Below are 115,343 nucleotides of genomic sequence, written 5' to 3'. Positions count from 1 at the left end.
GCCGCAGGCGACGCAGGTGCTGTCGCCCATCGGGTCCTCGAGATCGAACACGATGCGCGTATTGCTGCCGCGCCCCGCCAGCCCGATCACGTCATTGACCTGCACCTCGCGACAGGCGCGCACGCACAGGCCACAGCTGATGCAGGCGTCATGATTGACCGCCATCGCGGTGTGGGAGTGATCAAGCGCGCTGGCCTGCGTCGGCAACCACTCCTCCACGGTCTCCCCCAGCCACTCGCGGACCGTCTCGCGTGCGCCGCCCAGGGTCTCGCGCGCGTGCCCGACATCCACCGCCAGCAGCTCGGCCATCGCCATGAAGTGGCTGCTGACATCGGGGTTGTGCGCCTCGGCGGGCATGTCGGCGGCGAGCAGCTCCACCACCATCGCGCGCGCCTCGCCGGCACGCCGTGAACTGGCACTGCGCACCACCATGCCCGCCCGCGCCTCGCGGATACAGCTGGCAGCAAGGGTGCGCTCGCCATCGATCTCGACCATGCAGGCGCGACAGTTGCCATCGCCGCGATAATCCGGCGCTTCGCTGTAGCAGAGATGGGGAATCGTCTCGCCGGCACGCTTGGCGATCTTCCACAGCGTCTCGCCGGGATAGGCCGTCACCTCGGCGCCATCCAGCGTGATGGTGAAACCATCCTCGCGCAGCGGCTGATCATCCGAGGATGAGTTGCCCAACCCTGTCAGCGCATTCATGCCTCACCTCCCGTGGCGTCAGCCGCATGGCTCGTGGCGTCGGTCGTATCGCTCGTGGCGATCAGGCGCACCCCACCATCCGCGAGGGTCTGGCGGAAATCCTTGAGCAGGCCGAGCACCGGATTGGGCGCGGCCTGACCGAGCCCGCAGATCGAGGCGTCCATCATCACCTGCGACAAGCGCTTCAGCAGCGTCTCATCCCACTCATCGCCGCTAAGCGCCGCCAGCATCTGGCGCGTGCCGACACGACACGGCGTGCACTGGCCGCAGGACTCGTCCATGAAGAAGCTCATCAGATTGCGCGCCACCACCGCCAGATCGTCCTTATCCGACAGCACCACCACCGCGGCCGACCCGATGAAGCAGCCGTGGGCCTGCAGGGTGTCGAAATCCAGCGGCAGGTCAGCCTTGCTGGCCGGCAGGATGCCGCCGGAGGCACCGCCGGGCAGATAGGCACGCAGACGATGGCCGTCGGCCATGCCGCCGCCGTATTCCTCGACCAGCTCATTGAGCGTGATGCCGGCCGGTGCCAGATACATGCCCGGGCGTCTGACGCGCCCGGAGAGCGAGAAGCTGCGCAGCCCCTGCCGTCCCTGACGCCCGGCCGCGACGTAGTGGTCATGGCCTTCGCGATGGAGCCGCGCGATCCAGTAGACCGTCTCGACGTTGTTGACTAGGGTCGGGCGACCGAACAGACCGCACTGGGCCACGAAGGGCGGACGCTGACGCGGCTTGCCGGGCTTGCCTTCCAGCGACTCGATCAGCGCCGATTCCTCGCCACAGATATAGGCGCCGGCGCCACGCCGCAGCTGGATATAACCCGGCGCGACGAGGCCTGCGGCTTCCAGCTCCGCGATGCACTCACGCAGCACCTCATTCAGGGTCGGGTATTCGTCGCGCAGATAAATGTAGAGCGCCTCGGCCTCGATGGCATGCGCACTGGCCAGCGCGCCCTCGAGGAAGGTGTGCGGCTCACGCTCCAGATAGCAGCGGTCCTTGAAGGTGCCAGGCTCGCCTTCATCGGCATTGATCACGCAGTAGCGCGGCCCGGCCTCGGCGCGCACGAAGCCCCACTTGCGAAACGTCGGGAAGCCCGCCCCGCCCAGGCCACGCAGACCGGCCTGCTCGATCATCTGCGCCAGGTCCTCGATGCTGACCTCACCGCCCTCCAGCGCGGCAAGCAGCCCATAGCCGCCACTGGCGCGATATTGTGCCAGCCGCGGATAGGCAAGACTCGCAGCCGGCGCGGCATGCACATGGCCTTCGGCAATCGCCGCCGTGACGCCTTCCACGCTGGCGTGGACCAGATGGCAATGCCCGACCTCCGCCACCGGCGCACTGTCACAGCGCCCCATGCAGGGCGCACGCAGCACGCGCACCTGTTCGGGGTCCAGCCCCGCGGCGAGGCCGGCGCGCAAGGCCTCGGAGCCGGCCAGCTGACAGGACAGCGAATCACAGACGCGCACGGTCAGCGCCGCGGGCGGCGTCTCGCCATCGCGGACCAAGGTGAAGTGGGCATAGAAGGTGGCCGTCTCGTAGACCTCGGCCATCGGCAGGCGCATCCACTCGGCCAGCGCACGCAGGTGGGCCAGCATCAGGTAGCCGACCTCATCATTGAGCACATGCAGATATTCGAGCAGAAGGTCACGCTGCGCCGGGGCATCGCCCAGCAGGCGCTGTACCTCGGCCCAGGCCTCGGCATCCAGCGGACGACCGCGCAACTGGCTGCGCGAACGGCGGCGAGCGACAGGTGTCGGCTCGGTCAGGGTCTCAGGCGTCATGGCGGCACCACATTGTTATCGTTATGAACTGGCGGATCGTTCTGTCGAGACAACGGTCTGGCTGGGCCGTGGACGCGACCATCTAAAGGTGTCCGAAGTCAGGCAAGCCCGACAAGCCAAGCAGGTTCCTTCACTGTAGATCGCAATCTACAAAGCGGGCAGAGCCGCGACAACCGCCTCCCCCATCGAATCGACTCGCGTGTCAGCCACGCACATGTCGGCGTCGTATCCAGCTAACTCGCCCTCGTCCCGCCCTCACACAATCACCAGGGTCCGGCGGCGACCTGCCCCGCAGTCAGCTCGTCATTACGTTCTGGATTGCCACCGCGCTCTGGATTGCCATTCCCCCCACTTCCCACATCGCAGACCCGGGAGACACCCACGACAACACCTCGCTTCGCGCCAGCCGCCCTGTCCGGCTGGCGACACCAATAACAACATGAGGTCATCACATGTCATCGAATCCGTATGACACGGACTACGAGATCGGCCAGGACAATGTCCAGGTCATGGGTCTCGATGTTCACAACCCCGTCTTCGCGATCAGCGCCGTGCTGATCGTCAGCTTCATCCTGTTTGCCATCGTCTTCCCTGCGGGCGCGGAAAGTGCCCTGGGCGGTGCCAAGGCCTGGTCCATCGCACATGGCGATTGGCTGTTCATGCTGGCCGGCAACCTCTTCGTGCTGTTCTGCCTGCTGCTGATCGTGCATCCGGTGGGCAAGCTGCGCCTGGGCGGCCAGAAGGCGAAGCCGGAGTTCTCGACACGCTCCTGGTTCGCGATGCTGTTCGCCGCCGGCATGGGCATCGGCCTGATGTTCTGGAGCGTCGCCGAGCCGGTGGCCTATTACACCGACTGGTACGGCACGCCACTGAACGCGCCTGCCGGTACGCCGGAAGGGGCACGCGCCGCGCTGGGTGCCACCATGTACCACTGGGGCCTGCATCCCTGGGCCATCTACGCCGTGGTCGGGCTGTCGCTGGCCTTCTTCACCTACAACAAGGGCCTGCCGCTGACCATCCGCTCAGCGTTCTACCCGATACTCGGTGAGCGCACCTGGGGCTGGATGGGGCATATCGTCGATATCCTCGCCGTGCTGGCGACCATCTTCGGTCTGGCGACGTCGCTGGGGCTGGGTTCCGCTCAGGCAGCATCGGGTCTGGACTACCTGTTCGGCGTCGGCGATGGCCTGCCGACCCAGATCGCGATCATCATTCTGGTGACGCTGGTGGCCATCTACTCGGTCAGTCGTGGTCTGGATGGCGGCGTGAAGCTGCTTTCCAACATCAACATGATCATCGCCGCCGTGCTGATCATCTTCATCCTCATCTTCGGGCCGACTCTCACCATTCTCATGGGCCTGGGCACCACTACCCTCAGCTATGGGGAATATCTGCTGCCGCTGTCCAACTGGATCGGCCGCCCCGATGAAAGCTGGTTCCACGGCTGGACCGTCTTCTACTGGGCGTGGTGGATTTCCTGGTCACCGTTCGTCGGCATGTTCATCGCGCGTGTCTCGCGCGGCCGCACCGTACGCGAATTCGTCACCGCCGTGCTGCTGGTGCCGACCCTGGTCACCATCGTGTGGATGTCCGTCTTCGGTGGCACCGCTCTGGAACAGGCCATCAATGGCGTGGGCGCGCTGGCCAATGGCATCGACTCCGTGTCGCTGGCCATGTTCCAGATGCTCGACAACCTGCCGCTGTCCGGCGTGGCGTCCTTCATCGCCATCGTGCTGGTGCTGGTGTTCTTCGTGACCTCCTCCGACTCGGGCTCGCTGGTGATCGACTCGATCACTGCCGGTGGCAAGATCGACGCCCCGGTCAGCCAGCGCATGTTCTGGGCAGCGATGGAAGGTTTGATCGCCGGCGCCCTGCTCTATGGCGGGGGGAGCGCTGCGCTGGGCTCGCTGCAGGCGGGCGCCATCGCCACGGGGCTGCCGTTCACGCTGGTGCTGCTGGTGATGTGCTATTCCCTGTTCCGTGGCCTGATGCAGGAAAAGAAGGCACAGGACATGCTCATTCGTCCGGCTGCCGGTGCCTGACATGCGGTGCTGACCAGAGCTTTAATGACCAAAGCTTTACTGACCAAAGCGGTACTGACCAAGGCGGTACTGACTGACAGGCCGCAGGACATGGGCACAAAAAAACGCCGCCCCCGGCAACCGGGGGCGGCGTTGTCATTGGATGACCCGAACGTCATCCAGGCGAGATCAGGAGTTTTCCTGAGCCAGCTTCTGTACCTTCTTCATCAGGTCCGGGTCGTTCTGGACCGCTTGACCGATGGAGTTGAAGGTGGCGACTTCCAGACCGGAGTCCTCGACAGCGCTGACCATCTCGTCGTTGGCTTCCTGACGCACGCTCTGCTTGGCAGTCTCGTCGTCAGCCTTCTGCAGCTTGCCGGCGAATTCCTGTGAGATGCGTGCGATGTCCTGAGAGGCCGCAGCGAACTGTTGCAGCTGAGCGTCGGTGAAATCGCCAGCCTGAGCCTGTGCCGCCTGGGCAGTAGACTGACCTTGGGCCGGTGCATCAGCAGCGAACGCCGGTGCCGACATCATGCCCGCGGAAATCAGGGCAGCCGTCATGTATGCAGTCATCCGTTTCATTGCAGCCTCCAGCAGTGATCAATAAGTGTTTGCCCTAACTCAGACGAGCCTGAAGACAGGACGTTCATTTTTTCATGCAACTCTTTGAAAATATTGTGTATCGACACAGTTACATGAGTCGCAGATCAGCAACGTAGAAGCCTCGGGGCTGCGCATGGCGGGCGCCATGACGGCTGGACGCGCATACAGCTTGTGCCACGATTGTGGAAATATCTGCAGCATGCTGCGTGAAGTCTGCACACCACGTACGCGGCATGCGCTTTACACAAGGAGGCCACGTCGCCTGTTGCCACCGCTAGCGGCATGTCGCCATGGGTCTCTCCACAGGCTGAATGAGGGCGGCATGTCATGAAGTACCACATAAATCGCGCGCCAACGGGCAGCAAACTCTCGGTGACTGTCTTAATCTTGAAGGAGAGGCTGTCATACAGGGTGTGCCATTCTTCCCTGCAACCTGTTTCTACAGCCCAGGCTGGCTGGCCCAGCTCATATCATTGCCGCCGGAGGACTGCCATGTCCACGTACATACCATCCGCGCAGAGACTGTCCGCGCTGCCTCGACTGTTCTCGCATCACAGACTGACGTCGAGCCTGATGAGCCTCTTGTTGCTGGCCCTGCTGCCGGCTCTGCTGTTGAGCTCGCCGGTGCATGCCATCAGCCTGCTGGATTCGGATGCCGACCTGAACGCACCCTCCGAGACATCCTCGGGCGCACCGCCACCCCCGACCTCACCGGACACCGCGGAGACCACCATGACCGCCGCCAATGTCGACCCCGCCGCCAACCCGCTGCTGGGCGAGACCTGGAACCGACGCTCGCTGGTGCTGATCGCGCCGGATGAGCAGGACCGGGATCTCGAGCGTCAGCGCGAGGAACTACGCGCCACGCGTGGCGAGATGCAGCAACGCGACATGACGCTCTATACGCTGATGGGCACGCGCGGCATCCACGATGGCGTGCCGATGAGCTTCGAGGAGGTGCGTGCCCTGCGCGATGCCATGCAATTGCGCGAGGGCGCGCCCTTCACCGTCATCCTGATGGGCAAGGACGGCGGCAAGAAGATGCAGCAGGAAGGCTTCGTCGCCCCCGACCAGATCTATCAGGTGATCGACAACATGCCGATGCGCCAGCGCGAAGCCAGTCAGGCAGCGCGCAAGGCCCCCCAGGGCACCGACGAGCACACCTCGCCCGAACCCTTGAGCGATGAGGACTGGCAGTGGGAGGAGTGATCTTCTGTAAGGGTGACCTATTGTGAAGAGCGACTTTCGGTGAAGAGCGATCTTCCGTGATGCATGAAAAAGCCCCTGTCAGCTCGGCTGACAGGGGCTTTTTACCCTCTGCGCGGCTTCAGCGCAGCACGCCTTCCTCACGCAGCAGCTTGAGGATTTCCGCCGCGCCCTCCTCGGCGCTCACGCCTTCCAGCCGCTTGCCACCGCCCCCTTCGGCCTTGGCGGCCGCGGCCTTGAAGCGGTCCCGCGCGCTGGTCGCCTTGATGTGCTTCAAGCGCTTGGGACGCTTGCGAGCCGGGGCCACGCCGAAGGCCTCGGCCTGCGCATCATGGACAAGCTCGCCGCTGGGCTGTGACGCAAGCTCACCACGCCGCGCCTGCGCGAAGGCCGACTGACGCGCCGCCGGCGCCGCGGAGTCGACGCTGACAAGCGCCGGCAGCTTCACGCGCAACCGTCGCCGCTGGCCACGCGGCAGCGCCTGCAAGGCGATTAGATGTGCGCCATCGCAGCTCTCGATCGCGACGATACCCTCCACCAACGGCCAGCCAAGACTCTCCGCCAGCAGATGCGGCAGCAGGCCACTGCCCTCACCGGTCTCGCCCTGGCCACCACACACCACCAGCTGCGGTGCCGCCTGCTTGAGGAGCGTGACCAGCAGCGGCCAGACATCGATGACCGGTTGATCAGCAGCCGTGAGCGACGAATCGTCAGCCATGAGCGGATCAGCAGCCTTGAGCGGGCCAGCGCCAGGAGAATCCGGCGTCACCAGCGTCAACGACTCCAGCCCCATGCCCAGATAGCCGCGCAGCGCCTGATCCTGCTCGCTGCCGGGCGCGATCTCGCTGCCACTGGCGTGCCAGGCACTGAGGCTTACGGCACCGGGTGCCGACTGACGCTCCAGCGCCAGACACAGCTCCAGCGCGCGGGCGTCCTGCTCGGCACGCCGCAGACGCCCCGAAACCGGGTGCTGACCCAGCGATACCAGACTCACGACCTCAAGCGGTGCCGAGGCCTGCTGCGCAACGGATGAACGATCTGCCTTCATGTCCTTCTCCTTTCCCCTGTCGCAGGCGCGAGTTCAGGCCGCGTCGGCGGCAAGCGTGGCGGATGACGTGCTGGATGATGTCGAGGGCACGGCAGGCGACTGTCCCACCGCCGAGGCATCACCGCCGACACTGCGTTCGGCCTCGAGCTGCTGACAGAGACTGGCAAGAATCGCCCCGGCGTCACCGATCACCGCAAGATCAGCACGCTTGACCATGTCACAGCCGCCATCGGTGTTGATGGCCACCACCTTGTCGCAGCGCTGGATGCCCTGCAGATGCTGAATGGCCCCCGAGATGCCCACCGCGACATAGACCCGCGCCGTCACCCAGGTCCCGGTAGCACCGACCTGGCGGGCACGCGGCATGAAGCCGTCATCCACCGCCACCCGCGAGGCGCCTTCGGTGGCGCCCAGCAGGCTGGCGGCGCGGTGGAAGCCATCCCAATCGCGGATGCCGTTGCCCGCCGAGAGAATGAATTCGGCCTCGCCCAGCGCGATCGCGGAGGGATCGACGGCCACCGGGCCAAGGTCTTCGATCACGTCTGGCACGGCGTGCGCGGCGCTGGCCGCCTCCCACTCGAGCGGCAGCGCGGCGTGGCGCACATCTTCCACCGGCTCGGCGCATTCCGCCTCGCACAGCACGATACGGGTCAGCGGGCGGGTCAGGTCCTGCTGACCATTGCCGCTGCGCCCGGTGACGTTGACCTCGGCAAGCTCGCCACGCCCGATGGCGGCAAGCTCGCCGTCGAGCTGATAGGCATTGCCGCTGGGCCGCGCCAGCGCATCGCCCTGACACAGCAGGCGCGCACCGAGACGTCGGCCGCGTTCACCACCGCCAGTGCGGGATTCCGGCAGCAACCACAGCCGTGGTGCCAGCTTGCCATCGATGACCTCAAGCTCCGCCAGCTGGGCCAGCGGCGCATAGCCATCGTGGAGAGTATCGGCAAAGTGCAGCCAACGGTCGGCCCCCGCCGCGCCGAGCCCGACACTGTCGGCGGCGTCACCATCCTCACGCAAGGTGCCGAAGGTGACGGCCAGCACCGCGCCCTGATGGGCGGGGTCGGCATCGGCGATCTGACGGGCCAGCCCCAGCACATCACGGTCATGACTCGACAGTCGCCCACCAGTCATGTCCGGCACCACCGCGACCAGGAAGGCGGGTGATGCGATCTCGACCAGCGGCAGCACGCGCGCCTTGGCCGCGACAGCGGGCTGGCCAGTACCCACCGCGGCAGGCCCGGAGCGGCCACTGCGATCGATGCGTTTGCGGCCATTGGCGGCGATGAAGTGCCCGACATGCGGATTGCGGCGCATCACACCCTTCGGGCCCATCCAGCGTTCCTGAGGTGCTGCCGCGCCACGGCCCAGCGCCTGCAGCGCGATTAGATGCTCAGGGTGCAGCCGATTGCGTGCCTGCTGCTCCAGGCGCGGGTCACGGCGTGGCAGTAGCTCGCGCTCGGATGGGTATGGATGCCCTGATGGGTGTGGATGCTCGGTTGCTTTTGGGTCGCCGGAAATCGTCATGCCGCCACCTCCGCGTCAGTGGGCTGCGTGGTCGACGTCGCCATGCCCTGTGTGGACGAGCCCTGCGTGGACGCATCCGTTACCAGCGCCCGCGCCATCAGTTCCGCCAGATCCAGCACCTGGGGTTCGGCTTCACCGGCCGGTGCCACCACGCCTTCCAGCATCGCGGTGCACTGCGGGCAGCCGACCGCCACGACTTCGGCGCCGGTCTCGCGCACATCGCCCATGCGCATGTCGGGGATACGCTGCTTGCCGGGGATGTCCGTCACCGGCGCGCCACCACCGCCGCCACAGCAGCGTGAGCGGAAACCGGAGCGCTGCATCTCGCGCACTTCCAGCCCCAGCGCCGCCAGCAAGCTACGCGGCGCCTCGAATTCACCGTTGTAGCGCCCCAGATAGCAGGGGTCGTGCCAGGTGACCGCGCCGAGCGTCGCCAGTCGGGTGGCATCGAGGCTCAGGCGACCGGCCGCCAGCAGCTCGTTCATGTAGCTGGTGTGGTGGTTGACGAGGTAGTCGCCACCGAAGGCGGCATATTCACGTCCCAGCACATGGAAGCTGTGCGGATCGCAGGTGATGATGCGCGCGAAGCGATACTTCGACAGGGTGGCGATATTGCGGGTGGCCAGCGACTGGAAGGTCGCCTCATCCCCCAGACGGCGCGCCACATCACCACTGTCACGTTCTTCCGCACCGAGGATGGCGAAATCCACCCGGGCGGCGCGCAGTACCTGCACGAAGGCGCGCAGCGTGCGCTGGTTGCGCATGTCGAAGGCGCCATCGCCCAGCCACAGCAGCGCTTCCACCGGACGCGGATCACGCGCCGCCTCGCGGGCAGCCTGCAGCTCGGCGATGCGCGGCAGGTCGAGGTCCGCCGCCCAATGCAGGCGCGCCTCGAGCGCGAAGCCGCCCGGGTTGTCGGTGGCGATCAGGTTGTCGAGCACCTCGACGCCCTTGCCCGGCGTCGCGCCCTGCTCCAGCGTCATGTGACGGCGCATGTCGACGATGGCATCGACGTGCTCGATCATCATCGGGCACTCCTCGACGCAGGCGCGACAGGTGGTGCAGGCCCACAGGGTTTCCGGCTCGACCAGTACCTTGAACTCGTGGATCAGCTTGTCGCCATCTGTCGCCTCACCCGCAGCGCCCGGTGCCGCCTTGATCTGGATCGGCCCGGATGACGCTGCCTGAGCTGCCGGGCGAGCATGCGGAGAGGCCCCGACGATGGTCTGCTGCGGGCCGCCGCCATGCTGGCCGGGCGCGCGCCTGGGCTCATCGCCCGGATAGGGCGAACCGGCGTAGGCGGCATCGCTGCCACCGGCCATGCCGACCACCATGTCCTGGATCAGTTTCTTGGGATTGAGCGGCTGACCGGCCGCGAACGCCGGACACACCGCTTCACAGCGCCCGCACTGCACGCAGGCATCGAAGCCCAGCAGCTGACGCCAGTTGAAATCGGACGGCTTGCCGACGCCCAGCGGTGCCTCGGGGTTGGTCAGGTCCAGCGGCAGCAATGCGCTGTCGCGGATGCCCGCGCTATCGCGGGTGCTGAAACGTGCCGGACGCCGATGGAAGGCCAGATGCAGCGCACCGGCGAAGGCATGCTTCATCGGCCCGGTGATGCGCGAGCCGCCGCCGGTCATGCCGACGATCATCTCGAGCAGCCCCCAGCCGATGCCCACTACCAGCACCAGCCCGAGGATACCGCCGGAGATCATGCCGCCGACGCCTTCCGGCAGCACCAGTGACAGACTCATCACGAACAGGCTGGCGGAGAACACCAGCAGGCTCTTGGGCAGACGCATCCACGGGCCACGCGACAGACGTGCCGGCGGGGCGAGGCGACGACGACGCACGAACAGCGCGCCACCGAACATCGCGCCACTGGCCAGCAGCAGCAAGACGCCCAGCCAGGCGGAGTCGATGCCGAAGCCGTAGACCACCACCATCAGCAGCGCCGCGGCCACGAAGCCGCCCCCGGTGGCGACGTGGGTGTTGGCCATGTAGCGGTCCCGCGCGACCACGTGGTGCAGGTCCACCCCGTAGCGGCGCGGTACCTTGGCAAGGCTCGCGATCAGCTCTCCCACACTCATGGACGTGGCATCCGCCCGCCCCTGGCGCCACAGGCCGATGCGCTTGACCGCGCCGATGGCAGCCAGCGCCAGCGCGGTGAAGATCAATACCGACAAGATCGTGTCATTCATGCTGCTCACCCTCTTTCTTCAAGCCCGCTGTCGACCGGACGACTGCCGAGCCGGCGGCATAGGTGCGGCCGGCTCGGCAGATCACGTCATCAGAAGTCCTTGCACAGACGCAGGGCGTCATAGATGGCGGCGTGGGTGTTGCGCGGTGCGTTGCAGTCACCGAGGCGGAACAGCAGGTAATCATTGCCTTCGGTGGCCTGGCTCAGGCACGGCTGCGGCTTGATGGCGTAGAGCGACTCGACGTCGATCTGGCCCTTGTTGAGCGAGCCGTCCTTGAAGGCGTAGTAGAGCGCCTCATCCGGGCGTACGCCGTTCTCGACCACGATCTGGTCGACGACGCGCTCTTCGAGGGTGCCGGTGTATTCGTTCTCGAGCACCGCCACCAGGCCTTCGCCTTCGCGGTAGACCTCATGCAGCACCATGTCGGAGGTCATCACGACTTCCTTGGCATACAGGCTGCGGTAATAGGTCGGGAAGGTGGTTCCACCGACCGCCGCGCCGGGCTTGATGTCATCGGTGACGATCTCGACCCGCGCGCCCTTGTCGGCCAGATAGTCGGCCACCGAGACCCCGGAGAACTCGCAGATGCTGTCGTAGATCAGCACGTTGCTGCCCGGTGCGACGCGCCCGTCCAGCACGTCCCATGAAGAGGCGATCAGGCTCTTGGCCGGGTCTTCGTCGTAGCCCCAGGATTCGAACTGCTCCATGAACGGACGGCCACCCACCGCGAGGATCACCACGTCGGCGCGCAGGTCACGAATGGTGGCCTCATCGGCCCGCGTGCCCAGGCGCAGGTCGACCTTCAGGCGTGCCAGTTCCAGCTGATACCAGCGCGTGATGCCGGCGATCTGGTCACGCTGCGGTGCCTTGGCGGCGATGGTGATCTGGCCGCCAAGCTCGTCACGGGCCTCGAACAGCGTCACGTCGTGGCCGCGTTCGGCGCACACGCGGGCTGCCTCCATGCCGGCCGGACCACCGCCGACGATGACGACCTTGCGCAGCGGGCCGCTGGTCTTCTCGATCTGATGCGGCAGGCCCATGTATTCGCGTGACGTCGCGGCATTCTGGATGCACAGCACGTCGAGGCCCTGATACTGGCGGTCGATGCAGTAGTTGGCACCGACGCACTGCTTGATCTGGTCGAGCTGGCCCATCTTGATCTTGGCGATGATGTGCGGGTCGGCGATGTGGGCGCGGGTCATGCCGACCATGTCGACATAGCCGCCTTCCAGGATGCGCTCGGCCTGGTTGGGGTCCTTGATGTTCTGGGCGTGGATCACCGGAATCGAGACGACTTCCTTGATGCCGGAGGCCAGGTGCAGGAAGGGTTCCGGCGGGTAGGACATGTTGGGAATGACGTTGGCGAGGCTGTTGTGGGTATCACAACCGGAGCCGATCACACCGAAGAAGTCGAGCAGGCCGGTGGCGTCGTAATAGGCCGCGATCTGCTTCATGTCGTCGTGGGACAGGCCATCAGGATGGAATTCATCGCCACAGATGCGCATGCCGACCACGAAGTCGTCGCCGACCTCGGCGCGAACCGCCTTGAGCACCTCGAGACCGAACTTCATGCGGCCCTCGAAGCTGCCGCCCCATTCATCAGTGCGCTTGTTGACGCGCGGGCTCCAGAACTGGTCGATCAGGTGCTGGTGCACGGCGGACAGCTCGACGCCGTCCAGGCCGCCTTCCTTGGCACGCCGCGCCGCCTGGGCGAAATCGGCGATGATGCGCTGGATCTCCTCCACCTCGATGGTCTTGCAGGTGGAGCGGTGCACCGGCTCACGGATGCCGGACGGCGACATCAGCGAGGTCCAGTCGAAGCCGTCCCAGCGCGAGCGACGGCCCATGTGGGTAATCTGGATCATGATCTTGCCGCCATGCTTGTGCACGGCATCGGCCAGATTCTGGAAATGCGGAATGATGCGGTCGGTCGACAGATTGACGGAGCTCCACCAGCCCTGCGGGCTGTCGATGGAGACCACCGAGGAGCCACCACAGATGCACAGGCCACACCCGCCCTTGGCCTTCTCTTCGTAGTAGCGCACGTAGCGCTCGGTGGTCATGCCGCCATCGGTGGCATACACCTCGGCGTGGGCGGTACTGACGACGCGGTTGCGGATGGTCAGCTTGCCGATCTCGATCGGCTGGAAGAGTGCGTCGAATGCCATGGTGAGAGCTCCTCGCCGGGGAGAGCGCCGCCTCGTCACGCTGGCCTGGCCTGCCCGCCGCCACGAGTCGTGGCGACGGGGTTGGCGTCAGGTGTCTTGCATGTCAGGAGAGTCGGCGCTCAGGCGTTGCGTTGTCGTTGTTGTGGGTGATGAGTGTCGTGTGGTGAGTGTCGTGACAGAGAGATGATCGGGCGGCCAGCGTGTGCTGTTGCCTGTTGCCTGGGCCGGGTCTGGGCCCGAACCATGGAATAGAGAGTGGCGGATCCGAAAACGTCACACTGTTCCGGGAGCGACCTCGAAATACCCCACGTCACAGCCTTCCTCACCCCCGCTCTGGGTCTGGACGGCGACGGTGCGCAGCTCGCTGCCACGCGCGGCCAGAATCTGGTCCATCGCGCCGGCGAACCAGCCGGTGAACATGTATTCAAGTTTGGTGCCGGTCTTGCCCTGCTGATAGACGAAGCAAGAGTGTTCCAGGCGCACCTTGCAGGTACCGCGCTCCAGATCGATCTCCTCGGTGATGAACAGACCCCAGCCACGCTGCGACAGGCGCTTCATGTAGTGCTCGAAGACTTCCACGCCGACTAGGCCATGCAGCTCGGCTTCCTTCTCGCACCAGTGCCAGGCGCTCTTGTAGCCGGCGTGATAGAGAATCTCGGCGTATTTCTCCACGCCCAGCGCCTCTTCCACCGCGACATGATTGTTGATGAAGAAATGACGCGGCACGTACAGCATCGGCAGCGCATCGGACGTCCAGACGCCGGTCTCGCTATCCACTTCGATCGGCAGTTCAGGGGCCATCTTGCTCATGTCGGTGTCCTCCAAAGGGGGCTTAAGGGAATTGCAAAAAAGAGATCAGGAAAGAGAGATCAAGTAAGAGCGATCAATAAAGGGCACAGGCAGCCAGACTCAGCCGCCCCAGACATTTTCCAGCGTGCGCAGCCAGTTCTCGCCCATGATCTTGCGCACCTGATGCTCACTCATGCCGCGACGCAGCAGCGCCTCGGTCAGATTGGGGAACTCGCCGATGGTGCGGATGCCTTCCGGATTGACGATCTTGCCGAAGTTGGTGAGACGACGGGCGTAGCCCTTGTCGTGGGTCAGCCACTCGAAGAAGTCCTGGCCGTGGCCCTGGGTGAAATCGGTGCCGATGCCGATGGCATCCTCGCCGACCAGGTTCATCACGTATTCGATGGCCTCGACGTAGTCGTCGACGGTGGCGTTGACGCCGGCCTTGAGGAAGGGGGTAAACATGGTGACGCCGACGAAGCCGCCGTGTTCGGCGATGAAGCGCAGCTCGGCATCGGACTTGTTGCGCGGGTGGTCCTTGAGACCGGCCGGCGCGCAGTGGGAATAGCAGACAGGCACCTTCGATTCGAGGATGACTTCCTCGGAGGTCTTCGAGCCGACGTGGGAGAGATCACACATCACGCCGACGCGGTTCATCTCGGCGACCATCTCGCGGCCGAAGCCGGACAGGCCGCCATCGCGCTCGTAGCAGCCGGTGCCGACCAGATTCTGGGTGTTGTAGCACATCTGCACGATGCCCACGCCGAGCTGCTTGAAGACATCGACATAGCCGATCTGGTCTTCATAGGCGTTGGCATTCTGGAAGCCGTAGATGATGCCGGTCTTGCCGGCGGCCTTGGCGGCGCGGATGTCGGCGGCGGTGCGCGCCACGCAGACCAGGTCACTGCTCTCGGCGATCAGCTGATTGCTCTTGACGATGTTGTTGACGGTCGCCTGGAAGCCTTCCCAGACCGAGACAGTGCAGTTGGCAGCGGTCAGACCGCCCTTGCGCATGTCCTCGAACAGCTCGCGCTGCCACTTGGCGATCACCAGACCATCGATGACGATGCTGTCATCGTGCAGGGCGCGGGCCGCATCGGCCCCACCGAAGGAGGAGGTAAATTCGGACATCATGTCGCTCCGGCGCTGGGCAGGCGGCTCGAGGGAGTCAGGTCACTGCCCGTACCCGGCGGACAGGGCCTGTCGGAGCACGATCTCCAGCAGGCTGTGCCAGCATAGTCCTGCCCTCTTGCCCCTCTGACGCCAGATGCGACCCGTGGCTATCGAATCGCGTCAGAGCTGTCGTTTCTGAAACGCCGACGCCCCGACTCGAGAGAGCCGGGGCGTCGCGAGACAGCCGAGGGTGTAGCGTCACGCCGCTCAATGCGCGGGGGACAGCTCCTTGAGCGAAGGCAGCAGGTCCCAGCTCAGCCAGCCACGCGGCTGTTCCAGACGCTTCAGGTAGCCCATGCCGAGGTTGTTCATCTGGCGACGTGTCCAGCTGGCGCGGCGCTGGATATAGGCCGAGGGCTTGCCGGCATTGAAGCGGATCGGATTGGGCAGTACCGCCGCCAGCAGACTGGCCTGATAGGCGGAAAGGCTGGCGGCATCGGTATTGAAGTGATGCTCGGCCGCAGCCTCGACACCGAAGATGCCCGGCCCCCATTCGGCGACGTTCAGGTAGACCTCGAGAATACGCTCCTTGGGCCAGATGATCTCGATCAGGATGGTGAACCAGACCTCCAGCCCCTTGCGCACCCAGCTGCGCCCGTTCCACAGGAAGACATTCTTGGCGGTCTGCTGGCTGATGGTACTGGCGCCACGCAGGCGCTCACCGGCCAGCCGCGCATCGATGGCCTTGACGATCTGATCGACATCGAAGCCGTAGTGATCGGGAAATTTCTGGTCTTCCGAGGCGATCACCGCCAGGCGGGCATTGCTGGAAATCTGCTCCATCGGCACCCAGTCATGCTTAAGCGCCATCGGCTCGCCGGTGACCAGGCCATGGCCCCACTTCTCCAGCATCACCATCGACACCGGCAGCGGCACGAAGCGCAGCAACACCACCAGGCCGATACAGGCCACCATCCAGCAGGCAACGACCTTGAATGCCCACACCGCCAGCCAGCGCAGACGCTCCATCGGGCGCATGCCGGTACGCGGCGCCGGGCGGCGTGTCGCCCCGCGCCGCACACCCGCCACACGCTCCGTGCCTTCCTGCCTGCGTTGCTGTCCTCGTGCCATCCCTTGCCGTCCCCTGTCGTGCTTGTCGTGGCGCGTCATTCCGCCGCCGAGCCATTGTCGTGTCAGCTACTGCTGCATAGCGCCTTCGAGTGTACCAGAGCGTGCCGGTGGCTCCCGTGAAAACGACAACGCCCCTGCCACAGAGGCAGAGGCGTTGGACGTTGCGGGAAGCTACTGTCAGTCGGCAGGTGTCAGCCCTGCAGACGCACGCTGGCGTAGGTCGGCTCACCGCGCGCATTGGCCAGTGCCAGAATCGCCGAGGAGACGGGGGACTCGCTCACCGGTTGCAGGGGCGCATTGCCGACCATGCTCTGGCCGATCGACTGATGCAGAAGCCCTTCCAGACTGGCGACACCGGTCAGCTGATGATCACCATCGGCGCGACACGGCACCTCGAGCACGCTGACACTGCGCTCACCTCCGATGCGCTCATCACGCGGTGGCATCCCGAAGTACTCGCGGTAGCACTTGGAGAAGTGCGGCGTGGACACGAAGCCACAGGCCGAGGCCACCTCGATGATCGACAGCGCCGTCTGCTTGAGCAGCTGACGTGCGCGGGTCAGGCGCAGCTTGAGGTAGTAGCGCGACGGAGAGCAATGCAGATAGCGCTGGAACAGCCGCTCCAGCTGACGGCGCGAGACATCGACATAGTGCGCCAGCTCGTCCAGGCCGATGGGCTCTTCCAGATTGGCCTCCATCAGCGCGACGATTTCCAGCAGCTTCGGCTGGGTGGTGCCCAGCACATGCTTGAGCGGCACGCGCTGCTGGTCCTGCTCGCCACGCACGCGATCGCAGATGAACATCTCGGAGATGCCCGCCGCCAGCTCGCGGCCATGCTCGCGACCGATCATAGTCAGCATCATGTCCATCGGCGCGGTACCGCCGGAGGCCGTGGCGCGGTCCTGATCGATGGAGAACAGTCGTGTGGTCAGCGGCACGCGCGGGAAGGCTTCCTGCATCGCGGCCAGACACTCCCAGTGGATGCTGGTCTCATGGCCTTCGAGCAGCCCCGCCTGAGCCAGCGCCCAGCTGCCGGTACAGACGGCACCCAGCTTGCGGCCGGCACGCGCCTGCGCCTGCAGCCAGCTGACATGCGGACGATGCACGGAGCGCTGGATGCCGACGCCACCACACACGATGACGATATCCAGCGGCGGGCAGGCCTCGGTGGAGGTGTCGGGCGTGACCTGCAGGCCATCGCTGGCGCGCACGGGGGTGCCTTCCAGCGTCACGGTATACCAGCGGTATAGCTCGCGTCCGGCCAGCTGATTGGCCATGCGCAGCGGTTCCACCGCCGAGGCCAGCGAGATGAGCGTGAAGCTGTCGAGCAGCAGGAAGCCGATGGTCTGCGGCTGGCGCGTCTCGCCGGCCATTCCTGCAGCGGATGAGTGAGCTTCGTACGGGCGGGCGAAACGGCCACTGGTCAATGCCATGAGAGGGGTCCTTCTTCATATCTGCCTGAGTGACAGACCGGGGCCTCGTGGCGCCCTCTCCCGTGGCCTGATGAGGCCGGCGGGGGTCTGCAGTATTATCGTTATTGGGTCTCAGCAGGGAGCGAACCCGGAGGGTCAGCTCCAGCAGCGACGACATCGGCAATCGGCCCCATCAGGGGGAGGTCAACAAGCGACCTCTGCAATTCCGATAACGTCAGGGATGTCGTGATTCACTGCCTGGACGTCGTGCGTTGTCCACGTCTCGACAGTAAACCATCGCGCCTGCCTGGCGCAGTGACTTTATCGCCGCTGTGCAGCAAATCATCGTTGCCGTACGGCACAGGATAACGTCTGGATTGACTGCCACTGACGCAGCATAAGCAAATGCCACCAAAACGGGCTTTCATGCCTTGAGATTCTGAAAGAACCCGCTTCTCATGACGAAAAAACGACAGCCCCGCTATCCATCAATCGATAGCGGGGCTGTCGTTTCTGTCTTTCACGCAGTGTCTCTGCTCGGCGAGCGATCATCTGCGATTGGGACTTTCACACCTCAACACCGAGGCTTGAGACTCAACTCAGAGGTGTTTCGCGTGCCTTTTCATTTCTACCGGCTACCACACCCACACCTCTCAGAGGAGGTGTTTCGCATGGTAGGCAAGATGCTCATCGATGAAGCTGGCCATGAAGAAGTAGCTGTGGTCGTAGCCGGGCTGGCGACGCAGGACGAGCGGATGATCGAGTCCGGCGCAGACTTCCTCCAGACGCTCCGGCTTGAGCTGCTCCTCGAGGAACTGGTCGCTTTCGCCCTGCTCGACGAACAGCTCCTGGCGTTCGGCGCCGCTGGCGTGAACCTGCTTAACCAGTTCGCAGGCATCCCATTGCGCCCACTGGGTGCGGTCATCGCCGAGATAGCCGCTGAAGGCTTTTTCGCCCCACGGGCAGGCCATCGGATTGACGATCGGCGCGAAGGCGGAGATCGAGCGATAGCGTCCCGGGTTCTTCAGCGCACAGATCAGCGCGCCATGGCCGCCCATGGAGTGACCGGAGATGGATTCACGCTCGCCGTCTACCGGGAAGTGACGCTTGACGAGCGCCGGCAGCTCCTCGGTGACGTAGTCATACATGCGGTAATGACGCGCCCAAGGCTCGCGGGTGGCATTGACGTAGAAGCCTGCGCCACTGCCGAAGTCGTAGCTGTCGTCTTCGCCGTCCAGATTGACACCGCGCGGGCTGGTGTCCGGGCAGATCAGGGCGATGCCCAGCTCCGCCGCCTTCTTCTGCGCGCCGGCCTTCTGCATGAAGTTCTCGTCGGTACAGGTCAGCCCCGACAGCCACCACAGCATCGGCACCGAGCCCTGTTCGGCCTGGGGCGGCAGATAGATGGCGAACACCATGTCGCAATCCAGGCTGCCGCTGCGGTGACGGTAACGCTTGAGCCAGCCGCCATGCACCTTGTTGGCGCTGACCAGCTCGAGTTGTTCGGTCGCGGTCATCATGTTCTCCCTTGTGATATCGCCCATGAAAACGGCGTCGGCAAGCCGACGCCGTTTCGCGTTCCAGACCTCACCGGGCAACAGGTGTTTCCCTGTTGCCCGGCGGCAGTTCAGCCTCGGATCAGAAGCTCAGCACGGTACGGATCGACTTGCCTTCGTGCAGCAGATCGAATGATTCGTTGATCTTCTCGAACGGCATCTGGTGAGTGATGAAGTCGTCCAGATTGATCGCGCCATCCATGTAACGCTCGACGTAGCCCGGCAGTTCGGTACGGCCCTTGACGCCACCGAAGGCGGAGCCTTTCCAGACGCGCCCGGTCACCAGCTGGAACGGACGGGTGGAGATCTCTTCACCGGCACCGGCGACGCCGATGACGATGGATTCGCCCCAGCCCTTATGCGCGCACTCGAGCGCTGCACGCATGACATTAACGTTGCCGATGCACTCGAAGGAGTAGTCGACGCCGCCGTCGGTCATGTCGACGATGGCTTCCTGGACCGGCACGGACAGCTTGCTCGGGTTGACGAAGTCGGTGGCGCCGAACTTGCGGGCCAGGTCGAACTTGTCTTCATTGATGTCGATGGCGATGATGCGCGACGCCTTGGCCATCACCGCACCCTGGATGGCGGCCAGACCGATGGCACCGAGGCCGAAGATGGCGACGGTAGAGCCCGGCTCGACCTTGGCGGTGTTCATCACCGCGCCGATACCGGTGGTGACGCCACAGCCCAGCAGGCAGATCTTGTCCAGCGGCGCTTCCTTGGACACCTTGGCCAGCGAGACTTCCGGCACCACGGTGTATTCGGAGAAGGTAGAGGTGCCCATGTAGTGGTGCAGCATCTTGCCATCGAGAGAGAAGCGCGAGGTGCCGTCCGGCATCAGGCCGCGACCCTGGGTGGCACGCACGGCGCTGCACAGGTTGGTCTTGCCGGAGAGGCAGAACTTGCACTTGCCGCATTCGGCTGTATAGAGCGGAATGACGTGGTCGCCCGGTACCAGGCCCGTCACGCCCTCGCCCACTTCCTCGACGATACCGGCGCCTTCGTGGCCCAGCACGGACGGGAACAGACCTTCCGGGTCTGCGCCGGACAGGGTGAACGCATCGGTGTGACAGACGGCGGTATTGACGATGCGTACCAGCACCTCACCGGCCTTCGGCCCTTCGACATCGATCTCGACCAGTTCCAGCGGCTTGCCGGCTTCCAGCGCAATCGCAGCACGTGATTTCATGAATCTCTCCTAGTGAGCATCAATAGCGGTAAACTGGCTGCCAATCTCATGCCCCCTGGTGTGGTGACGATCACCACGGAGGCCATCCTGAAAGGTAGCAGCACCTGACAGGTTGCATGGATGAGTCGCCCGAGGGACTCCCAACGCGACAGGCACTGGGCTCGTCCTTGCGGTTCATCCTTGCGGGCTCGGCATGGAGCACAGTCTACGCAGTCATGCGGGTGGGATTAAGCCGTCGGCACTCAGATGATTATTGCCACTCAACAACAATGAAAGAGGAGCCAGCATGCAGCGCTGGGACCGTATCGAAGCCTTCGTGGAAGTCGTCAGAATCGGCTCATTTTCCGGTGCCGCCCGTCATCTCGGGGTGTCCAGCTCACATGTCAGCCGTCTGATCAGCCAGCTGGAAGCCCAACTCGATACCCAATTGCTCTACCGCACCACCCGGCAGACGCGCCTCACCGATGCCGGTCAGGTGTATTTCGAGCACTGCCATCATCTCTTCGATGGCTTCCGCGCCGCCGAACAGGCCATCGGTGACTTCCACGCCCGCCCCAGCGGCGTGCTCAAGCTGACCAGCGCCACCACCTTCGGCGAGCGCTACGTCGCGCCGCTGGTCAACGACTTCCAGCTGCTGCACCCGCAACTGGAAGTGCAGATGCACTTCACCAACCGTCCGGTGGAATTGATCGACGAGGGCTTCGACGTCGCCATCCGCATGGGCGTACTCAAGGACTCCTCGCTGATCGCAAGGCGACTGGTGGACCGCCGCGAATTCGTCGTCGCCTCGCATGACTACTTCCAGCAGGCGCCGCGCCCGCACACCCTGGCCGAGCTCTCCAGCCACCGCTGTCTGGCCGGCTCCAAGCGCGAGTGGCTGTTCGAGGTCGAGGGCCAGCGCCGCGAGGTGCGCATCACCGGCAGCTGGCAGGCCAACTCCGGCCCGGCGCTGCTGGACGCCACGCTCAAGGGCCTCGGCCTTGCCCAGATTCCCGACTATTACGTCGCGCCCCATCTGGCCAGCGGCAAGCTGATCTCGGTGCTGGATGAGTACCAGGTGCGCGATACCGGGGTGTGGATCGTCTATCCTCGCCACCGCCATCTCTCACCCAAGGTGCGCCAGTTCGTCGACTTCATGGTCGAGCGCTTCGAAGATGGTATCCCCAGCCTTGGCGAATGACGCGCCGCTGCGGATGAGTTGCCAAATTGATGAGCGGATGAGTCGATGGGCGGATGAATGAAGAAGCTGACGAACGACAGACGGGCTGCCAATCGGCAGCTCGTCTGTCATTGCACTGACAATTTTCATCAGCGCCCTGATGGCGGTCACCGAATTCATCAAGATGCTGCATCAGAGCGGCGAACTGAACGCCCTGGCAGTGCCCAGACACTCGGAAGTGACCGGCGCGGACATCCGTGCACCCACCCCCTTCTGGCTGGCAAACGCCCCACTCACCGACAGGGCCTACAACGTGGTACGCGCCTTCGAGGCCGGCTGGGGCGGCGTGGTCAGGAAGACGCTGGGGAAATATGCGGCGGCGGTGAACAGCCAGCAATAGATGAGAATCAAAAAAGGGACCGCCAGCAATGGCAGCCCCTTTTTCATTGGCTTGATGACCCACCAATGATGACCATGATTAGCCTAAAGATAATGAAATCATGAAATCACCTGCTGGCTCAGGCGGACAGCCCGACGCCCTTCAGCAGCACTCGCGTCACATTCTGCACCGCCTGCTCGAATTCGCGATCACTCAGCGCCTTGCCCTGATTGAGCACCGCGATCTGATGATCGAAGTCGGCGTAGTGCTGAGTGCTGGCCCAGATCATGTACAGGTAGGCGGAGGCATCGACGTTGTCGATGCGGCCCTCGCCGATCCACTGACGCAGACGTGACTTCTTCATCTCGGCCCACTCGTCGAGCCACACCGTCAGCTCCTCGCCCAGCACCGGCGCGCCCTGCATGATCTCGCTGGCCCACACCTTGGAGCCATAGGGGCGCTGGCGCGAGTGCATCATCTTGGCGCGAATGTAGGTGGAGAGCACCAGCTGCGGGTCATCGTAGGCCTCGAAGCACAGCGCATCTTCCTTCCACAGCGCCAGCAGGCCATCGAGCACCGCGCGATACAGCGCTTCCTTGGTGCTGAAGTAATAATGCAGATTGGACTTGGGCAGCTCTACCTCGGCGGCAATATCGACCATGCTGGCGCCGACATAGCCCTTGAGAGCGAAGATCTTTTCGGCGGCGAGCAGGATGCGGCCGACATTATCCTTGCGAATCTGAGACTTGCGAGTGGTCATGCGATCCCCTGACGCGGTGCTGGCAGTGCGATGAGAATATCACAACCGCACTGCCAACATGTCTGAGCCGTCAGGTTCCCCCCTGCCATCCGGCAAGGGAGATGGCGACTCTGCAAGTGCTGTGCAATCCCGCGCCAGCGCGGATCGGCAAGCACCGCGCCTGCGACATCACTCGAAGACCGCACCATCGATGAAGCCATCCGCCGGCATCGGCACCTGGCCCGCCTCACCGCTCAGCCACCAGGGCGACGGATGCGTGCCTTCGCTGCGCTCATCCACCACCGGCACCACCATGCCCAGCTTGCGGGCCGCCGTGCGGTAGAGGTCCGGCCGGACGCACCGCGCCAGCGTCGCCTCGAGATCCTCGTCACTGAAGCCCTGCAGATGGCCCCAGCGCTGCATCTGGGCGATGTACCAGCGTGTCTGGGAACGCCACGGGAAGTTGGCCGCGTAGCGATGGAAGATGGTCCAGCCGGGATTTTGCTGCTGAAACTCCTCCACCGACTGCTCGACATCCACGTCTTCCAGTCCGCGCGTCACCACGCTCATCGGCACCTCCGGCATGCCCTCATCATGCAGCCACTCGGCCGCCCTGGCCCGATTGCCGGGGCGGTCCAGCCAGGCGCAGGCCTTGAGCAGCGCGCGAATCAGCGCCTGATGCGCCAGCGGATGCTGCTCCGCCCAGTCCTCGCGCACGCCCAGCACCTTTTCCTGCCCGAAGCGCCAGATATCATGACTGCCCGCCACCACCTGCCCCATGCCCTGTGCCGCCGCCAGGCTGTTCCAGGGCTCACCGACACAGAAGCCATCCAGCGCACCGCTAGCCAGTTGCGCCGCCATCAGCGGCGGTGCCACGGCACGCATCTCGACGTCGCGGTCCGGATTGATGCCGCCGGCCGCCAGCCAGTAGCGCAACAGATAACGATGCGAGGAGAACGGATGCACGCTGGCCAGCTTGAGCAGGGGCTCGCCGCGCTGCTTGCGCTCGCGCACATGCGCCGCCAGCGCCTCGGAGACCTGCAGCGGGCTGGAAAGCGCGTGACCATTCTCGCCAAGCGTCGCCATCAGTGCGCGCGACAGGGTGATGGAGTTGCCGCCCAGATTGAGCGTCATGGCGCTGATCACCGGTGTGGCGCGGCCATCCAGGCCCAGGGTCGAGGTCAGCGGCATCAGCGCCAGCATCTGCGCGCCCTGCAACACGCCGGTCTGCAGGTCATCACGCAACGCTGCCCACGAGGGTTGCCACTTGAGTGTCACCGCCAGCCCCTCCTCGCGGAAAAGCCCCAACTGCTCAGCGACCACGAAGGGCGCGGCATCATTGAGTGGCATCAGGCCCAGCGTCAGCTGATGGCCATTCAGGGGTACATCTGTGGGCATCACGCATACCTCTTGAACGATCGAGAGAGAAGGACAGTACGGCGACCGGCTCAGCGCCGACGCGCGGCCTTGAGCAGCTCATCGGCCAGCTCATGCAGAGCCAGGCGCCGGTTCATGGCGGTCTTGCGCAGGTATTGATAGGCGGCATCTTCACTGAGCCCGCGCGTCTCCATCACCACGGCCTTGGCGCGATCGACGCTGCGCCGCTGCACCAATGTGGTCTGGGTACGGTTGAGCTCCCCCTTGAGTGCACGGTGCGCCTCGAAGCTGGTGATGGCGACCTCGACCATGCTGCGCACCATCGCTGGCATGACGTGGTCCACCACATAGGCCGAGACACCGGCGCCGGCCGCCTCACGCACGAGGTCCGGCGCATCTTCACTGGCCAGCATGATCATCGGCTTGGGATAGCGTCGCCCCAGCTGGCCGAGATGCTCCAGGGTGTCGCGGCTGGGCAGGTCGGCGTCGATGATCACCGCATCGGGCTGATGCTGCTCGACCAGCGCGTGCAGGTCCTCGTGCTCGTCAACGCGCAGCGCCACCTCGAAGCCGGCGCTCAATAGCGCCTGCTCCAGCGCGGCGGAGCGCTCACTGCGGACATCGACGATCAGCACGGTCACGGGCATGTCAGGTTTCCTTGGGTCGGGCATGAGACTTGCCGTACACCCAAGCAGGATCCGTGCCGCAATCTGGTGCAACCTTGCGGCCAAAGGCCTTCAGAGCGGTCGAGCCGAAAGCGTCGCTGCACTGCAATGAGGCATGCGCCTTGCCGACCCTCCCAGCACCATTCGCGTGCGCCAGACTGGTACCCCGCGCCTTGCTGACGCACCGCCAGCGCGCATCCAGCCCGAGACACCGCCTGCACGTGCCACCCTACTGTCCTTGCCAAGCCATTGATCTTCTGGGACTTGTCCCTCTCACACCCCCGCAACTGGCGCGCTACTTGCTTTGTTCCTGTCACTTGCCGTACGGACACTCTGCTGCCGGCAACCATGGCATCACCGACTGCTGCCATCGCTATCCATGACGTGGACCAGGCTCTTCGGAGTACGAGTGCGTCGAACCAGGCCCCTCAATGACGAGGCGCCCTTGCTGTCGTTCATTCACAGCCGTTCGACCACTCGCCGAGCACACCTGACCTCGTGCCCGGCACCGACGCTGAATCAGGAGCCCACTCATGGATATCCGCAACAAGGCCAGCCGCATCCGGCTGTTCAGCTTCAACACTCCGCAGATGCGCGCCTTCCACATGTCATGGTTCGCCTTCCACGTCTGCTTCTTCGGCTGGTTCGGCATCGCGCCGCTGATGGCCGTGGTACGTGACGACCTCGGCCTGACCAAGACCCAGATCGGCAACACCATCATCGCCTCCGTCGCCATCACGGTGATCGTGCGTCTCGCCATCGGCGTGCTGTGTGATCGCATCGGGCCACGCAAGGCCTATACCTGGCTCTTGTGCCTCGGCTCGCTGCCGGTGATGTGCATCGGTTTCGCCGACAGCTTCGAATCCTTCTTCCTGGCCCGCCTGGCCATCGGTGCCATCGGCGCTTCCTTCGTCATCACCCAGTACCATACTTCCGTGATGTTCGGCCCCAATGTGGTCGGTACCGCCAACGCCACCACCGCAGGCTGGGGCAACCTGGGCGGCGGCACTACCCAGATGCTGATGCCGCTGGTGATGGCCGGCCTGCTGATGCTGGGCGTCGAGCAGACCTTGGGCTGGCGTCTGGCGATGGTCGTGCCGGGCATCGTGCTGTTCCTCACCGGTATCGCCTACTACTTCTTCACCCAGGATGCGCCGGACGGCAACTTCAGCGAGCTGCGTGAGCGTGGTGAGCTGCCCAAGGCCGAGAAGGAATACAGCATGCGCGCCACCTTCGGCGCGGCGGCACGCGACATCCGTGTCTGGGCCCTGTTCCTCGTCTATGGCGCCTGCTTCGGGGTCGAGCTGACCATCCACAACGTCGCCGCCATCTACTTCTTCGACCACTTCGATCTCGATCTCGCCACCGCCGGTCTCATCGCTGGCCTGTTCGGCCTGATGAACCTGTTCGCCCGCACCCTGGGCGGCGTCTTCTCCGATCTCTTCGCCCGCCAGGCCGGCCTCAAGGGCCGCGTGCGCTGGCTGTTCATCGCGCTGCTGTGTGAAGGCGTCGCGCTGGTCGGCTTCGCGCAGATGGAAACCCTCGCGGTGGCCATCGGCATCATGCTGGTCTTCAGCCTCTTCGTGCAGATGGCGGAGGGCGCGACCTTCGGTATCGTGCCCTTCGTCAATCGCAAGGCGCTCGGCGCGGTCGCCGGTATCGTCGGTGCCGGCGGCAACGCAGGCGCGGTCGCCGCGGGCTTCCTGTTCCGCAGCGAGGAGCTGACCTACCAGGAAGGCCTGATGTACCTGGGCATGGGCGTGATCGTGATCTCGCTGTTCGCGCTGCTGGTGCGCTTCAGCGCCGCCACCGAAGCCGAGGAAAGCCGCGCCTACGACGCCGCCATCGCGGACCGCAAGCAGCAGAGCGAGCAGCAGCCCGCCTCGGCATAAGCGGATTTCCTTCTCCCCGAGCCAGACACAAGAAGGCCCCGCCTCTGGGAGGCGGGGCCTTCTTGTGTCTGATGACAGCTCAGGTCAGCGGCGACTCATCGCGGCGCTGACAGCCGAGCCTCAGCTATCGGTGGCGTTCTCGACGCTATCACCGGCTTCCTCGACGGCGTTGTCCATCTTCTCACCGGCCTTCTCCATCGGGCCTTCGTCCTCGCAACCGGCGAGCGACAGGCCACCGAGACCGAGCATGGCAATCATCAGCGAACTACCCAGAGTCTTGAGCTTCATGATGTCTCTCCTTGAATCATCGGTCGGAATGACGCGACAGCTGCCATCACCCGCAGGCTGCCACGTGGTGCTACCCATGACATGGAGCAGGAGCCTTGCCGTTTCAAGGGTCACGCAACGCCGAGTTGCCTGTGGCTGATCAAAACCAATCGCTCAGGGCTGCTCAGCTCAACCGCGCAGGGCTGATCAGATACCCAGCTCAGAGAAGGTATCGGGAAACTGCACTTCACCGCCCAGCCCCTCCAGATAGTCCGGCAGCAGCTCGAAGGCGACGAAGGAACCCGGCACGTCGTCATGATGGCAGTAGAGCCCGTAATGACACGCCGGATGAAAGCCCAGGTGGGTATAGAAATCCGCATGACCGGCCGCCACCACGGCCCCCGCCCCCAGCAGTCGACAGCGCTTGACCGCCGAGATCACCAGTCGCTTGCCGATGCCGTGACGCTGATGCTGGGGCAGCACCGCCAGCGGCGCCAACGCCATCAGCACGCGGTCCGGGTAGCCGGAAAGCTCCACGCGCGACACCATCACATGCCCCAGCAGACCGCCCTCGCCTTCACTGAGGTGGCGGCCGGTCTCCGGGTCGGTGACACGCTCGGCCACCAGCGAGATCTGCGCCAGATTGCCTCGACGCAACCTGTCACCCAGGCGCGCTTCACGATGGCCGGCAAAGACGGATTCATGAATGCGGTAGATGCGCTCATGATCAATGAGACGCTCTTCACGAATGCGAAGGTTATCGACGGCGTTGGCAGTCATCACGAGGTACCGGATCAGCGCCCTGATGATCAGGGACGTTACCTCAAGCGTAGCCACCGCCCGCAGCGGCTGCGAGCGTCAATCTGCTGCTCAAAAAGCACGATGCCCGCCGTGGTGGCGGGCATCGCCTGGGGTGATATCAAGGTCGCATGACAGATGAAGTGCCTGGTTCAGCCCCTCTCAGGCATCTCGCCGCCAGCAGTCAGACACGTCGCCAACGCTGCCCGCCTCAGCTCTTGAGACGACGCGCGCGGAAGGAGCGGCCCTTGAGCTTGCCATTCATCAGCTGGGTGAGTGCCGACTTGGCGACATCACGCTCCACGGCGAGGAAGGTGGTCCGCGCCAGTACCTTGATCTTGCCGATCTTGCTGCCTTCCAGGCCGCCGTCACCGGTCAGCGCGCCGAGGATATCGCCGGGACGCAGCTTGTCCTTCTTGCCGCCATCGATCTGCAGCGTCGCCATGCGCGCATGGAAGGGCTCGCGGGTCAGCATGCTCTTCGAGGGCAGCGGCTCGGCTTCCAGGGTCTGCTCGAGGAATTCACCCAGCCTGGTCAGGCGATAGTCTTCCTTCTCGGTGTAAAGCGTACAGGCGATGCCGGAGCTGCCCGCGCGGCCGGTACGCCCGACACGGTGCACGTGGGCGTCGAGATCACGCGCGATCTCGTAGTTGAACACCGCATCCAGCGCATCGATATCCAGCCCGCGCGCCGCGACATCGGTGGCCACCAGAATCGAGGTGCTCTTGTTGGCGAACATCACCAGCGTCTGGTCACGCTCGCGCTGTTCGAGGTCACCGTGCAGCGCCATGGCACTGAAGCCGTGCTCATTGAGGGCATCGCTGACTTCCTGCGCCTGACGCTTGGTGTTGCAGAACACCACGCTGGATTCCGGACGGTACTTGAGCAGCAGGATACGCAGCGCCTCGAAGCGCGCCTCGTCATCGGCGACACGGTGGAACAGCTGACGGATGCTGCTGTCATCGTGGGTGGAGGCCACCTCGATGCTGACCGGGTCACGCAGCATGCGCTCGGCGATCGGACGCACGCCATCGGCGAAGGTCGCGCTGAACAGCAGCGTCTGACGCTCCTCCGGGGTCTCGGCGACGATGGCATCCAGCACCTCGGCGAAGCCCATGTCGAGCATGCGGTCGGCTTCATCCAGCACCAGGGTATTGAGCTCCTCAAGGCTGAGGCTGCCCTTGCGCAGGTGCTCATCCACGCGCCCCGGCGTGCCGACGATGATGTGCGCGCCGTGTTCCAGCGAACCCAGCTGGGGGCCGAAGGGTGCACCACCACACAATGTCAGCACCTTGACGTTGTGCAGACCGCGCGCCAGACGACGGATCTCGCCGGCGACCTGATCAGCCAGCTCACGCGTCGGGCACAGCACCAGTGATTGCACCCGGAAGCGCGAGACCTTGAGGCGCGACAGCAGGCCCAGGCCAAAGGCAGCAGTCTTGCCGGAGCCGGTCTGCCCCTGGGCGATGACATCGCGGCCTTGCAGCATCGGCGGCAGGCTCTGCGCCTGAATCGGCGTCATGGTGTGGTAGTCGAGCGTGGCGAGGTTGTCGAGCAGCTCGGGCGCCAGCGCCAGAGAGGCAAAGGCAGGGGTGGCGGTGGCGTCAGTCACGAGGACATTCCTTCAATCGATGAACAGGCACGAGCCGAACGGGCTTACGCGCGGGCGCAGAGCATAGCAGAGCGTGGCCACCGACGCCTGCTGCGGATAGCGCCTGCCACGAATGCCAGCCCCTGATACCGGCTCCCCAGGCGAGATAGCCTTTTGGAGCAACGCCCTCCCTTGCCCGCCAGAATCATCTCTCAGCACACCGTATGAGCCAGCTAGAACGTGACTCAACTCAAGCATGATTTTCGTCACGACAGGATTCGATTCCCGCCAAATATCATTTATCAATTATCGTTAATTAAACAGAATGGCCAATTGTCAGCTGGCATGCCATGACACGGAAACGCCTATCAGATTGCCTGATATTTCCCGATCCTTGATTCATGCAGCGTATTCACACAAATGACGTCGCTACTCATGACGGAATAGTCATCGCGACGTTCTTGTTATCTGCCTCCGACTATCAATGCCAATGACATACCAGGATTGGTGCATACCGAGATGCCCCCATGCTGGATATGAGGAATGCCAGCTCTCATCAGTGATGCCGCTGCGCGCCCAGAGACTAAATCTGAATCGATGTCATGAATATCAATGACTTGCAGATAGAAAAATACTGTCTGTGCCGCACAGGCGTTTTCGATCTCGGGAGCTCCCGAATCGGATCATTGCAGGCGTACTGACAGCCAGTACGAAACCGGTCATCAAGCCCGGCGCAAGACACAGGTCGCCGAGACACAGAGCTGGCAACACCTTGGAAACACCATTGACGTGAATCCTGCAGCTTCATTGCCGCAATGCACGGCATGACGTGACCTGAGCAAACACAGTGCTGCCTGTGGGCCTTGTCATCAGATGATTACGTAATGCCGGCTATGGAGAACAGAAGACACAATTATGGGTTTTACTACCTTCACACAAGCTAACTGATTACCTTTTTGATAAACATGACAAGAAACAACACATAATGACGCTGGAGCCCCACTCTCCCCGGCGCAAGCGAGAAAGGTCACACGAAGACGCACGATGGCGATACCTCCCCACACAAAAGCGCCGCCCGAGCATGGCCCGAGCGGCGCTTTTGTGTGTCATCTCATCAAGGAAAAGGGCCGAGCTTGCAGCCAGCTCGGCCACGGCCACTTAGCGTGCCGCTTCTTCCTCAAGACGCGCCTGCTTGCCACCAAGGGTGAAGCAGGTGTCGATCTCGCGCAGCATGAACAGCGCGACACAGGCGGCCAGCATCGGCCAGGCAGCGAAGAACAGCAGGTGATCGAACGGGTCCAGATACTGCTTGAAGGCAGAGAAGGTAGACCCGGCGTGCAGCAACAGCACCAGGCCATAGGTCAGCGTCTTCTTCACGCCCGCGACGAACATCAGCAACAGCACCATCTCGACGACGGCGATCGCGATGACGATGCCCTCGCCCAGGCCGCCGATGGCGTAGAACTTCTCGAAGATGGCCGCGGCATGGCCGGGATGGAAGAACTTGTCGAGTGTCCACATCAAGATCACGAGGAAGACCCCGAGGCGCAGCAGCAACAGGGAAATGCGGATTCGATCGGCGTACTTCGTCATGTCAATTCTCTCCAGGGGGAAGGGTCCGGCGCTGCAAGGCAGCGCGCACGTGCTGCTGTGTACGCACCAAGTGGCCGCCTGGTTGCATCGATTGATGATTTTTCTCACAAGATTAACCACTTGGCAGCGCAATCCCGCCTCGCGTCCCCTTGGCGCAAACGCCTGCCGCACTGGAGGGTCTAGCGACCTCAAGCTGCCATTGTTGGGCGCAATATCAGCAGTCACTGCTTCTGTAAAAACGCCGACTTACCCGCCCTGATCCTGGCCCCTTGCCCCTTTTCCCTTGCCCCTGGTCCGGCCTGCCGCCACGCATTGCAAAGGCGCGCTTTCCGGCCTTGAGCGCCCAACTGCTGGCGCATGCCGCGCGCATTGCAGCACAACGCGAGCGTGGCGAGATTCTCGACGACGCCTGTGCCATGAGTGCGGTACCGACGGTGATTCAGGAGATCTGGCTGGCCAGTGGCGAGCTTGAGACATTCGCCTTACGCGAAGGCATCCAGGTCGAGAGCCTGGCGGAGCTGCTGGGTGAGCACACTCCGCCTGACAGCCCCGCCACCGCTGCACAAAGTGGCGCGCCAGCGCGGGTCGTGAGGCCACTTGATACTTTCGACTGGCTGCATCTGGCGCTGGAGCAGCTGTTGCAGATACATCAGGATAAGCAACGTTTGCACTCAGGCTGATGTATCTCGGCGCCAAAACTCGTATGGTGAGAGAGAGGCTCGGCCTGTCGTCGATCAAGATGACGCGCGAGCCTCGAGCACGACTGTCATATGCACGACTGGAACGCATTTCTGGTACGCGCAACAAGGCACGACATCAAGCACAGCACGCGGAGCAGAACATCACGATCGATCATTGAAAACGACCAGCCGAGGAGGTTCACATGAAGGTCTACAAACCTGAATGGCGTTGCACGCTCGACGTGACGGAAGGCCCCGACCCCACCGCCCGCTGGAAAACACGGCTTGCCTGGCGCCTGCGCGCCCTCGCCGACCGCTTTGATGGCGGTAGTCGTACGATGAAGATTGACTGCAATGTCACCCCGGCGCTCACCCGCGAAGAGGTCGACACCTGCCTGGGCAAGGGCTTCGCCCTCAGCCAGAACCTGATGCTGCAACTGGCCAACCACAGCGCCTGCGAAGATGTCCTACGCGACGCCAAGGCCGAGCTCTACGAAGAAGAGCAACACCCGATGTAATGGTTTGATCTCAGTAGAACCCCGCAGATCGACCCGTCGGTGAACGTAGTCCGCAAGACGCATGAAAAAGCCCTCCCGGCGATGCCGGGAGGGCTTTTTTGATGTTTTATATCAGCGCCTTGAACAGACCTCTGGCCCCAGCCCCCCTACCTGAAACAGCGGCAAAAATACTGACAACGTCGCTCCCCACCATTCCCTGTACAATGGCTCCCTCAAGCCGCTCCTCTCAACCTCAGGCCTTCCATGTCCATTTCCGCGCGCCCTTCCAAGCTGAGCCTGCCTCAGGTCAATCCCGGTGTGACGACGGTGCTGGAGTATCTGCTGCTCAAGTTTCCGGCGATTGCCGAGTCGCGCTGGCGCGAGCGCATGGCCGAGGGCAAGGTGCATCGCGATGATGGCTCGCGGATTACGCCTGAGTCGCTCTACCAGCCACATCTGCGCGTGTTCTATTACCGCGAGGTGGAAAGCGAGCCGAGCATTCCCTTCGCGGAGCAGGTTCTCCATCAGGATGAGCACATCCTGGTGGCCTACAAGCCGCACTTTCTGCCGGTGACGCCCGGTGGCCTGTATGTGAACGAGTGCCTGCAGCAGCGACTGCGCAAGCGTACCGGGATAGAGGCGCTGCAGGCGGTGCATCGCCTGGACAGGGTGACGGCGGGGCTGGTGCTGTGCTCTCTCAATCCCGAGACGCGTCCTCTCTATCATCAGTTGTTCAAATCACGAGATATCCACAAGACCTATCAGGCCATCGCCGAGACACACAGCGAGGCACCGCTGACAGGCCAGCAGTGGGAGGTGAAGAATCGTCTGGAACAGGGCGAGCAGCGCTTTCGCACCGTGGTAAGGCAGGGCGAGCCCAACAGCCACTCCGTGATCCGCTGCATCGACCAGCGTGGCAGCCGGGCATTGTTCGAGCTGCACCCCATCACCGGACGACGCCATCAGCTGCGGGTACACATGCAGACACTGGGCTGGCCGATCCTGAATGACCGCTACTACCCCGAGCTGCAACCGCTCTCGCCGGATGACTACGCGCGCCCCTTGCAGCTGCTCTCCAAGGGATTCGAGTTCATTGACCCCGTCACCGGCGAGGAAAGACGCTTCGAATACGACGGTGACCTGACACTGGCGTGAGCCGTGGCATGGCCCGTGGCTGTCATCGCCTACCGACGCACAGGCCACGGCACGTGCACAAAGAAATCATCTGACGAAAGCTTCCTGCTCGACGTCAGGCGGGCTAAGGTTTTCCTTCATCCCCGGAAAATAGGCCCATCGATGTCCCGACGTCTCGCAGTGACCGGAGGAGCCGCGCTGGCCGCGCTCCTGTCCCTCCCCGTCCTCGCACAACAAGGGCACGACGGGCCGCCGCCCGGCCACGACGGGCCACCGCCGATGCCCGCGGAAGACCAGGCGCTGAGCGAGGCCTTGCGCGCGCGCATGGGTGACACCAGCACCCAGATGCAGAGCGTGCCCATCCCCGAGAGCGCAGCCGAATGCGGTGATACGCCCGGTTACGAACGCATGCTGTGCCTGATCGATCTGCTCAAGGCTGATGTCTCCGATGACCTTCTCGAGAACCTGCAGCATGACTACTCCCTCGCAGAGGCCGAGAACTGGAGCAACCTGCCAGCCGGTGCCTTCCCGAAACGCCCCGGCGTGCTGCTGGGCGAGCTGAACATCAAGCAGCGCGGCCTTGTAAAGGCCATCATGCTGGAAGCCACCGGCCACGCGCCCGATGAAGGCTTCGACGAGATGCTCCAGACGCTCAACGCCGATGACTACATCAATACCGTCAGCACCGACTACAAGGCCGGTTACTCCTCCTACAACACCAAGTTCGCCTTCCTCGGCACACCGGGTGAGAGCGGCACATGGGAGCTGTACTACGGCGGTCACCACATGGCCTTCGCCAACACCTATACCGACGGCAAGCTGGCCGGTGCCACGCCCTCCTTCCGTGGCGTGGAACCCTTCCCCTGTTTCGAGATGAACGGTCGCGTGAACGAGCCGCTGACCCAGGAACGCGATGCCTTCGCCACCCTGCTCAGCTCGCTCTCCGAGGATCAACAGGCCGAGGCCACGCTGGAAGGCACCTACCGTGACATCCTCGCTGGCCCGCAGGCTGACGACGCCATCCCCGACAGCTACGAGGGCATCCCTGTCTCCGAGCTGGATGACGACCAGCAGGCTCTGTTGCTGACGGCCATCGAGACCTACGTGGACGACATCTCCGCCCCTGAAGCCGCCGCCTACATGGAGAAGTACACCTCCGAGCTTCCCGAGACCTATCTCGGCTTCTCTGGCACGCCGCAGGTGAGCGCCGAGAACGACTACGTGCGCATCCACGGCCCCTCACTGTGGATCGAATTCTCGTTGCAGTCGAACAAGTCCACCGACAAGGTCGGCAATCACCCGCACTCGGTATGGCGGGATCGCACCGACGACTACGGCGGCCAGGCCGAATGAGCCGGCGCGTTTCCTGGCGCACCGCCCTGCTCGCCCTTGTCATGATCTCTTTCGGCCACGGGGTCAGCGGGGCGGGAGGCGGCCTCATCGAGACGGCTCACGCCCACGCCCTGCCCGGCAGCGTGCTGACATTCGAGCAGCAACCGCAGCACACGCTGCACCTCACGCTCCAGTTCCCGCGCGAGGATCTGCTGATCGCCGCGCCGGAACTGGCAGCCCTTGGTGAGCAGGCACCAGGCCAGCCCCTGCCGCAGCCGCTGGTGGATCAACTCGGCAACTACCTCAGTCACCATCTCGCCTTGTCAGCGAGTCACACACCACTGACGCTGCAACTGGTGGGAGCGCGCCTCGCATCCACCTATCAGCCACAACTCGGCGACTACGTGCTGGTCATCACAGAGTGGAACGTGAAGACCGACAAGGCAGAACCGGACTCCCTGCTGCTGAAATACGACGCCGTGATGCACGAAGTCCGCAACCACCGCGCCGATGTCTACTGGCAAACTTCCGACGGCCACACCCGCCCACTGGCCGACTTCGACTTCTTCCACTCTGCCCACGGCGTAAGGCTCGACCTACACAAGGCGAGGCAGACGCCAGCCGAGCAGGAATGAGACGACCTGGAGTAAGCAAGGCAATAAGCGTTTCCTGAATCGCGCCCACAAAAAAGCCCTTCCGGCCAATGGCCGGAAGGGCTTTCTGCTTGCTGCGTTGTCGTCTCGATCAGCTCAAGAGACCGTCTCGACAGAACGCTGCGTCAGCTCAGCGAGGGGGATCGTCAGGCGATCATTCCCACTCGATGGTGGCCGGCGGCTTGCTGCTGACGTCATAGGTGACGCGCGAGACGTGCTCCAGCTCGTTGATGATGCGGTTGGAGACCTTCTCCAGCAGCTCATACGGCAGGTGCGCCCAGCGGGCCGTCATGAAGTCGACGGTCTCGACGGCACGGATACCGATGACCCACTCGTAACGACGGCCATCGCCGACGACGCCGACGGACTTGACCGGCAGGAAGACGGCGAACGCCTGGCTGGTCTTGTGGTACCAGTCGAAGTTGTGCAGTTCTTCGATGAAGATGGCGTCGGCTTCACGCAGGATGTCCGCGTATTCCTTCTTCACTTCCCCGAGGATGCGCACGCCCAGACCCGGCCCCGGGAAGGGGTGACGGTAGACCATGTCATACGGCAGGCCGAGTTCGAGGCCGACCTTGCGGACTTCGTCCTTGAACAGCTCGCGCAGCGGCTCGACCAGTTCCATCTTCATGTCGTCCGGCAGGCCGCCGACATTGTGGTGAGACTTGATGACGTGGGACTTGCCGGTCTTGCTGGCGGCGGATTCGATCACGTCCGGGTAGATGGTGCCCTGGGCGAGGAAGTCGACTTCGGTCAGCTTGGCGGCTTCGGCATCGAACACTTCGATGAAGGTGTTGCCGATGGCCTTGCGCTTGGCTTCCGGGTCACTGACGCCAGCCAGCTTGCTGAGGAAGAGGTCTTCAGCGTCAACACGGATGACCTTGACGCCCATGTGGCGAGAGAAGGTTTCCATGACCTGGTCGCCTTCGTTCTTGCGCAGCAGGCCGTTGTCGACGAAGACGCAGGTCAGCTGGTCGCCGATGGCCTTGTGCAGCAGCGCCGCGACCACGGAGGAGTCGACACCGCCGGACAGGCCGAGCAGCACCTTGCGGTCACCGACCTGAGCACGAACGCGATCGGTGAGGTCTTCGATGATCTTGGCCGGAGTCCACAGACGCTCGGACTGGCAGATCTCGATCACGAAGTGCTCGAGGATGCGCTGGCCCTGCAGGGTGTGGGTGACTTCCGGGTGGAACTGCACGCCGTAGAACTGCTTCTCTTCCCACGCCATGGCGGCGATCGGGCAGCTCGGGGTGGAGGCAGTGACGGTGAAGGTCTCCGGGATCTTCGCGACCTTGTCACCGTGGCTCATCCAGACGTCGAGCAGCGGGCGGCCTTCGTCGTCCAGGTGGTCCTTGATGTCCTTGAACAGCGCGGACTCACCGTCGACACGAATCTGGGCATAGCCGAATTCGCGCACGTTGGAGCCTTCGACCTTGCCGCCGAGCTGCTCGGCCATGGTCTGCATGCCGTAACAGATGCCGAACACCGGCAGACCCATCTCGAACACGCACTCAGGCGCACGCGGCGAGTCCAGCTCGGTGACGGATTCCGGGCCACCGGCCAGGATGATGCCGTTGGGGTTGTACTCGCGGATCTCTTCTTCGGTGATGTCGAAGGCACGCACCTCGGAGAACACGCCCAGCTCACGCACGCGACGCGCGATCAGCTGTGTGTACTGGGAACCGAAATCGAGGATCAGGATCTTGTGGGAATGGATGTCTTGCATCTTCAGTCTCTCATTGGGGAGTCATGTGACCCGCTTCGGAGCTGCGAGGGAGCGCGGCGTCGTCTCCTTCCGGCCCCCGAAACCGCCGGGGGAGAAGTTTTCTCGACCTAAGCAAAGCGGGAACCCGTGTAGGGCTCCCGCTTTGCGTCGCGCTTCGCTATGTCTCAGTCGCGCCGATAGTTGGGCGCTTCCTTGGTGATCTGCACGTCGTGGACGTGGGATTCGGCGAAGCCGGCACCGGTGATCTGCACGAATTGCGGCACGGTGCGCATCTCTTCGATGGTCTGGCTACCGGTGTAGCCCATGGAGGCACGCAGGCCACCCATCAACTGGTGCACGATGGCGCTCATCATGCCCTTGTAGGGCACGCGGCCTTCGATGCCTTCCGGCACCAGCTTCTCGACGCCGGCATTCTTGTCCTGGAAGTAACGGTCGCTGGAGCCCTGGGTCTGGGACATGGCGCCCATGGAACCCATGCCGCGATACGCCTTGTAGGTACGGCCCTGGAACAGCTCGACTTCGCCCGGCGCTTCCTCGGTACCGGCGAGCAGGCCGCCGATCATGACGATGCTGGCGCCTGCGGCGATGGCCTTGGCGATGTCACCGGAGAAGCGGATACCGCCATCGGCGATGACCGGCACGTCGTACTTGGCCATGGCGGCCGCGACATTGGCGACAGCACTGATCTGCGGCACACCGACACCGGCGACGATACGCGTGGTGCAGATGGAACCCGGGCCGATGCCGACCTTGACGCCGTCTGCGCCGGCTTCCGCCAAGGCGATGGCGGCTTCGGCGGTCGCGATGTTGCCACCGATGACCTGAATCTTCGGGTGGTGCTCCTTGACCCAGGCGACGCGGTCGATCACGCCCTTGGAGTGACCGTGCGCGGTGTCGACGACGATGACGTCAACGCCGGCTTCGGCCAGTGCCGCGATGCGGTCCGGCGTTTCCGGGCCGGTGCCGACAGCAGCACCCACCAGCAGGCTGCCATTGCTGTCCTTCGCCGCGTTCGGGTAGGTCTTGACCTTCTCGATGTCGCGAACGGTGACGAGGCCGCGCAGGCGGAATTCGTCATCGACGATCGGCATCTTCTCGATGCGGCTTTCCTGCAGCTTGGCCTTGATCTGATCCAGCGGCGTGCCTTCCAGTACGGTGACCAGCTTGTCGCGACCGGTCATGATGCCGGCGACGGTATCGCTGAAGTCAGGCTGGAAACGCATGTCGCGACCGGTCACGATGCCGACCAGGTATTCACCCTCGACCACCGGGAAGCCGGAGTAGCCATGCTCCTCGGACATTGCCAGCAGATCCTGGATCTTGGCCTTCGGGCTGACAGTGACCGGGTCACGCACGATGACGCTCTCGTGCTTCTTGACCTTGCGGACTTCCGCGGCCTGCTGGGCGATGCTCATGCTCTTGTGGATGATGCCGACACCACCTTCCTGCGCCATGGCGATGGCCAGGCGAGCTTCGGTGACGGTGTCCATCGCAGAGGAGATGAGCGGGATATTGACGCTGATGTCGCGTGTGAGACGTGATCTCAGGCTGACGTCCTTGGGGAGGACCTCGGAGTAGCCGGGGACGAGAAGAACGTCATCAAACGTCAGAGCTTCTTGCGCTATACGTAGCATGTCGAACGCCCAGTAGCAGTTTATGAGGGATGCGCGAAAGCCGCAGTGCAGGGCCCGTGGGACAGGCGCCATGACTACGGTTCTTGCGATTGCTGCGAGGTAATCACCCATGATAACCCATTCGCCCCACTCGAGACAAACGTCGCAGGCTATCAATCTCGCGACATCTTGTCCCAGCGGCATTGACCATCTGGTCAACTAAAGCCACGGATGACGCGGCCTGCGGGCTGGCGGGCGGCAAGTCACCTTGCCAGAGCCGCGCCTCGCTGGGCACTGGTCAGCGCATCCCGATGGGTCGCCTTGGATCGTCTCTCGCTTCTCGCCTGTGGCATCATTGTCTTGTGCTCTTCACAAGCTTCAGTGCTTCCAAGCTTCAGTTCTTCACAAGCTTCAATAGTCGCCCTCACTCAAGCTCCCCGTCAGCTCCAGCACAAGGAATGTCGCGTGTTCGAAATCTCGTCTGCCGCCAATGCTATCAGCGTGACCCAGCTCAACCGCGAGGCCAAGGGCCTGCTGGAGCGAGGCCTGGGGGAGCTCTGGATCGAGGGGGAAATCTCGGGTTTCTCGCAGCCGCGCTCCGGCCACTGCTACTTCACGCTCAAGGACGACAACGCCCAGGTGCGCTGTGCGCTGTTCAAGAGCCGTGCCCAGTTTCTGCGCGAGAAGCCCAAGGACGGAGATCGGGTGCGGGTGCGCGCCAAGGTGTCACTGTTCGAGGCGCGCGGCGACTATCAGTTGATCGTCGAGGCATTGCAGCAGGCGGGGCTGGGGGAGTGGCTGGCGCGACTGGCGCGCCTCAAGGAGCAACTGGCGGCCGAGGGCGTGTTCGCCAATCAGCGCACCCTGCCCCATCCGCCGCGCCATCTGGGCGTGATCACCTCCGCTACCGGTGCGGCGCTGCAGGATGTGATCGCGGTGACGCGCAAGCGCTGGCCGCAGGCGCATCTGAGCGTGTTGCCGGTCGCCGTGCAAGGGCCGCAGGCGGTGCCGCAGCTGATTCGCGCGGTGGCGATGGCCAATCGCGACAGCGACTGTGATGCACTGCTGATCACACGTGGCGGCGGCAGCCTGGAAGACCTGTGGGCCTTCAATGACCAGCATCTGGCGCGCGCCATCTTCCACTCGCGCCTGCCGGTGGTGGCGGCCATCGGCCACGAGACCGACACCACCCTGGCGGAGCTGGCCGCCGACCTGCGCGCGCCGACGCCCTCCGCCGCTGCCGAGGCGCTGTATCCTGATCAGCTCGCCCAGGTGCAGCAGCTGACCGCCCTCAAGCAGCGCCTGTGGCGCGCGCAGCGTGCCCGCCTCGATCAGGCCGCGCAGCGGCTGGATCATGCCCGCTCGCGCCTGCGTCATCCGGCCCGTGAGCTGGAAACCCAGCGCCAGCGTGCCCGCGAGCTGGAACGCCGCCTGCACACTGCAGTGCGCATGCGCATGACCAGTGAGCAGCAGAAGGCCGACCAGCTGACCCGCCGCCTGCAGCAGGCCAGCCCCGCGCGCGATATCCAGCGTCACCGTCAGCAACTGGCGATGTTGACCCCGCGCCTCAACAACGCCCTGCCCCGCCGTCTGGCCGCTGATCGTGAGAGACTGGAAGGCGCGATGCGTGCGCTGAATGCGGTCAGTCCGCTCAATGTACTCAACCGCGGCTACGCCATCGTCGAACGCGTCGGCAGTCACTCGACACCAGCACATGGCGACAGCAAGGTCATCCGCGCCGCCCACCAGACCCAGCCCGGTGAGATGCTCTCGATCCGCCTCGGCGAAGGCCGCCTGGCCGTCGAGGTCAAACGTCGCTACAGACCAAAGCCCTGATCGACGCTGTCACGCTGCCAGACCGAAAAAAGCCCCGCTACCGGAACCGGTAACGGGGCTTTTTCACGGGCGCTTCACGTCCGACGCACCGGGCCGCTTTTGACCTTGCGCCTTTCGCGTGGCCTCGGACGCGATAAACCTAGAAGTCAGGCGGACCCTGCTCGGCGCCCGGCTTGAACACACCCGGCTCCAGATCATGACGTCCCAGCAGCTTGTAGAAATCGGTGCGGTTACGCCCGGCGATACGCGCCGCCTGGGTCACGTTGCCTTCGGTGATCTTCAACACCTTGATCAGGTAGCTGCGCTCGAAGCCGGCACGCGCCTCAGAGAAGGACGGCAAGGCGTTTTCCTCCGCGGCCAGCGCCTGGGAGACCAGCGCTTCCGGAATCATCGAGGAGCTGGTGAGCGCGACACACTGCTCGACCACGTTGACCAGCTGACGCACGTTGCCCGGCCAGGCACTGGAAGCCAGCAGGTTGAGCGCTTCCGGCGAGAAGCCCTTCACGAACGGCTTGTGGCGCGCGGCGGCCTGACTGATCAGATACTTGGCCAGCAGCGGCACATCCTCGGCACGCTCGCGCAGGGCGGGCAGCTTCAGATTGACCACGTTGAGTCGGTAGTAGAGGTCTTCGCGGAAGTCGCCGTCATGCATCGCCTTGTCGAGATTGCGGTGCGTGGCGGAGATGATGCGCACGTCGATGGGCACCGAGGTGGTGGAGCCCAGCGGGCGAATCTGACGCTCCTGCAGTGCACGCAGCAGCTTGACCTGCAGCGCCAGCGGCATGTCGCCGATCTCATCGAGGAACAGGGTGCCGCCGTCTGCCGCCTGGAACAGGCCCTGGTGGGCACTGACCGCGCCGGTGAACGAGCCCTTGGCGTGACCGAACAGTTCGCTTTCCAGCAGCTGCTCCGGCAGCGCGCCACAATTGATGGCGACGAAGGGACGCGAGGCACGCGGGCTGGCGTTGTGGATGGCCTTGGCCATCAGCTCCTTGCCCGAACCGGACGGACCGGTGACCAGCACGCTGACATCGGAGGCCGCTACCATGCGCGCCTGCTCGAGAATCTGCTCCATCTGCGGGGAGCGAGTGATGATGCCAGCACGCCAGGCATCGTCACCCTCCTTTACGGGCGGCGCCTGGGCCAGCGCCTCATCGATGGCGGCGAACAGCTCGTCCTTGTCGACCGGCTTGGTCAGGAAGCTGAACACGCCCTGACGGGTGGCACTGACGGCATCAGGGATGGAGCCGTGTGCGGTCAGCAGGATGACGGGCATGCCCGGCTGACGCTTCTGCAGCTCACCGAACAGGGCCATGCCATCCATTTCATCCATGCGCAGGTCGGACAGGACCAGGTCTGGACGTGCGGCTTCGAGACGGCTGAGCGCCTCGCGGCCACTGCTGGCCGTCGTGACCTTGAAGCCACGGCTTTCGAGACGCATGCCGAGCAGCTTGAGCAGGCTCGCATCATCATCGACGAGCAGAATATGCGCTTGTGCGTATTTCACACTAACTCTCCTTGCGACACCCGAGGGCCTGGGACATCGACGTCGGGGCCGCACAGTCTTGCGTCATGCAATCGCGGGGATTGAGTGACAGGGTCGTGGCCAGAGTCTGCCGCTGAGGGTTCAGGGCGTGCTCTGGCGGCGCGAATTGATCGATTCTTCGATGGCCGTCAAGGCTTCCAGCTTCTTGGTCAGCTGGGCATTCTCGGCGCTGAGCTTGCGACGGGCACCGTCATTCTTGTCACGCTCGGCGATCAGACCGCGACGCTCCTCGAGGCCATTGAGCCACTGGCGAAGCAGCGGCTGCAGGCGGCTCGGGGCGGTAGGCAGGTCCGCCTTGTAGAGGTCAGAGGCCAGCTCCCAGTCCGATTCATCGCCCCAGCTGAGCACGATGGCACGCGCGAGGCGACGGTCATGGCGGTTGCCTTCCAGCTGCAAAAGGGTGCTTTCACGCCAGCCGCTGTTGCCACGCTGGGCCTGCAGCGCGAAGGCGACCCATTCATCCAGCAGGCAGTCCTCGCCGGTGAAGTCCGGCAGGTCGCCGATGCCGTAGCAGCTCTCCCGCACACTCTGGCTGACCACTTCCGGCTCGCTGCCCGGCATGGTGATATTGGTCAGGGCGCCACAGGCGCTAAGCGTACTGAGCAATACGCCTGCGGCCAAGCGCATCAGTAGTCGTTGCCCCTTCATCACTTCAGTTCCTTGCGTGCTTGATGGCGTTCAGTGACGCCATTTCATGTGGTGTGGACTGCTGATCCGCTCCGGCGGCATCCCTGTCTGCCTGCAGCTCATGCTCACTGCCTTCCCCTGACGTCAGCGAGCGACTCGGTGTCGGCAATGTCAGCCGGAAGCAGACATCCGCCCTGGGGTCATCCACCAGCGCCAATTGACCAAATTGGGCGCGGGCGCTGTCAGCGGCGACCGAGAGGCCGATGCCCGAGCCCTTGAGCGGCCCCTTGCGCTTGACCTCGCCCTGATAGAAGGGCTTGAACAGGTGGTCACGGTCCTGGGTTGCGATGGGCTCGCCGCTGTTGGCGACCTCGATGATCAGCTTGCGACGCTCCTTGCGGGCTCTCAACCACAGGTCACCACTGTCTTCACCATAGGCGATGGCATTGGAGATCAGGTTGTCGAGAATACGCCCGGTACGCGGCCTGTCCGCCTCCCAACTGAGGCTGGCAGGCGGAAGATGCACGCGCATGCCCTTCTTTTCCAGTGCCAGACGATGTTTTGCCAGCACTTCCTTGAACACTTCATGCACATCGAAGCGGCTCTGTTCGAGGCCTTGATTGTGCTGCAGCAGATTGTAGTCGAGGAGTTGCTCGATCAGCTTCTGCAATTCCTTGCTGGAATCATCCAGCAGGCCAAGAATCTCGGTCTGGTGCGGACTCAGCGGCCCGGCGACCTCGTCGATCAGCAGGCCGGTGCCTTCACGAATGCTGGCCAGCGGGGTCTTGAGCTCATGCGACATGTGACGCAGGAACTGCTGCTTCTGCTCCTCGAGCTCATCCAGGCGCGTCGACAGCCAGTTGAGGCGCTCGCCCAGCTGCACCAGCTCCGCCGGCCCCTTGATGACGATGGGTCGCTCGCTATCGATGCCACTGCCCAGGCCATTGATGCGGCGCTCCAGCTGCCGGATGGGCCGGATGATCAGCCAGGTGAAGAACAGCATCAACAGCAGACTGATGGAGACCAGCGCCGCGGTCTGCCACCACAGCTGATTCTTGACCTGGGAGGCACGGGCGCGGATGCCTTCGATACGCGCATCGACGAGCTCACGCGTGGAGTTGAGCAGGCCACTGGCCTGGATGGAGAAGGGACCGAAGTCTTCCAGGTGGCGGCTGACCTGCTCGACGCTCATCTCGGGCATGCGCTCGAGCTGAGACAGCGTCGCCTTCAACTCGCTGACGCGAGGGTCCCCCTCACCCAACAGCCGCGCCTGCTCATCCAGCAAGGCACGGAAGCTGTTGGCCTTGTCGGCGTAGATCTTCATCAGATCAGGATTTTCCAGCACGGCGTACTGGCGGGCGCTACGCTCCATCTCGACGGTGAGATTGGTCAGCGTGCGGGCGCGGCGAGTCTGGTCGACCGCCTGGCGGGCACTGACATCCGCCAGTTCCGACAATTCCGATAGCGCCTGCCCTGCTTGAAACATGAGCACGGCAATCGGCAGCATCACCACCAGAAATGCCATCAGAACCAGCTGAGGCAACGAGCGGGGACGCCAGCGTCGTGACACTGTGGAGGCCATGGAAAGAACTCTATGCAGGAAAGGGATGGTCATCATCGAATCACGTCTTCCTAGAGTACCAGAGTTCACCGGCGTCCATCGCGGTTGCCAGTTCGTAAATAAATATGACGCTTATTCAAATCATAAGGTCGCCACGAGACAAACCGTCCCATTGGCAACGTTTCGCATGAAATTAGTAGCCACTCAGCGCTGGACGCACAAAAAAGAGGGCCGGCATAGCCGGCCCCAAGTACGCAGGGAACTGAAGGGTCAGTCATCACGTGGTGACTCTGGCACCTGGAGACCATAGGCACCACGTGATTGGCGGGTCTGACAGGTGGTCTGCCTGTCAGTCCCGGGAGAAAAGAACGTCACCTGGTGGTCGTTCCAGATCAGTTGACGTTCACGCCGGACAGCGTCCGCGCTCCCTATCGGATGTGAAGCAGGGGGCAACACATCGCAATGTGGGTGATCGAGTCGGATGGCTTGCCGACTTGCCCGCCTCGATCATCAATTCGGGGATGACGGCAGCCAATCTCTCCGGCTACCGCATCGGTTTCGGGCATCCTTGCCCGGGCGTCCTTGCCCTCAAGATACTGTCCATGCCCACCAGGGCCGTACCTGTCTCATCGCAACCTGAAGTCACACATCGCGTGGAGCAGACGCTTGGCCTGTCAGCGATCACGGAGCGCACAGGGCAGTGAGTACCGTCATCGCTGGAAGGCCAGAGAAAGGGCCGGTGATGCACCTCATATCTCTTGCTCACGATACCTATTGCCAAAGGCGTGCCAAAAACCCGAAAACACATTACAAAACAATGACTTGAAATTGTCATCGCGGCGACAGGCATGCCCATGTTGCCCAGGACGGCACACAGAGTCGTGTTTTACTGGCCGATTCGTCGCGATTTGCCAACATATATATAGGACACTACATTTTTCCTTTTATAATCAATATGTTGAAGCGTCTCTTTTGCAAGACAATCCCGCAAGGGGTGGGGGGAAACTGCGACACCTACGCAAGAACACCCGCTGATCTGCCCTCATCGAGGGGGTCATCAGCGGGTGTTCTCTGGGCGATTCACACTGGCAGGCAAGTGAGGTGTGACTAGAGCGACTTGAGCAATACCTTGGAGTTGCGCGCCGAGTTGTAGGCCTCGCGACGCATGGGCGGCAGGTCTTGCAGGCCGGCCGACACGAAACCGTGCTCGATGAACCAGTGGACGGTATGGGTCGTCAGCGCATACAGACGCTCGACGCCGGCGCGACGCGCGCGCTGCTCGATCTCGGCCAGCAGCTGCTCGCCGCGCTGTCCGCGACGATAGTCATCATGCACGGCTACGCAGGCCAGCTCGCCCATGGCGGCGTCGAGGCTGAGATGCAGTGCCGCACACCCGATGACCATGCCATCGCGCTCCAGCACCACATAGTCGTCGATCTCATGTTCGAGACGCTCCCGCGAGCGGGCCACCAGAATGCCGCGCTGCTCCAGCGGCCCCAGCAGCGCCAGCAGGCCACCGACATCCTCAAGGCGCGCCTTGCGCAGCTGCTCGTAGCCCTGGCGCGTGATCATGGTGCCGATACCGTCACGGGTGAACAACTCGCCCAGCAGGGCGTCACGGTCGCGCCAGCTCAACAGGTGGGTGCGCCCGACGCCACGACGTGCGGCGCCGCAGGCCGCGGCCAGGTGGCGCGACAGTTCGCTGTCGTCATCGCGAGGCGGCGCCATCAGCGCGGCTTCTTCAGGATTGAGCTGACGCAGCAGCTCACCGTCTTCGCCGAACAGGCCCTCCCCTTCGCCAAGCAGGATCAGCTTGTCAGCGGCCAGCGCCACGGCGGCGTGTTCGGCGACCTCGGCAGCGTCCAGATCGAACACCTCACCTGTGCTGGAGTAACCCAGCGGCGGCAGCACGACGATGGCCTGCTGCGAGAGCAGCCCCTGGATCGCCTCGCTGCGCACGCGGCGCACCTCGCCACCATGCTGGAAGTCGATGCCATGACGCACGCCCAGCGGCTTGGCCATCACCAGATTGCCGGAGACGGCGGAGAGCTCCACGCCATGCAGCGGCGTATTGGGCAGCCCCTGGGACAGACTGGCCTCTAGGCGCAGACGCAGCGTGGCGACCTGCTGCTCCAGATGGCCGAGAATCTCACGCGTCACCACCCAGCGGCCCTGATGGCGGTCCGCCTCGATACCGGCAGCCTGCAACGCCTCTGCCACCTGCGGGCGCACCCCAAACACCACCACCAGCTTCACGCCGAGGGTATGCAGCAACGCCAGATCCTGTATCAACTGCGTTCGTCGTGACGAGGACAGGGCATCGCCCTCGATCAGAATGACGAAGGTGCGGCCACGATGGGCATTGATATAGGGAGAGGAGTTGCGAAACCAGTCCGCGAAGGGGAAACGCGTGTTCAAGAGCCAGCTCCGGGCAGGAGAGAGGGAAAATGGCATGTCAGGCATGCCCATGAATCATCATATCAGCGCCGCAGCCTGCACGGCGAGCGCTGCCCCCTGACATCCATGTGTCAGATACGAGAAAGGCGACCCGAAGGTCGCCTTTCTCGTTTTACCAATACGTTTTACCAGTTCATCTCATGCAAGGCGTCAGCTCGAGCCAAGGCTCAGGCTCAGAACCATGCGCCGGCTTAGCCGAACATGCCCTTGAACATGAAGAAGAACAGGATCGACAGGATCGCGCCGGCCGGCAGAGTGATCAGCCAGGACATCACGATGGTGCCGATCACGCGCAGGTTGAGCGCTGCCATGCCGCGTGCCAGACCTACCCCCAGCACCGCACCGACCAGGGTGTGGGTGGTGGAGATCGGCAGACCGGTGCCGGAGGCCAGCACGACGGTCGAGGCGGCGGCCAGCGTGGCCGCGAAGCCGCGAGATGGCGTCAACTCGGTAATGCCGGTGCCGACGGTGGCGATGACGCGACGACCATAGGTAACCAGGCCGACGACGATACCGCCGCCACCCAGCACGAGGACCCACCACGGCATGCTCGCCTTGGCACCGATCTGACCGGCGGAGTCGACGACACTGATGATGGCCGCCAGCGGGCCGACCGCATTGGCCACGTCGTTGGAGCCGTGGGCGAAGGCCATCGCACAGGCGGTGAACATCATCAGCAGGCCGAAGACCTTCTCGACACCGCTGAAGTCGAAGTCGTCACCGGTGGCGCGATTCTTCTCCTTGAGGCGTGAACGCGCGACCTTGCGCTCCATCAGCACGCCGATACCCATCACGATGGCACCGACGACGACGGACAGCAGCAGGCTGGATTCGAAGCTCAGATGCAGGCCGACATGCTTAAGGCCCTTGACCATGGTCACCATCGAGATGATGAAGCCGACCAGGAACATGTACATCGGCACGTAGCGCTTGGCGGCCGCGAACGGGTCTTCGTTGTCGAAGATCAGCGTCTGCACGGACTTGAACAGCACGAAGGCGATGGAGCCCGCCAGCAGCGGCGAGACCAGCCAGGAGGCCGCGATCTGACCGACCTTGGCCCATTCGACGGCGTCCACGCCGAGACCCGCAGCGGAGAAGCCGACGATGGCGCCGACGATGGAGTGGGTGGTCGAGACCGGCCAGCCCTTCATGGAAGCGATCAGCAGCCAGATACCGGCGGCCAGCAGCGAGGCCAGCATGCCGTAGACCAGGAACTGCGGATTCTCGATCAGCAGTGACGGGTCGATGATGCCCTTGCGGATGGTGTCAGTCACCTCACCACCGGCAAGCCAGGCACCGAGGAATTCGAAGATCACGGCGATGATGATCGCCTGTTTGATGGTGATCGCCTTGGAACCTACCGAGGTTCCCATGGCATTGGCGACGTCATTCGCACCCACACCCCATGCCATGAAGAAACCGAACAGACAGGCAAGAATGACGAGCACATCGCCGTATTGAGCAATGATGGACATAGAAGACTCTTGGACAGATGGCAGGACGTCCTGACGGCGCTCAGCGCGCCATCAGGATCTGCAGTCGGGTACCGACCTTTTCCGCTTGGTCAGCCACATCGCCGACCCAATCAATGATCTTGTACAGGAAGATCACATCGACGGGCGGGAGACTGGCTTCCAGCGAGAACAGGGTCTGGCGGATGGCGATCTGCTGTTCGTCGGACTGCTTCTCGAGCTCATGCAGCTCGTTGATCAGCTTGTCGACCAGCTCGCTCATGTTGCGCCCGAAACCGGACTCGACGAGGTCTTCCAGTTCACCCAACGCACGACGCGCCTGGCAGACCGATTCGACCGCAGTCTTGAGATACTCACCCATGGCGGGCACCAGTGCGGTGGGTATCTGCATATGACGACCCAGCATGATCCCGGCGATGTCCTTGGTGACATTCGCGATGGAATCCTGGACATGGATCAGCTCGAGAAGGTCGGAGCGCGAGACCGGCAGGAACAGCGAGTTGGGCAGGTTGAGGCGCAGCTGCGTCTTCAACTCGTCCGCTTCACGCTCCAGACCACTGATGGTCTTGCGAATGCTGGCTGCCTGCTCCCAATCACCCTGCTCGCAGGCGTCGAAGAAGGTCAGCAAGTGCTGGGCGCACTCGTCGGTCTTGATGATGTGGGTGTGCAGCGCCTTGAAAGGCGAGCGCCCGAACATCGAAGAGAAAGGGTTGGTCGTTACCATAGTGGCCGTCGGCGTTAAGGATTGACGCGCGGAGTGTAGCAAAGCCTTTGTGACGATCACATAACTTTCATCGTAACGTCATGATACCGCCTTGCTGTTGTCATTTACGTAACAACAGCGGCAGTGCGGGGGAACACGAAGGATTCCAGAGGAGAGATTGTCATGTAGCGGCAGGACCCGTGGTCGCTGGCTTTATCCACTGTTCGTAATATAACCAAGGACGTGACGACAGGCAATTGCTGTCACCTCAATGTCATCATTCTGTCATATAAATGTGATTGTGCCGACAGCCGATACCCGCATGGCCTCCCCCCTCCTGTGCTTGCCTTGCCGCGGGCCAGGCGCGAGCATGAGAGGCATGAGCCTCGATCACCATGCACCATGCTTGCCGGAGGCTCTGCGGTCCTGGCGCCGCTGTCACCATCATCCGTCAGCATCCGTCTTCTTTCATCCGTACAGGGAGTGCCCATCATGGCGCAGGAAATCGAACTCAAACTGGCACTGTCTCACCCCGTCATTGATCGCGATGCCATTCTGGAGACACTGACGGGCATTGCAGAGCTGGCAACGGTCACCCCCAGGCGGCGCTGGCTGGCCAACACCTATTTCGACACCCCCGAGCATGCGCTGGAGCGTGCGCGCATGGCGCTGCGTCTGCGCCAGAGTGGTAAGAATGCCGACAGCACGGGGGCCCTGCGCCAGACGCTCAAGACCAGCGGCGAGAGTCATGGCGGACTGCATTCTCGCGGCGAATGGGAATGGGAGCTGCCCGAGGGCCAGACCGGCCTCGACCTCGACGGCCTGCGTGGCCTGCCGCCCTTGCAGGCGCTGGAAGACGGCGCCCGCGAGCAGCTGCTGAGTGCGCTCGCGCCCAGCTTCAGCACCGATTTCGAGCGTCATGCCTGGCAGCTCGACGTCAAGGCGACATGCAGCGACGAGAATCTGAGCGACGAGCAGGTCATCGTCGGTGTCGAGATGGCGCTGGACCTTGGCGCGGTGAAGGCAAGTGGTCGCGAAGTGACCATCCAGGAAATCGAGCTCGAGCTGACCGGCGGCGAAGACCTCGCCCCAGAGGTGAGAGAAGCCGTGCTCTGGCAGCTGGCGGATTCGCTGGCCAGCCACCTGGCACTGCGTCCGGCGGATGCCAGCAAGGCCAAGCGCGGCGCGGCGCTGCGTGATGGCGAATGGCATGAGAAGACGCTGGATACCACTGACCCCGGCGCGCTGCTGTCCGCCGCCATTGATGCACTCGATGCCCACGCCGACCGACAGGCGAAAGACGACCTCAAGTGGCACGCGCATGCGCTGGCCGCCCTGTCGGCCCTCGCATCACGGCTGGCCGCCTGTCAGCATCCCGGCCATATCCACGCGGTGGCGCTGGTCGAGGCGCTGGAAAGCAGCGACGGCGACGCCTCACAGGACTGGGCGACTCGCGACTTCGGCCAGCACAGCCTGTCACTGCTCGCGACGCTGCGCGGCTGAATCTCGGCACGACACTGACTGCCCAGCCACCAGGCGCTAGACCACTGGCTGATGGACAACGGCCGGGCAGTCACTGAAGGTCACACACTGAGACATCCCCGATACGCCCTGACATTCATCCGGCGTCATCACGCCCGTCAAGGAAGCCTGCATGCCTGAACGCCAGGGCCCTGCCAATGAATATGGCAGCACGCCGCAAAGCCCCCCAGCGTCACCCTCGCACCCCAGCGACTACGAGCCCGCCACGGGCCGTCTGCGCGCGCGGCTGTTTCACTGGATCTTCGAATCCGACACCAAGGCGGCCAAGGCCTTCGATATCGGTCTGATCCTGATGATCTTCGCCAGTGTCGCCGTGGTGATGCTCGACAGCGTGCCCTCGCTGAATGCGCAATACGGCGAGCTGTTCCGCATCATGGAGTGGGGCTTCACGATCATCTTCACGCTGGAATACGCCGTCCGCCTCTACTGCCTGAAGCATCCCGGCACTTGGGCCAAGGGCTTCTACGGCGTGCTCGATCTGCTGTCGATCGCGCCCACCTGGCTGTCGCTGCTGATTCCGGGTGCCCAGGCCTTGCTGGTGGTGCGCGTGCTGCGTGTGCTGCGCCTGTTCCGCGTGCTGCGTCTGATGGCCTTCGTCGGCGAGGGCCGCATGCTGGTCGAGGCCATGACGCGCAGCCGGCGCAAGATCCTGCTGTTCTTCATCACCGTGCTCAGCCTGGTCACGGTCTTCGGCGCCCTGATCTATCTGATCGAGCCACCCGAGGCCGGCTTCACCTCCATCCCCAAGGCGCTCTACTGGGGCGTGGTGACGCTGACGACGGTGGGTTATGGCGATATCGCGCCCATCACGCCGCTGGGGCAGTTCATCTCGGCACTGATGATGATTCTCGGCTACTCGATCCTTGCCGTGCCCACCGGGGTGTTCTCGGCCGAGGTTCTCAACGGCCTGCGCATGCAGCAGACCAGCGACGAAGCCTGCCCGGGCTGTGGTCGCGAAGGCCATGATCGCAACGCCAAGTACTGCAAGTTCTGCGGCACCTGGCTGGACGAGGACACCCGCGACCCGCGCGAGCCGGAACCAGAACCAGAACCGGAGACTGAGCCGGAACCTGAGACAGAGCCGGATCCCGAATCTGCGCCTGACGCAGAGACGCCATCGGACGATCAGCCAGAACCTCCCGATAGCGGGCCTTCCGACCGCGACCGCAGCTGACGAAGCCGAGAGTCGCTCAGCACACGACAATTGCTCGGAAATGACAACGCCTCAGAAATGACAACGCCCCCGCGACCGCAAGGTCCGGGGGCGTTGTCATGGATAAGCGATGTCAGCGCCGTGAAGCACTACGCTGTCGCGATCACTCCGTGAAGCTCGAGATATCGCCGCGCCCTTCGCGCACGATCACCGGCGGCAGCTCGCGCAGGTCAACCACACTGGTGGCCTCGAAGCTGCAGGCGCCGCCGTCGATAACCAGATCCAGCGCGTGTCCGAAGCGCTCGCGAATCTCTTCGGCATCCGTCATCGGCAGCTCCTCGCCCGGCGGAATCAGCGTCACGCTCATCAGCGGTTCGCGATGGGTTTCCAGCAGGGCGTGGGTGATGGCGTGGTCCGGCACGCGCACGCCGATGGAGCGACGCTTGGGGTGCAGCAGAAGGCGCGGCACTTCGGAAGTCGCCTGCAGGATGAAGGTGTAGGCGCCCGGCGTGTGACTCTTGAGCAGGCGGAAGATGGCGTTGTCGACCTTGGCGTAGGTGCCGATTTCCGACAGGTCAGAACACACCAGGGTGAAGTTGTGCTTGTCGTCCAGCTGACGCAGGCGCTTGATGCGCTCGATGGCCTTCTTCTCGCCCAGATGACAGCCCAGCGCGTAGCCGGAGTCGGTCGGATAGGCAATCACGCCACCCTGCTGGATGATGGCGACGGCCTGATCGATGAGGCGTTTCTGGGGATTTTCGGGATGAATCTGGAAGAACTGTCCCATGCGGTGCTCCTTGCGTCTGGGCGCCAACCCGGCAGGCGATCTGGCGTCACGATGATCTCTTGATATCACATGGAGGCAGCATCGGCCGCAAAAAAGGGCGCGATGCGTGGATGACACCACACGGGCGGCACCTTGGTGCGGGGCGGCGGGCTCATGCTGCCGGGGGCCAGCGGGCCGCCGGGGAAGTGGAAGTCACTGCCGACGGAGGCGTAGAGGCCCAGCTCATCGAACTGACGCGCCAGGTCACGCGCGCGATCGATATTCTGGAAGCCGCTGACCAGCTCCGCGCCTTCGCCACCGGCGGCAATGAAGTCACGCAGCAGCTCACCACGCTTGGTGCGCGTCAGCTTGTAGCGCATCGGGTGCGCCATCACGGCGATGCCGCCATCGGCACGCACCCAGCCCACCGCCTCTTCCATCTCCGGCCAGTGCGCCTTGACGTCACCTTTCTGGCCTGCGCCCAGGTGCCGCTTGAAGGCCTCCTGCAGGTTGCGTGCAATCCCGGCCTTAACCAGCGCGCGGGCGAAATCCGGGCGTGACAGCGGACGGTCGCCCGCGCCACTCAGCGTGGCCTGCTCACGGGCGCGCTCGTAGGCATTCTCGAGCCCGAGCTTTTCCATGCGCGTGGCGATCTCGTGGCTGCGACGCTCACGCGCCTCATGCTGCTGTCTGAGGCCGGCACTCAGCGCATCGCCGGCTCCCTCGGGCATCAACGCCACGATATGAATCGTCTGGTTGCGCCAGCGGACCGACAGCTCACAGCCGGGCAGCAACGAGATCCCCTCGGCGCGGGCGGCCTGCTGGGCCTCGAAGATGCCTTCCATGCTGTCGTGATCGGTCAGTGACATGCGTGACAGGCCACGCCGTGCGGCCAGCGCCACCAGTTCTTTCGGTGCCATGCCGCCGTCGGAGGCGGTGGAGTGCATGTGCAGATCGATGTCCGGCACCTCGATATCGGAATCGAAGCGCTGGGGCAGCGGGCGAAACTCGATCGGCTTGCGGGCGGAAATCGGCGAAGAGTCGGACGGGACGTCGGACACGGGGAACCTCTCGGGATGAACGTCTGTGTCACGCGATGCCTGAGATGCAGGCGATCCAGCGGGCCAGACGTCGGGCAGTATTGGCTGCGATGCGCGCCCGGACACACAGGGGCTTTGTCAGCAGGCAGCAATGGCGGCAGAATGAGCACATGCAGGCAGGGGCGCGCCGCTGGTGTCAGACAGGATACCACTCGCACAGACCCTTGCCTTCCCGACGGCTACGTCGTCGTGTTCAGGAGTGCGCATTACCCATGAAGATGTTGCTCGACTTTCTGCCGATCGTGATCTTCTTCGCCGTCTACAAGATGACTGGCGACATGATCATGGCTACCGCCGTGTTGATTCCCGCGACCCTCGCGCAGGTGCTGTACATCTACTGGCGCCACAAGCGCGTCGAGAAGATGCAGCTGGTCACCCTGGCGCTGGTCGTCGTGCTGGGTGGCGCGACCGTGCTGTTCGGCAACAGCTCCTTCATCCAGTGGAAGCCCACCGTGGTCAACTGGCTGTTCGCCGTCGCCTTCCTGCTGTCGCCGCTGTTCGGCGGCAAGCCGCTGGTGGAGCGCATGATGGAAAAGGCGATTCAGCTGCCACGCCCCATCTGGCACCGCCTCAACCTGGCCTGGGTGGTATTCTTCCTCGCCATGGGCGGCTTGAATATCTATGTCTTCAGTTACTACTCGGAAGACATCTGGGTCGACTTCAAGCTGTTCGGCATGCTCGGTCTGACACTGCTGTTCGTCATCGTTCAGGGCGTCTACCTGTCCCGTCACATGGTGCAGGCCCCTCAGGAAGAGAACGCCTCCTCGACCAATTCTCATAAGGATGATTCGTGATGCTCTACTCCATTGTCTGTCAGGACGTCGAAGGTAGCCTCGAAGCACGCATGGCGGCGCGCCCGCCGCATCTGGCACGTCTGGAGGCACTGCACGCCGCCGGTCGTCTGGTCATCGCCGGCCCCAACCCGGCCATCGACAGCGAAGCACCGGGCGAAGCCGGCTTCAGCGGCAGCGTCATCATCGCCGAGTTCGATTCCCTCGAAGACGCCCAGAAGTGGGCCGATGCCGACCCCTTCGTCATCGCCGGTGTCTATGCAAGTGCTGAAGTGAAGCCCTTCAAGCAGACCCTGCCCTAGCCCGGCACCCGACCGGTCATCTGACCGGCGGTTTCTCGCAGACGACGGACAGCCTGGCTGTCCGTCGTCTGCGTTGCAGGCCTCTCTCTGATGCTGACTCGCTCTGATACCGACTCATTGTGCCGCTCTCCCGCTCGACCTCCTGCCAGGAATGCCCGTGAACGATCGCCCTTCCTCTCCCCGCAAGCCCGCTCCCGATCCGTCAGCCAGCAAGACGTCACTCAAGGACGCCTCGGGCACTGCGGCACGCAAGCCTGCCACGACGCCACCGAGCGCGATCGAGCCGGTCACGGCGCCCGGCGTGGTGCCGGACGTGCCACTGGCGCCACTGGCGGCACTGGAGGAGGCGCAGCTCGAGTGGGACGACACCGCGCCACAGGCCACCGATTACGGTGATGTGTACTTCTCGATCCACGATGGCCGTGCCGAGACTGTGCACGTCTTCCTCGACAGCAATCGTCTGAGCGAGCGTTTTCGTGACTGGCAAGAGGCGCGCCCCTTCGTGATCGGCGAGACCGGCTTCGGCACCGGCCTCAACATCCTGTGCGCCGCACAGCGCTTTCTGGCCACGGCACCCGCCGAGGCGCGCCTGCATGTCATCTCGGTGGAAAAGCACCCGATGCGCGCCGCGGATCTCGAGCGGGCGCTGTCCGCCTGGCCGGACCTCGCCTCGCTGGCGAAGCCGCTGGTCGCTCAATGGCCCGCTGCCGTCCTCGGCGTGCACCGCCTGTGGCTGGATGAGCGCATCACCCTGGACCTGCACTTCGGCGATGCGGTGGAGCGTCTGTCGCGCCTGGAGGGGGGCGTCGATGCCTGGTTCCTCGATGGCTTCTCACCATCGAAGAATCCGAAAATGTGGTCACCCGAGCTGTTCGCTGCCATGGCGGGAGTCTCGCGCCCCACGGCGACCTTCGCCACCTTCACCGCCGCGGGCTTCGTACGACGTGGCCTGCGCGCGGCAGGCTTCGTGTGGCGCAAGGTGCCGGGGCACGGCATGAAACGCGAGATGATCTGCGGCGAGCTGGACGAACCGACCGCCGCCGCGCGCGCCGAACTGATGGGGCTTGATGCCTCATCCGCGTCCGGCCATGCCCCCATGAGGGCGCACGCGGTGCGTGGTGCCCTGCATCCGCTGCGTCGTGAGCAGCCCTGGACTCAGCCCCCGCAGCCCGCGCCGGTCAGTCGCGAGACACATGTCGCGGTACTCGGTGCCGGTATCGCCGGTACCAGCTGCGCCGAGGCGCTGGCGCGGCGCGGTGTGAAGGTCACGCTGATCGATGCCGAAGCTCTCGGCGCGCGTGCCTCCGGCAATCGCCAGGGCGCGCTCTACGTCAAGCTGGCCGCCGAGACCAATCCCGCCAGTCGCTTCCAGCTGGCCGCGCTGCAGTACAGCCGGCGCTGGCTGGCAAACCTCGACCCCGAACAGACCCTGTGGTCCGCCAGCGGCGTGCTGCAGCTGGCCACCAGCGAGCGTGAGCGCAAGCGCCAGCAGCGTTTTCTCGACAATCATCCGCTGCCCGAGGCGCTGCTCACGCCTGTCAGCGCCAGTGAGGCCAGTCGAATCGCCGGCAGCGAGATCGCCTTCGACGGCATCTTCTATCCGGTCGCGGGCTGGGTGCGCCCCAGCGCGCTCTGCCAGCACCTCGCTGCCACGCCGGGCATCCGCTTTCTACAGGCGCGTATCGAGGCCATTCAGTCGCTGGGGGCCGAGGAAGGCAAAGAGACTCGCAACGGCGCGCCACGCTGGCAGTTGCAGGTCAACGACGGCAGCTATCTGGAAGTGGATCAGATGATCGTCGCGCTGGGGGAGCAGACTCACCTGCCCGAGCCGCTCGCGCATCTGCCGCTACAGCCGATTCGCGGCCAGGTCAGCGAGATCACGGTAGCGCCGGAACACGCCGCGCACCTGCCCGCGCTCGACAGCGTGGTCTGTGCCGGTGGCTATGTCTCGCCCTATCAGCGCCACGCCGATGGCAGCGTGACCCTCAGCTTCGGCGCGACCTTCGCCCCGCGCGATGAGGATGAGGCGGTCCGCGAGGCGGACCACGCCGCCAATGTCGCGGAGCTGCGCAGTGCCCTGCCCGCCTTCACCGCCGCCTGGGAGCAGGCGCGGGGTGTCAGACTGGAAGACGATGCCTGGCAGGGACGTGTCGCCTGGCGCGCCGCGAGCCCCGACAAGAGCCCGCTGGCCGGCCCGGCACCGGACGCCGCGCAATGGCGTGAGGATTACGCCGCCATGGCCTTCGATGCGAAAAAGCGCGTACCGCAGACGAGCGGCGCCCACCTGCCCGGCCTGTGGCTCTCCACCGCACACGGCTCACGCGGCTTCACCACCGCCCCGCTGTGCGCCGAACTGATCGCCTCGCAACTGTGTGGCGAGCCGCTGCCGCTGGAACGCGAACTGGCCGAGCACCTGCACCCGGGGCGCCGCCTGATCCGCGATATCGTCCAGCGGCGCTGAGCTGGCAAGTCCTGGAGTGAAAGACACGCGCTGATCAGGTGAACCAGCTTTGCCAATGAAAAATGCCCTTGGCACTCGCCAAGGGCATTTTTATTTCTCAGCTGCCAAAAGGGCTGCTGAAAGCCTGTCACGGGAGGACTCAGTCGCCCTCTTCCTCATCATCTGCCAGCTGGCGACCGAAGGACTGCCACTGTTCCAGCGTCATCACCTCGGTGGATTCGGTGCCGATATCATGGACAATCAGCAGCTTGCCGCGTGACAGCTGGCCTTCCAGCTCCGCGACCCAGCCGGCCATGCCTTCACCGACATCGGTTGTGTCATAGCCCTGACGAGTGACGAAGGCTTCCAGCAGGGCGCGCCGTGTATCGGCGGGCAGCATGGTCTGCGGTACCTCGATGAAGCGGTCCCGCGGGTCCATCTGATCAAGTGGCATCTGGCTCATGGGTAGCTCCTGTCCATCATCGGGGTGGCGTGACGACGCCTGCGGTGCATCGTTCAACGTATCCGTACTCATGCACCCTCTCCCGCGCTGTCTTGCGCACTGTCTTGCGGATTGTCCTGCTGTGCATCAGCACCGGATTCCCATTCGGCCAGGCGCTTCACGAAGGTCTCTTCGTCCAGCACCGTGAGGCCCAGCTGCATGGCTTTCTCGAGCTTGCTGCCCGCAGCCTCGCCGGCGACCACCCCGGCGGTCTTCTTCGAGACACTGCCCGCCACCTTGGCGCCCAGCGCCTGCAGACGCGCCTTGCCTTCATCACGCGTCATGCTATCGAGGCTGCCGGTCAGCACCCAGGTCTGGCCTGCCAGCGGCTGGGGGCGCTCACCGATCTCGACCTCTTCCCAGCTCAGACCACAGGCGAGCAACGCTTCCAGCGTCTCGTTGTTGGTCGGCTGCTGGAAGAAGGTATGGATATGTGCGGCGACGATGGGGCCGACGTCCTCCACTGCTTCCAGCGCGGCTTGATCGGCTGCGCGCAGCGCTTCAAGCGTGCCGAAGTGCGTGGCCAGATTCGCGGCAGTGGCTTCACCGACTTCCCGGATGCCGAGGGCGTAGATGAAGCGTGCCAGGGTGGTGTTGCGGCTCTTGTCCAGCGAGGCGACCAGATTGGCGGCGGACTTCTCGCCCATGCGCGGCAGCTCAGCGAGCGTGGCAGCTTCCAGATGGAACAGGTCCGCCGGCGTCTTGACCAGCTCACGCTCGATCAGCTGCTCGATCAGCTTCTCGCCGAGGCCATCCACATCCAGCGCCTTGCGGCTGGAGAAGTGCTTGAGGGCTTCCTTGCGCTGCGCGGCGCAGATCAGTCCGCCCGCGCAGCGTGCCACCACCTCGCCTTCGAGGCGCTCGATCTCGGAGCCACACACCGGGCAGCCGTCCGGCAGCACGATGGCTTCACGGCTGGCACCTTCACTGGCGACCCGCACCACCTGCGGGATGACGTCGCCGGCGCGGCGGATGATGACGCTGTCACCGATCTGCACGCCGAGACGTTCCACCTCGTCCATGTTGTGCAGTGTGGCGTTGGAGACCACCACTCCGGCGACCTGCACCGGCGCCAGCCGGGCGACCGGCGTCAGCGCGCCAGTACGTCCGACCTGGAAATCGACGCCTTCCAGGGTGGTTTCCTGCTCCTGCGCCGGATACTTGTAGGCGATGGCCCAGCGCGGTGCGCGCGCCACGAAGCCCAGTTCACGCTGCAGACGCAGCGCATCGAGCTTGATGACCGCGCCATCGATATCGTGGTCGAGTCCATCACGCTGCTCGCCGAGACGACGGGTGTAGTCGATGATGCCCTGAGCACCGCGCACCACCTCAAGCTGCGGGCTGGTACGGAAGCCATAGTCGTTGAGCAGCGCCATCAGACCGGAATGATTCTGGCCGGCCTCGCTGGCGAGCAGCGCATCATCCACCCGCGCGACCTGATAGGCGCAGAATTCCAGCGGACGCGAGGCGGCGATATTGGAATCCAGCTGGCGCAGGCTGCCGGCGGCGGCATTGCGCGGGTTGGCGAACACCTTGCCATCCTCGTCGCGGCCGCGCGCGTTCAGCGCCTCGAAGCCAGCGTGACTCATGTAGACCTCGCCGCGCACTTCCAGCAGCTCCGGCAGATCATCCCCCCGCAGCTTGAGCGGGATCGAGCGGATGGTGCGCAGATTGGTGGTGATACCTTCGCCAGTGCGGCCATCGCCGCGCGTCACGCCTTGCACCAGCACGCCATTCTCGTAGATGAGCGACACGGCCAGGCCATCCAGCTTGGGCTCGCAGCAGAAGCTCAGCTCGTCACCCGCATCCTGGGCATCTCCCAGCTCCAGCGTTTTCGCCGCACGTTGCACGAAGGCACGCAACTCATCGTCATCGAAGGCGTTGTTGAGCGACAGCATCGGTACTGCATGCTGCACTTCCTCGAAGCCGCTGGCCGGCGCGGCTCCGACACGCTGGGTGGGCGATTCCGAGCTGATCAGCTGGGGATAGTCGGCTTCCAGCGCCTCGAGACGACGCAGGCGCGTGTCGTAGTCGGCATCGGTCAGCGTCGGATCATCCAGCACGTAATAGCGGTGACTGGCCTCGAGCAGCTCGCGGTGCAGCTGCGCGACCTCCTCCATCACCTTGGCAGGCACGCCTTCCACCGCGGCCGGTGCAGCGGAGCGAGAAGCGCTCGAGGCGTTGGGTTCATCGGCGGGCGCCGAAAACAGATCATCCTGGGCTGACATGACACTCACTCGAGACAATGGCTCGCCAGCACTGCCCATGAGCAGCACTGGTCGACCGGAAAGCGGATGGCGACGAATGCTCCGCGCTGGATCAAGCCCGGAGAGACGCCGTGATGCGGCCATTGTACTCAATGCGACCGCAAGTCCGAACCTTCAAGCCGCTTGGCGCAGCGATCAGCAGACACGAACGCCAACGGCGACCCGAAGGTCGCCGTTGGCGTTATGGCATGAATGGTCGACTCAGAGAATGGCTGGGGAGTCGATCAGTTGGCCTGGTAGCGATGCAGACGGTTGCGACGCTCGAACTCGTGCACCTGCTGGCGCTTGAACTCGATAGTCTGGGCCGTCATCACGCTGTGGTTCTCGTCTTTCAGCTCACCGCCCAGACGCCGCACCAGCAGCATGGCGATCTCGACCATGGTCTCGAAGGCGGCGGAGGTGTCGTCCGCGCCCGGCAGCGGCATCAGGAAGGTGACGCCGTCGAGCTGGCTTTCCACCATCTCGGCCGGCTTGAAGATGCCCGGCTTGACCACGTTGGCCATCGCGAACTGCAGCGGGCTGTCGTCGTCATCTTCCTCGTGACGCAGGAACAGCCCCATCTCGGAATGACGCAGACCACAGGCCAGCGAGATGCCCAGCACGTCTTCACCACTGAAACCTTCGTCGCCCCGCGCCATCACCGAGATGATGATGACTTCACTGGCATCGGCCAGGGTGTCACGTGCGAGCTGGTCATCGACCTGATTGCGTTCGGCACGCAGCACCAGCGGATGACGATCGTCCTCGGGGGCTGTGGCATCGGCAGCAGGCGCGGCGGCCGCTTCCAGTGAAGGTTCCTGGCGCTGGGAAGTACTGCTGGCGCCATCGGCCGGCTTGCCAACGGACGACGCCTCAGCCTTGGCATCCTGACCTTCCTCGATCTCGGCCATCGGCTCGAGATCATCGGCCTGAGTGGAGGAGACACTGATGCTGTCGTCCTCGGCGGTGATCAACGGCTTCTCATGGAAGTCGTCTTCGCGCGCCGTCTCGGCCTGCTCACTGGAGGCGCTGCCGAGCACAGGCTCACGATGCGCATCGTCGTGCTCATGCTCGTCATCACGCCGTGCGCCCAGACTGGCCGTCACGTCGCGCATCGACTGGCTGGCACGCGCACCGAAGGCAGCCGCACGCTCGCCGAAGCCCTTGCGCTCCGTTGCTTCACGACGCTCCATGGGCTGCACCGGACGACTCGGTTGAGTCACCCGCGAGGCCTTGATGCCGTGCGCATTGTCGAGCACGACATCTTCCTCGGCCTCGGCATGCGTCCCGGAATCGCCAACCACCCGGTAGCCGCCGTTCGGCAGCTCCCAGTTGTCACGTTCTTCCTCTTCTTCCACCGCGGGATTGCCCGCATCGTCGGTGGAATCCTCTGTACCCGCTCGATCCAGTCGGGGTACTCGACGTTGACGTTGGAGCCTGCGCACACCGTCAACGACGATGATTGCGACCAGCACCAACCCCAACAAGATGAGCCACTCTCTCAATTCCATGGGTCATTAGCCTATTTGCTTGGGCACCATGCACGTGAACAGCATAGCGCGATTGCAGAAAAAGGGGACATTTTTTCGAATGTCAATCCTGTGGTGGTGACCTGCGCAATCGCCCTTCAATTATCCCTGACTGACACTATGACGCAAACTCGTAGTGCTTTCGATGTCTAGATGCAACACGATCTTGCCAACCAGGCCGCCAAGGCGGCCACTGGCTACCGCGCCGGAGGATGACCTTGCCCTCCTGAACGGCTTTTCCCTCACGCTTCGGCAAGCACGGCAGCTTCTTCTATCCCTACAGAGACAAGGCGCGAGACGCCGGGTTCCTGCATGGTGACGCCCATCAGCCGATCTGCCGCTTCCATGGCGATCTTGTTATGGGTGATATAGATGAACTGTACGCTTTCCGACATCTCCTTCACCAGCCTTGCATAGCGTCCGACGTTGGCATCATCCAGCGGCGCATCCACCTCATCGAGCATGCAGAACGGCGCGGGATTGAGCTGGAAGATGGCGAAGACCAGCGCCAGTGCCGTCAGTGCCTTCTCGCCGCCTGACAGCAGGTGGATGGTGGAGTTTTTCTTGCCCGGTGGCCGCGCCATGATCGCGACTCCCGTCTCCAGCAAATCATCACCCGTCAGCGTCAACCATGCAGTTCCGCCCCCGAAGATCTTGGGGAAAAGCGCCTGGATTCCGGCATTGACCTTGTCGAAGGTGTCCTTGAAGCGCACCCGTGTTTCCTGGTCAATCTTGCGGATGGCGCGCTCGAGAGTCTCCAGCGCTTCGCTCAGCTCGGCATGCTGGGCTTCAAGGTAGTTGCGACGCTCGGCCTGCTGGTCGTATTCCTCGATGGCTGCCAGGTTGATGGCCCCCAGCCGCTTGATGCGCTCGCCGATCTGCTCGAGGTTGTGACTCCAGGCCGATTCAGTGGCATTGGGGTCCAGCTCGTCCTCGAGCTGCGCGATCGCCGCCTCGTCATAGCCCAGTTCCACCAGTTGCTCGTCCTGCGCATCGCCCTTGAGGGTCAGCGCCTGCACCTGCATGCGGCCTTCCTCGAGGCGCTGGCGAATCCCCTCGAGATTGCGCTCATGAGTCTGACGCGCCTGCTCCGCCTGACGCATCTGTTCGACCAATTCATGAGTCTTGTCACGACAGGCGTTGAGCTTGGTTTCCTGATACAGACGCGTCTCGAGCAGCATCTCGAGCTTCTCGCGCTCTTCTTCCTGCGGCAGCGAGGCTTCTTCACGGCTGGCCTCGAGCATCTCGATGCGCTCGGCGAGCTTCTCGCGCTGCTCGACGGCTCGCATGCGCTGGCCCTGCATGCCGTCACGTTCGGTGGTCAGGCGCTGACGCTCCATGTCGAGACGGTTGACCTGCTCACGCGCTGGCGCCAGCTGGGCACGCAGCCCGGCCAGCGCTTCCTGATGTTCGCGCCGTGAACGCTCCAGCGACTCACGTGACTGGGCGTTGTTCTCGACCGCCTCCAGTGCCTGCTGCCAGCGCTCGCGCGCCTCCTCCAGCGTCAGGGCCTGAGTCTCGCGCGTTTCCGCCAGCTGCTCGAGCTCCTCATCCAGCTCACGAGCGCGACCATCGACATGCTCCAGACGGCTGGCGATGCCGGCTTCCTTGAGACTGAGTTCACGCTGGCGCTCGCCCAGCTCGCGCTCTTCGACGCGCAGATGCTCGAGCTGCTGCTCGGCGCCGGCAATCTGTTCCGCGGCCGCGGCCAGGCGCGTCTCGATCTCCTCGAGACGCTCATCCAGTGACTCGAGCTCCAGCACGACCTGCTCGAGGCGCGCCCGCTGGGCGATGACGCTATCGGCACGCTCACCAGCCACCTGACGGCGACTCCAGCCCTGCCCCAGCCACAGGCCATCCGGCGTCAGCACGCTCTCGTGCGCGGCCAGCGAGCCACGCCTGGCCCAGGCGGCTGCTTGCGACTCGACACAGTGGATGCTGGCCAGCCAACCGGTCAGGGCATCCGCGCCGCTCACCTGCGCCGCCAGTGTGCCTTCTGGGCGGGCTGCCGCGCTGGACGCCGGCGTGCCATCGATCAGCAACAGCTCGCCGCCGGGCAGCTCATCCATCAGCGTGGCCAGCCGCGACGGCTCGCCCGCCGCCAGACGCGCCTTGAGGAAGGGGCCCAGTACCCAGGCACTGGCCGATTCCCAGCCCTCGGCGACCTCGAGCCCCTCGGCCAGCGCCGGGGTCTCGGCGAGCCCGTGCTGCTCCAGGTGGCTCGCCAGGCTGTCATCGTCATCACGCAGCGCCGCGTCGATCAGTGCCTCAAGCGAGGCCTTCTCGCCCTGCAAAACATTGCGACGCTGGCGCAACTGATCGCGCTCACCATCCAGCGCCAGACGATCGGCCTGAGCCTGCTCACGGGCTTCACTGGCCTGCTCGCGGCGCGACTCCAGTGATTCGCCGCCCAGCGACAATTCATCGAGTTGCTCGCGCAGCTCCTCGCGGGCTTCACGCAGCTCGGCGACATCCGGCAGCTCCGCCAGCTGCTGACGACGGCGCTCGCGCTGGCGCTCGGCGTCGGCAATGGCATTCTCGAGCTGCTGGATCTCGCTCTGGGCCCGCTCGGCGCCACGCTGGGATTCGTTGTCGGCCTGACTGAAGCGCTCCCACTCGCTCTGGCTGTCCTGGCGGCGCTCTTCGGCCTCTTCCAGTGACAGCTCGAGCCCTTCGAGGGTCTCGCGGGCCAGCTCGAGTTCCGGGGCGATGTCTTCCAGGCGTGCATCGATCATCTCGAGGCGCTCGCCGTCCTCGCCCTCGACGCGCTGGATGTCGCTCAGCTCGCGCCTGGCCATCTCGAGGTCCGTCGCCAGCTGCTGTTCCCGGGTGCGGGCGTGCTCGAGGCTCTGCTCGAGGCGCGCGATCTGGGCACCGGTCTCATAGAAGGCGGCCTGATGGGTTTCCAGCTCTCCCGCCAGCTCGTCGTGCTGATAGCGCTGCTCTTCCAGCTGGCTCTCGCACTGACGCTGACCGAGAATCTCGCGCTCGACGCCGGTTTCCAGCTCCGCGACGCGTGACTGCTGCTCGCGCTGCTGGGCACGCAGGCCCCGCCGACGCAGCACGGCCAGCTCGCCCTTGAGGCGGTATTCGTCCTGTTTGAGGGTCTGATAGCGCTTGGCGGCCTCGGCCTGACGCTTGAGGCGCTCGAGCTGCTTGTCGAGCTCCTCACGCAGGTCATCCAGGCGCTCCATGTTCTCCTGGGTGCGCTTCATGCGGTTCTCGGTCTCGCGGCGGCGCTCCTTGTACTTGGAGATGCCCGCGGCTTCCTCGAGGGTGCTGCGCAGGTCATCCGGGCGCGCCTCGATCAGCTGCGAGATCATGCCCTGACCGATGATGGAGTAGGAGCGCGGCCCGAGGCCTGTGCCGAGGAAGACGTCAGCGATATCACGCCGGCGACATTTCTGGCCATTGAGGAAGTAGCCGGACTGGCCATCACGCGTCACAAGACGCTTGACCGCTATCTCGGCATACTCGGACCAGGCGCCACCGAGGCTACCGTCGGCATTGTCGAAGGTCAGCTCGATGGAGGCCTGCCCCACCGGCTTGCGCCCGGTGGAGCCATTGAAGATGACGTCCGTCATCGACTCGCCACGCAGGTTCTTGGCGCTGGACTCGCCCATCACCCAGCGCACAGCATCGATGACGTTGGATTTCCCGCAGCCGTTGGGGCCGAGAATCGCCGTCATGTTGCTGTCGAAGGGTACGGTGACCGGATCGACGAAGGATTTGAAGCCGACCAGCTTGATCGATTTGAGCCGCATTGCGCCTGGCGCGTCCTTGAGTCTGGGAGAAGAGTGGCTGGTGCAGAAAACCTGACACGCTCCGGCCTTGCAGACCTCCGTGGGGAGATCCCGCACCACCGCAGGGTAAACATGTCCTTACGACGAGACAGCCGGTCATCGAGGGGGTTTTCGAAAACCAGCGCGCAGTCTACCCAAAAGCGGCGATGGCCCCAACCGGCGCAATGACAAACGAAGCCGTCATCGCGCAGGGCAGGGACCAATCGCGGCTTACTGAGTGACACGGTGGTCGATACGCAGCATCAGCGGCGCGTCCGCAGCCTCATGGCCGACATCAGCATCGGTGCTGCGAGTAACGATGACATTCTCGAGCGTGCCTTCGAGATCCCCCGGCTGGGCCGTCGGCTGGCCGGAAGCGGAGATACGCGCCACGAGATCGACGCGCTCCGCCATCGAGAGCCGTGCCATCGGGGCCATGGCGTTGTCGTCCGACAGAGTGAGCGTCAGCGGCAGCTTGTCCGCGGTGGTGCGCACAACTGCCAGCGGCGGCAGCTTGCCTTCACCATCGCGTGCCACGATGAACAGGGTTGCCGCTTCGGCACTGACCGGCAGCGCCGCCAGCTGCGCCTCGAGCGCCGGGTCCAGTGACACCTTGAGCGTCAGACGTGCAGCGCCCTCTCTGGTGTCCTGATCAGCCCTCGCTCCCTGCGCATCCGCGGCGTCTTTATCTCTCGCTGCCGAGGGAGCCAGGGCGACCGACGCATCGACATCACCGGCACTGGCCATGCGCTGACGCGCGGCCTTGATGCCTTCGCGCAGCGCCTTGGCGGCATCGGGATTCTCGAAGCCGGCAATCGCCTTGCGCCAGTAATCGATGGCCTCGGGATAGCGGGCATGATCGAAGGCCTCGATCCCGAGCAGGCCGAGTACCGTCGGCTGACGCGGATCGTCCGCCAGCACTTCATCGACCAGCGCCTGGACCTCATCGGTCAAGGTACGCTGGGCGGCGAAGAACTTGAGCTGCGCCAGCTGCGCGATCAATGCGGGCACGCGGCCTTCGAGCGCGATCAACGCCTCGAGCGACTGCATGGCCTCATCGAGGCGTCCGGCATCGCGGTAGAGCGGGAACAGCGCCATCCATACCTTGGCGTTGTCGGGCTGGGCTTCGGCCTCGGCGCGCAGCCGGGCGATGCGAGCTTCGAAGCTGGCGGCGTCGTGGATCGGCGTGGCGGCAATCGCCTGCGCCAGCGCCAGGTCCCCGCTCGCGCCCTCGCGCTGATACCAGTAGAGCGAGCCCGCCACCATCGCCACCAGCAACACGGGCACCAGCACACGGCCGCTGCTGGCCGCCTTGAGCGGAGAGCGCTTGAGGGATTCAGCATCTTCGAGCAGGCTGCGTTCCAGCTCGACCCGCCCTTCCGCCAGAGCCGTGTCATCCAGCTCACCACGCGCATGGCCGCGCTCCAGCGAGGCCAGTCGACGCCGATAGACACGCACGTTCTCGGCGCCGAGGCTGTCGTTGTCCTCGAACGCCTGCTGATCGGCATGCACGCGACGCGCCCGCCGCAACGGCAGCAACAGCAGCCAGCCGGCGGGAATCAACAGCACGGCGATCGCCAGCCATAGCAGAATCATGAGCGCTCCTTTGCATCTTGCGGTGCATCACGGTGCGCGGCGAGCAGCGCCGACAGGCGTGCCTGCTCGTCAGCATCCAACGCACGCACACGTGCGCGCCGTCGGGCACGCACGATCAGCGTCACGATCCCCAGGCCGATCAGGATCAGCGCTGCCGGACCGCCCCACAGCAGCCAGGTGCGCCCATCGAGACGCGGATTGTAGAGCACGTACTCGCCGAAGCGCGCGACCATGAAATTCTGGATCTCGCTGTCGCTGCGGCCGTCCTTGAGCAGGTCCGCCACGTTCTGGCGCATGTCACCGGCGATGGGGGAGTCCGAGTCACCGATCGCCTGGTTCTGGCACTTGGGGCAGCGCAACGCGGCAGTCAGGCTGTCGTAGCGCTTCTGCAGCACCGGATTGTCGAACTGATGCATCTCGATGGCGGCATGCGCCTTGCCGGCAGACAGCCAGGCAAGAAACATCAGTACCACCAGCGCCTGCACCAGCGGGATGGCGACACTCCTGAGTACGGACTTCACGAGCTGGCCTCCTCATCGGGCGTGCTGGCGGCGTCAGGCGCGGGCTCTGCAATGCGTTCAAGCGTCGGCAGGATGACGTCGCGGACATCTTCGGGGCGGATGTAGCCGGTGTGGTGATAGCGGATCACGCCCTCGGCATCGACCAGGAAGGTTTCCGGTGCCCCATAGACGCCAAGATCAAAGCTCAGGGTGCCGTCGGGGTCGAACAGATTGATGCTGAACGGGTTGCCGAATTCCTCCAGGAACTGGCGGCCCTTGGCGCGGGTGTCCTTGTAGTCGACGCCGACCATGTGCACGCCGCGGCTGGCAAGATCCAGCAGTTGCGGCATCTCGTGCTTGCAGGTCGGGCACCACTCGCCCCAGACGTTGACGAGGCTGACCTGCCCCTTGAGCAGCGAGGCATCGAGGCGCGCCTGCGGCTCACTCAATGTGCTGAGCGAGAATTCGGGGAAGGGCCGCGACAGCAGCGCGGAGTCCCGTGCGTAGGGGTCATCATCGAGGCGCTGGTAGAGGAAGGCACCCAGCCCCACCACGACCACCAGCGGCACGAACAGCACCAGACGATGAAGATTCATGGGCGGGCCTCCTGTGTGGCGTTAGAGCGGGTGTTAGACGCCGTGCTGGCCTCGACACGGCGGCGATAACGGCGATCCAGCACGGCGATCACACCGCCCGCCCCCATCAGCAAGGCGCCCAGCCACAGCCAGCGCACGAAGGGTTTGACCTGGATGCGTACCGCCCAGCTATCGTCATCCAGCTTCTCGCCCATGGCGACGTAGAGGTCACGCGTGAAGCCGGCATCGAGCGCGGTCTCGGTCATTGGCATGCCGCTGGCCAGGAACAGACGCTTCTCGGGATGCAGTGTCGTCACGGGGTCACCATCGCGACTGACTTCCACCGTGGCGCGGTCCGACAGGTAGTTGGGGCCGCGATATTCGCCAAGCTCGGTCATGCGGAACTGATAGCCGCCCACGCTGACCTCCTTGCCCTGCACCATGCGTACGTTCTCGGCGACCTCGGTATTGGAGACCAGCGTCACGCCGACGATGGTCACTGCCAGGCCAAGATGCGCCAGTTGCATGCCCCAGTAGCTGGGCGTGAGGCGCTTGAGCCCCGCCCAGCGCCCCGCCTTCGAGGCACTCTTGTCCCACAAATCGCGCAGCAGCGGCAGCACCACCCACAGCGCGATGACCAGCCCGAGTGCCACCGGGAAACTCCACTCGATATCCAGCGTCAGTGGCAGCAGGCCACCGATGAGGAGTGCCGCGCTGCCGGCCAGCGCAAGACGGCGCGTAAGCTCGCGACCCGGCATCTGCTTCCAGCGCGAGGCCGGCCCGAGGCCCATGAAGGCACACAGCAGCGTGGTCAGCGGCACGAACAGCGCATTGAAGTACGGCGGGCCCACCGAGATCTTGCCCAGTCCCAGCGAATCCAGCACCAGCGGATAGAGAGTGCCCAGCAGCACGGTGACCATCATCACCAGCAACACGAGATTGTTGACCAACAGGAAGGCATCCCGCGACAACCAGTGAAAGCCCAGCGTCGAACGCACGCGCGGTGCGCGCAACGCGAACAGCAGCAGCGAGCCACCGACGGTGATGCCGAGCAGCACGAGAATGAACAGCCCGCGGTCGGGGTCACTGGCGAAGGCGTGCACCGAGGTCAGCACCCCGGAGCGCACCAGGAAGGTGCCCAGCAGTGACAGCGAGAAGGCGAAGATCGACAGCAGTACCGTCCAGCTCTTGAAGGCGCCGCGCTTCTCGGTGACCGCCAGCGAATGGATCAGGGCGGTACCGGCCAGCCACGGCATCAAGGAGGCGTTCTCCACCGGGTCCCAGAACCACCAGCCGCCCCAGCCGAGCTCGTAGTAGGCCCACCAGCTGCCCAGCGCGATGCCGACGGTCAGGAAGGCCCAGGCGATGTTGGTCCAGGGGCGCGCCCAGCGTGCCCAGGCGGCATCGAGACGCCCGCCCATCAGTGCCGCCATCGCGAACGCGAACGCCACCGAGAAGCCGACATAGCCCATGTAGAGCATCGGTGGGTGGATGATCAGCCCGATATCCTGCAGCAGCGGATTGAGGTCCGCGCCGTCAGCCGGCATGTCCGGCAGCAGGCGCGCGAAGGGATTGGAGGTCAGCAGCACGAAGGCCATGAAGCCGGTGGAGATCAGCCCCATGATGCCCAGCACCCGTGCCAGCATGTCGCGCGGCAGATGGCGCGCGCCCAGCGAGACGGCAAAGCCCCAGCCAGCCAGTATCAGACTCCACAGCAGCACCGAGCCTTCATGGCTGCCCCACACGGCGCTGAACTTGAAGTACCACGGCAGCTGGCTGTTGGAGTTGTTGGCGATGTAGGCGACGCTGAAATCATCCAGCAGGAAGCTCGCGGTCAGGCAGGCATAGGCGATCAGCACGAACAGGAACTGCCCCCAGGCCATCGGCTGGGCGAAGCTCATCCACAGCGGACGGCGCGTACTGGCCCCCGCCAGCGGTACGACCGCCTGCACACAGGCCAGACAGGCGCCCAGAATCAGCGCGAAGTGGCCGATTTCCGGCAACAGTTGCGTCACCATCACGGGGTCTCCTGCGGATCGAGCGCGGCCTTGGCTGCGCTGCTGTCGCTGGTCTTGTTGTCAGCCGCATTGCCGGTCTCGTTGCCCGTCCTGTTACCAGAGATATCGCGCCCGGAGGCCTTCAGCGCCTCCGACACCTCCGGCGGCATGTACTTCTCGTCATGCTTGGCCAGCACCTCGCTGGCCTCGAGATGCTCACCATCGAAGGTGCCCATCACCACCACGCCCTGCCCTTCACGGAACAGGTCCGGCAGGATGCCCTGATAATGCACCGTCACGTCATGATCGAAATCCGTGACGGTGAAGATGGCATCCAGCGTCTCGTTGTCACGCCTGACACTGCCCTCACGCACCATGCCACCCGCACGGATCTGCCGCCCCTGGGGCGCTTCGCCACTGGCGATCTGGGTCGGGGTATAGAAGGCGTTGATGTTGGCGCGCAGGGCATAGAGGGTCAGACCCACCGCGAGGGCGGCCAGCAGCACGATGGCCGTGACGATATACAGGCGCTGCTTGCGTTTGGGAGTCATGGTCAGGGCTCGGTCAGGGCAAGGGACGGTCAAGCCTCTCGCGATCAGCGGGACAACAGCCGCGGGAGGGAGAAAACAGGTTCAATCACGAGAGGTGTGGCGCGAAGCCTGAGGTGACGAACGATGCGCAGCGTGGCGTGAAGCAGGGTGCGAAGAATGACGGGAAGCGTCACGGCGCAGCCGGCGACGGATATCCGCCTCCAGCGCGCGACGCGACAGCCGCGTGGCGATCACCAGCCCCATCAGACACGCCGCCGTCAGCCCCCAGGCCGACCACACATACAGCGCATGGCCGCCCATGGCGAAGAACTCGCTGACACTCGAGAAGGCGATGCCCGGCAGGTTCATGATTTATCCCCTTCTGCCGCGACCACCGCAGCATCGGGGCGCGCACGCGCAGACGGACTCAGCAGATCACGCACCCACTGCTTGCGACTCTCGCGTCTCAGCACCTCGAGCCGCGTGCGCATCAGCACCAGCGCGCCGAACAGGGCGTAGAAGCCGATCACCATCAGCAGCAGTGGAATCCACATGCTGGCCGGCATCGGCGGCGCTTCGCTGAGCGTGAAGGTGGCCGGTTGATGCAGTGTGCTCCACCAGTCCACCGAATACTTGATGATCGGGATGTTGACCATGCCGACCAGCGCCAGGATCGAGGCCGCGCGCGAACCGCTGTCACGGCTGGCGAAGGAGCCACGCAGCACGATCACGCCCAGATACAGGAACAGCTGAATCAGCATCGAGGTCAGCCGGGCATCCCAGATCCACCAGGTGCCCCAGGTGGGAATGCCCCACACCGAGCCGGAAAACAGTGCCAGAGCTGTCATCAGGGCACCGACGGGCGCGGCGGCCGTGGCCACCATGTCCGCCAGCTTGATCTTCCACACCAGGAAGAGCAGCGCGCACACCGCCAGCAGCATGAAGCACGACTGGGCGAGAATCGCCGCCGGCACATGCACATAGATGATGCGGAAGCTGTTGCCCTGCTGGTAGTCGGCGGGCGCGAAGGCCAGTCCCCAGACACTGCCGGCCACCAGCGAGATGATCGCCAGCGCCCATAGCCACGGCAGCCAGCGCTGACTGGCCGCGAAGAAGGTCGCCGGTGCACCCATGCGATGCAGCCACGGCCATAGCCCGCCCTTGCGGGGACGAACCTTGCGGGCAGGCGCTTGAGGAGAGTCGGAGTCGGCGGTCACACGGGCCTCTTGTCAGGGGTAATGAAGAGCCTTGCGAATGCCCGAGCATGCTCGGGCAGCGTCATGCAGTTCTTGATCGGGCTAGCCATTGATGCTCAGCCTGAGTCCGGCGGCGATGGCGAGTGGCGCCATCAGCAGGGCCAGCGCCAGCATCGCGCCCAGAATGGCCAGATGGGCCAGGCTGGGCATGCCGTTGACGGCGCTCTGTACGGCACCGGCGCCGAAGATCAGCACCGGAATGTACAGCGGCAGGATGATCAGCGAGAGCAGTACTCCGCCACGCCGCAGCCCCACCGTGAGTGCCGCACCGATCGCGCCGATCAATGACAGGCTCATGCTGCCCAGCGCCAGCGAGGAGATCAACACGCCAAAGGCGCCGCTCGGCAGTCCCAGCATCACGCCCAGCAAGGGTGCCATCAGCGCCAACGGCAGGCCGGTCAGCAACCAGTGGCCTACCACCTTGGCCAGTACCAGCAACGGCAATGGCTGCGGCGTCAGCAGCAGTTGCTCGAGACTGCCGTCCTCCAGATCCTGTCGAAACAGACCATCCAGTGACAGCAGCGTCGCCAGCAACGCCGCCACCCACAACAGGCCCGGCGCCAGCGTCGCCAGCAGCGCCTTGTCCGGGGAGATGCCCAACGGAAACAGCGTGATCACCAGGGCGAAGAACACCAGCGGATTGATCAGCTCACTGCGTCGGCGCAGCGCCTGACGCAGGTCGCGCGCGAGGGTCGCCTTGAAGGCCCCGGCCAGCGAACCGGTGGGCGGGGCCTCGGGCAATGCCGTCAGTAGCTCATGGTTCATGCCGAGGCGCCTTGTGTCGAGGCTGTGTCTTTCCCGCCCACACCCTGCTCTGAACCCTGCTCTAGCCCCTGCTCGGCCTTCACCCCTTCCTTAGCGCCCAGGCACAAGCGGCGCAAGCGCGAGGCCTGCGAGAAGCGATGATGAGTCGTCATCACCACACCGCCCCCACGCTGGGCGTGAGCCAGCAGCAATGCTTCCAGCGCCTGAACGCCGTCGCGATCGATGGCGGTGAAGGGCTCATCGAGCACCCACAGCCGGCGTGGCGTCAGATACAGCCGCGCCAGCGCGATACGTCGCTGCTGACCGGCGGAAAGCTGCTGGGCAGGCACATCCTCGAAACCGGCCAGCCCTACGGCATCCAGCGCCGCCCAGGCGATCTCGCTGCAGGCCTCTGACTTCACCTGCGGCTGACCGCCAAGCGCCTGATACCAGGCAAGGTTTTCCAAGGCGGTCAGGGTGCCCTTGATGCCGGGCTGGTGACCCAGATAGAGCAGTGAACCCAGAAAGTCGTCACGCACCCGCGAGGAAGGCTGGCCGCGCCAGAGCACCTCGCCCTCGTAGTCATGGAACTGACCGGACAGAATCTTGAGCAGGGTCGTCTTGCCACTGCCATTGGGGCCCTCGACCTGCAGGATCTCTCCCGCATGCAGCGAAAGATCCAGCCCCTCGAACAGCCAGCGCTCATCACGCTCACAGCCGAGCGCCACGACCGCCAACAGAGGCGGCGCGCTACTGACTTCATCGCTGGCAGGCTGGCTGGGCATCCCGGATTCTCGCGGCTGAGCCGTCGCGGAGTGCGACATCAAAGGCAGACCCAAGGGTCACTGCGAGCCATTCTACGAGCTGAGGTCGACACTGACCACCGAGCAGCCGATCGCCTGGTCTCGCAGCCCCACCATGACGGGCAGTCAAGCACTCGAGAAATATATCAGCGACATGTGGTGCACATTCATACGACACACTTTCGCTGGAGTGGCGCCGGTCGATCCGCTGACCTCTTGCCACTTCGCGAGAGCTTGCTATGATGCAGGCACTGTATACAAAAACAGTATCCATACAGTACCTTCATCACACGCCTGCCGAGTGCAGGCACAGACTGATCGGGTCGGCTCAACGCGTTGTCAGCATGTTCGCGGAGCCTAGCAGGCGACAGATGAACTCAGCCTGACGACCCTCCACGCTGCATCGCAGGCCGACGCACCTTCCGCGCCGACCGCACGGCATCAGGGGATTGCTCATGTCACGTCTTCACGCTCCGCACTACCTTCAGCGTCTTCACAACCTGCCGCTCAATGACCAGGCCTGGCAGGAAATCACCGCCAGCGACATGATGGATATCCCGCTGCTCGGCAACATCACCGCCGGTATGCCCATCGAAGCCATCGCCGACTGCGGTACGGTTGCCGTGCCGACGCGCATGGTGCGCCGCAATACCTACGCCCTGCGCGTGCGCGGCCATTCGATGATCAACTGCAACATCCATGATGGCGACATCATCATCATCGAACGCAGCGAAAGCGCCGAGAACGGCGAGACTGCCGTGGTGATGATCAACCAGCAGGAAGTGACGCTGAAGAAACTGTATATCGAGAAGACCGGCGTGCGCCTGCAACCGGCCAACGACAGCATGGCCCCCATCTATCTCAAGAATGCCGATATCGAAGTGCTGGGCATGGTAATGGGCGTGGTGCGCGGCAACGCCGTCACTCACTGAGAGCGACGCTTTGATAAGATGGTGCCATGACCTATCAGATACCGGCACTGGCGCCCGAGGCGCACCATGAACACAGCATCGAGATCGAGAAGAGCCGCTTCATCGCCTGGCTGGCCCATGCCCCGACGCCAGACGGCATGACGCGGCTGCTGGCGCAGGCGCATCTCGCCCATCCCAACGCGCGCCACCACTGCACGGCGTTCATCGCCGGGGCACCCGATGAGCAGAATGCCATCGGCTTCTCCGATGATGGCGAGCCGGGCGGCACTGCTGGCAGGCCGATGTATCAGGTGCTCGAAGGCAGTGGCGTCGGCCAGGTGGCCTGCGTGGTGATTCGCTACTTCGGCGGCATCAAGCTGGGCACCGGCGGCCTGGCGCGGGCATACAGCCGCGCGGTGCTCGAGGCGCTTGAGCACCTGCCCACCACGACCTTCACGCCGCGCACGCCCAGGCGCCTGAAGGTCGGCTTCGCCCATGAAGCCGATGTTCGCCACTGGTTGAATGGCTACGATGTGCCAGTGGATGCCAGCGACTATGGTGCTGATGGCGTAGTGTTGACGGCGGGCTGGCCGCAAGGTAGCGCCCAGCCGCCGCTGGAAGAACTGCATGCGCGTCTCAAGGGAGCGCTGGAAGTGCTCGACTCCCGCGACTGACCTGCACCAGCGACTGACCGGCGCCAGCGATTCCCTTTGGCTGTGCACAAACACGAACGCCATCACCGCCCGGACAAGGGGCGGCGATGGCGTTCGTGTTTTCACTTCTCTCAGCGGAACTGCAGAGCTTGCACCTGATTGGCGATGGCAGCCTTGGCCTCGGCCAGTGAGGCGGCCCTGGACTCATCGCCCATGTTGAGGCCTTCGGCATACACGAAGTGCTGATCCGTGATCCCCATCAGCCCGAGCATGGATTTCAGGTGCGGTGTCTGGGAATCCATTTCAGTGCCCGCATATATCCCGCCACGTGCTGCCAATACCAGTGCCTGCTTGCCTTCCAGCAGACCTACCGGCCCCTTCTCGGTGTAACGGAAGCTCTCGCCGGCACGCAGCACTCGATCGAACCACGCCTTCATCTGTGTTGGCAGGCCCAGATTGTAGAGCGGTGCCGCTACGACCAGCAGATCGGCCGCTTTCAGCTCGGCCAGAAATTCATCGGACAGTGCGGCGAGCTTGCGTTGCTCGGCGCTGCGCTCATCCGCCGGCGTCATCCAGGCCTGCATTTCCGCACTATCAAGGTGAGGGAGATCGCGCTCGACCAGATCATGATGCGTCAGCTGAAATGGCTGTCCGGAGGCCTCGAGCGCACTGACAAAGGATGAGGCCAGCGCACGTGAATTACTCTTGTCGGCAAACAGGGAAGCAGACACCAGCAGGACATTGAGTGAGTCTTTAGACATGTGGAGGGTCTCCATGAAAGTGAGGCGCGATCCTGTCGACGGTGTTCGACCCGATCCGCATGCACAGCATGATAAATGAACCATTGCACACGAAAAGCGACTTAAATCGCCCATATCATTCGAAAAAAGCGAACGATTAGTCAGTCATCAGCCTTATTCGACTGCCGACGGATAACGGAACGCCTCGCCGCAGCCCCTCAATTCCTGCCCCGCAATCGTCAAGGTCGCCGTCAACGGATAGGGCGCACCCTGCATGGAATCGAAGCAGGCGCCCGGCGCGACCACCAGCTGCAACAGCTTGCCGTCAGCCGGGAGCTCCGCCTTGAGCACACGGCTATCGTTTGCCTCACGGACGACTCGATAAGGCAGCTTCACCACCTGGACACCTGACGAGCGCGCGCCAGCCTCCGCAGAGCGCTCGGATGCCTGCGCCTCGTGCGGCGACTCGAGCAAGCCCTGCATGGCCGTCAGCGTCAGCAGGTTGTGCTGGCTGTCGAGACTAACCTGCCAGCCCGGCTCATTGCCCTGCGCCACCAATAGCGGCTTCTGCGTCGTCGGATGAATCACGCGCCGATCATCCTGCACACATTCCAGATTGCCGCGGGCATTCTGCAGCATCGCCTCGGCCCCCTTGAACCACACCTCCAGTCCCTCTTCACCGGGCAACGCCTTCACATCACCAGACGCCTGCTCGGCCGGCGATGCACCGGCATTGGCCTGATAGCGCTCGCCCGAGGCACTGACGACCCGCTCCAGGGTATAGGCATGCCGCCGCGACCACAGTCGCAACCAGTCATGCGATGCCTCGGCGTCGCCTTCGCTGAAGGCCATCAGCAGATCCTGCGCCGGAGTACAGCGCCACACCTGATACTCACTCGCCCGGGGCGGTGGCAGAAAGCTGGCGGGCAAAGTCACGGCAGCAGCCTTGCCCAGCGATTCCGCACTGGGCGGCGCAGGCTTCTTCACCACCTCATGCACCACGGGACCCGGGTCCTGTGCGGGGGCCGGCACCTTGAGCGGATGCTGGCCAGCATCCGCCCCTGTCGTGGCGTCCTGACTCCACGGCAGAGAGGTACATCCGGCCAGCAGCATGGGCACCGCCAGAGGCGACAGGCGCAAGCCCGCTCGACCGGCAGCGATCATCCCTGGCGTGAGACTCGCGGCCCACCTATGGGGCAACGCATGAAAAATGACAAAAAGGCGACAGCAATGACGTGACATGATGAACCCTCCCTGGGCATGTCGGACGACAAGAGGCAGCGCAGCACTCTCGCGATGAGACACTGCGGCATGGCTGGACTTCAAGGCGGAGACGGCGGCCTTCCTGGCGCACCCTGCCAAAGTCTATCAAGCGCAGTGAGGCTTGTGGGGATGGGAATACACTGAGGGTACAAGGCGCGCGCCCTGCCAGCCTTGCATGACACCCTCTGCAAGGCTGACTCTGGCATCCTTCGTTTTCCACCACCCCAAGTGATACGCCAATCGCCATGAATATGAGACAGTGTCATGAGCGCCCTCTGGCAGCCGCACGTCATGATGGTGACCTTCCACGACGTACCTTTTCAACCTCTCAACATGAGCACCATTCATCATGCTTGAATTGCGCCATCTGCGTACCCTGCTGGCCCTGCGTGATGCAGGCTCGCTGGTCGAAGCCGCGGAGCGTGTCCACCTCACCCAATCCGCCCTCTCCCATCAGCTGAAGGACCTCGAGGAGCGCCTGGGCGCGCCACTGTTCATCCGCAAGACGCGCCCCGTGGAGTTTACCCGCGCCGGACAGCGCCTGTTGTCGCTGGCAGAGCAGGTACTGCCGCAATTCCGCATGGCTGAGCGCGACATTGCCCGCATGGCGGGAAGCGAACAGGGCCGGTTGCACATGGCCATCGAGTGCCATAGCTGCTTTCAGTGGCTGATGCCGACGGTGGATCGCTTCCGCGATCACTGGCCGGAAATTGAAGTCGATATCCCCTCGGGCCAAAGCTTCGCCCCCCTGCAGGCATTGGGCCGCGAGCAGCTGGACCTGGTCATCACCGCCAATCCGGTGGAGATGACCGGCATCCAGTACATTCCGCTGTTCCGCTATGAGGTCATGCTGGCCGTGGCACGCCAGCATGCATTGGCCATCAAGGGCCATGTGGAGCCGCAGGACCTGTGCGATGAGACCTTGATCATCTATCCGGTCGAGCATGATCGCCTGGACGTGTTCACCCAGTTCCTCGAACCGGCCAACGTGAGCCCGCGCGAGATCCGCAGCGCCGAGATGACGGTGATGATGATGCAGCTGGTCGCCAGCGGTCGCGGCGTCACGGCGCTCCCCAACTGGGCGCTGGCCGAGTATCTGACGCGCGATTACGTGCGCGGCCTGTCGTTGGGCGACGGTGTCTGGGCGACACTCTACGCCGCCGTCAGAGAAGACCTGCTCGGCACGCCGTGGATGGACGACTTCCTGCGTACCGCTCGTGAGACATCATTCGAGGTGTTGAGTGGCGTGAAGCCTGCCTGATACCCGGATCTCAGCGCCTACGCGGAATGGATACACGAAAGCCCCACCACTCGATGCCTTGCGGCCTGCCGAGTGATGGGGCTTCTTGTCAGTACTGTTCAATGCTTGTTCGCGTCATATCACTACAGCTTGCGCCCAAGACCTTTTCTTCAGCACAAACAGAACCGCCCCAGCATGAGCTGGGGCGGTTCTTGACATCTATCATCTCAAGCGGAAAGGCATTCCGCAGAGAATGATGATCAGTCGAGAGCCTTGACGTTGGCTGCCTGCAGGCCTTTCTGGCCCTGGGTCACGTCGAAGGAGACCTGCTGGCCGTCCTGCAGGGTCTTGAAGCCTTCAGCTTGGACTTCGGAGAAGTGAACGAACAGATCGTCACCACCGTCAGCCGGAGCGATGAAACCGAAACCTTTAGCGTCGTTGAACCACTTAACTGTACCTGTAGCCATGAGAAATTCCTCTCTGATCAGCATGTTTGAAATAACGGGCATTACCCGAGGAGCGTGGGCAAAGCAAAACCATGCATCAAATCAGCGAGGCTTCTCGGGGCGCTCAAGGCGATTTGCCGAGCAGCACAGGCGACTGAGTGGTGCGTCTTGCTATCCAACAAGAGCTACATTGCACGCTAACCCATGACCACGTCAAGCCTTTTCGACAATCACCTCACACGGTCGTCAATCGATGCCACTCCAGCCATGTCAGAAATCCCCCTTCCGGCAGCTGCAGATTCGGCGCATCGGTCCCCAGCAGCAGGCGGTCTCCCTCGAGCATGACGCGCCGCACAAGCGTCACCTCATCCCAATCGGCGATCGTGGCCAACGACAGATGATGGCAGACCTCTTCCCGCTCACTGTTCCACTGCCAGCGCCCACAGTAGGCAAAGCCCTCACGAAAGGCGGCGACCAGCTGATCATCCGTCGGCGCCATCCCCAGAGGCTGACGCTCACAGGACACCAGCTGCACGCTCATATAGCCATTGGCCATGTAATGCAGCTGACCCTTGCACTCGCCCAGCGGCTCCAGCTCGCGTCCATCCGGCCAGGCATACCAGAAACGCTCGAGCCGCCATGCGCCGATCAAGTCAGGATGCAGTGACAAGGAAGATTGCCGCATGGCCAATTCCTCAAACGGTCGTGATCAGGTGGCGTGCTCGTCCCGGGGTGACGGCGGCTTGACCGGCGGCAAGGGCACAGGCGCCTTGCGCTCCAACTGGCTGGAGGTCAGTGGCAGCAACAGGCTGAAGCGTGCGCCCTTGAGCGACCGGCCCTTGTCCACCACCACGCTGCCACCGTGGGAATGCAGGATCTTCTGCACGATGGAGAGCCCCAGCCCGTAGCCGCCGGACGCACGCGTACGCGAATCATCCAGGCGCGCGAAGGGCTTGAAGACCTTCTTGCGATCTTCCTCATTGATGCCGGGGCCATCGTCTTCGACATCGAGCCTGACCACCTGCGGGTCACTGGTGATACGCACCAGCACACGGGAATCCGCGTGCCGGCAGGCATTGGAGACCAGATTCTGCAGCGCCCGCTGCAGATAGCGTGCCTCGGCCTCAACTTCCAACCCCTCGCCTTCGATGCTCAGCAGCAACTCAGGATGCAGCGGCGCCAGCGTCTCGCAGACCTGCTCCGCGATCTCGCGGCAATCCACCATGCCGAGGTCCAGCTGGATACCGGCGGCATTGTTGAGGCGCGCGTAGGTCAGGATCTCGTCGATCAGCTTGTCGAGTTCCTCGATGTCGCCGTCTGCGCCCTTTATCTGACGCTGGACGAAATCATCCTCGACCATGTCCTCGATCATCTGCAGCGCGAAGCGGATACGCGCCACCGGCGTACGCAATTCATGCGAGACCGCCCGAATCATGTCCTGCTGCGCGCCCAGCAACCCTTGCACCCGCTCGGCCATGCCATTGAAGGCCATGCCGAGACGCCCGAGAAAGTCATTGGACTCGATGCGCACCCGCGTATCGAGATAGCCGCCCGCGATTCGGGTCGCGGCCTTTTCCAGACGTGTCAGGCGTGCCTCGAGTGAACGCACCACCAGATAGATGACGCCGCCCAGCAGACTGATGACCGCCAGTATCATGGCGATGATCAAGGCTGGCGGTGTCGTCTCGAAGCCGCGGATGGGCCCGACCTTGAGCATGGCGCGGTCACCCAGACGAGTATAGAGCGCCATCGCCTGACCGTGACTGGCCACGTTGAGCACCACCCGACCGGCCTCCAGGCGACTAGCCTGCTGCGCATCGAGATTCTGCGGAATGTCCGGCAGCAGCGCGAAGGACAGACCGGAGGCCTGCTGCAGTTGGGCCAGCAAGTCGCTGCGCTGCTCGGCACTCATGGGCTGCAGGGTGTCATGCAGCGACACCATCAACCCGCGCAACTGCCGCTCCGCGAGATGCAACAGACGGAATTCCAGCACTCTCTCTTCGCCCGGCACCGCCATCAGCAGCTGCCAGCCGGCATCATCATGGGGCCGCACCAGCGGCCGCCCAGCCTCAAGGCGGCGCTGCTCCCACCAGCTGAGATCAAAGACCGCCGCCGGTGCCAGCAACAACCGCCCATCCAGCAGCCGGGCGGTCCGATTGAGGAAGTCCCCGCGCTCAGCTTCCGGTGTGGCCGCGATCTGGCTCACCAGCAGGCGCATCGGCGCCGCCCCCAGACGTGTCTGGTAGGCCTCCAACCGGACCATGTTGGTCAGCTGAAAGCCGCCCAGCGCGATGCCCAGCGTGAGCACCAATGCCACCAGCAAGGCGATATAGACACGCAGGAAGATGCTGTCGGAGAGAGCCCGGCGCATCGTCTAGAGGTCCTTGACGAACAGGTATCCCTTGCTGCGCACCGTCTTGATCCGCTCAGGATGATTGGGGTCATCGCCAATCTTGGGGCGGATGCGCGAGACACGCACGTCGATGGAGCGGTCCTGGCCGTCGTACTTGATGCCGCGCAGCGCAGAGAAGATCTCCTCACGCGTCAGCACGCGGCCCGCATTCGAGGACAGCAGCCACAGCAGGTCGAACTCGGCACTGGTCAGTTCGATACGTTCGCGCGCCAACCATGCCTCACGGGTGGCGTTGTCGATCTCGAGATCATTGAACACCAGGCGCGTCTCACCGGCGGGCACCTCGGGGCCATCGGCGCGACGCAGCAAGGCCCGCATGCGTGCCAGCAGGACACGCGGCTGCACCGGCTTGGGCACGTAATCGTCGGCGCCCATCTCCAGACCCAGCACCTGATCCATGTCATCGGTACGTGCCGTCAGCATCAGGATCGGCCCGGCGAACTGAGGCCGCGCGCGACGACAGATGGACAGGCCATCCTCGCCCGGCAGCATCAGGTCCAGAATCACGATGTCGGGGCGCAGACTGATGATCAGGTCCACCGCCCGCGCGCCGTCATTCTCGACGCTCACGCGGAAGTTGTTGGCTTCGAGGTATTCGCGCGTCAGTGTCGCCAGGCGCTCGTCATCCTCAACAATCAATACATGTTCTTGCGCATTGGTATCCAAGGGCATTCCATCCGCATCGTTGGGTCAACGTGGCCAGCAGCTCACAAGCAGTTACTTTCCTGTGCCACGTCGTAACCTTTTCAGGGTGATTTGTCACGAATGATACGCCAATTTAGGCGTTTACGCGCCAGCAGCGCAGGCACCATCTGCATTGACGCAGCGCAGAAAATTTAACACCTGAACGCTTGACATCCCCCAGCGGCAAGGCCGGATTTTCAACCACACCTTACCCACAAGTTATCCACTTGCACGCCCCATCAAACAACACTATCTTGTGTCCAAAATCAGCTTACACCCCATATGTAGGGTTTTGGCGACGTCGACGCCCATAGATCATGGCGACGATTGTCAAGCCCCGAAAGCATGAATCAGCGTATGGGACGGCAGTCACGCAAGGCTGCCGAATCCGTGTCTCATGAACGCTATCAGGCTCAGTCCGGGTGATGATTGCCCCGCCTGAGCCTGATCGAGTGTCTCGACGACAAAGCTGACGACGACAGAATGCCCCCGGGGCGCAGGCAGGAATTTCCAGCCTGCGCCCCGACACGAATTGCCCTCGAGCCCTAACGGGCAACGATTCACCTTCAGACGATTCAGGAAGGCGTCATGGATTCCACTTTCAGCACCGATCAGGCGACAGTCGACGTGACCGCACCTCAGCGCCTGCGCGTCATCAAGCGCACTGGCGATGTCGCGCCCTTCGATGCCAGCAAGATCTCCGTCGCACTGTCCAAGGCGTTCATCGCCGTGGAAGGCGACCAGGTCGAGTCCAGCTCGCGTATCCGCGATCTGGTCCAGCAGCTGACCAGCCAGATCACCGATGCCTTCCAGCGTCGCATGCCTGACGGTGGCACCCTGCACATCGAAGACATCCAGGATCAGGTCGAGCTGGCATTGATGCGTTCCGGCGAGCACAAGGTGGCCCGCGCCTATGTCCTGTACCGCGATGAACACGCTCGCGCCCGCAGCGCCCAGAGCGACGGTATCGCCAAGCCGCACCCGACCATCAACGTCACGCACCTCGACGGCAGCGTGCGTCCGCTGGATCTGGGCCGTATCGAGACCCTCGTCTTCGATGCCTGCGCCGAGCTCTCCAACGTCGATGCCCAGAAGATCGTCGATGACTCCCTGAAGAATCTGTACGACGGCGTGCCGGTCGATGGCGTGTCCACCGCGCTGATGATGACTGCGCGTACGCTGGTCGAGAAGGACCCGAACTACACCTACGTCACCGCCCGCCTGCTGCAGGACAACCTGCGCCGCGAAGCCTTGAGCTTCCTCAAGGTCGCTGACGAGGCCACCTTCGGCGAGATGAAGGACCACTACCCGGTCGCCTTCAAGGCCTACATCGAAAGCGGTATCGCCTTCGAGCAGCTGGACGAGCAACTGGCCACCTTCGATCTGGAGCGTCTCGGCGCGGCCATCGATCACACGCGTGACAACCAGTTCACCTACCTCGGCCTGCAGACCCTGTATGACCGCTACTTCCTGCACCAGAACGACGTGCGCTACGAGCTGCCGCAGGTCATGTTCATGCGTGTCGCCATGGGCCTGTCCCTGAACGAGGAAGACCGCGAAGGTCGTGCCATCGAGTTCTACGAGCTGCTCTCCAGCTTCGACTACATGGCTTCCACGCCGACGCTGTTCAACGCCGGTACCCGTCGCAGCCAGCTGTCCAGCTGCTACCTGACCACCGTGCCGGACGCCCTCGATGGCATCTACGGCGCCATCCGTGACAACGCCATGCTCTCCAAGTGGGCGGGTGGTCTCGGCAATGACTGGACGCCGGTGCGTGCGCTGGGGTCCTACATCAAGGGCACCAACGGCAAGTCCCAGGGCGTCGTGCCCTTCCTGAAGGTCGTCAACGACACCGCCGTTGCCGTCAACCAGGGTGGCAAGCGCAAGGGTGCCGTCTGTGCCTATCTGGAAACTTGGCACATGGACGTCGAGGAATTCCTCGACCTGCGCAAGAACACCGGTGATGACCGTCGCCGTACCCACGACATGAACACCGCCAACTGGGTGCCGGACCTGTTCATGAAGCGTGTCTTCGATGACACCGAGTGGACCCTGTTCTCGCCGTCCGACTGCCCGGACCTCCACGACCTGTACGGCGCGGCCTTCCAGGCGCGTTACGAGCAGTACGAGGAGATGACACGTCAGGGCCAGCTGAAGCTTTACAAGCGCGTCAAGGCGCGTGATCTGTGGCGCAAGATGCTCTCCATGCTGTTCGAGACCGGCCACCCGTGGATCACCTTCAAGGACCCGTGCAACCTGCGCAGCCCGCAGCAGCACGCCGGTGTCGTGCACTCGTCCAACCTGTGCACCGAGATCACCCTCAACACCTCCGAGGACGAGATCGCGGTCTGCAACCTGGGCTCGATCAACCTGGCGCAGCACATCGTCGACGGCAAGCTGGACGGCGACAAGCTCAAGAAGTCGGTGCGTACCGCCGTGCGCATGCTCGACAACGTCATCGACATCAACTACTACGCCGTCCCGCAGGCGCGTCGCTCCAACATGCGTCACCGCCCGGTCGGCCTCGGCATCATGGGCTTCCAGGACGCGCTCTACGCGCAGTCCATCGCCTATGCCTCCGAAGAGGCCGTGACCTTCGCCGACGAATCCATGGAACTCGTCAGCTATCACGCCATCGAAGCTTCCAGTGATCTGGCCGCCGAGCGTGGTCGTTACGAAAGCTTCGACGGCTCGCTGTGGAGTCAGGGCATCCTGCCGATCGATTCCATCGAGAAGCTCAAGACCGAGCGTGGCGCCGACTACATCGAGATGGATGAAAGCCAGACTCAGGACTGGGACTACATCCGCGAGAAGGTCCGTACCCAGGGCATGCGCAACTCCAACGTGATGGCGATCGCGCCAACCGCGACGATCTCCAACATCTGTGGCGTCTCGCAGTCCATCGAGCCGACCTACCAGAACCTGTTCGTCAAATCGAACCTGTCTGGCGAGTTCACCGTGGTCAACGCCTACATGGTCAATGACCTCAAGGCGCGCGGCCTGTGGGACGAGGTCATGATCAACGACCTCAAGTACTACGACGGCAGCGTGCAGCCGATCGAGCGCATCCCGGAAGACCTCAAGGCGCTGTACGCCAATGCCTTCGAAGTCGAGCCGAAGTGGATCGTCGAAGCCGCCTCGCGTCGTCAGAAGTGGATCGACCAGGCCCAGTCCCTGAACCTGTACATCCAGGGCGTGTCCGGCAAGAAGCTGGACGTGACCTACCGCATGGCATGGTTCCGTGGCCTCAAGACCACCTATTACCTCCGTGCTCTGGGCGCGACCGCCGTGGAGAAATCCACCGTAGATCGCAGCAAGCACAACGCCGTCGGCAACGCGCCGACTCCAACACCGGCTCCCGCGCCGACACCGGCACCGGAAGCCAAGCCGGAACCGCGCGGCATCGAAGACTTCCTGCAGGGCAAGAGCGGCCAGCGCGCCCCCTCCGCCAGCAACATCGATGAATTGGGCTGTGAGGCCTGTCAGTAAGCGATTGCGCCAGATCCGAGTCCGTTGACGCTGACTCACCGCCTGCAAGACATGCTTTGCAGGCGGACTGCGGCAAATCCACAAGACCGAGCCTGGCTCGGTCTTGTGCCGCCACCAACAATCACTGCCTCCTGACATTCCCTCGAAACAAGCCCGGGCCTGACTCCCTTCCGGGAGCCACGCCACTCGATGGCGCTCGCGTCGTAGAACGCACCGCCCCTGCCTTTTCGTCACGCTGACTGCCCGCGTGACCATCACCGAACACGAGGAACGCAACATGTTGAACTGGGACGATTTCCACGAGGACGAAGCCCCCGCTGCCGAGAAGCCGGCCGCTGCCAAACCGGCACCGCAGCCCGAAGCTCCCGCTGCTGCCCCGGCGGCTGACGCTGTCGTCGCGAGCGAGAACAGCGAAGGCTATACGGTCAGCGAAGCCGAGCGCATCGCCCGCGCCCAGCAGGCGCTGGACGATCTCGACGTGGCCAAGGGTCTGGAAGAACTGGAAATGGGTGCCCAGCGCATTCAGGTCGACGAGAAGCGCATGATCAATGCCCGCGCCGACGTCAACCAGCTGGTGCCCTTCAAGTACGACTGGGCATGGCAGAAGTACCTCGACGGCTCCGCGAACCACTGGATGCCGCAGGAAGTGAACATGAATGCGGACATCGCGCTCTGGAAGAGCCAGGACGGCCTGACCGAGGACGAGCGTCTGATCGTGATGCGCTCACTGGGTTACTTCTCCACTGCCGACTCGCTGGTCGCCAACAATCTGGTGCTGGCCGTCTACAAGAACATCACCAACCCGGAGTGCCGCCAGTACCTGCTGCGTCAGGCCTTCGAAGAGGCGATCCACACCCACGCCTACCAGTACTGCATCGAATCACTGGGCATGGACGAAGGCGAAGTCTTCAACATGTACCGTGAAGTGGACTCCGTGGCGCGCAAGTCCGCCTGGAGCCTCAAGCACACCCAGGCGCTGGCGCGTGCCGACTTCCACACCGGTACACCGGAAGCGGACCAGGAATTCCTGCGCAACCTGATCGGCTTCTACGCCGTCACCGAAGGCATCTTCTTCTACTGCGGCTTCTCCCAGATCCTGTCCATGGGTCGTCGCAACAAGATGACCGGCGTCGCCGAGCAGTTCCAGTACATCCTGCGTGACGAGTCCATGCACCTGAACTTCGGCATCGACGTGATCAACCAGATCAAGGTCGAGAACCCGCACCTGTGGACCACCGAATTCCAGGACGAAGTCACCCAGATGATCCTGGAAGGCACCCAGCTCGAGATCGAATACGCGCGTGATACCATGCCGCGCGGCGTGCTGGGCATGAACGCGGCCATCATGGAGGAATACCTCCACTTCATCTGCAACCGTCGCCTCGCGCAGCTGGGCCTCAAGGAGCAGTTCCCGGGCGCCAAGAACCCGTTCCCGTGGATGTCCGAGATCATCGACCTGCGCAAGGAGAAGAACTTCTTCGAGACGCGCGTCACCGAATATCAGGTCGGCGGTGCCCTGAGCTGGGATTGATCGCTGATCACTCCCTCTCCCGGAGACAGGCACGCGACTGACGCCTGTCCCTGATGAGCACTGAAGCGGGCCATGTCATTGATATGGCCCGTTTTGCGTCCAGCGTCCGCACAGGGTAGGCTTCGCGCCGTCCCGACTCTCCCCGGCTTCACGTGAAAGGAACGAACATGCAACTCGGTATCATCGGACTCGGCCGCATGGGCGGCAATATCGCTCGTCGCTTGATGCGCAATGGCCACGAAGTGGTCGCCCATGATCGTGACGCGGCAATCGCCCAGTCACTGGTCGCCGACGGTGCGACGCACGTCGATAGCCTCGTGGAGCTGGTTAAGCAGCTCGAGGCCCCGCGCGCCGTCTGGGTCATGCTGCCGGCTGGCGAGATCACCGAGCAGACCATCGCCACGCTGGCCGAGCTGATGGAAGCCGGCGACACCATCATCGATGGCGGCAACACCTTCTACAAGGACGACATCCGCCGTGCTACGGCCCTCAAGCTGAAGGGCCTGAACTACGTCGATGTGGGCACTTCCGGCGGCGTATGGGGCCTGGAGCGCGGCTACTGCATGATGATCGGCGCCGAGAAGGCCGTGTTCGAGCATCTCGAGCCGCTGTTCGATACCCTCGCCCCGGGCTATGGCGATCTCGAGCGCACCAAGGGCCGCAACGCCCCGGACGAGCGCGCCGAGCGCGGCTATATCCACGCAGGCCCGGTCGGTGCCGGTCACTACGTGAAGATGGTCCACAACGGCATCGAGTACGGCCTGATGCAGGCCTACGCCGAGGGCTTCGAGCTGATGCAGAGCAAGGGCTCCGAGGACCTGCCGGAAGATCAGCGCTTCGACCTCAATCTGGCCGATATCGCCGAGGTGTGGCGTCGTGGCAGCGTGGTGTCTTCCTGGCTGCTCGACCTGACCGCCCAGGCACTGGCCGGGGATGCGCGTCTGGACCACTACAGCGGTGCCGTCTCCGACAGTGGCGAAGGCCGCTGGACCGTCGATGCCGCCGTCGAACAGGGTGTCGCCGTGCCAGTGCTGGCCAATGCGCTGTTCTCGCGCTTCAGCTCGCGCAAGGAGAACACCTATGCCAACCGCCTGCTGTCGGCGATGCGCTTCGGGTTCGGCGGTCATGTCGAGCCGCCCAAGAAGGACTGAGCGCCTGCTCTGACACGCCAGACGTGAAACGCCCCGCTCATGGAGATCATGAGCGGGGCGTTGTCGTTTGCGGGGCCTGCTGCCAGGGCGGTGGAGTGTCAGCCGCCCTTTCTGCCAGCCCTGTCAGCCCTGTCAGCCCTGTCAGCCATCTATAGCAGCCACTGGCGTTATCGGTCATCGCCATCCACCGGCGTCAACGTCATCTGTTGACCGCGCATGTTGATATCGAACTCCCCCAGGAAACTCATTCCCAGCAGCATCACCTCATCGTGCATGCCCGGCACGATGGCCCCGCGCACCTCGCGCTGGCTGAGCCCCGCCAGGCTGACGGTATCCAGTGTGGTCAATGCGCCGTGACTGACGCCATTGGCGGTGGTGAAGCGCGCATCCCGCCCGCGTGGCAACTGCAGGCGCTCGGCCAGCGCTTCGGACACCGAGACATAGGTGGCGCCGGTATCGAGCAGGAAGGTCACCGGCTCACCATTGATCGTGCCGGGGGCCACGAAGTGCCCAGAGCGATTGCGCGACAGCGCCAGTGGCTCTCCAGATGACAGCGACTGGCCAGCCAGCGAGGCATTGGGCCGGGTGCGCTCATCAAGCTGGCCCTGAAACCACCACACCAGCATGGCGAGAATCAGCGCCCAGCACACCACCAGCATGCCGACACCATAACGGCGGGTCGCGCCGCCCCCTGAATCACTCATCCACCACCACCCCGCAACAGCAGGCGCAAACCGACGGCGCACAGTGCGAAGCCGAGAACCAACGGCACCCCGATCAACCAACCGCGCGTCCCCGGCAGGCTGGCCTCATGTGGGGCATCGAGGCGATAGACCAGCGCCACGTTCTCCCCCACGGCGGGTGTCGGCGAGGGCACCGCCAGCGGCGAGATGATCTCGTGCCAGCCATCACGCTGATCCTGATAACGCACCACGGGCGCATACTGGATCGACTCGATATTGAAGCGCCCGCCCGGCGGCAGCCCCGCCATCGCCAGGGCCTCATCCTCGCTGAGCCTGCCGCCCTTGGGCAGATGGATCGGGCCACGCCCTTCGACGTGCAGCGTGCGGTCGTGGTTGATGACCTCGCCCATCACCTGTGCGCTGTTGCGGGAGAAGGACTGCGCCTGCTGCCAGCGATAGCCGCCGAGCAGCAGCAAGGCGATGCCGATGATGATCAATCCCCAGGTCAACGCCATGCGATGCCTCCTTGTGGTCGGTGCCATCATGCACGACGCGGTGCCGAGGTGCGGGCCTGGACGTGGTCGCTCACATCATGGGCAACGCCCTGCTCGTGTCCGCCGGCCGCTTCCAGCCTCGCGCTTAGCGCATCGAACTGACGCCAGCGCGCATGCGCCAGTGGCGTGACACCTTCGGCGTCCGCCAGATTGACGTCGGCACCGTGGGCCAGAAGCTGCTCGACGACCTGCTGATAGTCAACGCCGCCATCCCCCAGCAACACGGCCTCGATCAGCGCCGTCCAGCCGAGCGTATTCTGGTGATCGACGTCGACATCGGTCTCCTCGAGCAGCTGACGGCAGATATCGGCATGACCACGCTCACTGGCCGACATCAGTGCAGTGGAAGAGAAGCGATTGAGCACCGTCGCCGAGGCACCATGCGCCAGCAGCCGGCTCAGACAACGGCCATAGCCGAGCGCAGCGGCGGCCAGCAGGGGGGTATCGTGCAGGGCATCGGTCTGCTCGCAATCGGCGCCAGCGGCCAGCAGGGCCTCCACCGCCTCCGGCTGATTGGCCTGCACCGCGACCAGCAATGGCGTGCGCCCGCGATAATCCACGTCATTGACGCGCTCGTGCGCATCGGGAGCGGCCAATGCCTGTGCCAGGCCCTCCAGATCGCCATGCTGAGCACACATTGTCATGTCCTTCATCACCACCTCCTGACGCCCGGCAACGGATGCTGACTCTCTGACAGCCTATGCGATCCTGAGCGTGACCGTTAGCCCCACCAGCGTTCAATCGGCACCTTGAGCCTCACCGATCAGGCACGACGTGGCGAATGACAGGCAAAAAAAAGCGCTCCCGAAGGAGCGCCAGTTCGTCATCACCGCAGGGCGCGGCAGACGAGACTCAGAAACGAAGCCCGTCCAGCTGCCAGCCGGACATCGTCAGAATACGGTGTCGCCCTGGCCGTGCCCAATCATCTCTCGGGATGGCTGTGATAGGCCTTGACTATCAAGACAAGAGCGCCGATAAACGAACCGACGCCCTGTCACTCCGTCGGCTGCGCCCCGACCAGCGGGGAGCTCGGCAACCAGACGCGTGCCGCCAGCCCGCCCAGGCTGGAGCGCTCCAGTGCCAGCTCGCCCCCGTAGAGCGCCATCAGATCATCGACGATCGCCAGCCCCAGACCGGAACCTGAGCGCCCTTCATCAAGACGTGCCCCACGCCCCAGCGCGGCGGCGCCCTCTTCTTCATTCATGCCGGGGCCATCGTCCTCGATGATCAACAGCACGCCGCCATCGCGGGTCTCGCTGCTGACGCGGACCTGCTGGCGAGCCCATTGCAAGGCGTTCTCGAGCAGGTTGCCGACCATTTCCTGCAAATCCTGCGGGTCGACCCGCACGCTGGCGTCGTCCTCCAGCGCCAGACTGAGCGTGATGCCACGCCGACTCGCCAAGCGCCCGAGCCCCTCGAAGACCGGCCCCGCCGCCTCACGCAGGCTGATGCGCCCGCTGAGATGCGCGCCACCCGCGGCACTGGCACGCGCCAGGTGGTGGCGCACGGCTTCATCGATGCGCTTGAGCTCGGCGTCGATCCGCGCGCGGTCCTCGCCGTCAAAGCGCTCGGACTGCGCCTTGAGCACGCTGACCGGCGTCTTGAGGGCATGCGCCAGATTGCCGGCCGCCGCACGACCGCGCTCGATCAAGCGCTGATCACGCTCGAGCACGGCATTGATGGCGCGGGTCAGCTCGGTCAGCTCCGGCGGCAGGCGGGTCTCTTCCAGCCGTTCCGCCTCGCCATCGGCGACCTTCTTGAGGCGAGCCCGCAGGCGACGCAGTGGCGCCAGCCCCCAGCTGATCTGCGCGGCAGAGCCGCACACCAAAAGCGATGCCAAGGCCACCAGCGCGCCCGCCAGCAGCCACTCGAAGCGCGCGACCTCGGCGTCGACCTCACTACGACTGGCCGCCACCATCACGTGCAGTGGCTGGTTGCGGCCGGGCAGACGAATATCACGCTCGAGGGAGCGCAGCACCTGATGGCGCGGGCCCTTGAGGTCACGGCTGATGATGACGCCCTTGTCCATGTCTTCCAGCGGCGGCAGGCGCTGGTCCCACAGCGAGCGCGACGTCAGCACATTGCCGTTGCGATCGGAAATCTGCCAGTACCAGCCCGAATAGGCCTGGTCGAAGCGTGGGTCGCCCAGCGAGCGTGTCAGGCCGGGGCGGCCCTTCTCGCGGTCGAACTGGATGGCGGCGATCAGCACCTTGGACAGCGACAGCAGGCGCTGGTCGAAGGCGGTGGTCACGGCGTCACGGAAGCTCCAGGCCAGACCGAGTCCGGTCAGCGGCATGACGATCAAGGCAATGACCAGCGAGCCGCCCAGCAAGCGGCGGCCGACGGACAGTGGCTTCATGCGTCGGGGCCATCCGTCGGCGCCTGTGTCTCGGCATCCGGATCACGCAGACGATAGCCACGCCCGCGCAGCGTCTCGATGCGCTCGGCACCCAGCTTGCGACGCAGACGGCTGATCTGCACGTCGATGACGTTGGAATCGGGTTCATGGTCGCGGTCATAGACATGCTCGACCAGTTCAGAACGGCTGACCACACCGGGCACGGCGTGCATCAGGTGCATCAGCAGACGCGTTTCCTGGGCGGTCAGCGACACGGGGCGCCCCGCCAGACTGACGGTACCGCCGTGGGTGTCACAGGCCAGATCGCCCAGCTTGAGCACGGGGTGGGCATGGCCGCGTGATCGACGCACCAGCGCCCGCAGACGGAAGATGACCTCGGCGGTCTCGAAGGGCTTGGTGACGTAATCATCGGCGCCGGCAGAGAAGCCGGCGGCCTTGTCAGACCAGCGCTCCCGCGCGGTCAGCACCAGCACCGGCACCTCGATGCCGGCTTCCCGCCACTGGGACAGCCAGCGGGTGCCGTCGCCGTCCGGCAGACCGAGATCCAGCACCACGGCATCGTAGCTCTCGGTCTGGATCAAAAAGTCGGCGTCTCCCCCGGTGGTGGCATGCTCGACCAGTACATCGGCTTCCTCCAGGCGCGCCATCAGTGCTTCGGCCAACGGCATGTCATCTTCAACCAGCAATATCTTCATCGATTCTCGGGCTCCTGACGCAAGCGGTGTTCTACCGGTGGCGCAATGGACAATGGCATTAGCATACCGTTCCTCAGGGCCGCCAGGCACCCTCGGCACCCTATCACGGCCTGCGCTGGCACTGCCTGGCCTGGCCCCTGCCTGCCGCGTCCTACTGACGCTCGGCCTCGGCATTGCCGCCGTCAGTCACGAGCGGCGTGTCGTCCGTCTCGGACAAGGGCGCGAACAAGGAACCGCTGCCAGCGCGACGCATGGCATCGAGATTGACGCCGCGCACCTCACGCAGACTGCCATCCGAGGCACGCACGGTGAATCTGGCCATCTGGCCCTGCGGCCCGAGCATCTCGACCTCATAGATCAGCTCGCCATGCGTCTCTTCGAGCTCCACCTCGACTACCTGCCCCAGCCAGTCACGCTCGAGGCTATCGAGCAGCTCGGACAACGAGATGACATGTCCGGCGGCGACTTCATCGTGCAGGCTGCGCCAGCGCTCGCTGTCACACAGCGCATGCGGCGGCAGTGCCAGCGCACCGACCAGCAGGCTCCCGAGCCCGAGGCACAGCCAGACATAGCATTGCCGCCATTGACTGCCACGCGCTGCAAGGGCGTCTGGCTGAGCCTTGTGGGGAGTCTGCATGAAGGGGAACCTCGTGAATGCCGGTGGGGCTGGTGTGCGCCCAAGGCGGGCGCTTGCGCGTGGCGCTCAATCTAGCAACGGAATGTGCAATCAAACCTGCGTTGGAACAACGCGGACCAACGCGATAGCAACCACTGCCCCTGTGATGCAGAGACTGACAGGAGGCAATGAACCTCAGATGAATTCACGTCTCAGCGTCGCGCAAGGTCGCCTGGCCCACAGTGAACGCCATGCCCAGCCATCCTTGAGGAGGGTGTCATGTCCCCATCAGCCGCGTCCCGTATTGCTCCCGTTCGTGAATCAGACTCCGCATCCCGGCAGCCGCCATCCTCGGCCACAGGCACCGCCCCGTCACGCTTCTGGCTCGCCAGCCGCGCAGTCCAGCACTGGCGACACGGCCTGGGCGTCAGCGCACTCGGCCTGATGCTGGGTTCGGCTCCCGCCTATGCCAACGGCATCGAGGACCTGCCGGTGCGCCATCAGCTGTCGGCGGCAGAACTCTCGACCGCAGGGCTCTCTGCAAATGGGCCCTCGACCAGCGATCACTCAGATGACGGCAAGGCGCACGCCACGCCCGGCGATGATGCGGAGGATAGCGCGCTGGACACGGCCGCCACCCGCGCAGCCGGTAAGCCTGCGACGGATATCTCTGACGCCGCAACTACTCAAGGGCTCGCGCCAGAGCTGCTCATGCAGATGATGATCCACGCCAGTCGCAAGGGCATGATGGAATTCAGCACGATGGATATCCGCGACGATCATGTTCAGTTCACGGGCTGGGGGCATAATGGATGGCAGATGGAACTGGCCATCAATCTCGCCGATGGAGAATTCATCAGCGAAGCGCTGCGCCAGAGTGATTCGGTGCCCGGCGACAAGGCCATCGATGGCGACAGCATGCGCCAGACCTTGAATTTTGCTGCTGTCGACGGCATCAAGAGTGTACGGAGCGTCGAAGTCGCTGCGCACGCCATCCAGATTCACGGGCGCGATGCGCAAGGCAGGCCGCAACGGATGACACTGAACATGCCGCTGCCGGGCAACGCTTTCAACCTCGCCGCCAGCGTGTCCATGAATCCGGATTATCGGCCGTGAACTGCTCGACCCGATTGACCAGCCGCCGTGCCTTGAAGTGGTTCAAGGGTTGAACCGACTCCCAGCGCTGGATCAACGCCGAAGCCGCTTGACGGCAACGATGCCAACTTCGATGCTGAACGAGTCAACCGGCCGCCCGATGCCATCAAACGCCTCATGCAAAAGTGCGTCGCATCGAGTCCCATTTCCCCATCCCCCGGCCCAGAGCACGAATGACAATTGCGCCGGGAGGGCAATACCCCTGTTTCCTGACCCGATATCCCCGACCACCCACTTTTACCTATCGGGTCATCCTCGCCCGGCCTGACGGCCCGGCTCTATCGTGGAGAAGACACATGCAAGGCCAACAGCACAACACACTGTGGAATCAGGCTCGCCAATGGCAGGCCAATGCAGGCAACCAACGCCCCTCCAATGGCCTGTCCGGCCTCAAGCTGGTCGCCGCCTGGCTGATCGGTGGTGTGGTCATGATCTTCAGCCTGTTCGCAGCGCTGGTGATGATGGTACTCGGCATCATCATGCTGCCCTTCATCCGCCGTCGCATGAAAAAGCGCATGAGCGAGATGCAACAGCGCATGCAGGAGGCTCAGGACAAGGCCAATGGCCGCCAGAACTACTCGCGTGATGCCACGCGTGAAGACGGCAGCAGCACCGAGACGCTGGACGGTGAATACCAGGTCAAGGAATAAGCCCTGACGCCAGAGACCGCTGAACGTCTCGCACTGGCCGTCTCGCCATGATTGTCTCGAATTGATCATCACGACGTTCGCCAAGAACACAAAGGCCGCCCCATGGGGCGGCCTTTTGCGTTGCAGCGTCCTGAAGCTGCCAAGGCAGACTCAGGCATCTGATCATCACACCCGATAGACGCTGGCCGTCATCACCTTGGACATCAGGCGCATGGCGCTCTTCAGCGGCCCCGGGAAGCGATGGCCACCGGCTTCCAGCGCCCACTGCTCATGATGGGCTTCGTCGATTTCCATCTGGCGCAATACGGCGCGTGAGCGCTGATCGCCCTCGGGCAGCGTCTGTTGGTGCTTCGACAGGTGCTCGCCGACCAGCTCTTCGGTCGCGGCCACGAACCCGAGGCTGACCTTGTCGTTGATGGCACCCGCTGCTGCCCCGAGGGCGAAGCTCGTCATGTAGAACAACGGATTGAGCAGGCTGGTATTGGCATCCAGCTCGACGAGTCGTGCATCGCACCAGGCCAGGTGGTCGATCTCTTCCTGGGCGGCCAGCTCCATCTGTGTGCGCGTTTCGGGCAGACGCGCCGTGAACCCCTGCCCCTGATAGAGCGCCTGGGCACACACCTCGCCGGTGTGATTGATGCGCATCAGGCCAGCGGCGTGCTGGCGCTCTTCATCGCTGATCGCTTCGTCATGGATGTCGCCCGCCGGAGAAGGGCGCGACGGCTGGGCGGCATGTGGTACCAGGGTACGCAGTACGGTGTCGAACTGATGGATCAACTGATCGGCGCGGCTGTGATGACGTTGCGCCGAAATGGCATCGGAATGCGGCATGGGAAGACTCCTGCACGGCGTGAGCAATGAGGCCATCTTACGCAAGCCAGCCCGCGACGGTAAGGGGCAGAGTGTCGCCGGGCGAGGCCTGCCCGGCCCTCTTGCGCTGTACCCTCCCCAACGAAAACCGGCAACGCCGTTTTCACGACATTGCCGGTATGCGCCTGTGTGCCGCGCGCTTGTTATCGCTAGCCGCTACCTGCCCGCGAACCGCCGGTACAGGCGCCTGCTCTATGCCGGCTCAGCCAGCCGGCCATGTGAAGCGGCGACCACCCATCAGGTGCATATGAATATGATAGACCGTCTGGCCGCCATCTTCATTGCAGTTCATCACCACGCGATAACCGCCCTCGGCAAAACCGTAGTCCTTCGCCAGTCTGGCGGCGGTGTACTGCAGGCGCCCTACCGTGGCCAGCTGATGCTCCTCGATATCGTTGAGCGTGGCGATGTGCTGCTTGGGGATGATCAACACATGGGTCGGGGCCTGCGGATTGATGTCATTGAAGGCCAGCACCTCATCATCTTCATAGACGATATCGGCGGGAATCTCGCGGTTGATGATCTTGCAGAACAGACAGTCCATGACACCTTCTCCCTTGAAGTGGGGCTGCCCACGGCAGCGTGGCCTGCCAGCGTAGCGCCAGCCGGGCAACAGGCCAAGGGCAGAGACAGGAATATGCGGGCCAGCTTGCGGACAGGACAATGTCGCCTTCAAGGAAACAGACTGATTCACCGCTGCCAGTGGGCGAATGAGGGAAACAGTAGGATAATTATTGTTATCCCGCTAACGAGAAGTCGCCCGTCATGTCCGTGTTCACTCGCCAAGATTCTTCCCTGCGCAAGGCCAACCACGAACTGGAGGCCGGCCTTGGCGCTCAGGGCGAGACACGACCGGCCACTGTCGGCGCCCCCGCCACTGAACGCGCAGCCCCCACGCGCGCCGAGAAGGCGCGGGCGGCGCTGCGTGCCGCGCCCAGGGTCACGCGTGTTGACGGCGAGCAGGCCCCGGGCGAGTTCCTGCAGCGTGCCAAGGGCTTTCTCAAGGCCGAGGTCTATATCACGCACCTCAATGGCCGGCCGGTGGTCTGCAAGGATTATCGCCGCTATGCCGGCACGCCGGCGGCATTGGTGGCACGCTGGCTGGTACGCCACGAACTGAAGATGCTAGAGCGTCTGGGCGACTGGGCACACGCCCCTCGCGCCGTGGCACGCCTGTCACCGCTGTCGCTGGCGATGGAGTACATCCCCGGTCCGCTGCTGAGTGATGCCGCCCTGGATGACGTGACGGATGCCCGCCTCAGTCAGCAGCTGATTCTCATCGTGCAGCAACTCCATCAGCGCCAGATGGCCCACAACGACATCCGTGGCTCCAACGTCGTGCTGCGCGATGGCGTGCCGGTCCTGATCGACTTCACCTCTGCCGTGCGCCTGCCACACCTGCCGGGCACAGCCAGCCTCGCGCGCATGATGCGCCGCTTCGATCTGCGTCACTCGCTGAAGCTCAAGCAACGCACCTTCGGCCTGCCGCTGAGCACCCGCGAGGCACGCCTGCTGATCCGCAGCGGCCGCCTGAATCGCACCCTGCGCATCTGGAAGAAAGGCATCCTGCCACGCCTCAAGGGCCGCAGGCACTGAGCCACCCCGAGCCCAGCCCCCTTCATGTCTCCCGCTAGCGGAACCGCCGCTGTGCCAGCAGGCTCTTGACCAATGGTGTGATGATCAATTCGATGGCCAGTGCCATCAACGCGCCGGGTACCACCAGCGTATGCGGGCGCGACATGAACGAGCCCTGGATCATCGCGAGCAGGAACGGGAAGTCGACACTGCCGGGATCACGGAAGTGGATCACGACCATCGACTCGGCGTCCGTCGGGATATCCTGCGGCTCGAAGGGGTTGGAAGTATCCACCGTCGGCACGCGCTGGAAGTTGATGTGCGTGCGTGAGAACTGCGGCTGGATGTAGCGCACGTAGTCATCCATGCGGCTCAGGATGGTGTCTACCACCGCTTCCTGGGAATGTCCGCGCAGCTTGGTGTCGCGATCGATCTTCTGGATCCACTCCAGATTCATGGTCGGTGCCACCCCGATCAGCAGATCGACATGACGCGCGATGTCATGCTCCGGCGTCACCAGCCCACCATGCAGCCCCTCGTAGAACAGCAGGTCCGTACAATCCGGCAGCGACTGCCATTCGGTGAAGGTGCCGACCTTGTAGCCGGCCTCGATCATGCGCTTGTCTTCGGCATGGATGTAATGACGATGCGTGCCGGAGCCCTGCTCGCCATATTCGACGAACAGCGCTTCCAGACGATCCAGCTGGTTGGCCTCGACCGCGAAGTGGGACAGCTCGCGCTTGCGCTCCGGCGCCTCCTGAAACATGCGCACCAGCTCGTCACGGGTATAACGGTGAAAGGCATCCCCGTCCACGTAGGCGGCATGAATCGCCTCACGCGAGAACATGCGCTCGAAGGTTCGCATGACAGTGGTGGTGCCCGCGCCGGAAGACCCCGTCACGGCGATGATCGGATATTCCCGCGACATCAGTTGGCTTCTCGGGACGACATGGCAGAGACGGCCTGCTCGATGGCGGCACTGGCGCGCGCGCTCGGTTCCGCCAGCCCCTGCTCGCCAGCGAACACCAGCCCGACGCGCAGCGTCGCCAGTACCGCGTCATCGCTGACACGCAGCAGACGGTGATGGACACCAAGCCCCTTGCCGGACACGCTGTCGATGGCCGTTTCCACCACGAGGGCGTCACCCAGCCGACCCTCGCCCTGATACTGCACGGCGAGATCCGCGACGATGCTCATCAGCCCATCGATGTTCCATTCGGGGAAGCCCAGCGCCTGCCAGGCTTGGCCCCGCGCCTCGTGCGCCAGGCTGACCACGCTGTCGTGGCCCAGGTGCTGGCCATAGTTGATGTCGCTGACCCGAATCGTCATCGGGTGGCGATGTAACAGGCGGGAAACCGGAAATTCAAGCCGGATGCGGTCCATGCAGACTCCTTGTCGGCGAGACAGGAAAAAGGTTCGGGGCGGACGGCGACGCCATCTTTCGACGCCGGTCAGCCTCAAGAAGGAATAGAGGATGACTAGGGTTATCGCATGCCCGGCACCGCCATGACCAGACCCCGACACGATGGTCGTAGGCGCTCAGGGCGTCGAGAGTCACCCCAACGACAAGACCCGGCCTGAGGCCGGGTCTTGTCGTGAAGCAGGCATGCCGCGGGGTGATGGCGCGTACGAGTCAGCGCTTTCAGCTATCGCCGCGCTCGCGAGCGATGGCACGCCAGGCGATGTCGCGACGCACCAGCATGTCCTGCCAACTGATGGCATCGACGCCTTCATAGGCACGCTCGGTGGCCGCCGCGACGCTGTCGCCCAGTGCGGTGACGCACAGCACGCGACCGCCGCTGGTGACGACCTGGCCGTCCTGCTCGGCGGTGCCGGCATGGAAGACCTTGCAACCGGTCGCTTCGGCAGCATCGAAGCCGCTGATGACATCGCCCTTGCGGTAGCTGGCCGGATAGCCGCCAGCTGCCAGCACCACGCCGACCGCCGCGCGGGAATCCCACTCGCAGGTCTGGGTGTCGAGACGCCCGTCTTCGGCAGCCAGACACAGCGCGACCAGATCGGACTTCAGACGCACCATGATCGGCTGGGTTTCCGGGTCACCGAAACGGCAGTTGTATTCGATGATCTTCGGCGCGCCCTGGGCATCGATCATCAGACCGGCATACAGGAAGCCGGTATAGGGGTGGCCTTCGGCTGCCATGCCACGCACGGTAGGCAGGATGATCTCATCCATCACGCGCTGGTGAACGTCAGCCGTCACCACCGGAGCCGGAGAGTAGGCCCCCATGCCGCCGGTGTTGGGGCCGGTATCGCCTTCGCCGACGCGCTTGTGATCCTGACTGGTGGCCATCGGCAGCACGTTCTCGCCGTCGACCATCACGATGAAGCTGGCTTCCTCGCCGTCGAGGAATTCCTCGATCACCACGCGTGCGCCGGCATCGCCGAAGGCGTTGTCCTCGAGCATGTCACGCACGGCGGCGCGAGCTTCCTCGTCGCTCATCGCGACCACGACCCCCTTGCCCGCCGCCAGGCCATCGGCCTTGATGACGATGGGTGCCGGATGTGCCGCCAGGTACTCAAGCGCCGCATCGACCTCCGCGAAGGTCGCGTAGTCGCCGGTCGGGATGGCATGACGCGCCAGGAAGTCCTTGGTGAAGGCCTTGGAGCCTTCCAGCTGGGCGGCACCGGCCGTCGGGCCGAAGCACTTGAGACCCGCTTCGCGGAAGCGATCGACCACGCCGATCACCAGCGGCGCTTCCGGGCCGACGATGGTCAGCTCGATGGCATTGTCACGCGCGAAGGCGACCAGCGCATCGAGATCGTCAGCGGCAATCGCCAGATTGGTCAGCTTGGACTCGCGCGCCGTCCCCGCATTGCCGGGCGCCACGAAGACCTCCTCGACACGGGATGACTGGGCGGCCTTCCAGGCCAGCGCATGTTCGCGGCCACCGCCGCCGATGATCAGGACCTTCATCTTTTCAACCTTCATGAGCCAGTGAGGATCAGGGCGACCCGCAGGGCGCGAGCTACCGAGGAAATATCAGGCTGCGCATTATGGCAGAAAGGGGCCCTGCTCGGGGCGCCCATTTCACATCACGATGAATTCATGTGAAAGCTGGATCTGACACGATGTCACACTCAGCGCCGCTCATCGTCCGGCGGTGTATCCGACTCATCAGGCGCCACATCCGCATCGCTCGGCCGTGAGCGTGAGGCGCTCTTGCCAGCGCCCATGCCGCCGCCCATGGCCTGCTGCCAGAAGCGCAGATTCTCCTCGGCGACCTCGCGCATCATCTCCATCGGCGAGTGACGCATGGCCTGGGACCACTGCTCCTGCATGCGCTGCTGCTGTTCCATCATCAGACGCGTGCCCTGCTCCAGATAACCGGCCAGCGGCAACGGCTTGGCCATCGCGTAGATGCGGATGAACTGCTCCAGCAGCTCGTTGGAGAAGACCTCGGCTTCGCCCTCGCCCTGCTCCTGCTCGATGATGATGGTCAGCAGGATGGTGCGCGTGAGGTCCTCACCGCTCTTGGCGTCCTCGACCTTGAAGACTTCTTCCGCCAGCACCAGGCTGCGCAGGTCTTCCAGGGTGACGTAGCGGCTCTGCTCGGTATCGTATAGGCGCCGATTGGCATATTTGCGGATCACTCGCACGTGTCAGGCTCCTGTCGATTTTTCTTCATTGTGCACTCAAGGGGGGGGACTGCAAGAAAAGGCGTCTCCACGCGTCAGCCATTGACGCCATGACAACGCTGTCCTCGTCGGGTCAGCAGACACGACATGCTAGAATAACGCCCGCTTGCCGCTGTCTGTAAGCGATGCATCCCGCCCTTCACTGCCCCGGTATTGCCATGAATCTGATTTTGCTCGGCGCTGACGACCTGACCGCTCAGGACCATGCACGTGTCACGGACCCACGCCGCCTGCGCCATCTGCGCGAGGTACACCGCGCCGCTGTCGGCGACGAGATGACGCTCGGCGTGGAGGGAGGGCTGATCGGTCGGGGCCGCCTGGAGCGGCTGGACGCGGACAGCGCCGAATTCAGCCTGACGCTGGACCGTCAGCCGCCGGCGCCACTCGACGTGCATCTGCTGCTGGCGCTGCCGCGCCCGCGCATGCTGGCACGCTCGCTGGAACACGTCACGGCATTGGGGGTGAAGCACATCACCCTGCTGCATACGCGGCGGGTCGAGAAGAGTTATTGGCAATCGCCGGAGCTCAAGGAAGGCAAGATTCGCCAGCATCTGGTGCTGGGACTGGAGCAGGCGCGTGACACCATCATGCCCACGGTGACCCACGAGAAACGGTTCAAACCCTTCGTGGAAGACCGCCTGCCGGCACTGATGATGCCATCATCAGGCACGACTCCGCGTGGCATCATCGCCCATCCGGGCATGCCGGATGAGTGCCCACGCGCCGTAGGCGAGCCGGTGGTTCTGGCCATCGGCCCGGAAGGCGGCTTCGTGGACTATGAGGTCGAGAAATTCATGGCGGCAGGCTTTGAAGGGGTGCATCTGGGCGAGCGCATCCTGCGCGTCGAGACAGCCGTGACGGCGCTATTGGCGCGCCTGGGCTGAAGAGCGACAGGTTGTAAAGAAGATCCGCCCGGGCCTGGCTCTGCTCGCACGACTCGCGCGATATCGACACCTCCTTACACATCGAAGCCCGCCAGATGCCGCCATTCTCCCCAATGGGTGGCGGCGTCGTAATCGAGCAGACAACGCTCGAACCAGCGCGCACCCAACCGCCAGTCGCCGCCGCCGTCCAGCCAGACGCCGGCCAGATACTTGCGCTCTGACCACGGCAACCAGCCTTCGCGTACCAGCACCTGCATGGCCTTGTCGGCCCGGGCATCGCCGGTTCGCCCTTCGCTCCAGCGCGCAAAGGCGGCGTCATTTGCGGCATCTTCCCGCAACGCAGCGCCATACCAGGCCGCGCGAGCCTCCTCATTCTTGTCACGCAGCATGCGCTGCCAGCATTCACGCTGCAGCACGATAGCCAGTAGCTGCCGATTGATCGCCTCATCACCCGCCTCGCGGCGGCGGGCATCCAGCACCTGCAGGATGCGGCGCGGACTGATGCAGCCCAGCGCCAGCCAGGCTGCCAGTGGCCATGCATCCGCCGGGCGCGCCATCAATTGCATAGCGTCCAGCGTCTTCCCCGCCTCCCGCTGGGGTGCCAGCCCCACCGGCACACCAGGGCCTTCGCCATCGACAGAGTGCGATCGCTGATAGGACGCCCCTTCGATCGAGTCCTCATCGCCGTTGCCGGCATCTCCCTTCGCCCAGGCCTTGCCCCATAGCAAGGTCGACAGGTATGCGCGGGCGGGCTCCTCGCCGCCCTGCAGCTCCGCAAGCCTGGCAGTCGCCGGCTGCCAGGCTTGCGCCGAGCCACAGATGGCATCCAGCGGCGGAAAGCCACGCGAGGCAGAATCGGGCCACGGCGGCAGGGAATAGGGCAGTCCCTGCAAGGGTGACTGCGCTTCGCACAGGGCGCGCCACTGCTCATCGTTCAGCCCTGTCGGCAAAGCCTCGTGTTGAGACAGAGCCTCGCGCTGAGGGCGTGCCTGCAAGGTGCCGGGCGTCGGCGTCAACACAGCACAAGGCGGCAGCATCAGGTCGGCCACGCCAGCGTCATCGCCACCACTGGCGCGCAGCACCTGCGAGGCAAGCGCGGCGCAGGTCGCCAGGGCGTCATGATCGCCTGAAGCGCCTGTATCAGCAGAGGCTGTGCCAGCAAAACCTGTGTCAGCAGAGGCAGTGTCACGCAGAGTGAGATCACTGGAGGGAGCCGCACGCTCGTCTGCGACGCAGGACGCCTCATGCGCCACACGCAGGCGAGCCGTCTCTTCGCGGGGGAATCTGCCCGGCAGCAGGCGATCAAGCAACGGGCCATCCAGCAGCTGGCTGTCGAAGGCGATCTGGTCAGGGGGATGACAGTGGAGCCGGGTCGAGGCCGGCAGACGCCGTGAGAGCTGCTGCAGGGCGCGGCTGTCTTCCGGCGCGGCGGCGCGGCTGACTTCCAGGCACTGGACATCATGCTGGGCGACCTGCGTCAGTACTTCCTCGACGGGGTCCCCGACGCGCACCAGCAGGTCACTGCCGCGGCGCAGCAGCATGCCACGCAGGTTCATCAGGCTCTGCCACAACAGGCGCAGACGCGCGGGCCCCAAGCGCGGCAAGCCGTCGCTCGGCGTCAGCCAGCGACGGTCGAAGACATACATCACCAGCATCTGATGCGGGCGACGGGACAGGGGCAGCGCGAACAGCGGGTTGTCTTCCAGCCGCAGGTCGTGACGCAACCACACCAGAGAGGTTTCCGGTGCGTTGCCCGAATTCATGCTGGCGACCTCGTGCATGATGACTCCGTGGAACGTATGGCGTGCAATATTTGTACAAGAAAATCGACATCTTGTACAACACTTCACACGGTACATGTCGCGTTCCGGCGGGTCGGGCATGCGCTGGCGAGGGGTGCAAGTGCGTGATACATTCGAGAGGTTAGGTCACGTTCCATCAATGTTTTCAACAAGATCGCGCAAGTGTCTCCACTCGAACACACACTTGTCATCCAGGGGCTTCAGGAGGAATACGGCCATGCTCGCAAGACATGACATGACCGCACCAACCCGGCATATTCGCCGTCTGCCCGTCGCGGGCAGCCGGGGACGCGCTGCGGACCTCATCCCATCCTGGATGCTGGCACCCCGTGCCGTGCGACTCCCCTTCCTGACGGATCCGCCCCTTGCGACGGTAACGTCATGCCCGGAGCGATTGACGCGCTGAACCCGCGCCAGATCCTCCGTGCAGCCTGAGCCAGCCACTGCCAACCCTTGCTGCCGCGTGACGCATGTCGTGTCTCGCATGGCCCCATGAGAACGTCTTCCTGACAGAGTCTCGTGTGTCCGGCACTTCATCGCGGCAACCTGCAGTGCGCTCGCCTATTCTGTCGGCACCCAGTGGCCGAAACTCCGCCTCCCGATCTCGAAGCTGGCAGTCCGGCCCTGAGCCTGTGTCTGCGCTGCCCACGAATGACGGACTACGTACTACAACAACGACTGGAGCGAGTCTTCCATGACCCTGCTGTTGATCGTGCTATTGCCGTTACTCGGTGCCCTGGTGCCCTTGATGGCCAGAAATCTGCCCCGTGCACGCCTTGCCTGGCTGACCGCGGTGGCACCTGCCCTAGCACTCGGTATCGCCGTCTTCCACCTCGGAGACGTCTTCTCGGGCATGGTGCCCCAGTTCCATCTGCCCTGGATCGCGGAGCTGGGACTCAACCTGTCGCTGCGCTTCGATGGTCTGTCGGGGCTGTTCGTGCTGCTGATTCTCGGCATTGGCCTGCTGATCATCCTCTATTCCCGCTATTACCTGTCGGGCGAGGATTCGCTGGCACGCCTCTACAGCTTCCTGATGCTGTTCATGACCGCGATGCTCGGCATCGTGATGGCAGACAACCTGCTGCTGATGTGGGTGTTCTGGGAGCTGACCAGCCTGAGCTCCTTCCTGCTGATCGGTTACTGGTACCAGCTGAGCGAGGCGCGCAAGGGCGCCCGCATGGCCCTGACCGTCACCGGCGCCGGGGGTCTGGCACTGCTGGCAGGTATCCTGGTCATCGGGCATATCGTCGGCAGCTACCAGTTCGATGACGTGCTGGCCGCGGCGGACCAGATCCGCTCCCACGAGCTCTATCCGGTCGCGCTGGTACTGGTGCTGCTGGGCGCCTTCACCAAGTCGGCCCAGTTCCCGTTCCAGTTCTGGCTGCCCCACGCGATGTCGGCACCGACGCCGGTATCCGCCTTCCTGCACTCCGCCACCATGGTCAAGGCCGGTGTCTTCCTGCTGGCGCGCATGCACCCGGTGCTCGCGGGGACAGACCTGTGGTTCTACATCGTCAGTCTGACCGGTCTTGCCACCCTGCTGTATGGCGCCTGGTTCGCGCTGATGAAGCAGGACCTCAAGGGCGTGCTGGCCTTCTCGACCATCAGTCACCTGGGCCTGATCACGCTGCTGTTCGGCTTCAACAGCCAGATGGCCGCCGTCGCGGGCCTGCTGCACATCATCAACCACGCCACCTTCAAGGCCTCGCTGTTCATGGCCGCCGGCATCGTCGATCACGAGTGCGGCACGCGTGACATCCGCAAGCTCAACGGCCTGTATCGCTACATGCCGCATACCACGGTGCTGGCGATGGTCGCCTCGGCCTCGATGGCCGGTGTGCCGCTGCTCAACGGCTTCCTGTCCAAGGAGATGTTCTTCGCCGAGAGCCTCGATGCCCAGCTGCTGGGCGGCCTGTCGTGGCTGATTCCGGCGCTGGCGACCCTCGGTGGCATCCTGTCGGTGGCCTACTCACTGCGCTTCATCCACGACGTCTTCTTCAATGGCGAGCCGAAGGATCTGCCCAAGACCCCGCATGAGCCGCCGCGCTACATGAAGCTGCCCATCGAGGTGCTGGTGCTGATCTGTCTGCTGGTCGGTATTCTGCCGTCGCTGGTGATCAAGGACCTGCTGGTCAGTGCCTCCGCCAGCGTGCTGGCCGGGCCGGTACCGGACTTCAGTCTCGCCATCTGGCACGGCTTCAATCTGCCGCTGCTGATGAGCGGTATCGCGCTGGCGGGCGGCGTCGCCGTCTATGCCCTGCGCCACCACCTCTATTCCTTCCAGCGCCAGTTCCGCGCCCGCAATGCCCTGCTGGTGTTCGAGGCCAACGTGCAACGCCTCGTCAAGCTTTCCGAGCGCAGCATGGACAGCTTCGAGAATGGCTCGCTGCAGCGCTACATGCTGTGGCTGCTGCTGACCGCGCTGCTGTTCGTCGGCATCGGCCTGCTGGCCGTGCCGCAACTGAGCGGGGAGCTTGAGCAGCAACCCTTCGATGGCATGCTGCTGACCGGCGCCATCATCACCGGTCTGGCCGGTCTCGGCACCGCGATCACCCACCGCAAGCGGCTGATCTCGTTGCTGATGCTGTCCGTGGTCGGCCTGATGACCTCGCTGGCCTTCGCGCGCTTCGCCGCGCCGGACCTGGCACTGACTCAGCTGGCGGTCGAGGTGGTGACGATGATCCTGCTGATGCTGGCGCTGTTCTTCCTGCCCCAGCGCACGCCAAAGGAATCCAGTGCACGCCGCATCATGCGCGACGTGCTGCTGGCGAGTGCCTTCGGCGTGGTGGTGGCAAGCCTCAACTTCGCCATCCTGACCCGCCCGGTGGAGTCGATCTCCGACTTCTTCATGGCCAATGCGGTCTCCGGTGGCGGTGGCCATAACGTGGTCAACGTGATTCTGGTCGACTTCCGTGGCTTCGATACGCTGGGTGAAATCACCGTTCTCGGTATTGCGGGTCTGGCGATCTTCAAGCTGCTCAACCGCCTGCGCCTGTTCATGCCGTCCAGTGACCTGGATGGCCGTGGCTGGTCGCCGGATCGCCATCCGATGATCCTGGCCACCGTATCCCAGACGCTGCTGCCGCTGGCACTGCTGGTCTCGGTCTACATCTTCCTGCGTGGCCACAACGCGCCGGGCGGCGGCTTCATCGCCGGTCTGGTGACGGCAGTCGCCATCATCCTGCTCTACATCGCGCGTGGTGTGGACTGGACGCAGCGCTGGCTGCGCTTCCCCTATCAGCCCGTCGCGGCGGCCGGGGTGTTGATCGCCGGCCTGACCGGTGCCGGCAGCTGGGTGTTCGGCTATCCGTTCCTGACATCCTCCTTCGGCCACTTCACCCTGCCCGTGATCGGGGAAATCGAGCTGGCTACCGCGCTGCTGTTCGACCTCGGCGTCTACCTGACCGTAGTCGGCGCGACCCTGATGATTCTCGCCAATCTGGGCAAGCTGACGACTCCGCATCGCCCGACCAAGGAGAAGATGTGATGGAAGCCCTCTACGCCACTACCACCGGTCTACTGGCCGCCTGCGGTGTCTACCTCACCCTGCGCGGCCGCACCTTCCCCGTCGTGGTCGGTCTGACGCTGCTGTCCTACGCCGTCAACCTGTTCCTGTTCTCCATGGGCGGCCTGGCCATGCATGGCACACCAGCCGTGGTTGGCTCAGGCTCGCCCACGGCAGACCCCCTGCCCCAGGCGCTGGTGCTGACCGCCATCGTGATCGGCTTCGCCATGACGGCCTTCGTGGTCATTCTGGCGATGCGCGCGCGCGGCGATCTGGGCAGTGACCATGTCAACGGCAATCGCCTGGATGATTCGAAAGAGAAAGAGGACACCAAGTGATGCTGCAACACCTGATTGTCCTTCCGATTGTCCTGCCGCTGCTGGTGGGGGCGGGCCTGCTGCTGAGTCGTGCCACTTCACCAGCCCTGCGCCGCACGGTCAGCCTGGTGGCCCAGGCAATGATGGTGGCCATCGCCATCGCGCTGGTGGTGCAGGCCGGTGATGGCACCATCCGCTACTACGCACTGGGCGACTGGCAGCCGCCGTTCGGAATCGTGCTGGTGCTGGACCGCCTGTCGGCGACCATGGTGCTGCTCAGCTCGCTGCTGGGACTGCTGGCCTGTCTGTACGCCACGGCGGGCATCGATGAGACCGGCTCCAATTTCCATGGTCTGTTCCTGCTGCAGCTGATGGGCATCAACGGCGCCTTCCTGACCGGCGACCTGTTCAACCTGTTCGTGTTCTTCGAGGTGCTGTTGATCGCCTCCTACGCCCTGCTGCTGCATGGCGGCAGCAAGGCACGCACGCTGTCGGCACTGCACTATGTGGTACTGAACCTGATGGGCTCGGCGTTCTTCCTGATCGCGCTGGGTATCCTGTACGGCGTGACCGGCACCCTGAACATGGCCGATATGGCAGTCATCGTCACCACGCTGGACCCGGGCCGGGCCGGTCTGATGGAAGCCGGTGGCCTGCTGTTGCTGGTGGTGTTCGGCCTCAAGGCGGCAATGCTGCCGCTGTACTTCTGGCTGCCACGCGCCTATGCCGCGGCCTCGGCACCTGTGGCGGCGCTGTTCGCGATCATGACCAAGGTCGGCATCTACTCCATCCTGCGCGTCTACTCGCTGATCTTCACCGACAATGCTGGCCCACTGGCGGACCTCGGTCGTGACTGGCTGTGGTGGGCGGGGCTCGCCACCCTGGTGGTGGCGATGCTGGGCGTGCTCTCGGCGCGTGATCTGCGCACCCTGGTGGCCTATCTGGTGATGGTGTCGGTGGGCACGCTGCTGACGGCGCTGGGCATGAACACGATCGAGGCAGACAGCGCCCTGCTGTTCTACCTGATCCACTCGACGCTGGTCACCGGCGGGCTCTTCCTGCTGGTCGACGTGGTCGCCGCTCAGCGCGGCAAGGCCGGGGCACGCATCGTGCGCTCGCGCCCGCTGCTGCAGGCAGGCCTGCTGGGCGGCCTCTTCCTGATCGGCACCGCAGCCGCCGTCGGGCTGCCGCCGTTCTCGGGCGCCATCGGCAAGGCGCTGATTCTCGCCTCGGCGACGCCGGAGCAACAGATCTGGCTGTGGCCGCTGCTGCTGCTGGCCGGTCTGTGCTCGCTGGTCGCCTGCTCACGCGCTGGCTCCAGCGTGTTCTGGCGCACCAGCAAGGCCGAACCCAGCGGCGAGCGGGTCGGCGCGGCCCGCGGCATCGCCACTGGCGGGCTGATCTCGGCCGCGCTGATGCTGGTCATCTTCGCGGGGCCGCTGGCGAACTGGACCAAGGCCACCGCCGAGCAGCTGTCCAACCCGGCCCCCTATCTTGAATCCTTGCTCGGCAAGGACGCGGCACCCGAAACCGCACCGCCGTTGAAGGGAGATGTCTCATGATCAAGCCTCGTTCCCGTCTCTTGCCCACGCCGATGCTGTCGGTGCTGCTGCTGATTGTCTGGCTGATGCTGCAGAACAGCGTCGCGCCCGGTCAGATTCTGCTCGGGGCAGTGCTGGCCATCGCGATTCCCATCCTGACCTACCGCTTCTGGGAGCCGCAGCCCGACCTCCAGAAGCCCTGGCGGCTGATCAGCTATTTCCTGCGCGTGATCATGGACATCATCATCGCCAACCTGCAGGTGTCCTACCTGATCCTCAATCCGCGCGCCAAGTTCCGTCCAGCCTTCGTGCGCTATCCGCTGGAGCTTGAGGAGAAGTTCCCGATCACCGTGCTGTCGAGCACCATCACGCTGACGCCGGGCACGGTCTCGGCCTATCTGACGCTGGACGGTCGCCATCTGATCATCCACGCACTGGATGTCGAGGATGAGCAGGAGTTGATCGACGAGATCCGCCAGCGCTACGAGCGTCCGCTCAAGGAGATCTTCGAATGCTAGACATCGCCCTGTGGATCAGCATCGCGCTGTTCGCCGCCTCGCTGGTGCTCAACGTCTTCCGGCTCGCCATCGGGCCGGACCTGCCGGACCGCATTCTGGCGGTGGACACCATGTACGTGAACTCCATCGCCCTTATCGTGCTGTTCGGCATCCAGCTCAACAGCAAGTCCTACTTCGAGGCGGCGCTGTTGATCGCCATGCTCGGTTTCGTCAGCACCGTGGCAGTCTGCAAGTACCTGCTGCGCGGCGACATCATCGAATGACCTGAGCGGAGATTCCCCATGCCCACCTGGTTCTATCCTGTCCTCGAAGGCGTGATCGCCTTCTTCCTGGTTGCCGGCGGCCTGTTTGCCTTGATCGGCTCCCTGGGACTGACGCACCTGAAGGACTTCTACATGCGCCTGCACGGCCCCAGCAAGACCACCACGCTGGGGGTCGGCTGCGTGCTGATGGCGTCGATGATCTATTTCCGCGCCACCACCGGCCACTTCAGCTTCCAGGAAATGCTGGTGTCCATCTTCCTGTTCATCACCGCCCCCGTGACTGCTCATCTGCTATCCAAGGCGGCGCTGCACCAGAAGCTGGTGGCGGACAAGCGCACACGCAACGTGCCGGAGCGACTTGAAGTCGCCGAGGAGCCGGACGAGGTCAACGCCGAGGCCAGCGAATCCCGCCTGCCGTGATCGGCTCTCGGCTCTCGGCTCTCGGCTCTCGCCAGACAGGCTCTCACCCTCCTGACTCTGAGCCACGAGCGCTGATTCGCAGGAGCGGATTCACGAACAACAGACAAGCAACATGAAAACGCCCCACCAGTGATGACTGGTGGGGCGTTTTCATTTCTCAGGCTATGGAAGAAGTCTGACGGGCCTGCTGGTTACCAGCCCTGGGTATGCTGACGACACAGCGCCTCGAGCAGATCGATATGATCACTGCGATCATTGAGCGCCGGAATGTAGCGGAAGTCGCCACCACCGGATTCGGTGAAGTAGCCGCGGTTCTCTTCCTCCAGCTCTTCCAGCGTCTCGAGACAGTCAGCCGCGAAGGCCGGCGAGATGACATCGACGCTTTCCAGCCCTTCGCCACCCCACGCCTTGAGCGTTTCATCGGTGTACGGTTTGAGCCACTCGGCCTTGCCGAAACGTGACTGATAGGTCATCGCCCATTCATCGTCACCAAGCCCCAGCGCCTCGGCCAGCAACTGGCTGGTTCGCTCGCATTGCGTCGGGTAGGGGTCACCTGCGGTGGCATAGCGCTTGGGAATGCCGTGATAGCTCATCAGCAGGCGCTTGCCGCGCCGACCTTCCTTCTCCCAATGCTCCCGCACGCTGGCGGCCAGCGCCGCGATGTAATCCGGATGATCGTGATAGTCGCGCACGAAACGCAGCTCCGGCAGATGCGGGCACGGCTTGAGCGCACGCGCCAGGCGATCGAAGACCGCGGCGGTGGTCGTGCGCGAGAACTGCGGATAGAGCGGCAGGATCAGCATGCGGTCGGCACCGCGGCTGGCGAGCTTGCGCCCCACCTCTTCCATGGTCGGCTTGCCGTAGGTCATCGCCAGCTCGACGGGAATGTCCTCGCCCAGTGACTCGGCCAGGCGTGCTTCCAGCGCGGCGCGCTGACGCTTGCCGATCGCCATCAATGGCGAGCCGTCTTCCGTCCACACCGAGGCGTAGGCCTCGGCCACCTTCTTGGGACGCGTCGTCAACACCAGGCCATGCAGAATCGGCAGCCAGAGCAGACGCGGCAGGTCGATCACGCGCACATCACCGAGAAACTCCGCGAGGTAACGGCGCACCGCCTTGGGGGTCGGGGCATCGGGGGTGCCGAGATTGACCAGCATGACGCCAAAACGCGGGGTACTCATGGATGATGGACTCCTGACTAGGGGCAAGAAGAGAGGTAAAGCGGCAGCGCATCCACTGACACCGACAGCGCAGCCAGCTTCACCGACAGCGCAGCCAGCTTCACCGACAGCGCAGCCAGCTTCACCGACAGCGCATCCATATTACCAGCTCGCCCTGTGCGTGAGGGATGAAGTTATACTATCATCACGATTTGTATAGCTTTAAGACAATTATTGTCACAACCCCTCCGGAGGCCTCGTGCCCGATCCCACCCCCGCTATTCTGCATCTGGCGACGCGTCATCACTTTGCGCGGCCACTGGTGCTGGTTCTCGGCGACCAGCTCAGCCATGACCTGGCAAGTCTCAAGCAGGCACCCGCAGACAGCGTGATCGCCTTCTGCGAGGTCGAGGAGGAAGGCCGCTACGTGCCGCACCACCCGCACAAGATCGCGATGATGCTTGCCGCGATGCGCCATCACGCCCAGGAACTCAGGGAATGTGGCTGGCAGGTACATGAAAGCCGACTGGAGGACCCGGACAACCTCCAACGTCTAACCAGCGAGGCAGAACGTCTGGCCGCCCTGTATCAGTGTGATGGCGTGCTGGTGACCCGCCCCGGCGAGTGGCGTCTGCTGGACGACTTCATGGCGCGACGCGAAGCCGGCAGCGTGCGCTGGGAAGTCCTCGAGGACACGCGCTTCTTCACCACGCCGGCAGCATTCGCCGGCTGGGCCGAGGGCCGCAAGCAACTGCGCATGGAATACTTCTATCGCGAACAACGCCGTGACACCGACCTGCTGATGGAAGGCAACGAACCCGCCGGCGGCAAGTTCAATCACGACCACGACAACCGCGAACCGATTCCAGACGACTTCCATGCCCCGCCACCACCGGTGCATGCCCATCACGAAGATGCGACCACTCGCGAGGTGCTGGCGCTGGTCGCGGCGCGCTTCGGGGAACAGGCCAGTGGCAAGGATCGCCACTTCGGCAGCCTCGAGAACTTCAACTGGGCCGTCACCCGCGCCCAGGCCCGCTCTGACCTCACGCATTTTCTCGATCACTGCCTGGCAGACTTCGGGCGCTATCAGGATGCCATCGAGGACAGCGACCCCTTCCTGTTCCATTCACGCCTGTCCGCTGCGCTCAATATCGGGCTCTTGAGCCCGCAGGAGGTCTGCAACGCCGTGGACGCTGCCTGGCGGCGCGGCGATGTACCGATCAATTCGGCGGAAGGGTTCATTCGCCAGATACTCGGCTGGCGCGAATATGTTCGCGGCATCTACTGGACACGCATGCCCGGCTACAAGCGCGAGAACCGGCTGGAAGCCAGCCGCAACCTGCCGGAATTCTTCTGGACGGGAGACAGCGGCATGCGCTGTCTGGATCAGGCCATCGCCAGCACCCGCGAGCATGCCTACGCCCACCATATTCGTCGCCTGATGGTCACGGGCAACTTCGCGCTGCTGTGCGGCGTGAAGCCCGAGGCGCTATGCGACTGGTATCTGGCGGTCTATGTGGACGCCTGTGAGTGGGTCGAGCTGCCCAATACGCTGGGCATGGTGCTGCATGCCGATGGCGGCCTGATGGGCTCCAAGCCTTATTGCGCCTCTGGCAAGTACATCGACCGCATGTCCAATCACTGCGACAGGTGCCAGTACTCGCCGAAGCAGGTCACCGGCACGCATGCCTGCCCGTTCAACAGCCTCTACTGGCACTTCATCGAGCGCCATCGCGAAGCATTGTCGCGCAATCCGCGCATGTCACTGGTCTACGGCAGCTGGCGACGCATGAAGGACGACAAGCGCGAAGCTCTGCTGCAACAGGCCGACGCCTTCCTGGCTCGCCTCGACAGCGCCGCGGACTATGGCAGTGATGCCCATCGCGCCGGTTACTACGCCGCGCCTTCCAGTCTCATCACCGACAGGGAATCCTCATGAGCCGCATCTGGCAAGCCAGCTCACCGGTCACGCTCTATCACGATGGCAAGTGTCCCCTGTGCCAGCGCGAGGTCGCCTGGCTGGCCAGGCATCCGAGGCGGGAGCGAGTCATAACGGTGGACATCCGTGCACCAGATTTCTCGCCTCAGGCGCTGGGCTTGAGCTTCGAGACGATGATGGGACGTCTGCATGTGCAGGACGCACGCGGGGAATGGTATGTCGGCATGGATGCCAGCCGAGCACTCTATGCGGTACTCGGCTATCGGCGCCTGGTGCGCCTGTCGCTGCTGCCGGGCCTGCGCCCGCTGATGGACTTGAGTTACCGCTTCTTCGCCCGCCATCGCGAGCGCATTGGCCACTGGGTGCCTCAAAAGCACATCTGAGCCACCAGGCGCGGGCTCAGAAGCTCAGCGGGATACGCGAGCTCAAGGGCTGGTGGTACTGCGGCGGGCGGCCGATCATCTCATCATTGGCGACCTGCGAGACCAGCCACGCCCGTGACATCCCGCCCCGCTTGAGCTCGCTGTAGACATCCTCCAGCGAGCGGAACAGCATCGGCTTGCCGCGCTTCATCAGCAGCTCGCTGCGCTCCTCCCCTTCCTCGCCGGCGGCTTCCAGCACCAGCTGAACCTGATAGAAACGACTGGCGGCATGACTGATCACGCGCGCCTCCAGTGCAGGGTATTCGGCCATCAGCGCCTGCAGATTGCTGGTAAAGATGGCGGACGGCGTAAAGATGCTGGTGGTTCTGGACATGTAAAGACTCCTGCGCATCCAGGGGGCTGCGCATGGCAAGGCCGCAAGACGACGACGTGGTACAAGGATAGCCCGTGAAAACAGGTGCTGGGCGAATCCTGACCCCAGCAGCCCGACGCTTCAGGATGTACTTCAAGGCTTCACGCCAGACTGATGGCCAGCGATGACAGTCATGGGGCAGGCGGATGACGATTGAGTGACTCGCAGGCGGAGATCACTGCACTGGTGAGGTACATGCCTCGATGACACGCCCGGAGTCTCGCGTCTTGGCTTCGCTCTTGAGCTCGCTCCAGCGCGCGGCGATGTGGGTCATCTCGCACCCGGCAAGATCATGCAGCGCCACCAGTGACAGTCGCGTCAGCGGGAAGAAGCGCGTGGTGCCGAAGCGGTCGTGGCCCTGAAAGCCTCCCGCTGCCAGTACATCGGCCGGATACAGGCTGGAGACCGCATGCTGGAATGCCGATTGCAGTCCGGCAAGACGTTGCTCGAGCGCTGTCAGGCGCAGTGCTCGGTGGGATTCGGCCATGCACAGCGTCATCACGAAATCATCGCCGCCGACATGGCCGAGAAAGTCACCCTCCTGCAGCGCATCGCGCAATACCGTCGCCAGCGCCAGCAACATGCGGTCGCCCAGCGCGTGGCCGAAGCGGTCATTGAAGGGCTTGAAATTGTCGAGATCCAGATAGATCACCACCCATTCGGCACTGTGCGCGTTGCCGTCCTCTCGCAAGCCCTCTCCCTTGCCCAGGCCCGCGCCAGCCACGCAGCCGAGCAACTGGCGCTCAATCGGTCCGTTGCCCGGCAGGCGCGTCAATGGATTGGCCTCCTCGGCACTCGCGACCTGTAGCTCCGTGATGATGCGCAGCAAGTCCAGAGTGCGCCCCAGTCCCTGATAGCGCCCGCCGCGCGTGATGATGAAGTCCTCATCCCGATCACTGCCTTCGCGGCCGGTCACCTTGGCCGAGACGCGCTCCAGCGTCTCATCCGCCTCGACGCGCAGCGGACTGCTCTGCATGACCTCGTGAATCAAGCGTCGCGCATACAGTTCCGGCCCGAAGCGCTGACTCAGCAGCCCCAGCAGGCGATGGCGGATGATCATGCCCACTGGTCGCTGCTGTTCGTCCACCACGGCCAGTGACATCACCTCCTGCTCGGCATGCAGCCGCTGGGCGACCTCATTGACGGTGACATCCTGCTGCACAGGCGTCACGGCGCGCGCCAGACTGCCGATGCTGCGGCCAGGCGGCGGGCGCTGCTGCAGCCTGCGACTCAGCTGGCGCAGATGCCGGTCGAGCGCGGCGCGCTGGCCAAGCGGATCGGCCTCGGCCGGCGCGAACAACCAGCCTTGCAGGTAGTCGGCCCCCAGCTGTCGCACGCACTCCATTTCCGCCTCACGCTCGACGCCCTCGGCGATCACCTGACTGCCACTACCGTGGGCGATATCGATGATCGAGCGCACGAAGCGCCGCTTGAGCGGGTCGGCATGGATACCACTGATGAAGTGACGGTCGATCTTGACGAAGTCCGGCTGCACCGACGACCACAGCTTGAGGCTGGCATAGCCCTCGCCGAGATCATCCAGCGCGATGGCGAAGCCCATCGATTGATAATGGCTGACGGCTTCCCGCATCAGCGCCGAATCCAGCCCGGGCGTCTGCTCGGTCAGCTCGATCACCACCTGGTGCGGACGCAGGCCGAAGCGCCGCAGCAGGCGTCGCGTCAGACCGGGCGAGTGGGTGCCATCCAGCAGCACATCGGGAGACACGTTGATGAACAGCCGCTCCGTCAGGCCCAGCGTCGACCATTGCTCGAGCGCACGCTCGCGACACAGGCTGTCGAGTTCCACCAGCCGGCCGTGTTCGCGCGCCGCCGAGAACATCGCCAGTGGTGAGGCCAGTGGCCCCGCGGCATTCCCGCGCGCCAGCGCCTCATAGGCGAACACCTCACGCCCGTTGGACGACACGATGGGCTGGAAATGCATGCTCACCTGGCGCTG

99 protein-coding genes and 1 pseudogene (2 of these 100 cut by a window edge) are annotated in these 115,343 nt (G+C 64.0%); 34 read left to right on the top strand and 66 right to left on the bottom strand.

All coding sequences use genetic code 11. From position 1 onward, the window contains the following. On the bottom strand, window positions 1–705 hold the 5' portion of the coding sequence (locus tag NH396_RS08915) for a molybdopterin-dependent oxidoreductase (RefSeq protein WP_253063078.1). 2,322 nt of this gene lie to the left of the window's left edge; only the first 705 of its 3,027 coding nucleotides appear in the window; it begins with the start codon at window positions 703–705; the stop codon falls past the left edge of the window. Then, the gene (locus tag NH396_RS08910; RefSeq protein ID WP_253063076.1) at window positions 702–2,486 is read right to left on the bottom strand and encodes an NADH-ubiquinone oxidoreductase-F iron-sulfur binding region domain-containing protein; all 1,785 of its coding nucleotides are present in this window, start codon (window positions 2,484–2,486) and stop codon (window positions 702–704) included. The genes NH396_RS08915 and NH396_RS08910 overlap by 4 nt, the downstream gene beginning before the upstream one ends. A gap of 452 nt (window positions 2,487–2,938) precedes the next feature. Between NH396_RS08910 and NH396_RS08905 the strand changes: the two genes are divergently transcribed. After that, window positions 2,939–4,528 carry a BCCT family transporter gene (locus tag NH396_RS08905; protein WP_253063074.1) on the top strand — a complete coding sequence of 530 codons (1,590 nt, stop codon included), beginning with the start codon at window positions 2,939–2,941 and terminating at the stop codon, window positions 4,526–4,528. A gap of 168 nt (window positions 4,529–4,696) precedes the next feature. On the opposite strand, the gene NH396_RS08900 is transcribed toward NH396_RS08905, so the two are convergent. Then, window positions 4,697–5,089, bottom strand: coding sequence for a DUF4168 domain-containing protein (locus tag NH396_RS08900; protein ID WP_253063072.1), 393 nt, complete (start codon window positions 5,087–5,089; stop codon window positions 4,697–4,699). A gap of 594 nt (window positions 5,090–5,683) precedes the next feature. On the opposite strand from NH396_RS08900, the gene NH396_RS08895 reads away from it, so the two are divergent. Beyond that, entirely contained in the window at window positions 5,684–6,319 is a 636-nt protein-coding gene (locus NH396_RS08895) for a DUF4174 domain-containing protein (protein WP_253063071.1), read from the top strand. Window positions 6,320–6,437: 118 nt separating this feature from the next. Here NH396_RS08895 and NH396_RS08890 read toward each other — a convergent pair whose 3' ends face one another. The 10 genes from NH396_RS08890 to NH396_RS08845 form a co-directional block, all read right to left on the bottom strand. Beyond that, a complete protein-coding gene (locus NH396_RS08890) occupies window positions 6,438–7,364 on the bottom strand; it encodes an electron transfer flavoprotein subunit beta (protein WP_253063069.1) in 927 nt (308 codons plus the stop codon). A 33-nt stretch (window positions 7,365–7,397) separates the two neighbouring features. Further along, entirely contained in the window at window positions 7,398–8,888 is a 1,491-nt protein-coding gene (locus tag NH396_RS08885; RefSeq protein ID WP_253063067.1) for an electron transfer flavoprotein subunit alpha/FixB family protein, read from the bottom strand. Next, entirely contained in the window at window positions 8,885–11,089 is a 2,205-nt protein-coding gene (locus NH396_RS08880) for a (Fe-S)-binding protein (RefSeq protein ID WP_253063065.1), read from the bottom strand. The genes NH396_RS08885 and NH396_RS08880 overlap by 4 nt, the downstream gene beginning before the upstream one ends. Before the next feature lie 89 nt (window positions 11,090–11,178). Continuing rightward, window positions 11,179–13,257 (bottom strand): dimethylglycine demethylation protein DgcA, encoded by a 2,079-nt coding sequence (dgcA, locus tag NH396_RS08875; RefSeq protein WP_253063063.1) that lies wholly within the window; start codon window positions 13,255–13,257, stop codon window positions 11,179–11,181. 273 nt (window positions 13,258–13,530) lie between these two features. Next, window positions 13,531–14,067, bottom strand: coding sequence for a DUF5943 domain-containing protein (locus tag NH396_RS08870; protein WP_043333737.1), 537 nt, complete (start codon window positions 14,065–14,067; stop codon window positions 13,531–13,533). A gap of 99 nt (window positions 14,068–14,166) precedes the next feature. Then, window positions 14,167–15,177 (bottom strand): dipeptidase, encoded by a 1,011-nt coding sequence (locus tag NH396_RS08865; protein WP_253063061.1) that lies wholly within the window; start codon window positions 15,175–15,177, stop codon window positions 14,167–14,169. Between the two features lie 249 nt (window positions 15,178–15,426). Continuing rightward, window positions 15,427–16,290 carry a monofunctional biosynthetic peptidoglycan transglycosylase gene (gene mtgA / locus NH396_RS08860; protein WP_253063059.1) on the bottom strand — a complete coding sequence of 288 codons (864 nt, stop codon included), beginning with the start codon at window positions 16,288–16,290 and terminating at the stop codon, window positions 15,427–15,429. A gap of 191 nt (window positions 16,291–16,481) precedes the next feature. Then, complete coding sequence (locus tag NH396_RS08855; RefSeq protein WP_253063199.1) at window positions 16,482–17,663, bottom strand: GlxA family transcriptional regulator; 1,182 nt, start codon at window positions 17,661–17,663, stop codon at window positions 16,482–16,484. A gap of 692 nt (window positions 17,664–18,355) precedes the next feature. Next, window positions 18,356–19,219 carry an S-formylglutathione hydrolase gene (gene fghA / locus NH396_RS08850; protein WP_253063057.1) on the bottom strand — a complete coding sequence of 288 codons (864 nt, stop codon included), beginning with the start codon at window positions 19,217–19,219 and terminating at the stop codon, window positions 18,356–18,358. A gap of 121 nt (window positions 19,220–19,340) precedes the next feature. Next, complete coding sequence (locus tag NH396_RS08845; protein ID WP_043333735.1) at window positions 19,341–20,450, bottom strand: S-(hydroxymethyl)glutathione dehydrogenase/class III alcohol dehydrogenase; 1,110 nt, start codon at window positions 20,448–20,450, stop codon at window positions 19,341–19,343. Between the two features lie 286 nt (window positions 20,451–20,736). On the opposite strand from NH396_RS08845, the gene NH396_RS08840 reads away from it, so the two are divergent. Continuing rightward, window positions 20,737–21,630 carry a LysR family transcriptional regulator gene (locus tag NH396_RS08840; RefSeq protein WP_253063055.1) on the top strand — a complete coding sequence of 298 codons (894 nt, stop codon included), beginning with the start codon at window positions 20,737–20,739 and terminating at the stop codon, window positions 21,628–21,630. 184 nt (window positions 21,631–21,814) lie between these two features. Next, window positions 21,815–21,997, top strand: a pseudogene (locus tag NH396_RS08835) (hypothetical protein); the annotation flags it as partial. Between the two features lie 130 nt (window positions 21,998–22,127). Here the strand turns inward: NH396_RS08835 and NH396_RS08830 are convergent. The 3 genes from NH396_RS08830 to NH396_RS08820 all read right to left on the bottom strand — a co-directional run bounded on the left by NH396_RS08830 (window position 22,128) and on the right by NH396_RS08820 (window position 24,751). Beyond that, the gene (locus NH396_RS08830) at window positions 22,128–22,748 is read right to left on the bottom strand and encodes a TetR/AcrR family transcriptional regulator (protein WP_043333730.1); all 621 of its coding nucleotides are present in this window, start codon (window positions 22,746–22,748) and stop codon (window positions 22,128–22,130) included. 168 nt (window positions 22,749–22,916) lie between these two features. Beyond that, window positions 22,917–24,125: a CmpA/NrtA family ABC transporter substrate-binding protein gene (locus NH396_RS08825; protein ID WP_253063053.1), complete on the bottom strand. Its 1,209-nt coding sequence runs from the start codon at window positions 24,123–24,125 to the stop codon at window positions 22,917–22,919. A 50-nt stretch (window positions 24,126–24,175) separates the two neighbouring features. Further along, the gene (locus tag NH396_RS08820; protein ID WP_054555320.1) at window positions 24,176–24,751 is read right to left on the bottom strand and encodes an ANTAR domain-containing protein; all 576 of its coding nucleotides are present in this window, start codon (window positions 24,749–24,751) and stop codon (window positions 24,176–24,178) included. Between the two features lie 551 nt (window positions 24,752–25,302). Here NH396_RS08820 and NH396_RS08815 point away from each other — a divergent pair. After that, window positions 25,303–26,661: a NarK family nitrate/nitrite MFS transporter gene (locus tag NH396_RS08815; RefSeq protein ID WP_253063051.1), complete on the top strand. Its 1,359-nt coding sequence runs from the start codon at window positions 25,303–25,305 to the stop codon at window positions 26,659–26,661. Window positions 26,662–26,781: 120 nt separating this feature from the next. Here NH396_RS08815 and NH396_RS08810 read toward each other — a convergent pair whose 3' ends face one another. The 4 genes from NH396_RS08810 to NH396_RS08795 form a co-directional block, all read right to left on the bottom strand. Then, the gene (locus NH396_RS08810; protein WP_166019763.1) at window positions 26,782–26,949 is read right to left on the bottom strand and encodes a hypothetical protein; all 168 of its coding nucleotides are present in this window, start codon (window positions 26,947–26,949) and stop codon (window positions 26,782–26,784) included. A 186-nt stretch (window positions 26,950–27,135) separates the two neighbouring features. Then, complete coding sequence (locus tag NH396_RS08805; protein ID WP_054555319.1) at window positions 27,136–27,708, bottom strand: N-acetyltransferase; 573 nt, start codon at window positions 27,706–27,708, stop codon at window positions 27,136–27,138. 229 nt (window positions 27,709–27,937) lie between these two features. Next, on the bottom strand, window positions 27,938–29,338 hold the full coding sequence (dbpA, locus tag NH396_RS08800; RefSeq protein ID WP_253063049.1) for an ATP-dependent RNA helicase DbpA: 1,401 nt from the start codon (window positions 29,336–29,338) through the stop codon (window positions 27,938–27,940). A gap of 1,137 nt (window positions 29,339–30,475) precedes the next feature. Beyond that, window positions 30,476–30,910 (bottom strand): hypothetical protein, encoded by a 435-nt coding sequence (locus tag NH396_RS08795; protein ID WP_176676101.1) that lies wholly within the window; start codon window positions 30,908–30,910, stop codon window positions 30,476–30,478. Between the two features lie 335 nt (window positions 30,911–31,245). Here NH396_RS08795 and NH396_RS08790 point away from each other — a divergent pair, with 335 nt between their 5' ends. The 5 genes from NH396_RS08790 to NH396_RS08770 all read left to right on the top strand — a co-directional run bounded on the left by NH396_RS08790 (window position 31,246) and on the right by NH396_RS08770 (window position 35,188). Further along, entirely contained in the window at window positions 31,246–31,590 is a 345-nt protein-coding gene (locus NH396_RS08790) for a hypothetical protein (protein WP_253063038.1), read from the top strand. A gap of 203 nt (window positions 31,591–31,793) precedes the next feature. Continuing rightward, window positions 31,794–32,108, top strand: a complete 315-nt coding sequence (locus NH396_RS08785) for a hypothetical protein (protein WP_043333722.1) — start codon at window positions 31,794–31,796, stop codon at window positions 32,106–32,108. Between the two features lie 243 nt (window positions 32,109–32,351). Next, window positions 32,352–33,242 (top strand): pseudouridine synthase, encoded by an 891-nt coding sequence (locus NH396_RS08780; RefSeq protein WP_253063036.1) that lies wholly within the window; start codon window positions 32,352–32,354, stop codon window positions 33,240–33,242. Window positions 33,243–33,500: 258 nt separating this feature from the next. Then, a complete protein-coding gene (locus tag NH396_RS08775) occupies window positions 33,501–34,574 on the top strand; it encodes a DUF3500 domain-containing protein (protein WP_253063034.1) in 1,074 nt (357 codons plus the stop codon). After that, on the top strand, window positions 34,571–35,188 hold the full coding sequence (locus NH396_RS08770) for a hypothetical protein (protein WP_253063032.1): 618 nt from the start codon (window positions 34,571–34,573) through the stop codon (window positions 35,186–35,188). Before NH396_RS08775 ends, NH396_RS08770 begins: the two co-directional genes overlap by 4 nt. A gap of 172 nt (window positions 35,189–35,360) precedes the next feature. On the opposite strand, the gene guaA is transcribed toward NH396_RS08770, so the two are convergent. Together guaA and guaB are read right to left on the bottom strand one after the other, a co-directional pair. Then, window positions 35,361–36,935 carry a glutamine-hydrolyzing GMP synthase gene (gene guaA / locus NH396_RS08765; RefSeq protein ID WP_253063030.1) on the bottom strand — a complete coding sequence of 525 codons (1,575 nt, stop codon included), beginning with the start codon at window positions 36,933–36,935 and terminating at the stop codon, window positions 35,361–35,363. Window positions 36,936–37,099: 164 nt separating this feature from the next. Beyond that, window positions 37,100–38,569, bottom strand: a complete 1,470-nt coding sequence (gene guaB, locus NH396_RS08760; RefSeq protein ID WP_176676096.1) for an IMP dehydrogenase — start codon at window positions 38,567–38,569, stop codon at window positions 37,100–37,102. Window positions 38,570–39,022: 453 nt separating this feature from the next. Here guaB and xseA point away from each other — a divergent pair, with 453 nt between their 5' ends. Further along, window positions 39,023–40,384 (top strand): exodeoxyribonuclease VII large subunit, encoded by a 1,362-nt coding sequence (gene xseA / locus NH396_RS08755; protein ID WP_253063197.1) that lies wholly within the window; start codon window positions 39,023–39,025, stop codon window positions 40,382–40,384. A 139-nt stretch (window positions 40,385–40,523) separates the two neighbouring features. Here the strand turns inward: xseA and glrR are convergent, their stop codons facing one another. From glrR to NH396_RS08725, 6 genes are all read right to left on the bottom strand, one after another. After that, a complete protein-coding gene (gene glrR / locus NH396_RS08750; RefSeq protein WP_054555312.1) occupies window positions 40,524–41,891 on the bottom strand; it encodes a two-component system response regulator GlrR in 1,368 nt (455 codons plus the stop codon). 120 nt (window positions 41,892–42,011) lie between these two features. After that, window positions 42,012–42,578, bottom strand: coding sequence for a hypothetical protein (locus tag NH396_RS08745; protein WP_253063028.1), 567 nt, complete (start codon window positions 42,576–42,578; stop codon window positions 42,012–42,014). Between the two features lie 4 nt (window positions 42,579–42,582). Beyond that, window positions 42,583–44,100, bottom strand: coding sequence for a HAMP domain-containing sensor histidine kinase (locus NH396_RS08740; RefSeq protein WP_253063026.1), 1,518 nt, complete (start codon window positions 44,098–44,100; stop codon window positions 42,583–42,585). 1,125 nt (window positions 44,101–45,225) lie between these two features. Then, window positions 45,226–46,536, bottom strand: a complete 1,311-nt coding sequence (gene argA, locus NH396_RS08735; RefSeq protein WP_253063024.1) for an amino-acid N-acetyltransferase — start codon at window positions 46,534–46,536, stop codon at window positions 45,226–45,228. 230 nt (window positions 46,537–46,766) lie between these two features. Beyond that, window positions 46,767–48,050, bottom strand: a complete 1,284-nt coding sequence (locus NH396_RS08730; protein ID WP_176676091.1) for an inorganic phosphate transporter — start codon at window positions 48,048–48,050, stop codon at window positions 46,767–46,769. 40 nt (window positions 48,051–48,090) lie between these two features. Beyond that, on the bottom strand, window positions 48,091–48,771 hold the full coding sequence (locus NH396_RS08725; protein ID WP_176676090.1) for a TIGR00153 family protein: 681 nt from the start codon (window positions 48,769–48,771) through the stop codon (window positions 48,091–48,093). Window positions 48,772–49,242: 471 nt separating this feature from the next. Between NH396_RS08725 and NH396_RS08720 the strand changes: the two genes are divergently transcribed. Beyond that, window positions 49,243–50,253 carry a CYTH domain-containing protein gene (locus tag NH396_RS08720; RefSeq protein WP_253063014.1) on the top strand — a complete coding sequence of 337 codons (1,011 nt, stop codon included), beginning with the start codon at window positions 49,243–49,245 and terminating at the stop codon, window positions 50,251–50,253. A gap of 151 nt (window positions 50,254–50,404) precedes the next feature. Then, on the top strand, window positions 50,405–51,466 hold the full coding sequence (locus NH396_RS08715) for an ion transporter (protein WP_253063012.1): 1,062 nt from the start codon (window positions 50,405–50,407) through the stop codon (window positions 51,464–51,466). Between the two features lie 142 nt (window positions 51,467–51,608). Here the strand turns inward: NH396_RS08715 and NH396_RS08710 are convergent, their stop codons facing one another. Beyond that, window positions 51,609–52,232, bottom strand: coding sequence for an L-threonylcarbamoyladenylate synthase (locus tag NH396_RS08710; protein ID WP_176676087.1), 624 nt, complete (start codon window positions 52,230–52,232; stop codon window positions 51,609–51,611). Window positions 52,233–52,297: 65 nt separating this feature from the next. Beyond that, window positions 52,298–53,158, bottom strand: a complete 861-nt coding sequence (locus NH396_RS08705) for a PHP domain-containing protein (protein ID WP_253063195.1) — start codon at window positions 53,156–53,158, stop codon at window positions 52,298–52,300. A gap of 365 nt (window positions 53,159–53,523) precedes the next feature. On the opposite strand from NH396_RS08705, the gene NH396_RS08700 reads away from it, so the two are divergent. From NH396_RS08700 to mnmC, 3 genes are all read left to right on the top strand, one after another. Continuing rightward, window positions 53,524–54,105 (top strand): septation protein A, encoded by a 582-nt coding sequence (locus NH396_RS08700; protein WP_253063010.1) that lies wholly within the window; start codon window positions 53,524–53,526, stop codon window positions 54,103–54,105. After that, window positions 54,105–54,404, top strand: coding sequence for a YciI family protein (locus NH396_RS08695; RefSeq protein WP_176676085.1), 300 nt, complete (start codon window positions 54,105–54,107; stop codon window positions 54,402–54,404). Before NH396_RS08700 ends, NH396_RS08695 begins: the two co-directional genes overlap by 1 nt. Before the next feature lie 304 nt (window positions 54,405–54,708). Continuing rightward, entirely contained in the window at window positions 54,709–56,865 is a 2,157-nt protein-coding gene (gene mnmC, locus NH396_RS08690; RefSeq protein ID WP_253063193.1) for a bifunctional tRNA (5-methylaminomethyl-2-thiouridine)(34)-methyltransferase MnmD/FAD-dependent 5-carboxymethylaminomethyl-2-thiouridine(34) oxidoreductase MnmC, read from the top strand. Window positions 56,866–57,004: 139 nt separating this feature from the next. On the opposite strand, the gene NH396_RS08685 is transcribed toward mnmC, so the two are convergent. The 13 genes from NH396_RS08685 to ccmA all read right to left on the bottom strand — a co-directional run bounded on the left by NH396_RS08685 (window position 57,005) and on the right by ccmA (window position 72,886). Continuing rightward, on the bottom strand, window positions 57,005–57,283 hold the full coding sequence (locus NH396_RS08685; protein ID WP_043333752.1) for a YheU family protein: 279 nt from the start codon (window positions 57,281–57,283) through the stop codon (window positions 57,005–57,007). A gap of 92 nt (window positions 57,284–57,375) precedes the next feature. Then, window positions 57,376–59,466, bottom strand: coding sequence for an NAD-dependent DNA ligase LigA (gene ligA, locus NH396_RS08680; protein WP_253063191.1), 2,091 nt, complete (start codon window positions 59,464–59,466; stop codon window positions 57,376–57,378). Window positions 59,467–59,837: 371 nt separating this feature from the next. After that, complete coding sequence (locus tag NH396_RS08675; protein ID WP_253063008.1) at window positions 59,838–61,103, bottom strand: cell division protein ZipA C-terminal FtsZ-binding domain-containing protein; 1,266 nt, start codon at window positions 61,101–61,103, stop codon at window positions 59,838–59,840. 260 nt (window positions 61,104–61,363) lie between these two features. Then, on the bottom strand, window positions 61,364–64,885 hold the full coding sequence (gene smc, locus NH396_RS08670; RefSeq protein ID WP_253063006.1) for a chromosome segregation protein SMC: 3,522 nt from the start codon (window positions 64,883–64,885) through the stop codon (window positions 61,364–61,366). A gap of 249 nt (window positions 64,886–65,134) precedes the next feature. Further along, window positions 65,135–66,499, bottom strand: a complete 1,365-nt coding sequence (ccmI, locus tag NH396_RS08665; RefSeq protein ID WP_253063004.1) for a c-type cytochrome biogenesis protein CcmI — start codon at window positions 66,497–66,499, stop codon at window positions 65,135–65,137. Beyond that, a complete protein-coding gene (locus NH396_RS08660; protein WP_253063189.1) occupies window positions 66,496–66,963 on the bottom strand; it encodes a cytochrome c-type biogenesis protein in 468 nt (155 codons plus the stop codon). The genes ccmI and NH396_RS08660 overlap by 4 nt, the downstream gene beginning before the upstream one ends. Before the next feature lie 53 nt (window positions 66,964–67,016). Next, window positions 67,017–67,595: a DsbE family thiol:disulfide interchange protein gene (locus NH396_RS08655; protein WP_253063002.1), complete on the bottom strand. Its 579-nt coding sequence runs from the start codon at window positions 67,593–67,595 to the stop codon at window positions 67,017–67,019. Further along, window positions 67,592–69,592: a heme lyase CcmF/NrfE family subunit gene (locus NH396_RS08650; protein ID WP_290441740.1), complete on the bottom strand. Its 2,001-nt coding sequence runs from the start codon at window positions 69,590–69,592 to the stop codon at window positions 67,592–67,594. Before NH396_RS08650 ends, NH396_RS08655 begins: the two co-directional genes overlap by 4 nt. After that, window positions 69,592–70,122, bottom strand: coding sequence for a cytochrome c maturation protein CcmE (gene ccmE, locus NH396_RS08645; protein ID WP_253063000.1), 531 nt, complete (start codon window positions 70,120–70,122; stop codon window positions 69,592–69,594). Before ccmE ends, NH396_RS08650 begins: the two co-directional genes overlap by 1 nt. 81 nt (window positions 70,123–70,203) lie before the next feature. Continuing rightward, a complete protein-coding gene (ccmD, locus tag NH396_RS08640; protein ID WP_253062998.1) occupies window positions 70,204–70,470 on the bottom strand; it encodes a heme exporter protein CcmD in 267 nt (88 codons plus the stop codon). Then, the gene (locus tag NH396_RS08635; protein WP_253063185.1) at window positions 70,467–71,234 is read right to left on the bottom strand and encodes a heme ABC transporter permease; all 768 of its coding nucleotides are present in this window, start codon (window positions 71,232–71,234) and stop codon (window positions 70,467–70,469) included. The genes ccmD and NH396_RS08635 overlap by 4 nt, the downstream gene beginning before the upstream one ends. Window positions 71,235–71,399: 165 nt before the next feature. Continuing rightward, on the bottom strand, window positions 71,400–72,122 hold the full coding sequence (gene ccmB, locus NH396_RS08630) for a heme exporter protein CcmB (protein ID WP_253062996.1): 723 nt from the start codon (window positions 72,120–72,122) through the stop codon (window positions 71,400–71,402). After that, window positions 72,119–72,886: a cytochrome c biogenesis heme-transporting ATPase CcmA gene (gene ccmA / locus NH396_RS08625; RefSeq protein WP_253062994.1), complete on the bottom strand. Its 768-nt coding sequence runs from the start codon at window positions 72,884–72,886 to the stop codon at window positions 72,119–72,121. Before ccmA ends, ccmB begins: the two co-directional genes overlap by 4 nt. Before the next feature lie 473 nt (window positions 72,887–73,359). On the opposite strand from ccmA, the gene NH396_RS08620 reads away from it, so the two are divergent. After that, on the top strand, window positions 73,360–73,836 hold the full coding sequence (locus NH396_RS08620; RefSeq protein ID WP_043333703.1) for a LexA family transcriptional regulator: 477 nt from the start codon (window positions 73,360–73,362) through the stop codon (window positions 73,834–73,836). A 26-nt stretch (window positions 73,837–73,862) separates the two neighbouring features. Continuing rightward, window positions 73,863–74,489, top strand: coding sequence for a YigZ family protein (locus tag NH396_RS08615; RefSeq protein WP_253062992.1), 627 nt, complete (start codon window positions 73,863–73,865; stop codon window positions 74,487–74,489). A gap of 110 nt (window positions 74,490–74,599) precedes the next feature. Here the strand turns inward: NH396_RS08615 and NH396_RS08610 are convergent, their stop codons facing one another. Together NH396_RS08610 and NH396_RS08605 are read right to left on the bottom strand one after the other, a co-directional pair. Continuing rightward, the gene (locus tag NH396_RS08610; protein ID WP_253062990.1) at window positions 74,600–75,229 is read right to left on the bottom strand and encodes an NAD(P)H-dependent oxidoreductase; all 630 of its coding nucleotides are present in this window, start codon (window positions 75,227–75,229) and stop codon (window positions 74,600–74,602) included. 153 nt (window positions 75,230–75,382) lie between these two features. Beyond that, the gene (locus tag NH396_RS08605) at window positions 75,383–76,348 is read right to left on the bottom strand and encodes an MliC family protein (RefSeq protein WP_253062988.1); all 966 of its coding nucleotides are present in this window, start codon (window positions 76,346–76,348) and stop codon (window positions 75,383–75,385) included. A 472-nt stretch (window positions 76,349–76,820) separates the two neighbouring features. Here NH396_RS08605 and NH396_RS08600 point away from each other — a divergent pair, with 472 nt between their 5' ends. Next, window positions 76,821–77,732, top strand: coding sequence for a LysR family transcriptional regulator (locus NH396_RS08600; protein WP_253062986.1), 912 nt, complete (start codon window positions 76,821–76,823; stop codon window positions 77,730–77,732). A gap of 239 nt (window positions 77,733–77,971) precedes the next feature. Here the strand turns inward: NH396_RS08600 and NH396_RS08595 are convergent, their stop codons facing one another. From NH396_RS08595 to NH396_RS08580, 4 genes are all read right to left on the bottom strand, one after another. Then, window positions 77,972–78,178, bottom strand: a complete 207-nt coding sequence (locus NH396_RS08595) for a cold-shock protein (RefSeq protein ID WP_176676068.1) — start codon at window positions 78,176–78,178, stop codon at window positions 77,972–77,974. Window positions 78,179–78,392: 214 nt separating this feature from the next. Next, a complete protein-coding gene (locus NH396_RS08590; RefSeq protein WP_253062984.1) occupies window positions 78,393–78,842 on the bottom strand; it encodes a lipocalin-like domain-containing protein in 450 nt (149 codons plus the stop codon). 24 nt (window positions 78,843–78,866) lie between these two features. Next, window positions 78,867–80,528, bottom strand: a complete 1,662-nt coding sequence (locus NH396_RS08585) for an ATP-binding protein (protein ID WP_253062982.1) — start codon at window positions 80,526–80,528, stop codon at window positions 78,867–78,869. 3 nt (window positions 80,529–80,531) lie between these two features. Continuing rightward, on the bottom strand, window positions 80,532–81,242 hold the full coding sequence (locus NH396_RS08580) for a winged helix-turn-helix domain-containing protein (RefSeq protein ID WP_176676065.1): 711 nt from the start codon (window positions 81,240–81,242) through the stop codon (window positions 80,532–80,534). Between the two features lie 600 nt (window positions 81,243–81,842). Between NH396_RS08580 and NH396_RS08575 the strand changes: the two genes are divergently transcribed. The 3 genes from NH396_RS08575 to gnd all read left to right on the top strand — a co-directional run bounded on the left by NH396_RS08575 (window position 81,843) and on the right by gnd (window position 87,425). After that, complete coding sequence (locus NH396_RS08575; protein ID WP_253062980.1) at window positions 81,843–84,743, top strand: ribonucleoside-diphosphate reductase subunit alpha; 2,901 nt, start codon at window positions 81,843–81,845, stop codon at window positions 84,741–84,743. A 277-nt stretch (window positions 84,744–85,020) separates the two neighbouring features. Next, complete coding sequence (locus NH396_RS08570; RefSeq protein WP_253062978.1) at window positions 85,021–86,274, top strand: ribonucleotide-diphosphate reductase subunit beta; 1,254 nt, start codon at window positions 85,021–85,023, stop codon at window positions 86,272–86,274. A 167-nt stretch (window positions 86,275–86,441) separates the two neighbouring features. Further along, a complete protein-coding gene (gene gnd / locus NH396_RS08565) occupies window positions 86,442–87,425 on the top strand; it encodes a phosphogluconate dehydrogenase (NAD(+)-dependent, decarboxylating) (protein WP_253062976.1) in 984 nt (327 codons plus the stop codon). 167 nt (window positions 87,426–87,592) lie between these two features. Here the strand turns inward: gnd and NH396_RS08560 are convergent, their stop codons facing one another. The 6 genes from NH396_RS08560 to NH396_RS08535 form a co-directional block, all read right to left on the bottom strand. Further along, window positions 87,593–88,129 carry a retropepsin-like aspartic protease gene (locus NH396_RS08560; RefSeq protein WP_253062974.1) on the bottom strand — a complete coding sequence of 179 codons (537 nt, stop codon included), beginning with the start codon at window positions 88,127–88,129 and terminating at the stop codon, window positions 87,593–87,595. Further along, on the bottom strand, window positions 88,126–88,623 hold the full coding sequence (locus tag NH396_RS08555) for a hypothetical protein (RefSeq protein WP_176676060.1): 498 nt from the start codon (window positions 88,621–88,623) through the stop codon (window positions 88,126–88,128). The genes NH396_RS08560 and NH396_RS08555 overlap by 4 nt, the downstream gene beginning before the upstream one ends. Before the next feature lie 26 nt (window positions 88,624–88,649). Continuing rightward, entirely contained in the window at window positions 88,650–89,315 is a 666-nt protein-coding gene (locus NH396_RS08550; RefSeq protein WP_253062972.1) for an ankyrin repeat domain-containing protein, read from the bottom strand. 341 nt (window positions 89,316–89,656) lie between these two features. Beyond that, a complete protein-coding gene (locus NH396_RS08545) occupies window positions 89,657–91,021 on the bottom strand; it encodes a HAMP domain-containing sensor histidine kinase (RefSeq protein ID WP_131431216.1) in 1,365 nt (454 codons plus the stop codon). Next, window positions 91,018–91,716: a response regulator transcription factor gene (locus tag NH396_RS08540; RefSeq protein ID WP_253062970.1), complete on the bottom strand. Its 699-nt coding sequence runs from the start codon at window positions 91,714–91,716 to the stop codon at window positions 91,018–91,020. The genes NH396_RS08545 and NH396_RS08540 overlap by 4 nt, the downstream gene beginning before the upstream one ends. Window positions 91,717–91,867: 151 nt before the next feature. Continuing rightward, window positions 91,868–92,353, bottom strand: a complete 486-nt coding sequence (locus NH396_RS08535; protein WP_253062968.1) for a hypothetical protein — start codon at window positions 92,351–92,353, stop codon at window positions 91,868–91,870. Between the two features lie 258 nt (window positions 92,354–92,611). Here NH396_RS08535 and NH396_RS08530 point away from each other — a divergent pair, with 258 nt between their 5' ends. Both NH396_RS08530 and NH396_RS08525 read left to right on the top strand, forming a co-directional pair. Continuing rightward, window positions 92,612–93,448 carry a hypothetical protein gene (locus NH396_RS08530; protein ID WP_253062966.1) on the top strand — a complete coding sequence of 279 codons (837 nt, stop codon included), beginning with the start codon at window positions 92,612–92,614 and terminating at the stop codon, window positions 93,446–93,448. Window positions 93,449–93,783: 335 nt separating this feature from the next. Beyond that, window positions 93,784–94,137 carry a hypothetical protein gene (locus NH396_RS08525; RefSeq protein WP_166019712.1) on the top strand — a complete coding sequence of 118 codons (354 nt, stop codon included), beginning with the start codon at window positions 93,784–93,786 and terminating at the stop codon, window positions 94,135–94,137. 165 nt (window positions 94,138–94,302) lie between these two features. Here NH396_RS08525 and coq7 read toward each other — a convergent pair whose 3' ends face one another. Together coq7 and NH396_RS08515 are read right to left on the bottom strand one after the other, a co-directional pair. Continuing rightward, window positions 94,303–94,950 carry a 2-polyprenyl-3-methyl-6-methoxy-1,4-benzoquinone monooxygenase gene (gene coq7, locus NH396_RS08520; RefSeq protein WP_043334772.1) on the bottom strand — a complete coding sequence of 216 codons (648 nt, stop codon included), beginning with the start codon at window positions 94,948–94,950 and terminating at the stop codon, window positions 94,303–94,305. Window positions 94,951–95,209: 259 nt separating this feature from the next. After that, window positions 95,210–95,551 (bottom strand): histidine triad nucleotide-binding protein, encoded by a 342-nt coding sequence (locus NH396_RS08515; RefSeq protein ID WP_043334727.1) that lies wholly within the window; start codon window positions 95,549–95,551, stop codon window positions 95,210–95,212. Window positions 95,552–95,772: 221 nt separating this feature from the next. Between NH396_RS08515 and NH396_RS08510 the strand changes: the two genes are divergently transcribed. After that, entirely contained in the window at window positions 95,773–96,603 is an 831-nt protein-coding gene (locus NH396_RS08510; protein ID WP_253062964.1) for an RIO1 family regulatory kinase/ATPase, read from the top strand. A gap of 34 nt (window positions 96,604–96,637) precedes the next feature. Here the strand turns inward: NH396_RS08510 and NH396_RS08505 are convergent, their stop codons facing one another. From NH396_RS08505 to phaR, 4 genes are all read right to left on the bottom strand, one after another. Then, window positions 96,638–97,510 carry a phosphoribulokinase gene (locus NH396_RS08505; protein ID WP_043334728.1) on the bottom strand — a complete coding sequence of 291 codons (873 nt, stop codon included), beginning with the start codon at window positions 97,508–97,510 and terminating at the stop codon, window positions 96,638–96,640. Continuing rightward, the gene (locus NH396_RS08500; RefSeq protein ID WP_176676054.1) at window positions 97,510–97,965 is read right to left on the bottom strand and encodes an acyl-CoA thioesterase; all 456 of its coding nucleotides are present in this window, start codon (window positions 97,963–97,965) and stop codon (window positions 97,510–97,512) included. The genes NH396_RS08505 and NH396_RS08500 overlap by 1 nt, the downstream gene beginning before the upstream one ends. Before the next feature lie 259 nt (window positions 97,966–98,224). Further along, window positions 98,225–99,517 carry a phosphoribosylamine--glycine ligase gene (gene purD, locus NH396_RS08495; protein WP_043334731.1) on the bottom strand — a complete coding sequence of 431 codons (1,293 nt, stop codon included), beginning with the start codon at window positions 99,515–99,517 and terminating at the stop codon, window positions 98,225–98,227. Window positions 99,518–99,681: 164 nt separating this feature from the next. Beyond that, window positions 99,682–100,200: a polyhydroxyalkanoate synthesis repressor PhaR gene (gene phaR / locus NH396_RS08490; protein WP_253062962.1), complete on the bottom strand. Its 519-nt coding sequence runs from the start codon at window positions 100,198–100,200 to the stop codon at window positions 99,682–99,684. Window positions 100,201–100,397: 197 nt separating this feature from the next. On the opposite strand from phaR, the gene NH396_RS08485 reads away from it, so the two are divergent. Continuing rightward, window positions 100,398–101,123, top strand: a complete 726-nt coding sequence (locus tag NH396_RS08485; RefSeq protein ID WP_253062952.1) for a 16S rRNA (uracil(1498)-N(3))-methyltransferase — start codon at window positions 100,398–100,400, stop codon at window positions 101,121–101,123. Window positions 101,124–101,197: 74 nt separating this feature from the next. Here NH396_RS08485 and NH396_RS08480 read toward each other — a convergent pair whose 3' ends face one another. Further along, the gene (locus tag NH396_RS08480) at window positions 101,198–102,904 is read right to left on the bottom strand and encodes a deoxyribodipyrimidine photo-lyase (protein WP_253062950.1); all 1,707 of its coding nucleotides are present in this window, start codon (window positions 102,902–102,904) and stop codon (window positions 101,198–101,200) included. A gap of 715 nt (window positions 102,905–103,619) precedes the next feature. On the opposite strand from NH396_RS08480, the gene NH396_RS08475 reads away from it, so the two are divergent. The 6 genes from NH396_RS08475 to NH396_RS08450 are packed head-to-tail and all read left to right on the top strand — an operon-like array spanning window position 103,620 to window position 109,489. Next, the gene (locus NH396_RS08475) at window positions 103,620–106,412 is read left to right on the top strand and encodes a monovalent cation/H+ antiporter subunit A (RefSeq protein ID WP_253062948.1); all 2,793 of its coding nucleotides are present in this window, start codon (window positions 103,620–103,622) and stop codon (window positions 106,410–106,412) included. Then, window positions 106,412–106,768: a Na+/H+ antiporter subunit C gene (locus NH396_RS08470; RefSeq protein ID WP_166019703.1), complete on the top strand. Its 357-nt coding sequence runs from the start codon at window positions 106,412–106,414 to the stop codon at window positions 106,766–106,768. Before NH396_RS08475 ends, NH396_RS08470 begins: the two co-directional genes overlap by 1 nt. Further along, window positions 106,768–108,309 carry a monovalent cation/H+ antiporter subunit D gene (locus NH396_RS08465; protein ID WP_253062946.1) on the top strand — a complete coding sequence of 514 codons (1,542 nt, stop codon included), beginning with the start codon at window positions 106,768–106,770 and terminating at the stop codon, window positions 108,307–108,309. Before NH396_RS08470 ends, NH396_RS08465 begins: the two co-directional genes overlap by 1 nt. After that, complete coding sequence (locus tag NH396_RS08460) at window positions 108,306–108,806, top strand: Na+/H+ antiporter subunit E (RefSeq protein ID WP_176676047.1); 501 nt, start codon at window positions 108,306–108,308, stop codon at window positions 108,804–108,806. Before NH396_RS08465 ends, NH396_RS08460 begins: the two co-directional genes overlap by 4 nt. Then, the gene (locus NH396_RS08455) at window positions 108,800–109,069 is read left to right on the top strand and encodes a K+/H+ antiporter subunit F (protein WP_043334744.1); all 270 of its coding nucleotides are present in this window, start codon (window positions 108,800–108,802) and stop codon (window positions 109,067–109,069) included. Before NH396_RS08460 ends, NH396_RS08455 begins: the two co-directional genes overlap by 7 nt. A gap of 18 nt (window positions 109,070–109,087) precedes the next feature. Next, window positions 109,088–109,489 (top strand): Na+/H+ antiporter subunit G, encoded by a 402-nt coding sequence (locus tag NH396_RS08450; protein ID WP_253062944.1) that lies wholly within the window; start codon window positions 109,088–109,090, stop codon window positions 109,487–109,489. Window positions 109,490–109,680: 191 nt separating this feature from the next. Here NH396_RS08450 and hemH read toward each other — a convergent pair whose 3' ends face one another. Next, window positions 109,681–110,670 (bottom strand): ferrochelatase, encoded by a 990-nt coding sequence (gene hemH, locus NH396_RS08445; protein WP_253062942.1) that lies wholly within the window; start codon window positions 110,668–110,670, stop codon window positions 109,681–109,683. Between the two features lie 17 nt (window positions 110,671–110,687). Continuing rightward, window positions 110,688–110,810, bottom strand: a complete 123-nt coding sequence (locus tag NH396_RS17050) for a hypothetical protein (protein ID WP_290441732.1) — start codon at window positions 110,808–110,810, stop codon at window positions 110,688–110,690. Window positions 110,811–110,908: 98 nt separating this feature from the next. On the opposite strand from NH396_RS17050, the gene NH396_RS08440 reads away from it, so the two are divergent. Continuing rightward, complete coding sequence (locus NH396_RS08440) at window positions 110,909–112,591, top strand: cryptochrome/photolyase family protein (protein ID WP_253062940.1); 1,683 nt, start codon at window positions 110,909–110,911, stop codon at window positions 112,589–112,591. Next, a complete protein-coding gene (locus NH396_RS08435) occupies window positions 112,588–112,974 on the top strand; it encodes a DUF393 domain-containing protein (RefSeq protein ID WP_253062938.1) in 387 nt (128 codons plus the stop codon). The genes NH396_RS08440 and NH396_RS08435 overlap by 4 nt, the downstream gene beginning before the upstream one ends. Window positions 112,975–112,990: 16 nt before the next feature. Here NH396_RS08435 and NH396_RS08430 read toward each other — a convergent pair whose 3' ends face one another. Together NH396_RS08430 and NH396_RS08425 are read right to left on the bottom strand one after the other, a co-directional pair. After that, entirely contained in the window at window positions 112,991–113,347 is a 357-nt protein-coding gene (locus tag NH396_RS08430; RefSeq protein WP_253062936.1) for a DUF6482 family protein, read from the bottom strand. 214 nt (window positions 113,348–113,561) lie between these two features. Next, window positions 113,562–115,343, bottom strand: the 3' portion of a protein-coding gene (locus NH396_RS08425; protein WP_253062934.1) for a bifunctional diguanylate cyclase/phosphodiesterase. 81 nt of this gene lie beyond the right edge of the window; the window shows 1,782 of its 1,863 coding nt (coding positions 82–1,863); the start codon falls outside the window, past its right edge — the gene reads right to left on this strand; the stop codon is at window positions 113,562–113,564.

Origin of the sequence: Cobetia sp. Dlab-2-AX (genome assembly GCF_024124625.1) — a bacterium.
Taxonomy (GTDB): Bacteria; Pseudomonadota; Gammaproteobacteria; order Pseudomonadales; family Halomonadaceae; genus Cobetia.
Note: the sequence above shows the minus strand (reverse complement) of the source record. Positions and strands in the feature narration are given on the sequence as shown.

Excerpts from the sequence above, each read along its gene's own strand:
- NH396_RS08910 (WP_253063076.1), bottom strand. The coding sequence starts at position 2,486 with ATGACGCCTGAGACCCTGACCGAGCCGACACCTGTCGCTCGCCGCCGT.
- NH396_RS08905 (WP_253063074.1), top strand. The coding sequence starts at position 2,939 with ATGTCATCGAATCCGTATGACACGGACTACGAGATCGGCCAGGACAAT.
- NH396_RS08900 (WP_253063072.1), bottom strand. The coding sequence starts at position 5,089 with ATGAAACGGATGACTGCATACATGACGGCTGCCCTGATTTCCGCGGGC.
- NH396_RS08895 (WP_253063071.1), top strand. The coding sequence starts at position 5,684 with ATGAGCCTCTTGTTGCTGGCCCTGCTGCCGGCTCTGCTGTTGAGCTCG.
- NH396_RS08890 (WP_253063069.1), bottom strand. The coding sequence starts at position 7,364 with ATGAAGGCAGATCGTTCATCCGTTGCGCAGCAGGCCTCGGCACCGCTT.
- NH396_RS08885 (WP_253063067.1), bottom strand. The coding sequence starts at position 8,888 with ATGACGATTTCCGGCGACCCAAAAGCAACCGAGCATCCACACCCATCA.
- NH396_RS08880 (WP_253063065.1), bottom strand. The coding sequence starts at position 11,089 with ATGAATGACACGATCTTGTCGGTATTGATCTTCACCGCGCTGGCGCTG.
- dgcA (WP_253063063.1), bottom strand. The coding sequence starts at position 13,257 with ATGGCATTCGACGCACTCTTCCAGCCGATCGAGATCGGCAAGCTGACC.
- NH396_RS08870 (WP_043333737.1), bottom strand. The coding sequence starts at position 14,067 with ATGAGCAAGATGGCCCCTGAACTGCCGATCGAAGTGGATAGCGAGACC.
- NH396_RS08865 (WP_253063061.1), bottom strand. The coding sequence starts at position 15,177 with ATGTCCGAATTTACCTCCTCCTTCGGTGGGGCCGATGCGGCCCGCGCC.
- mtgA (WP_253063059.1), bottom strand. The coding sequence starts at position 16,290 with ATGGCACGAGGACAGCAACGCAGGCAGGAAGGCACGGAGCGTGTGGCG.
- NH396_RS08855 (WP_253063199.1), bottom strand. The coding sequence starts at position 17,663 with ATGGCCGGCGAGACGCGCCAGCCGCAGACCATCGGCTTCCTGCTGCTC.
- fghA (WP_253063057.1), bottom strand. The coding sequence starts at position 19,219 with ATGACCGCGACCGAACAACTCGAGCTGGTCAGCGCCAACAAGGTGCAT.
- NH396_RS08845 (WP_043333735.1), bottom strand. The coding sequence starts at position 20,450 with ATGAAATCACGTGCTGCGATTGCGCTGGAAGCCGGCAAGCCGCTGGAA.
- NH396_RS08840 (WP_253063055.1), top strand. The coding sequence starts at position 20,737 with ATGCAGCGCTGGGACCGTATCGAAGCCTTCGTGGAAGTCGTCAGAATC.
- NH396_RS08830 (WP_043333730.1), bottom strand. The coding sequence starts at position 22,748 with ATGACCACTCGCAAGTCTCAGATTCGCAAGGATAATGTCGGCCGCATC.
- NH396_RS08825 (WP_253063053.1), bottom strand. The coding sequence starts at position 24,125 with ATGCCCACAGATGTACCCCTGAATGGCCATCAGCTGACGCTGGGCCTG.
- NH396_RS08820 (WP_054555320.1), bottom strand. The coding sequence starts at position 24,751 with ATGCCCGTGACCGTGCTGATCGTCGATGTCCGCAGTGAGCGCTCCGCC.
- NH396_RS08815 (WP_253063051.1), top strand. The coding sequence starts at position 25,303 with ATGGATATCCGCAACAAGGCCAGCCGCATCCGGCTGTTCAGCTTCAAC.
- NH396_RS08810 (WP_166019763.1), bottom strand. The coding sequence starts at position 26,949 with ATGAAGCTCAAGACTCTGGGTAGTTCGCTGATGATTGCCATGCTCGGT.
- NH396_RS08805 (WP_054555319.1), bottom strand. The coding sequence starts at position 27,708 with ATGACTGCCAACGCCGTCGATAACCTTCGCATTCGTGAAGAGCGTCTC.
- NH396_RS08795 (WP_176676101.1), bottom strand. The coding sequence starts at position 30,910 with ATGACGAAGTACGCCGATCGAATCCGCATTTCCCTGTTGCTGCTGCGC.
- NH396_RS08785 (WP_043333722.1), top strand. The coding sequence starts at position 31,794 with ATGAAGGTCTACAAACCTGAATGGCGTTGCACGCTCGACGTGACGGAA.
- NH396_RS08780 (WP_253063036.1), top strand. The coding sequence starts at position 32,352 with ATGTCCATTTCCGCGCGCCCTTCCAAGCTGAGCCTGCCTCAGGTCAAT.
- NH396_RS08775 (WP_253063034.1), top strand. The coding sequence starts at position 33,501 with ATGCCCGCGGAAGACCAGGCGCTGAGCGAGGCCTTGCGCGCGCGCATG.
- NH396_RS08770 (WP_253063032.1), top strand. The coding sequence starts at position 34,571 with ATGAGCCGGCGCGTTTCCTGGCGCACCGCCCTGCTCGCCCTTGTCATG.
- guaA (WP_253063030.1), bottom strand. The coding sequence starts at position 36,935 with ATGCAAGACATCCATTCCCACAAGATCCTGATCCTCGATTTCGGTTCC.
- guaB (WP_176676096.1), bottom strand. The coding sequence starts at position 38,569 with ATGCTACGTATAGCGCAAGAAGCTCTGACGTTTGATGACGTTCTTCTC.
- NH396_RS08745 (WP_253063028.1), bottom strand. The coding sequence starts at position 42,578 with ATGAAGGGGCAACGACTACTGATGCGCTTGGCCGCAGGCGTATTGCTC.
- NH396_RS08730 (WP_176676091.1), bottom strand. The coding sequence starts at position 48,050 with ATGTCCATCATTGCTCAATACGGCGATGTGCTCGTCATTCTTGCCTGT.
- NH396_RS08725 (WP_176676090.1), bottom strand. The coding sequence starts at position 48,771 with ATGGTAACGACCAACCCTTTCTCTTCGATGTTCGGGCGCTCGCCTTTC.
- NH396_RS08720 (WP_253063014.1), top strand. The coding sequence starts at position 49,243 with ATGGCGCAGGAAATCGAACTCAAACTGGCACTGTCTCACCCCGTCATT.
- NH396_RS08715 (WP_253063012.1), top strand. The coding sequence starts at position 50,405 with ATGCCTGAACGCCAGGGCCCTGCCAATGAATATGGCAGCACGCCGCAA.
- NH396_RS08710 (WP_176676087.1), bottom strand. The coding sequence starts at position 52,232 with ATGGGACAGTTCTTCCAGATTCATCCCGAAAATCCCCAGAAACGCCTC.
- NH396_RS08705 (WP_253063195.1), bottom strand. The coding sequence starts at position 53,158 with ATGCACTCCACCGCCTCCGACGGCGGCATGGCACCGAAAGAACTGGTG.
- NH396_RS08700 (WP_253063010.1), top strand. The coding sequence starts at position 53,524 with ATGAAGATGTTGCTCGACTTTCTGCCGATCGTGATCTTCTTCGCCGTC.
- NH396_RS08695 (WP_176676085.1), top strand. The coding sequence starts at position 54,105 with ATGCTCTACTCCATTGTCTGTCAGGACGTCGAAGGTAGCCTCGAAGCA.
- NH396_RS08685 (WP_043333752.1), bottom strand. The coding sequence starts at position 57,283 with ATGGACCCGCGGGACCGCTTCATCGAGGTACCGCAGACCATGCTGCCC.
- ligA (WP_253063191.1), bottom strand. The coding sequence starts at position 59,466 with ATGGAGGAGGTCGCGCAGCTGCACCGCGAGCTGCTCGAGGCCAGTCAC.
- NH396_RS08675 (WP_253063008.1), bottom strand. The coding sequence starts at position 61,103 with ATGGAATTGAGAGAGTGGCTCATCTTGTTGGGGTTGGTGCTGGTCGCA.
- smc (WP_253063006.1), bottom strand. The coding sequence starts at position 64,885 with ATGCGGCTCAAATCGATCAAGCTGGTCGGCTTCAAATCCTTCGTCGAT.
- ccmI (WP_253063004.1), bottom strand. The coding sequence starts at position 66,499 with ATGATTCTGCTATGGCTGGCGATCGCCGTGCTGTTGATTCCCGCCGGC.
- NH396_RS08660 (WP_253063189.1), bottom strand. The coding sequence starts at position 66,963 with ATGTTTCTTGCCTGGCTGTCTGCCGGCAAGGCGCATGCCGCCATCGAG.
- NH396_RS08655 (WP_253063002.1), bottom strand. The coding sequence starts at position 67,595 with ATGAATCTTCATCGTCTGGTGCTGTTCGTGCCGCTGGTGGTCGTGGTG.
- NH396_RS08650 (WP_290441740.1), bottom strand. The coding sequence starts at position 69,592 with ATGGTGACGCAACTGTTGCCGGAAATCGGCCACTTCGCGCTGATTCTG.
- ccmE (WP_253063000.1), bottom strand. The coding sequence starts at position 70,122 with ATGACTCCCAAACGCAAGCAGCGCCTGTATATCGTCACGGCCATCGTG.
- ccmD (WP_253062998.1), bottom strand. The coding sequence starts at position 70,470 with ATGAACCTGCCGGGCATCGCCTTCTCGAGTGTCAGCGAGTTCTTCGCC.
- NH396_RS08635 (WP_253063185.1), bottom strand. The coding sequence starts at position 71,234 with ATGGGTGCACCGGCGACCTTCTTCGCGGCCAGTCAGCGCTGGCTGCCG.
- ccmB (WP_253062996.1), bottom strand. The coding sequence starts at position 72,122 with ATGAACCATGAGCTACTGACGGCATTGCCCGAGGCCCCGCCCACCGGT.
- ccmA (WP_253062994.1), bottom strand. The coding sequence starts at position 72,886 with ATGCCCAGCCAGCCTGCCAGCGATGAAGTCAGTAGCGCGCCGCCTCTG.
- NH396_RS08620 (WP_043333703.1), top strand. The coding sequence starts at position 73,360 with ATGTCACGTCTTCACGCTCCGCACTACCTTCAGCGTCTTCACAACCTG.
- NH396_RS08615 (WP_253062992.1), top strand. The coding sequence starts at position 73,863 with ATGACCTATCAGATACCGGCACTGGCGCCCGAGGCGCACCATGAACAC.
- NH396_RS08610 (WP_253062990.1), bottom strand. The coding sequence starts at position 75,229 with ATGTCTAAAGACTCACTCAATGTCCTGCTGGTGTCTGCTTCCCTGTTT.
- NH396_RS08600 (WP_253062986.1), top strand. The coding sequence starts at position 76,821 with ATGCTTGAATTGCGCCATCTGCGTACCCTGCTGGCCCTGCGTGATGCA.
- NH396_RS08595 (WP_176676068.1), bottom strand. The coding sequence starts at position 78,178 with ATGGCTACAGGTACAGTTAAGTGGTTCAACGACGCTAAAGGTTTCGGT.
- NH396_RS08590 (WP_253062984.1), bottom strand. The coding sequence starts at position 78,842 with ATGCGGCAATCTTCCTTGTCACTGCATCCTGACTTGATCGGCGCATGG.
- NH396_RS08585 (WP_253062982.1), bottom strand. The coding sequence starts at position 80,528 with ATGCGCCGGGCTCTCTCCGACAGCATCTTCCTGCGTGTCTATATCGCC.
- NH396_RS08580 (WP_176676065.1), bottom strand. The coding sequence starts at position 81,242 with ATGCCCTTGGATACCAATGCGCAAGAACATGTATTGATTGTTGAGGAT.
- NH396_RS08575 (WP_253062980.1), top strand. The coding sequence starts at position 81,843 with ATGGATTCCACTTTCAGCACCGATCAGGCGACAGTCGACGTGACCGCA.
- NH396_RS08570 (WP_253062978.1), top strand. The coding sequence starts at position 85,021 with ATGTTGAACTGGGACGATTTCCACGAGGACGAAGCCCCCGCTGCCGAG.
- gnd (WP_253062976.1), top strand. The coding sequence starts at position 86,442 with ATGCAACTCGGTATCATCGGACTCGGCCGCATGGGCGGCAATATCGCT.
- NH396_RS08560 (WP_253062974.1), bottom strand. The coding sequence starts at position 88,129 with ATGAGTGATTCAGGGGGCGGCGCGACCCGCCGTTATGGTGTCGGCATG.
- NH396_RS08555 (WP_176676060.1), bottom strand. The coding sequence starts at position 88,623 with ATGGCGTTGACCTGGGGATTGATCATCATCGGCATCGCCTTGCTGCTG.
- NH396_RS08550 (WP_253062972.1), bottom strand. The coding sequence starts at position 89,315 with ATGAAGGACATGACAATGTGTGCTCAGCATGGCGATCTGGAGGGCCTG.
- NH396_RS08545 (WP_131431216.1), bottom strand. The coding sequence starts at position 91,021 with ATGAAGCCACTGTCCGTCGGCCGCCGCTTGCTGGGCGGCTCGCTGGTC.
- NH396_RS08540 (WP_253062970.1), bottom strand. The coding sequence starts at position 91,716 with ATGAAGATATTGCTGGTTGAAGATGACATGCCGTTGGCCGAAGCACTG.
- NH396_RS08535 (WP_253062968.1), bottom strand. The coding sequence starts at position 92,353 with ATGCAGACTCCCCACAAGGCTCAGCCAGACGCCCTTGCAGCGCGTGGC.
- NH396_RS08530 (WP_253062966.1), top strand. The coding sequence starts at position 92,612 with ATGTCCCCATCAGCCGCGTCCCGTATTGCTCCCGTTCGTGAATCAGAC.
- NH396_RS08525 (WP_166019712.1), top strand. The coding sequence starts at position 93,784 with ATGCAAGGCCAACAGCACAACACACTGTGGAATCAGGCTCGCCAATGG.
- NH396_RS08515 (WP_043334727.1), bottom strand. The coding sequence starts at position 95,551 with ATGGACTGTCTGTTCTGCAAGATCATCAACCGCGAGATTCCCGCCGAT.
- NH396_RS08510 (WP_253062964.1), top strand. The coding sequence starts at position 95,773 with ATGTCCGTGTTCACTCGCCAAGATTCTTCCCTGCGCAAGGCCAACCAC.
- NH396_RS08505 (WP_043334728.1), bottom strand. The coding sequence starts at position 97,510 with ATGTCGCGGGAATATCCGATCATCGCCGTGACGGGGTCTTCCGGCGCG.
- NH396_RS08500 (WP_176676054.1), bottom strand. The coding sequence starts at position 97,965 with ATGGACCGCATCCGGCTTGAATTTCCGGTTTCCCGCCTGTTACATCGC.
- purD (WP_043334731.1), bottom strand. The coding sequence starts at position 99,517 with ATGAAGGTCCTGATCATCGGCGGCGGTGGCCGCGAACATGCGCTGGCC.
- NH396_RS08485 (WP_253062952.1), top strand. The coding sequence starts at position 100,398 with ATGAATCTGATTTTGCTCGGCGCTGACGACCTGACCGCTCAGGACCAT.
- NH396_RS08480 (WP_253062950.1), bottom strand. The coding sequence starts at position 102,904 with ATGCACGAGGTCGCCAGCATGAATTCGGGCAACGCACCGGAAACCTCT.
- NH396_RS08475 (WP_253062948.1), top strand. The coding sequence starts at position 103,620 with ATGACCCTGCTGTTGATCGTGCTATTGCCGTTACTCGGTGCCCTGGTG.
- NH396_RS08470 (WP_166019703.1), top strand. The coding sequence starts at position 106,412 with ATGGAAGCCCTCTACGCCACTACCACCGGTCTACTGGCCGCCTGCGGT.
- NH396_RS08465 (WP_253062946.1), top strand. The coding sequence starts at position 106,768 with ATGCTGCAACACCTGATTGTCCTTCCGATTGTCCTGCCGCTGCTGGTG.
- NH396_RS08460 (WP_176676047.1), top strand. The coding sequence starts at position 108,306 with ATGATCAAGCCTCGTTCCCGTCTCTTGCCCACGCCGATGCTGTCGGTG.
- NH396_RS08455 (WP_043334744.1), top strand. The coding sequence starts at position 108,800 with ATGCTAGACATCGCCCTGTGGATCAGCATCGCGCTGTTCGCCGCCTCG.
- NH396_RS08450 (WP_253062944.1), top strand. The coding sequence starts at position 109,088 with ATGCCCACCTGGTTCTATCCTGTCCTCGAAGGCGTGATCGCCTTCTTC.
- hemH (WP_253062942.1), bottom strand. The coding sequence starts at position 110,670 with ATGAGTACCCCGCGTTTTGGCGTCATGCTGGTCAATCTCGGCACCCCC.
- NH396_RS17050 (WP_290441732.1), bottom strand. The coding sequence starts at position 110,810 with ATGGATGCGCTGTCGGTGAAGCTGGCTGCGCTGTCGGTGAAGCTGGCT.
- NH396_RS08435 (WP_253062938.1), top strand. The coding sequence starts at position 112,588 with ATGAGCCGCATCTGGCAAGCCAGCTCACCGGTCACGCTCTATCACGAT.
- NH396_RS08430 (WP_253062936.1), bottom strand. The coding sequence starts at position 113,347 with ATGTCCAGAACCACCAGCATCTTTACGCCGTCCGCCATCTTTACCAGC.